Origin of the sequence: Novosphingobium sp., from assembly GCF_036820275.1 — a bacterium.
Classification (GTDB): Bacteria; Pseudomonadota; Alphaproteobacteria; order Sphingomonadales; family Sphingomonadaceae; genus Novosphingobium.
Map to the genome: position 1 here is coordinate 54,771 of NZ_DAISLT010000010.1, position 100,652 is coordinate 155,422.

The 100,652-nt window shown below is 66.1% G+C and carries 99 protein-coding genes, 1 tRNA gene and 2 pseudogenes (1 of these 102 only partly in view); 56 read left to right on the top strand and 46 right to left on the bottom strand.

Annotated elements, in window-relative coordinates; translation table 11 throughout:
• Positions 1 to 877, top strand: partial view of a glutamate--cysteine ligase gene (locus tag V7066_RS10165; protein ID WP_334182930.1) — the 3' portion only. 497 nt of this gene lie to the left of the window's left edge; only the last 877 of its 1,374 coding nucleotides appear in the window; its start codon lies beyond the left edge, outside the window; the stop codon is at positions 875 to 877.
• 41 nt (positions 878 to 918) lie between these two features.
• On the opposite strand, the gene V7066_RS10170 is transcribed toward V7066_RS10165, so the two are convergent.
• The gene (locus V7066_RS10170) at positions 919 to 2,517 is read right to left on the bottom strand and encodes a helicase HerA-like domain-containing protein (protein WP_334182931.1); all 1,599 of its coding nucleotides are present in this window, start codon (positions 2,515 to 2,517) and stop codon (positions 919 to 921) included.
• A 142-nt stretch (positions 2,518 to 2,659) separates the two neighbouring features.
• Between V7066_RS10170 and pabB the strand changes: the two genes are divergently transcribed.
• From pabB to arfB, 4 genes are read left to right on the top strand one after another with little or no spacing between them, the layout of a single operon-like run.
• Positions 2,660 to 4,456 (top strand): aminodeoxychorismate synthase component I, encoded by a 1,797-nt coding sequence (gene pabB, locus V7066_RS10175; RefSeq protein WP_334182932.1) that lies wholly within the window; start codon positions 2,660 to 2,662, stop codon positions 4,454 to 4,456.
• Positions 4,456 to 5,625, top strand: a complete 1,170-nt coding sequence (locus tag V7066_RS10180; RefSeq protein ID WP_334182933.1) for a pyridoxal phosphate-dependent aminotransferase — start codon at positions 4,456 to 4,458, stop codon at positions 5,623 to 5,625. The genes pabB and V7066_RS10180 overlap by 1 nt, the downstream gene beginning before the upstream one ends.
• Before the next feature lies 1 nt (position 5,626).
• A complete protein-coding gene (locus V7066_RS10185) occupies positions 5,627 to 6,280 on the top strand; it encodes an RluA family pseudouridine synthase (protein WP_147216563.1) in 654 nt (217 codons plus the stop codon).
• Complete coding sequence (gene arfB / locus V7066_RS10190; protein WP_334182934.1) at positions 6,277 to 6,693, top strand: alternative ribosome rescue aminoacyl-tRNA hydrolase ArfB; 417 nt, start codon at positions 6,277 to 6,279, stop codon at positions 6,691 to 6,693. The genes V7066_RS10185 and arfB overlap by 4 nt, the downstream gene beginning before the upstream one ends.
• Before the next feature lie 3 nt (positions 6,694 to 6,696).
• Here arfB and V7066_RS10195 read toward each other — a convergent pair whose 3' ends face one another.
• Positions 6,697 to 6,876, bottom strand: a complete 180-nt coding sequence (locus V7066_RS10195) for a hypothetical protein (RefSeq protein ID WP_334182935.1) — start codon at positions 6,874 to 6,876, stop codon at positions 6,697 to 6,699.
• A 122-nt stretch (positions 6,877 to 6,998) separates the two neighbouring features.
• On the opposite strand from V7066_RS10195, the gene V7066_RS10200 reads away from it, so the two are divergent.
• Positions 6,999 to 7,547 carry an NADPH-dependent FMN reductase gene (locus V7066_RS10200; RefSeq protein ID WP_334182936.1) on the top strand — a complete coding sequence of 183 codons (549 nt, stop codon included), beginning with the start codon at positions 6,999 to 7,001 and terminating at the stop codon, positions 7,545 to 7,547.
• A gap of 45 nt (positions 7,548 to 7,592) precedes the next feature.
• Here the strand turns inward: V7066_RS10200 and spt are convergent, their stop codons facing one another.
• The 3 genes from spt to V7066_RS10215 form a co-directional block, all read right to left on the bottom strand.
• On the bottom strand, positions 7,593 to 8,831 hold the full coding sequence (gene spt, locus V7066_RS10205; protein ID WP_334182937.1) for a serine palmitoyltransferase: 1,239 nt from the start codon (positions 8,829 to 8,831) through the stop codon (positions 7,593 to 7,595).
• Positions 8,832 to 8,842: 11 nt separating this feature from the next.
• Positions 8,843 to 9,082, bottom strand: a complete 240-nt coding sequence (locus V7066_RS10210; RefSeq protein WP_054442290.1) for an acyl carrier protein — start codon at positions 9,080 to 9,082, stop codon at positions 8,843 to 8,845.
• Positions 9,083 to 9,185: 103 nt separating this feature from the next.
• The gene (locus V7066_RS10215; RefSeq protein ID WP_147216554.1) at positions 9,186 to 9,548 is read right to left on the bottom strand and encodes a response regulator; all 363 of its coding nucleotides are present in this window, start codon (positions 9,546 to 9,548) and stop codon (positions 9,186 to 9,188) included.
• A 63-nt stretch (positions 9,549 to 9,611) separates the two neighbouring features.
• Here V7066_RS10215 and V7066_RS10220 point away from each other — a divergent pair, with 63 nt between their 5' ends.
• Genes V7066_RS10220 through V7066_RS10240 form a run of 5 tightly spaced genes read left to right on the top strand, consistent with a single transcriptional unit; the run spans position 9,612 to position 12,918 of the window.
• Complete coding sequence (locus tag V7066_RS10220) at positions 9,612 to 9,887, top strand: DUF3572 domain-containing protein (RefSeq protein WP_334183016.1); 276 nt, start codon at positions 9,612 to 9,614, stop codon at positions 9,885 to 9,887.
• Positions 9,884 to 10,540, top strand: a complete 657-nt coding sequence (locus V7066_RS10225) for an HAD family hydrolase (RefSeq protein ID WP_334182938.1) — start codon at positions 9,884 to 9,886, stop codon at positions 10,538 to 10,540. Before V7066_RS10220 ends, V7066_RS10225 begins: the two co-directional genes overlap by 4 nt.
• Positions 10,541 to 10,569: 29 nt before the next feature.
• Positions 10,570 to 11,034, top strand: coding sequence for a RidA family protein (locus tag V7066_RS10230; protein ID WP_334182939.1), 465 nt, complete (start codon positions 10,570 to 10,572; stop codon positions 11,032 to 11,034).
• Complete coding sequence (locus V7066_RS10235) at positions 11,015 to 11,785, top strand: glycerophosphodiester phosphodiesterase family protein (protein ID WP_334182940.1); 771 nt, start codon at positions 11,015 to 11,017, stop codon at positions 11,783 to 11,785. Before V7066_RS10230 ends, V7066_RS10235 begins: the two co-directional genes overlap by 20 nt.
• Entirely contained in the window at positions 11,782 to 12,918 is a 1,137-nt protein-coding gene (locus tag V7066_RS10240; protein WP_334182941.1) for a GNAT family N-acetyltransferase, read from the top strand. The genes V7066_RS10235 and V7066_RS10240 overlap by 4 nt, the downstream gene beginning before the upstream one ends.
• Before the next feature lie 12 nt (positions 12,919 to 12,930).
• Here the strand turns inward: V7066_RS10240 and V7066_RS10245 are convergent, their stop codons facing one another.
• Entirely contained in the window at positions 12,931 to 13,284 is a 354-nt protein-coding gene (locus V7066_RS10245; RefSeq protein WP_334182942.1) for a hypothetical protein, read from the bottom strand.
• Positions 13,285 to 13,604: 320 nt separating this feature from the next.
• Here V7066_RS10245 and dksA point away from each other — a divergent pair, with 320 nt between their 5' ends.
• The 4 genes from dksA (at position 13,605) to V7066_RS10265 (ending at position 16,766) form a co-directional block, all read left to right on the top strand.
• Positions 13,605 to 14,063 carry an RNA polymerase-binding protein DksA gene (gene dksA, locus V7066_RS10250; protein WP_132264661.1) on the top strand — a complete coding sequence of 153 codons (459 nt, stop codon included), beginning with the start codon at positions 13,605 to 13,607 and terminating at the stop codon, positions 14,061 to 14,063.
• Positions 14,064 to 14,272: 209 nt separating this feature from the next.
• On the top strand, positions 14,273 to 14,650 hold the full coding sequence (locus V7066_RS10255) for a PilZ domain-containing protein (RefSeq protein ID WP_334182943.1): 378 nt from the start codon (positions 14,273 to 14,275) through the stop codon (positions 14,648 to 14,650).
• Positions 14,651 to 14,729: 79 nt separating this feature from the next.
• Positions 14,730 to 16,313: an ABC transporter substrate-binding protein gene (locus V7066_RS10260; protein WP_334182944.1), complete on the top strand. Its 1,584-nt coding sequence runs from the start codon at positions 14,730 to 14,732 to the stop codon at positions 16,311 to 16,313.
• Positions 16,314 to 16,376: 63 nt separating this feature from the next.
• On the top strand, positions 16,377 to 16,766 hold the full coding sequence (locus tag V7066_RS10265; RefSeq protein ID WP_334183017.1) for a DUF4112 domain-containing protein: 390 nt from the start codon (positions 16,377 to 16,379) through the stop codon (positions 16,764 to 16,766).
• A gap of 7 nt (positions 16,767 to 16,773) precedes the next feature.
• On the opposite strand, the gene V7066_RS10270 is transcribed toward V7066_RS10265, so the two are convergent.
• Entirely contained in the window at positions 16,774 to 17,412 is a 639-nt protein-coding gene (locus V7066_RS10270) for a YqaA family protein (protein ID WP_334182945.1), read from the bottom strand.
• Positions 17,413 to 17,712: 300 nt separating this feature from the next.
• On the opposite strand from V7066_RS10270, the pseudogene V7066_RS10275 reads away from it, so the two are divergent.
• From V7066_RS10275 to V7066_RS10310, 8 genes and pseudogenes are all read left to right on the top strand, one after another.
• Positions 17,713 to 18,036 (top strand): annotated as a pseudogene (locus V7066_RS10275) (phage terminase large subunit family protein); the annotation flags it as partial.
• Between the two features lie 61 nt (positions 18,037 to 18,097).
• The gene (locus V7066_RS10280; protein WP_334182946.1) at positions 18,098 to 19,261 is read left to right on the top strand and encodes a phage portal protein; all 1,164 of its coding nucleotides are present in this window, start codon (positions 18,098 to 18,100) and stop codon (positions 19,259 to 19,261) included.
• A complete protein-coding gene (locus V7066_RS10285) occupies positions 19,258 to 19,566 on the top strand; it encodes a DUF6127 family protein (RefSeq protein ID WP_334182947.1) in 309 nt (102 codons plus the stop codon). The genes V7066_RS10280 and V7066_RS10285 overlap by 4 nt, the downstream gene beginning before the upstream one ends.
• Entirely contained in the window at positions 19,563 to 19,979 is a 417-nt protein-coding gene (locus V7066_RS10290; protein WP_334182948.1) for an HK97 family phage prohead protease, read from the top strand. Before V7066_RS10285 ends, V7066_RS10290 begins: the two co-directional genes overlap by 4 nt.
• A 77-nt stretch (positions 19,980 to 20,056) precedes the next feature.
• Positions 20,057 to 20,517, top strand: a pseudogene (locus V7066_RS10295) (phage major capsid protein); the annotation flags it as partial.
• A complete protein-coding gene (locus V7066_RS10300; RefSeq protein WP_334182949.1) occupies positions 20,454 to 20,789 on the top strand; it encodes a hypothetical protein in 336 nt (111 codons plus the stop codon). The pseudogene V7066_RS10295 and the gene V7066_RS10300, both read left to right, overlap by 64 nt.
• Positions 20,786 to 21,244: a DUF2793 domain-containing protein gene (locus tag V7066_RS10305; RefSeq protein ID WP_334182950.1), complete on the top strand. Its 459-nt coding sequence runs from the start codon at positions 20,786 to 20,788 to the stop codon at positions 21,242 to 21,244. Before V7066_RS10300 ends, V7066_RS10305 begins: the two co-directional genes overlap by 4 nt.
• Before the next feature lie 189 nt (positions 21,245 to 21,433).
• The gene (locus V7066_RS10310) at positions 21,434 to 22,456 is read left to right on the top strand and encodes an OmpA family protein (RefSeq protein WP_334182951.1); all 1,023 of its coding nucleotides are present in this window, start codon (positions 21,434 to 21,436) and stop codon (positions 22,454 to 22,456) included.
• A gap of 130 nt (positions 22,457 to 22,586) precedes the next feature.
• Here V7066_RS10310 and queC read toward each other — a convergent pair whose 3' ends face one another.
• The 6 genes from queC to V7066_RS10340 form a co-directional block, all read right to left on the bottom strand.
• Complete coding sequence (gene queC, locus V7066_RS10315; RefSeq protein ID WP_334182952.1) at positions 22,587 to 23,312, bottom strand: 7-cyano-7-deazaguanine synthase QueC; 726 nt, start codon at positions 23,310 to 23,312, stop codon at positions 22,587 to 22,589.
• A 50-nt stretch (positions 23,313 to 23,362) separates the two neighbouring features.
• Complete coding sequence (locus V7066_RS10320; protein WP_334182953.1) at positions 23,363 to 23,827, bottom strand: hypothetical protein; 465 nt, start codon at positions 23,825 to 23,827, stop codon at positions 23,363 to 23,365.
• Positions 23,828 to 23,900: 73 nt separating this feature from the next.
• Positions 23,901 to 24,806 (bottom strand): Hsp33 family molecular chaperone HslO, encoded by a 906-nt coding sequence (gene hslO, locus V7066_RS10325; protein ID WP_334182954.1) that lies wholly within the window; start codon positions 24,804 to 24,806, stop codon positions 23,901 to 23,903.
• Positions 24,803 to 25,729 (bottom strand): ornithine carbamoyltransferase, encoded by a 927-nt coding sequence (gene argF / locus V7066_RS10330; protein WP_334182955.1) that lies wholly within the window; start codon positions 25,727 to 25,729, stop codon positions 24,803 to 24,805. The genes hslO and argF overlap by 4 nt, the downstream gene beginning before the upstream one ends.
• Positions 25,729 to 26,919: an aspartate aminotransferase family protein gene (locus tag V7066_RS10335; protein WP_334182956.1), complete on the bottom strand. Its 1,191-nt coding sequence runs from the start codon at positions 26,917 to 26,919 to the stop codon at positions 25,729 to 25,731. The genes argF and V7066_RS10335 overlap by 1 nt, the downstream gene beginning before the upstream one ends.
• Positions 26,920 to 27,061: 142 nt before the next feature.
• Positions 27,062 to 27,838, bottom strand: coding sequence for a cold-shock protein (locus V7066_RS10340; protein ID WP_334183018.1), 777 nt, complete (start codon positions 27,836 to 27,838; stop codon positions 27,062 to 27,064).
• A 301-nt stretch (positions 27,839 to 28,139) separates the two neighbouring features.
• Between V7066_RS10340 and V7066_RS10345 the strand changes: the two genes are divergently transcribed.
• Positions 28,140 to 28,568, top strand: coding sequence for a TIGR01244 family sulfur transferase (locus V7066_RS10345; protein WP_334182957.1), 429 nt, complete (start codon positions 28,140 to 28,142; stop codon positions 28,566 to 28,568).
• A 45-nt stretch (positions 28,569 to 28,613) separates the two neighbouring features.
• On the opposite strand, the gene V7066_RS10350 is transcribed toward V7066_RS10345, so the two are convergent.
• The 12 genes from V7066_RS10350 to rpmI all read right to left on the bottom strand — a co-directional run bounded on the left by V7066_RS10350 (position 28,614) and on the right by rpmI (position 40,473).
• Entirely contained in the window at positions 28,614 to 28,952 is a 339-nt protein-coding gene (locus V7066_RS10350; RefSeq protein WP_334182958.1) for a P-II family nitrogen regulator, read from the bottom strand.
• 237 nt (positions 28,953 to 29,189) lie between these two features.
• Positions 29,190 to 30,494, bottom strand: a complete 1,305-nt coding sequence (locus V7066_RS10355) for an ammonium transporter (protein WP_334182959.1) — start codon at positions 30,492 to 30,494, stop codon at positions 29,190 to 29,192.
• 29 nt (positions 30,495 to 30,523) lie between these two features.
• Entirely contained in the window at positions 30,524 to 30,862 is a 339-nt protein-coding gene (locus tag V7066_RS10360; RefSeq protein WP_021232713.1) for a P-II family nitrogen regulator, read from the bottom strand.
• A gap of 150 nt (positions 30,863 to 31,012) precedes the next feature.
• A complete protein-coding gene (locus tag V7066_RS10365; RefSeq protein WP_334182960.1) occupies positions 31,013 to 31,717 on the bottom strand; it encodes an endonuclease/exonuclease/phosphatase family protein in 705 nt (234 codons plus the stop codon).
• A gap of 76 nt (positions 31,718 to 31,793) precedes the next feature.
• Positions 31,794 to 33,329, bottom strand: a complete 1,536-nt coding sequence (locus V7066_RS10370; RefSeq protein ID WP_334182961.1) for a peptide chain release factor 3 — start codon at positions 33,327 to 33,329, stop codon at positions 31,794 to 31,796.
• Between the two features lie 226 nt (positions 33,330 to 33,555).
• Positions 33,556 to 34,305 (bottom strand): SDR family NAD(P)-dependent oxidoreductase, encoded by a 750-nt coding sequence (locus tag V7066_RS10375; protein ID WP_334182962.1) that lies wholly within the window; start codon positions 34,303 to 34,305, stop codon positions 33,556 to 33,558.
• Between the two features lie 12 nt (positions 34,306 to 34,317).
• Positions 34,318 to 35,208 carry an aldose 1-epimerase family protein gene (locus V7066_RS10380; protein WP_334182963.1) on the bottom strand — a complete coding sequence of 297 codons (891 nt, stop codon included), beginning with the start codon at positions 35,206 to 35,208 and terminating at the stop codon, positions 34,318 to 34,320.
• 33 nt (positions 35,209 to 35,241) lie between these two features.
• Positions 35,242 to 37,650, bottom strand: a complete 2,409-nt coding sequence (gene pheT, locus V7066_RS10385; protein WP_334182964.1) for a phenylalanine--tRNA ligase subunit beta — start codon at positions 37,648 to 37,650, stop codon at positions 35,242 to 35,244.
• Positions 37,651 to 37,670: 20 nt separating this feature from the next.
• Positions 37,671 to 38,768, bottom strand: coding sequence for a phenylalanine--tRNA ligase subunit alpha (pheS, locus tag V7066_RS10390; RefSeq protein WP_334182965.1), 1,098 nt, complete (start codon positions 38,766 to 38,768; stop codon positions 37,671 to 37,673).
• Positions 38,769 to 38,848: 80 nt separating this feature from the next.
• Entirely contained in the window at positions 38,849 to 39,697 is an 849-nt protein-coding gene (locus V7066_RS10395; protein ID WP_334182966.1) for a helix-turn-helix domain-containing protein, read from the bottom strand.
• 199 nt (positions 39,698 to 39,896) lie between these two features.
• Positions 39,897 to 40,256 carry a 50S ribosomal protein L20 gene (gene rplT, locus V7066_RS10400; protein WP_147216491.1) on the bottom strand — a complete coding sequence of 120 codons (360 nt, stop codon included), beginning with the start codon at positions 40,254 to 40,256 and terminating at the stop codon, positions 39,897 to 39,899.
• Positions 40,257 to 40,269: 13 nt separating this feature from the next.
• The gene (rpmI, locus tag V7066_RS10405) at positions 40,270 to 40,473 is read right to left on the bottom strand and encodes a 50S ribosomal protein L35 (protein ID WP_021232722.1); all 204 of its coding nucleotides are present in this window, start codon (positions 40,471 to 40,473) and stop codon (positions 40,270 to 40,272) included.
• Between the two features lie 301 nt (positions 40,474 to 40,774).
• Here rpmI and V7066_RS10410 point away from each other — a divergent pair, with 301 nt between their 5' ends.
• A complete protein-coding gene (locus V7066_RS10410) occupies positions 40,775 to 41,464 on the top strand; it encodes a hypothetical protein (protein ID WP_334182967.1) in 690 nt (229 codons plus the stop codon).
• A gap of 54 nt (positions 41,465 to 41,518) precedes the next feature.
• Here the strand turns inward: V7066_RS10410 and hisN are convergent, their stop codons facing one another.
• Positions 41,519 to 42,301: a histidinol-phosphatase gene (gene hisN, locus V7066_RS10415; protein WP_334182968.1), complete on the bottom strand. Its 783-nt coding sequence runs from the start codon at positions 42,299 to 42,301 to the stop codon at positions 41,519 to 41,521.
• A gap of 160 nt (positions 42,302 to 42,461) precedes the next feature.
• Here hisN and V7066_RS10420 point away from each other — a divergent pair, with 160 nt between their 5' ends.
• Positions 42,462 to 43,418 (top strand): helix-turn-helix domain-containing protein, encoded by a 957-nt coding sequence (locus V7066_RS10420; protein WP_334182969.1) that lies wholly within the window; start codon positions 42,462 to 42,464, stop codon positions 43,416 to 43,418.
• Positions 43,419 to 43,530: 112 nt separating this feature from the next.
• On the opposite strand, the gene V7066_RS10425 is transcribed toward V7066_RS10420, so the two are convergent.
• Positions 43,531 to 44,466, bottom strand: coding sequence for a ribose-phosphate pyrophosphokinase (locus V7066_RS10425; protein ID WP_021232726.1), 936 nt, complete (start codon positions 44,464 to 44,466; stop codon positions 43,531 to 43,533).
• 212 nt (positions 44,467 to 44,678) lie between these two features.
• Positions 44,679 to 45,662 carry a class II fructose-bisphosphatase gene (glpX, locus tag V7066_RS10430; RefSeq protein ID WP_334182970.1) on the bottom strand — a complete coding sequence of 328 codons (984 nt, stop codon included), beginning with the start codon at positions 45,660 to 45,662 and terminating at the stop codon, positions 44,679 to 44,681.
• 213 nt (positions 45,663 to 45,875) lie between these two features.
• Between glpX and V7066_RS10435 the strand changes: the two genes are divergently transcribed.
• Positions 45,876 to 46,214 carry a hypothetical protein gene (locus V7066_RS10435; protein WP_334182971.1) on the top strand — a complete coding sequence of 113 codons (339 nt, stop codon included), beginning with the start codon at positions 45,876 to 45,878 and terminating at the stop codon, positions 46,212 to 46,214.
• Positions 46,215 to 46,249: 35 nt separating this feature from the next.
• On the opposite strand, the gene V7066_RS10440 is transcribed toward V7066_RS10435, so the two are convergent.
• Both V7066_RS10440 and V7066_RS10445 read right to left on the bottom strand, forming a co-directional pair.
• A complete protein-coding gene (locus V7066_RS10440; RefSeq protein ID WP_334182972.1) occupies positions 46,250 to 47,557 on the bottom strand; it encodes a homoserine dehydrogenase in 1,308 nt (435 codons plus the stop codon).
• A gap of 89 nt (positions 47,558 to 47,646) precedes the next feature.
• Positions 47,647 to 48,540 (bottom strand): hypothetical protein, encoded by an 894-nt coding sequence (locus V7066_RS10445; RefSeq protein ID WP_334182973.1) that lies wholly within the window; start codon positions 48,538 to 48,540, stop codon positions 47,647 to 47,649.
• A 360-nt stretch (positions 48,541 to 48,900) separates the two neighbouring features.
• On the opposite strand from V7066_RS10445, the gene V7066_RS10450 reads away from it, so the two are divergent.
• The 4 genes from V7066_RS10450 to V7066_RS10465 all read left to right on the top strand — a co-directional run bounded on the left by V7066_RS10450 (position 48,901) and on the right by V7066_RS10465 (position 51,532).
• Positions 48,901 to 49,575, top strand: a complete 675-nt coding sequence (locus V7066_RS10450) for a TonB family protein (RefSeq protein ID WP_334182974.1) — start codon at positions 48,901 to 48,903, stop codon at positions 49,573 to 49,575.
• A 73-nt stretch (positions 49,576 to 49,648) separates the two neighbouring features.
• The gene (locus tag V7066_RS10455; protein WP_334182975.1) at positions 49,649 to 50,422 is read left to right on the top strand and encodes a MotA/TolQ/ExbB proton channel family protein; all 774 of its coding nucleotides are present in this window, start codon (positions 49,649 to 49,651) and stop codon (positions 50,420 to 50,422) included.
• A gap of 117 nt (positions 50,423 to 50,539) precedes the next feature.
• A complete protein-coding gene (locus V7066_RS10460; protein ID WP_334182976.1) occupies positions 50,540 to 51,070 on the top strand; it encodes an ExbD/TolR family protein in 531 nt (176 codons plus the stop codon).
• 27 nt (positions 51,071 to 51,097) lie between these two features.
• Complete coding sequence (locus V7066_RS10465; RefSeq protein ID WP_147216472.1) at positions 51,098 to 51,532, top strand: ExbD/TolR family protein; 435 nt, start codon at positions 51,098 to 51,100, stop codon at positions 51,530 to 51,532.
• A gap of 92 nt (positions 51,533 to 51,624) precedes the next feature.
• Here the strand turns inward: V7066_RS10465 and V7066_RS10470 are convergent, their stop codons facing one another.
• The 4 genes from V7066_RS10470 to V7066_RS10485 form a co-directional block, all read right to left on the bottom strand.
• Entirely contained in the window at positions 51,625 to 54,087 is a 2,463-nt protein-coding gene (locus tag V7066_RS10470; RefSeq protein ID WP_334182977.1) for a ligase-associated DNA damage response DEXH box helicase, read from the bottom strand.
• Positions 54,088 to 54,193: 106 nt separating this feature from the next.
• Positions 54,194 to 55,597: a phosphoglucomutase/phosphomannomutase PgmG gene (gene pgmG / locus V7066_RS10475; RefSeq protein WP_334182978.1), complete on the bottom strand. Its 1,404-nt coding sequence runs from the start codon at positions 55,595 to 55,597 to the stop codon at positions 54,194 to 54,196.
• Positions 55,598 to 55,606: 9 nt separating this feature from the next.
• Complete coding sequence (locus tag V7066_RS10480; protein WP_334182979.1) at positions 55,607 to 55,897, bottom strand: J domain-containing protein; 291 nt, start codon at positions 55,895 to 55,897, stop codon at positions 55,607 to 55,609.
• Entirely contained in the window at positions 55,894 to 56,706 is an 813-nt protein-coding gene (locus V7066_RS10485) for a division plane positioning ATPase MipZ (RefSeq protein WP_334182980.1), read from the bottom strand. Before V7066_RS10485 ends, V7066_RS10480 begins: the two co-directional genes overlap by 4 nt.
• Positions 56,707 to 56,909: 203 nt before the next feature.
• On the opposite strand from V7066_RS10485, the gene panC reads away from it, so the two are divergent.
• The 9 genes from panC to V7066_RS10530 all read left to right on the top strand — a co-directional run bounded on the left by panC (position 56,910) and on the right by V7066_RS10530 (position 66,575).
• Complete coding sequence (gene panC, locus V7066_RS10490) at positions 56,910 to 57,767, top strand: pantoate--beta-alanine ligase (protein ID WP_334182981.1); 858 nt, start codon at positions 56,910 to 56,912, stop codon at positions 57,765 to 57,767.
• 157 nt (positions 57,768 to 57,924) lie between these two features.
• Positions 57,925 to 58,710 carry a CsgG/HfaB family protein gene (locus V7066_RS10495; RefSeq protein WP_334182982.1) on the top strand — a complete coding sequence of 262 codons (786 nt, stop codon included), beginning with the start codon at positions 57,925 to 57,927 and terminating at the stop codon, positions 58,708 to 58,710.
• A gap of 75 nt (positions 58,711 to 58,785) precedes the next feature.
• The gene (locus V7066_RS10500) at positions 58,786 to 59,472 is read left to right on the top strand and encodes a response regulator transcription factor (protein WP_334182983.1); all 687 of its coding nucleotides are present in this window, start codon (positions 58,786 to 58,788) and stop codon (positions 59,470 to 59,472) included.
• Between the two features lie 4 nt (positions 59,473 to 59,476).
• A complete protein-coding gene (locus V7066_RS10505) occupies positions 59,477 to 60,856 on the top strand; it encodes a sensor histidine kinase (RefSeq protein WP_334182984.1) in 1,380 nt (459 codons plus the stop codon).
• On the top strand, positions 60,853 to 61,434 hold the full coding sequence (locus V7066_RS10510; RefSeq protein WP_334182985.1) for a hypothetical protein: 582 nt from the start codon (positions 60,853 to 60,855) through the stop codon (positions 61,432 to 61,434). The genes V7066_RS10505 and V7066_RS10510 overlap by 4 nt, the downstream gene beginning before the upstream one ends.
• 69 nt (positions 61,435 to 61,503) lie before the next feature.
• Positions 61,504 to 61,908, top strand: coding sequence for a hypothetical protein (locus V7066_RS10515; protein WP_334182986.1), 405 nt, complete (start codon positions 61,504 to 61,506; stop codon positions 61,906 to 61,908).
• A gap of 96 nt (positions 61,909 to 62,004) precedes the next feature.
• On the top strand, positions 62,005 to 64,293 hold the full coding sequence (locus V7066_RS10520; protein ID WP_334182987.1) for a TonB-dependent receptor: 2,289 nt from the start codon (positions 62,005 to 62,007) through the stop codon (positions 64,291 to 64,293).
• Complete coding sequence (locus V7066_RS10525) at positions 64,290 to 65,693, top strand: PepSY-associated TM helix domain-containing protein (RefSeq protein WP_334182988.1); 1,404 nt, start codon at positions 64,290 to 64,292, stop codon at positions 65,691 to 65,693. Before V7066_RS10520 ends, V7066_RS10525 begins: the two co-directional genes overlap by 4 nt.
• A gap of 126 nt (positions 65,694 to 65,819) precedes the next feature.
• Positions 65,820 to 66,575, top strand: a complete 756-nt coding sequence (locus V7066_RS10530; protein WP_334182989.1) for an SDR family NAD(P)-dependent oxidoreductase — start codon at positions 65,820 to 65,822, stop codon at positions 66,573 to 66,575.
• Positions 66,576 to 66,680: 105 nt separating this feature from the next.
• Here V7066_RS10530 and ppa read toward each other — a convergent pair whose 3' ends face one another.
• Positions 66,681 to 67,229, bottom strand: coding sequence for an inorganic diphosphatase (ppa, locus tag V7066_RS10535; protein ID WP_334182990.1), 549 nt, complete (start codon positions 67,227 to 67,229; stop codon positions 66,681 to 66,683).
• A gap of 247 nt (positions 67,230 to 67,476) precedes the next feature.
• On the bottom strand, positions 67,477 to 69,420 hold the full coding sequence (locus V7066_RS10540; RefSeq protein WP_334182991.1) for a M61 family metallopeptidase: 1,944 nt from the start codon (positions 69,418 to 69,420) through the stop codon (positions 67,477 to 67,479).
• 174 nt (positions 69,421 to 69,594) lie between these two features.
• On the opposite strand from V7066_RS10540, the gene hisS reads away from it, so the two are divergent.
• The 8 genes from hisS to V7066_RS10580 all read left to right on the top strand — a co-directional run bounded on the left by hisS (position 69,595) and on the right by V7066_RS10580 (position 81,191).
• Entirely contained in the window at positions 69,595 to 70,839 is a 1,245-nt protein-coding gene (gene hisS / locus V7066_RS10545; RefSeq protein WP_334182992.1) for a histidine--tRNA ligase, read from the top strand.
• On the top strand, positions 70,836 to 71,906 hold the full coding sequence (gene prfA / locus V7066_RS10550) for a peptide chain release factor 1 (protein WP_334182993.1): 1,071 nt from the start codon (positions 70,836 to 70,838) through the stop codon (positions 71,904 to 71,906). Before hisS ends, prfA begins: the two co-directional genes overlap by 4 nt.
• Complete coding sequence (gene prmC / locus V7066_RS10555) at positions 71,899 to 72,741, top strand: peptide chain release factor N(5)-glutamine methyltransferase (protein WP_334182994.1); 843 nt, start codon at positions 71,899 to 71,901, stop codon at positions 72,739 to 72,741. The genes prfA and prmC overlap by 8 nt, the downstream gene beginning before the upstream one ends.
• 237 nt (positions 72,742 to 72,978) lie before the next feature.
• Positions 72,979 to 73,953 carry a DUF4167 domain-containing protein gene (locus tag V7066_RS10560; RefSeq protein ID WP_334182995.1) on the top strand — a complete coding sequence of 325 codons (975 nt, stop codon included), beginning with the start codon at positions 72,979 to 72,981 and terminating at the stop codon, positions 73,951 to 73,953.
• 142 nt (positions 73,954 to 74,095) lie between these two features.
• Positions 74,096 to 75,808, top strand: a complete 1,713-nt coding sequence (gene lnt, locus V7066_RS10565; RefSeq protein ID WP_442947320.1) for an apolipoprotein N-acyltransferase — start codon at positions 74,096 to 74,098, stop codon at positions 75,806 to 75,808.
• 41 nt (positions 75,809 to 75,849) lie between these two features.
• The gene (gene metK, locus V7066_RS10570; protein ID WP_334182996.1) at positions 75,850 to 77,067 is read left to right on the top strand and encodes a methionine adenosyltransferase; all 1,218 of its coding nucleotides are present in this window, start codon (positions 75,850 to 75,852) and stop codon (positions 77,065 to 77,067) included.
• Between the two features lie 177 nt (positions 77,068 to 77,244).
• Positions 77,245 to 78,096, top strand: a complete 852-nt coding sequence (locus V7066_RS10575) for a sulfurtransferase (RefSeq protein ID WP_334182997.1) — start codon at positions 77,245 to 77,247, stop codon at positions 78,094 to 78,096.
• 167 nt (positions 78,097 to 78,263) lie between these two features.
• A complete protein-coding gene (locus tag V7066_RS10580) occupies positions 78,264 to 81,191 on the top strand; it encodes a CHAT domain-containing tetratricopeptide repeat protein (RefSeq protein WP_334182998.1) in 2,928 nt (975 codons plus the stop codon).
• Between the two features lie 49 nt (positions 81,192 to 81,240).
• Here V7066_RS10580 and V7066_RS10585 read toward each other — a convergent pair whose 3' ends face one another.
• Genes V7066_RS10585 through V7066_RS10600 form a run of 4 tightly spaced genes read right to left on the bottom strand, consistent with a single transcriptional unit; the run spans position 81,241 to position 83,894 of the window.
• Positions 81,241 to 81,786 (bottom strand): glutathione peroxidase, encoded by a 546-nt coding sequence (locus tag V7066_RS10585; protein WP_334182999.1) that lies wholly within the window; start codon positions 81,784 to 81,786, stop codon positions 81,241 to 81,243.
• Between the two features lie 56 nt (positions 81,787 to 81,842).
• Positions 81,843 to 82,529: a glutathione S-transferase family protein gene (locus V7066_RS10590; RefSeq protein ID WP_334183000.1), complete on the bottom strand. Its 687-nt coding sequence runs from the start codon at positions 82,527 to 82,529 to the stop codon at positions 81,843 to 81,845.
• Positions 82,530 to 82,551: 22 nt separating this feature from the next.
• Positions 82,552 to 83,187, bottom strand: a complete 636-nt coding sequence (locus V7066_RS10595; protein ID WP_334183001.1) for a CoA transferase subunit B — start codon at positions 83,185 to 83,187, stop codon at positions 82,552 to 82,554.
• Entirely contained in the window at positions 83,187 to 83,894 is a 708-nt protein-coding gene (locus tag V7066_RS10600) for a CoA transferase subunit A (protein WP_334183002.1), read from the bottom strand. The genes V7066_RS10595 and V7066_RS10600 overlap by 1 nt, the downstream gene beginning before the upstream one ends.
• Positions 83,895 to 83,981: 87 nt before the next feature.
• Here V7066_RS10600 and V7066_RS10605 point away from each other — a divergent pair, with 87 nt between their 5' ends.
• The 5 genes from V7066_RS10605 to V7066_RS10625 all read left to right on the top strand — a co-directional run bounded on the left by V7066_RS10605 (position 83,982) and on the right by V7066_RS10625 (position 91,192).
• Positions 83,982 to 84,884, top strand: a complete 903-nt coding sequence (locus V7066_RS10605) for a LysR family transcriptional regulator (protein ID WP_334183003.1) — start codon at positions 83,982 to 83,984, stop codon at positions 84,882 to 84,884.
• A 62-nt stretch (positions 84,885 to 84,946) separates the two neighbouring features.
• On the top strand, positions 84,947 to 85,729 hold the full coding sequence (locus tag V7066_RS10610) for a universal stress protein (RefSeq protein WP_334183004.1): 783 nt from the start codon (positions 84,947 to 84,949) through the stop codon (positions 85,727 to 85,729).
• Positions 85,730 to 86,306: 577 nt separating this feature from the next.
• Positions 86,307 to 88,622 (top strand): CDC48 family AAA ATPase, encoded by a 2,316-nt coding sequence (locus V7066_RS10615; RefSeq protein WP_334183005.1) that lies wholly within the window; start codon positions 86,307 to 86,309, stop codon positions 88,620 to 88,622.
• 88 nt (positions 88,623 to 88,710) lie between these two features.
• A complete protein-coding gene (locus V7066_RS10620; RefSeq protein ID WP_334183006.1) occupies positions 88,711 to 89,493 on the top strand; it encodes a glutaminyl-peptide cyclotransferase in 783 nt (260 codons plus the stop codon).
• Between the two features lie 112 nt (positions 89,494 to 89,605).
• On the top strand, positions 89,606 to 91,192 hold the full coding sequence (locus V7066_RS10625) for an ABC-F family ATP-binding cassette domain-containing protein (protein WP_334183007.1): 1,587 nt from the start codon (positions 89,606 to 89,608) through the stop codon (positions 91,190 to 91,192).
• A gap of 43 nt (positions 91,193 to 91,235) precedes the next feature.
• On the opposite strand, the gene V7066_RS10630 is transcribed toward V7066_RS10625, so the two are convergent.
• From V7066_RS10630 to V7066_RS10640, 3 genes are all read right to left on the bottom strand, one after another.
• Entirely contained in the window at positions 91,236 to 92,549 is a 1,314-nt protein-coding gene (locus V7066_RS10630; RefSeq protein WP_334183008.1) for an amidohydrolase family protein, read from the bottom strand.
• Complete coding sequence (locus tag V7066_RS10635) at positions 92,546 to 93,931, bottom strand: amidohydrolase (protein WP_334183009.1); 1,386 nt, start codon at positions 93,929 to 93,931, stop codon at positions 92,546 to 92,548. The genes V7066_RS10630 and V7066_RS10635 overlap by 4 nt, the downstream gene beginning before the upstream one ends.
• A 66-nt stretch (positions 93,932 to 93,997) precedes the next feature.
• Complete coding sequence (locus V7066_RS10640; RefSeq protein WP_334183010.1) at positions 93,998 to 95,653, bottom strand: peptide MFS transporter; 1,656 nt, start codon at positions 95,651 to 95,653, stop codon at positions 93,998 to 94,000.
• Positions 95,654 to 95,945: 292 nt separating this feature from the next.
• Between V7066_RS10640 and V7066_RS10645 the strand changes: the two genes are divergently transcribed.
• Together V7066_RS10645 and V7066_RS10650 are read left to right on the top strand one after the other, a co-directional pair.
• The gene (locus V7066_RS10645; protein WP_147216404.1) at positions 95,946 to 96,227 is read left to right on the top strand and encodes an integration host factor subunit beta; all 282 of its coding nucleotides are present in this window, start codon (positions 95,946 to 95,948) and stop codon (positions 96,225 to 96,227) included.
• 95 nt (positions 96,228 to 96,322) lie between these two features.
• Positions 96,323 to 96,407: transfer RNA gene (locus tag V7066_RS10650), tRNA-Leu, on the top strand.
• A gap of 13 nt (positions 96,408 to 96,420) precedes the next feature.
• Here the strand turns inward: V7066_RS10650 and V7066_RS10655 are convergent.
• Together V7066_RS10655 and V7066_RS10660 are read right to left on the bottom strand one after the other, a co-directional pair.
• Positions 96,421 to 97,641, bottom strand: a complete 1,221-nt coding sequence (locus V7066_RS10655; RefSeq protein WP_334183011.1) for an ABC transporter permease — start codon at positions 97,639 to 97,641, stop codon at positions 96,421 to 96,423.
• Positions 97,638 to 98,624, bottom strand: coding sequence for an ABC transporter ATP-binding protein (locus V7066_RS10660; RefSeq protein WP_334183012.1), 987 nt, complete (start codon positions 98,622 to 98,624; stop codon positions 97,638 to 97,640). The genes V7066_RS10655 and V7066_RS10660 overlap by 4 nt, the downstream gene beginning before the upstream one ends.
• Before the next feature lie 45 nt (positions 98,625 to 98,669).
• Here V7066_RS10660 and queG point away from each other — a divergent pair, with 45 nt between their 5' ends.
• Entirely contained in the window at positions 98,670 to 99,785 is a 1,116-nt protein-coding gene (gene queG / locus V7066_RS10665; RefSeq protein ID WP_334183013.1) for a tRNA epoxyqueuosine(34) reductase QueG, read from the top strand.
• On the opposite strand, the gene V7066_RS10670 is transcribed toward queG, so the two are convergent.
• Positions 99,769 to 100,652 (bottom strand): NAD(P)/FAD-dependent oxidoreductase (locus tag V7066_RS10670; RefSeq protein WP_334183014.1); only part of this gene is annotated, 884 nt, incomplete at its 5' end. The two genes, queG and V7066_RS10670, sit on opposite strands and share 17 nt — an antisense overlap.

Sequence of the window (100,652 nt, forward strand, 5' to 3'; positions counted from 1 at the left end):
CGTGGGGACGATGGGCCTCGACATGATGCTGCGGACCTGCACCATCCAGGTCAACCTCGACTATTCGAGCGAGGCGGACATGGTGAAGAAGTTCCGCACGTCGCTGGCGCTGCAACCGCTGGCGACCGCGCTCTTCGCCAATTCGCCCTTCACCGAGGGCAAGCCCAACGGCTACCTTTCCTACCGCAGCCACATCTGGTCGGACACCGATCCCGCGCGCACCGGCATGTTGCCGTTCGTGTTCGAGGACGGCTTCGGCTACGAGCGATACGTCGACTACATGCTCGACGTGCCGATGTACTTCGTGTTCCGCGACGGCAAGTATATCGATGCCGCCGGCCACTCCTTCCGCGACTTCCTGAAGGGCGAGCTTTCCGTGCTCCCCGGCGAGAAGCCGCGCCTGTCGGACTGGACGGACCACCTTTCCACCGCCTTCCCCGAAGTGCGGCTGAAGTCCTTCCTCGAAATGCGCGGTGCCGATGGCGGCCCCTGGGGCCGCATCTGTGCGCTCCCCGCGCTGTGGGTCGGCCTGCTCTACGATCAGGGCGCGCTCGATGCGGCTTGGGATCTGGTCAAGGACTGGGACATGGAAGGGCGCGAACTGCTGCGCAATTCCGTGCCGAAGCTCGGCCTCGACGCACCGCTTCCGGGCGGCGGCACCCTGCGCAAGATCGCTTCGGAAGTGATCGATATCTCGCGCTCCGGCCTTGCCGCCCGCAATTTCCTCAATGCGGGCGGGGACAACGAGACCGGCTACCTCGAACCGCTCGCGCAGATCGTCGCCAGCGGCAAGGTCCCGGCCGAGCGCCTGCTCGACCTCTACAACGGCGAATGGGGCGGCGATCTCTCGAAGATCTACGCGGTCAAGAGCTTCTGAGTTAGGTAAGGGGGCGGTCTCGGGACCGCCCCCTTAATCGTTCAGCGCATCAGCCCGCCGATCAGGTTGCGGGCGAACCGGCCAAGCCCCGGAAAGCCGATGGCCTTGCCGAACGCATCGCCCACCGTGCCCGCCGCCGCACTGGCTGCCGAGGCCTTGGGATTGGCGCGGCTTTTCTTGCCCTGCACCGACTGCGCCAGGATCGACCCGGCGCTCGCCGCCGCCGCGCCTGCCGCGGCCTTGGCGACTTTGCCGCCGAGACCGTCCCACAGGCTCGGGCTCCGGCGTTCCTGCCTACCGACTTCCTCGGCGCCCTTTTCCGCCACTTCCTGCGCGGTCGCGGCGGCATCGGCAGCCTTGGCGGCGAGAATTTCCTCGGCGCTTTCGCGGTTTACCGGGGTATCGTATTTGCCCTGATAAGGGCTGATCGACTGGATGATCGCCCGCTCCTTCGGCTCCACCGGCCCCAACCGCGAGCGAGGCGGCGCGATCAGCGTGCGCTGGACCACCGTGGGCGCGCCCTGATCGTCGAGCGTGGAAACCAGCGCTTCGCCGACCTTCAACTCGGTGATCGCCGCTGCAACGTTGAGTTCGGGATTGATGCGAAAGGTGTCCGCTGCCGCCTTGATCGCCTTCTGATCGCGCGGGGTGAACGCGCGCAGGGCATGCTGCACGCGGTTGCCAAGCTGGCCCGCGATCTCCTCGGGGATATCGATGGGATTCTGCGAGATGAAATAGACGCCCACCCCCTTCGAGCGGACGAGGCGGACAACCTGCTCCACCTTGTCCTGAAGGGCCTTGGGCGCATCGTCGAACAGCAGGTGCGCCTCGTCGAAGAAGAACACCAGCTTGGGCTTATCGGGATCGCCCACCTCGGGCAGCACCTCGAAGAGTTCGGACAGCAGCCAGAGCAGGAACGTGGCGTAGAGCTTGGGGCTGCGCATCAGCTTGTCGGCCGCGAGCACATTGATGTAGCCGCGCCCCTTGTCGTCGCAGCGGATGAAATCGGCGATTTCCAGCGCCGGTTCGCCGAAGAACTGTGCGGCGCCCTGACTGTCGAGCGCCAATAGCTGGCGCTGGATCGTGCCGACGCTGGCCTTGGAGATGTTGCCGTACTTCGTCGAAAGCTCCGAGGCGTTCTCGGCGGCATGGGCCAGCATCGCCTGCAAATCGGGCAGGTCGAGCAGCAGCAGCCCCTGCTCGTCGGCATAGCGGAAGACGACGTTGAGCACGCCTTCCTGCGTATCGTTGAGGTCCATCAGCCGCGACAGCAGCAGCGGCCCCATTTCCGAGATCGTGGTGCGGACGGGATGGCCCTGTTCGCCGTAGATGTCCCAGAAGATCGCCGGATTGTCGGAATAGCCGTAGTCGGTCAGGCCGATTTCCTGAGCCCGCGCTTCGAGAATGGCGGCGTTCTTGAACTGCGGGCTTCCCGACATGGAGATGCCGGAAAGATCGCCCTTCACGTCGGCCAGGAACACCGGCACCCCGGCAGCGGAAAACTGTTCGGCTATGGTCTGGAGCGTCACCGTCTTGCCGGTGCCCGTCGCCCCCGCGATCAGGCCGTGGCGATTGGCGCGCCCCAAGCGCAGGACCTGCCGTTCACCGTTGGCACCGAGTCCCAGGAAAATCTCTTCCATTCATGCCTCCTTGCACCGTTCCAGGGTGATAGAGCGCACCTTCGGCAAGGGCGAGAGGGATTCTGATCGGGATCGATCCGAACCTTGCGACGAAGCGCACTGGTGCCGCCAGGGATCGGGCGCTAAAGGCGCAGTCGCAACCATGCCCCAGCCCTTCATCCTTTTCGACGACGCCCGCCCGGAAGGTGCAGCCGACGCGCGCATCTATCGCGATCCGGTGGAGATCGTCGTCGCTCATGCCGAGCAGGACGTGCTGCCGGCGCTCACCCGGATCGAGGCACTGTCCACCGAAGGGCTGCATCTGGCCGGATACCTCGCCTACGAGGCCGGACAGGCGCTGGAACCGCGCCTTGCCGGGCTGCGCAAGGCCGAAGGCCCGCTGGTCTGGTTCGGCGCCTTCACGGGCTTCGAGACGGTCCCCGCCGCCGATCTCCCGCGCTGGCTGGCCGAACAGGCCGAACCCGGCCCTGTCGGCATCGGCTCGCTCGATCCGCTGGTCTCCACGGGCGACTACACCCGCGCGTTCGAGATGATTCACGGCGCGATCGAGGCGGGCGACATCTATCAGGCCAACCTGACCCTGCCGCTGGAAGGCCCCTGGCACGGCGATCCGCTGGCGCTCTACGCCGCGATCCGCCCCGCCGCCGCCGCCGGATATGGCGCGGCGATCTGCGACGGCAGCGAATGGCTGCTCAGCTTCTCGCCAGAGCTGTTCTTCGCTCTGGACGAGCGCACCGTGACCGTCCGCCCGATGAAGGGCACCCGCCCGCGCGGGCAGGACGCGGCCGAGGACGCGCGGCTGCGCGAGGAACTGGCCACCAGCACCAAGGATCGCGCGGAAAACCTGATGATCCTCGACCTCATGCGCAACGACCTGTCGCGCGTGGCCGAGGCGGGCAGTGTCCGCGTGGAGCAGCCTTTCGCGATCGAGACCTATCCGACCGTCCACCAGATGGTCTCCACCGTCCGCGCCCGTCTCTCGCCGGGGAAGAATGCAGTCGATCTGCTGCGGGCGCTGTTCCCTTGCGGGTCGATCACCGGTGCGCCCAAGATCCGGGCGATGGAACTGATCGCCGATGTCGAACGCCACGCGCGCGGACCTTACTGCGGCTCGATCGGTTTCATCGAACCCTCTGGCGATGCCGCGTTCAATGTGGCAATCCGCACGCTACGCCTGATGCCGGATGGCAAGGGAAAGGCGGGCCGGGCGGTACTCGGTGTCGGTTCGGCGGTGGTCGCCGATTCACAAGCGCTTCCCGAATGGCGGGAATGCCTGGTCAAAGGGGGTTTCGTGCGAGATTCGGCAGGGGCAACTTCACCCGCCAGTTTCGATCTTGTCGAGACGATGCGTTTTACGCCCGAAGAGGGCATCCCGCTTCTCGAACTCCATCTGGAGCGGGTTCGCACCAGTGCCGAGACGCTGGGTTTTAGTTTCGATCGCCATGCCGTGCGCAATGCCATCCAGGCGCTCTGCTTCGATGCCGATGCGCCTGCCAAGCTGCGTCTCGTCACCGCGCGCAGCGGCGCCTATGCGCTGGAGCTGGCCGAGTTACCCGCAGTGTTCGACGGCCCGGTAACGGTCGGCGTGCTGCCGCTTCCGGTCGACAGTGGCGACTGGCGCCTGCGCCACAAGACCAGCGATCGCGGCTTCTACAATGCCGGTCTGGCCGTTGGGAAAAATGCCGGAGCACAGGAAGTGCTGTTCCTGCGCGATGACGGACTGCTGACCGAAGGCTGCTTCACCAGCCTCTTCGTCGAGCGTGACGGCATGCTGCTGACCCCGCCCGCGGCACTAGGCCTGCTGCCCGGCGTGCTGCGCCGCTCGCTGATCGAGCAGGGCCGCGCGGTCGAGGCGAACCTGACGCTGGTCGACCTTTCGGGCGGTTTCCTGATCGGCAATGCCCTGCGCGGCCTGATGCCTGCTAGGCTTCTTACCTGATGCACACTTCCGCTTCCCTTGCCCGCATCGCCCCCTCCGGGACGACCGCGATGACCGACCGCGCCATCGAATTGCGCGAATCCGGCATCGACGTGATCTCGCTCTCGGTCGGTGAGCCCGATTTCGCCACCCCGCCCCATGTGATCGCGGCCGCCAAGGCCGCGCTCGACGCCGGGCAGACCAAGTACACGGCGGTCGGCGGCACCTCGCAGCTGAAGCAGGCCGCCGCGCTGCATTTCAAGCGCGATCTCGGCATCGAGGTTCCGTCTTCCCAAGTGACGGTCAGCGCGGGCGGCAAGCAGGCGATCTTCCACGCGATGCTGGCGACCGTGGGCGAAGGCGACGAAGTGATCGTGCCCTCGCCGTGGTGGGTCAGCTATCCGGAGATCGTGCGCTTCGCAGCCGGCAAGGTCGTGCCGCTGCGCACATCGCCGAAGGACAACTTCCGCTTCACGCCCGCCGATCTGGAAGCCCAGATCGGGCCGCGCACGCTCTGGGTGCTGCTCAACAGCCCCGGCAATCCGACCGGTGCCTATTACCCGGAAGACATGCTGCGCGGCATCGGCGACGTGCTGCGCCGCCACCCGCGGGTGATGGTGCTGTCCGACGATATCTACGCACCGATCAACTATACCGGCCGTCCGCATGTGACGCTGGCGAACCTTTGCCCGGACCTTGCCGACCGCATCCTGACCGTCTCCGGCGTGTCCAAGAGCCACGCGATGACCGGCTTCCGCATCGGCGTCGCCGCCGGACCGCAGTGGCTGATCAAGGCGATGGAAAAGCTCCAGTCGCATTCCTCGGGCAATCCCTGCTCGATCAGCCAGGCCGCCGCCGTCGCCGCTTTCGAAGGCCCGCAGGACTTCCTGATCGAATGGCGCGAACGGTTCCGCCAGCGCCGCGACAGGGTGGTATCCGCGATCAACGCGATACCCGGCCTGTCCACGCCCTCGCCCGACGGCGCGTTCTACTGCATGATCGACGCAACCCCGCGGATGGACCGCTTCGGCGGGGACGACGTGAAGCTGACGCTGCATCTGCTGGAGCACGGCGTGGCGCTGGTTCCGGCCTCGGCCTTCGGCGGGCAGAACGGGTTCCGCATCAGTTTCGCCGCGGATGACGCGCGGCTCGAAGAAGCGCTGCGGCGCATAGAGAAAGCATTGACGTAACATGGAACTGGAAATCCTCTTCGAGGACGGCGAAGCGCTGGTCATCGACAAGCCCGGCGGCCTCCCGCTCGACACCCCGCGCGCCGGTGGTCCGAGCCTCGAAGACCGTCTGGACGAGCTGAAACTGGGCTTCCAGCGCCTGCCCGCGCCGGTTCACCGGCTGGACCGCGACACTTCGGGCTGCCTGCTGCTAGCGCGTAACCCGAAAGCCCTGAAGCGCTTTTCCGCCGCCTTCGAAGAGAAGCAGGTCCAGAAGCGTTACCTCGGCATCGTCGCCGGTACGCTGACGGAAGAGGAAGGCACGATCGCGCTCAACCTCTCCAAGGTCAGCACGGTCAAGGACGGCTGGCGCATGATTCCGGCGAAGAAGGGCAAGCCCGCCGTCACCCACTGGCGCAAGCTGGACGAGAAGAACGGGCTGACCCTCGTGGAATTCCGCCCCGAAACCGGCCGCACCCACCAGATCCGCGTCCATGCCGCCTCCGGCCTCGGCCACGCGCTGCTGGGCGATCCGGTCTACGGTTCCAGCAAGGGCGCGCCGCGCACCATGCTCCATGCGGCAGGCCTGACCGTGCCGCGCGGCGACAAGGAACCGATCGTTGCCGTGGCGCCGCTGCCGCGCGATTTCGCCGCGCTCGGCTTCAGCGATGAATGAGCGAGGTTGAAGCCACGATAGACCGCGCCCAGGCCCTGGCGAGCGAGAGCTTCATCGCCGCATCGGGGCCGGGCGGGCAGAACGTCAACAAGGTGGCGACGGCGGTCCAGCTCAGGATCAACGTCTATGCGCTGCGACTGACGCCGCCGGTCTTCGCACGGCTCAAGGAACTGGCGGGCAGCCGCATGACTTCGGGCGGAGAACTGATGTTCACCGCCCGCCGCTTCCGCACGCAGGAAGCCAACCGCGCCGATGCCCGCGAACGCCTCGCGGAAATGCTGCGCGATGCCCACAAGCTGCCCGAGAAGCGCGCCAAGAGCCGGCTCAACCGGGTCGGCAAGGAACAGCGCCTGAAAGGCAAGAAGCTGCGCGGCTCGGTCAAGGCCGGGCGCGGCAAAGTCAGTTTCGACTGACGCTTATTCTGCCTGTGCCGCAGTCGAGGCGGTCGGCTCGGGACGCGCCTCTAACATCTCAGCTGCTTGGTCCAGCGCCCGCGCTTCACCGACCGTGACGCCCCCCGGCCCGGGCGCGGGATCGGGCTGTCCGCAGGCGGCCAGCAACAACACGGCGATCAGGCAGCCGGACAATCTGAACATCAGCACACGGACCTCTCAGGCAAACACCCCCTCCCAAGGTATAGTCCGGCCCGCGCGGACTTCCAACCGACACGATTTGCACCGATACCTGTCACCCGCAGCAACTGCCATGAGGAGTCATCATGTCGAAGATCGTCGTCGTCGTCGGAAGCCTTCGCGCCGAATCGTACAACCGCCAGTTCGCCGAGGCCCTGATCCGCCTGCCCGCCGCCTCGGGACATGAATTCGTCTTCGCCGATATCGGCGCCCTGCCGCTCTACGATCAGGACCACGACGGCGATCAGGCGCAATCGGTGAAGGACCTGAAGGCGCTGGTCCGCAGCAGCGACGGCGTGATCTTCGTGACGCCGGAATACAACCGCTCGTTCCCCGGCGTGCTCAAGAACGCCATCGACAACGTCTCGCGCCCCTATGGCGACAGCGCCTGGGCGGGCAAGCCTGCGGGGGTGATCGGGGTTTCCATCGGCGCCATCGGCTCGGCTATGGCGCAGCAGCACTTGCGCAACGTGCTGGCCTATCTCGACATGCCGACTCTGGGCGCGCCGGAAGCCTTCATCCAGTGGAAGGATGGTCTCATCACCCCGGACGGCACCGTGGGCGAACAGTCCGCCAGTTTCGTCGGCGGCTGGCTGGAAGCGTTCCTCGGTCTGGTGGAACGCCACAAGGATTGAGGCGGAAACGTCGTCCCGAGACCGATCTCGGGACGACGTTTATTTTCAGGCCAGAATACCGGCCGTCTTGCCCGCACGGGTGAACATGCCGATGATCTGCTGGACCTGCTCGGCCGAGTGTTCGGCGCAGAGCGAGCAGCGCAGCAGCGTCATGTTGGCAGGAGTCGCCGGGGGACGCGCGAGGTTCACGTAGAGGCCCTCGTGCAGCAGCGCTTCCCACATCATCGCGCCGCGTTCGAGGTCGGGCATGATGACGGCGATGATCGCGCTCTGCGGCTCATCGGTGCCGAGCTGGAAGCCCGCATCGGTGAGGCCCTTGTGCAGCGTGCGCGAGCTTTCCCAGAGGTGCGCGCGCTTCTCGGCGGCCGTCATCAGCCTGCGGATCGAGGTCGTCGCAGTCGCGACGACGCTGGGCGGCAGGCTGGCGGTGAACACGTAAGGACGGCAAACCAGGCGCATGATCTCGAACTTGGGATGGTTCGAAACGCAGAAGCCGCCGACGGTGCCGACCGACTTGGAGAACGTGCCGATCACGAAGTCCACATCGTCGAGGCAGCCCTGGTCCTCAGCCACGCCGCGACCGTTGGGACCGATGAAGCCCATCGAGTGCGCTTCGTCCACCAGCACCATCGCGCCGTACTTCTTGGCGACCGCGATCATCTCCTTGAGCGGGGCGATATCGCCCAGCATCGAGTAGACGCCTTCCAGCACGACCAGCTTGCCCGCGCCTTCGGGAATGCGGCGCAGGCGCTTTTCCATCGCCTCGATGTCGTTGTGCTTGAACGGCACGACTTCGGCGTCGCCCATCTTGCAGCCGTCCCAGATCGAGGCATGGCTGTCGATGTCGAGAATGATGTAATCACCCTTGCCCGCGATCGTCGAGATGATGCCGAGGTTGGCCTGATAGCCGGTCGAGAACACCATGGCATGCTTCATGTCGTAGAAGTCGCATAGCGCTTCCTCGACCGCCTTGTGCCCGGCGTAGGTGCCGTTGAGCACGCGGCTGCCGGTGGTGCCCGCGCCGAAGTCGTCCAGCGCCTGCTTGCCCGCCGCGATCACGTCCGGATCGAAGGTCATGCCCATGTAGTTGTAGGTGCCGAGCAGGATCGTCTCGCGCCCGTTGCACATCGCCACGGTGGGCGAGATCACCTTTTCCATGACGAGGCCGAAGGGATCGGTGACGCCGGTGGAGAGCAGGTCTTGGCGCATTGCGATCAGGGGATCGAACTTGCTGAACAGGTCGGTGTGGGCCTGCGTCTCGTTTTCGCTGAGCATGTCGGTCATCGCGAAGTCCTTCAGCCCTGAAGCTTGACCACGGCGTCGACGAGCTGGCCGTAGTTTTCGATCTCGGCCTGCTGGTTCATCGAGATGATGATGTCGAACCCGTCTTCGATCTCGGCCACGAAGTCCATGACGGTCAGGCTGTCGAACTCGAGATCGTCGGTGAAGCGGGTCGCGTCGGTAATCTCGACGCCCTTCTTGTTGAACGGCTCGATCAGCGCGGCGATGCGGGCCGAGGTCTCTGCGCGGTCCATGGTCATTTCAACTCCGGTAATATTCGGGCGGCGCTCTGGCCGATAATTGCGGCGCAAAAGCGGCGACGGGGGGTAAAGTCAAGCACAGGCGGCATTCGCCCTATCACAGAAGCGCGCGGACCGCCTGCATGAACGGGCCGATCGACACCGGCTTGGCCAGATAGCCTTCGGCGCCGGCCTCGCGGATGCGCTCCTCGTCGCCCTTGCCGGCATAGGCGGTGACGGCGAGCACCGGGATCGTGCGCAAGACCGCGTCCTTCTTGGCCGCCTCGATCAGGTCCAGGCCCGATACATTGGGCAGCTGGATATCCATGATGACGAGGTTGGGCACGAACTGGCGCGCGCGCTCCAGCGCGTCGAGGCCGTCTGCCACCGGCTCCACGGCGAAGCCTTGGCTCCTGAGCACATCGCAAAAGAGCTTCCGATTGAGGTCGTTGTCCTCGACAACTAGGATACGCTTTGCCATTCGACGCGGGATCACCATCTAGGTCGGGGACACCCGCTCTATGACACGCAAGCGAGACTGACAATTCTTCGAGAGTCGCCATCCCCATCGCAGGACCCGCAGACTCTGGCGCTCGGCGCCCTCGGCTGGATCCTGAAGAACCAGGACCGCGCCGAGCGCTTCCTGGCGCTGACCGGCCTGACGCCCGGCATGCTGCGCGACTCGCTGGAAGATCCGGCGACGATGGCGGGCGTGCTGGAATTCCTCTGCTCGCACGAACCGGACCTCGTGGCCGCGGCCGATGCGCTAGAAGTTTCGCCGGAAACGCTGGTTCACGCACTGAAAAGGCTCGGCGCATGACTAATCGCACGGGCCGCCCCCTGCTCATCACCGACTGCGACGAAGTGCTGCTCTATATGGTCACGCATTTCCGCGACTGGCTGGCCGAGGACGAGGGGGTCACTTTCGCGCTCGATCGCGGTGAGTTCGCAGGGGCGATGCGCCGCACCGAATCCGGCGAACTGCTGGAGCAGGCGGAAATGTGGTCGCTGCTGAACAAGTTCTTCGACGGCCAGATGCACCGCCAGACCCCGGTAGACGGCGCCGTCGCGGCCATGCGCGAGATCACCGCCCATGCCGACGTCGTAGTGCTCACCAATCTCATGGATTTCCGCCAGGAAACCCGCCGCCTGCAACTGGCGGAGCACGGCATCGACGTGCGCGTCTTCACCAACCAGGGGCCGAAAGGTCCGGCGCTGAAAGCGATCCTCGACGAATACGGGCCCTCGCGCGCGGTCTTCGTGGACGATCTGGCGCAGCACCACGGCTCGGTGGCGGACTTCGCGCCCGAGATCGGGCGCCTGCACCTCTGCGCCGAGCCGCTGCTCGCCCCGCATATCGCCTGCGCCCATGTCGCCGGTCATGCCCACGCGCGAATCGACCGCTGGCAGGACGCCGCGCCCTGGCTGATCGACTGGCTGACGCGCAGCGACGCGACCAAGACCGAATCCTGAATCCGTCCCTCACAAGGAAGATCCCGAAGATGAGCGCAATCGAATCCCGCCTGGCCGAGCTTGGGCTGACCCTTCCCGAACCCGCCGCCCCGGTCGCCGCCTATGTGCCGGTGGTCGTCGCGGGCGGCCTCGCCCATGTCTCGGGCCAGCTTCCCTTCGTCGACGGCAAGCTGGTGACCGGCCGCCTGGGTGAGAACGTCGATCTGGAATCGGGCATCGAGGCGGCGCAGGCCTGCGGGGTGATGATCCTGGCCCAGCTCAAGGCCGCGCTCGGCTCGCTCGACCGCGTGGAGCGCGTGGTCAAGCTGGGCGCCTTCGTCAATTCGACGGGTGACTTCACCGACCAGCCGAAGATCGCCAACGGCGCTTCGGAACTGATGGTCGCGGTCTTCGGCGAGGCCGGAAAGCATGCCCGCAGCGCCGTCGGCGTGCCGGTGCTGCCGCTCGGCGCCGCCGTCGAAGTGGACGCCATCGTTGCCGTTCGCCCTGCTTGATCGCTGGTGTTCGCCGCCGCCCGATCCGCGCAAGGTCGCGTGGATCGGGGGGCACGACTATGCCCATCGCGGGCTGCACGGCGCGGTGATTCCCGAAAACTCGCTCGCGGCCTTCCGGCTGGCGATCGAGGAAGGCTATGGAATCGAACTCGACGTGCAGCGCGCGGGTGACGGCACCCCGGTGGTCTTCCACGATTCGGTGCTGGACCGCCTGACCGGCGAGACCGGCGCGATCGCGCGGCGCAGCGCCGCCCAGCTTGCCACGGTGACGCTGGGCGGAACCGCCGAGAGCATTCCCAGCCTGCGCCAGGCCCTCACCCTGATCGGCGGCCGCCAGCCGGTGCTGATCGAGCTGAAGTCCTCGCGCGGGACCCGCATCGCCGCGCTGTGCCTCGCGGTGCGGCGGGTGCTGGAGGGCTATACCGGCCCCCATGCGGTCATGAGTTTCGATCCGCGCGTCTCGCGCTGGTATCGCCGCCATTCCCCGCACACGGTGCGCGGCCTCATCGTCTCCGAAGGCGAGGATCGCGCCCTGCCCGGCAAGATCCGGCGACGCGCGGCACTCTGGCAGGCGGGGCCGGACTTCCTGGCCTATGACATTCGCGACCTGCCCAGCCGCTTCGCCGCCGCCCAGCGTAAACGCGGGCTGCCGGTGGCGACCTGGACGGTCCGCCGCCCCGACCATCATGAACGCGCGGGCATCCACGCCGACGCGGTGATCTTCGAGCGCCCCTCGGAAGAACCGGCATGAGCGAAGGCGAGTTCGTCGCGCGGCTCCACGGCGCGGTCGGCGGGCTCCCGGCCGTGGAATGGGATGCCCTGACCGGCGGCGGCAATCCCTTCGTCTCCCACGCCTTCCTCGCGGCCATGGAGGAATCGGGCAGCGTCGGCGAGGGCACCGGCTGGACCCCGGTGCCGATCACCATAGCCGGGCCGGACGGACGGCTGGCGGCAGCGCTTCCGGCCTATCTCAAGCAGCACAGCCAGGGCGAATACGTCTTCGACCACGCCTGGGCCGACGCCTGGCACCGCGCGGGCGGCTCCTACTATCCCAAGCTCCAGATCGCCGCGCCCTTCACCCCGGCGACCGGCCCCCGCCTGCTCACGCCGCATCCGGAACTCGCTCCCGCCCTGATCGCCGCGGCGGAATCGGTCTGCCGCGACAACGGCCTGTCCTCCGCCCACGCGACCTTCATCGAACCCGCGCAAGTCCCGTTCTTCGAAGCGGCAGGCTGGCTGCTGCGCGAGGATATCCAGTTCCACTGGGAAAACCGGGGCTATGCCGACTTCGACGCGTTTCTTGCCGCCCTCTCCTCCCGCAAGCGCAAGGATATCCGCAAGGAGCGTGAAAAGGCGCAGGAAGGCGTCGAAATCCGGCACCTTACCGGGAGCGACCTTCGCGAGGAGCACTGGGACGCGTTCTGGGCCTTCTATCAGGACACCGGCGCCCGCAAGTGGGGCCATCCCTACCTGACGCGCGAGGCCTTCTCGCTATTGGGGCAGACGATGGCCGACCGCATCCTGCTCGTCCTCGCCTACATCGATAGGCAGCCGGTGGCAGGCGCATTGAACTTCATCGGCAGCGAGGCGCTCTACGGCCGCTACTGGGGAGCGGTGGTGGAGAGGCCCTTCCTGCATTTCGAGCTTTGCTATTACCAGGCGATCGATGCCGCCATCGCGCTCGGCCTGTCGCGAGTGGAGGCGGGCGCGCAGGGCGGCCACAAGCTGGCGCGCGGCTATGAGCCGGTGCGGACGGTCTCGGCCCACTACATCGTCCACGAAGGCCTGCGCGCGGCCATCGCGGACTATCTCGAACAGGAACGGGCGGGGATTGCGGGTGACCAGCTCTGGCTGGACGGACGCACGCCCTTCAGAAAGGCCTAGGGCGTTTTCCAGTCAGGCCGCGTCCCGCGCCGATGCCGCGAGCCACTGGCGCGCGCGGCGCTGGGCTTCGGCGATCTCACGCGCGGTCATGTCCTCGGCCACATCCGCACGGCAGCTGACCGCCTCCTCGTCCCCGGCGACAGCCGCAAGGTTGAACCACTTGTGCGCCTCGATCAGGTCGCAGGCGGCACCGTGGCTGCCGGTGGAGAACACCACCCCAAGGTCGAAGCAGGCCGAACCATCCCCCATCGCCGCCGCGGCAAGGCGGTCGGGCAGGAACAGGTCGCCCGCGCCCCTATCCGCCGGTTCCGCGACGAACTCTGCGGTTTCGATGAGACGCTCACTTGCGATCCAGGCCTGTTTCATAGTCAGCTAACCCCCGGTCTGCCGCCCCCTGCGGTCCGATGCAGGGAAGCTGGCACTAAGTTGGTCAACAAAGCGTTAAGCATATACCTGAAACAATCCCTGTAAGTTTACGTGGCAGGAGATCGAGACAAACTTGTGCATGAGCCGGTGGTATCCGACCGAATGTTCAGGTTTTTTGTGGACTGCCATGGTTATAGCCTTGTGCAGGTAAGGGGGCGGCCCTATAGGCCGCGAAACCGCGGTTTGCCGGGAGGCCACTGGAAAAATCCGGGGTCGCAGGGCGTAGGCAGGCCGGGGGGATTCGTGCGGAGATTCTCTGGATGGCAACGGCCCTAGCTGACGAAATTGATGTCCTCGCCAAGGCCAAGCGCATGCTTGGCGGTTCTTATGTTCCCGTAGAGAACGAAGCCTACATGTGCGAGGCTCAGCAAGACTACTTCCGGCGGCTTCTGCTCGCCTGGAAAAAATCGATCCTCGACGCCTCTGCCGGTACGCTGGCACAACTTCAGGACGGCCCGATCCGGGAGCCCGACCTCAACGACCGCGCTTCCAGCGAGACCGATTGGGGCATCGAGCTGCGCACCCGCGACCGCCAGCGCAAGCTGATCGCCAAGATCGATTCCGCCCTGCGCCGGATCGAGGAAGGCGAATACGGCTACTGCGAAGTGACCGGCGAACCGATCGGCCTCGGCCGTCTCGAAGCCCGTCCGATCGCCACCATGACCGTGGAGGCCCAGGAAGCGCACGAGCGCCGCGAAAAGGTCTCCCGCGAAGAATAAGGTTCTTCGCCATTTCAATCCTTCCGCCCCGTTCCGGCGGGCTGCGCGGCATTTCCGCCGTTCGGGGCGTTAAGGCTTTGTTTGCCATTTCGGCTTAGTGATCGATCGCAAACGCGCCTTGCGCGCGAAGCGATGCTTAACACGTAGCGGGGCTTTCGCAGGCCGGGCTTCGTGATATCATCGCCGGACCGAATGCCGGACGAGAACGCATGACCCAGATCGAAAATCGCCAGATAGCGCGTGACAGCCTGTTCCTGATGGCCGACCTGCGGATCGACGGGCTGGACGGCGAGTACCGGATCAAGGTCCGCAATCTCTCTGCTGGCGGGATGATGGGCGAAGGCGGAGTCCAGGTGGTGCGCGGCACGCCGGTCTCGGCCAATATCCGCAATATCGGCTGGGTACCCGGAACGATCGCCTGGGTGCAGGAAAACCGTTTCGGCGTGGCCTTCATCGAGGAAATCGATCCCAAGCTGGCGCGCGCTGCGGTGACGCCGGTGTCGGACGACAAGCCGAACTTCGTGCGTACCTACGAAGCGCAATATTCTCCCGCAACGTCGGAACCGAAGAACTTGCGCAAGCTCTGATTCGAGACCTGCCGGAAAAATCGCACCCGCTTCCGCGCGAACCATTTGCGGCAGGCCGCAAATCGACTAGGCCTAGCGAATGTCCGCCCCGCGCAAAGCCTTTCGGACCCTGGTCCCTCTGGCCGCCGCGCTGGTCGTTTCCGCCTGCGGGGGTACGGACAATTCGGCGCTGGGCGTTGCCGTCATCGGCTCTCCGCGCGAGAAATTCGACATCGACGAGAACGCCTCCACCAGTCGGTCCCTCGCCAGCCAACTCGTCAGGGCCTCCACCGTCGAGGGACTGGTTTCCTTCGACGAGAAGGGCCGCGTCATCCCCGCCCTGGCCGACCGCTGGATCGTTACCGACGACGGCCAGAGTTACATCTTCCGCCTGCGCGACGGGGACTGGTCCTCGGGCGATCCGCTCACCGCCGATTCCGCGAAGAAGGCGCTGGATTCCGCGCTCAAGGCACTGGACGATACACCGCTGGCCCACGATCTCGCCGGTATCGACGAGATTCGCACGATGGCCGGGCGCGTCATCGAGATTCGCCTCGACCGGCCGATGCCCTACCTGCTCCAGCTCCTCGCCCAGCCGGAACTGGGGCTGAGTTTCAAGGGGCGCGGCGCCGGGCCGATGCGGCTGGAAGGCCGGCAAGGCTCGGCCAGGCTGACGCCGATCGACCCGGCCAGCCTGGGGCTGCCCACGGTCGAGAACTGGCCGCGCCGCACCCGCCGGATCGACCTTTCGGTGCTGGACGGCCCCGCCGCAGTGGCCGCCTTCAACACCGGCAAGGTCGATCTCGTCATGGGCGGCGAGATCCAGGATTTCCCGCTCACCCGCTCGGTCGGCATCCTGCGCGGGACGATCCAGGTCGATCCGGTGGTCGGCCTGTTCGGGCTTCAGGTCACGAGCGACAAGGGCTTCCTGGCCGATCCCGCCAATCGCGAAGCCCTGGCCATGGCCATCGACCGCGAAGGCCTGATCGCCCCGTTCAGCCTCGGCGGCTGGTCGGCGACGAGCCGGATCGTCACCCCCAGCCTCGACGGCGATCTCGGCACCATCGGCGAGCGCTGGAGCGAACAGTCGCTGGACGAGCGCCGTGCCCTCGCTATGGCCCGGGTACGTCGCTGGGCTGCCGCAGCCTCAGGCGGAAAACCCGCCGCCGACGTCGCCCCGCCTGCTGCGCCGCCAGCGGTTCGCGGCGGTCGGGGGGCACCAGCCCCGGCCGCACCGATCGCCCATGGCCCGCACCTGACCGTCTGGCTTCCCGCGGGCGGCGGTGCCGATACCCTGCTGGAGAAACTCACGGCGGACTTCGCCGCGATCGGCGTCCGCCTGACCCGCACGGACAAAGCAGACGAGGCAGACTTGCGGCTGGTGGACGATGTCGCCCGCTATCCGCGCGCCGCCTGGTTCCTCAACCGGCTGTCATGCAATGCCCGGCGCGGTCTCTGCTCCGCCGATGCGGATGCCCGCGTGGCCGAAGCCGCCACCGCCGCAACGCCGGATGAACGCGCCGCCCTCCTGACCGAGGCCGAGGCCGAACTAACGGCGGCCAACGTCTTCATTCCCTTCGGAACCCCGATCCGCTGGTCGCTGGTACGCGGCAGCGTCGCCGGTTTTGCGCCGAACACCTGGGGCTGGCACCCCTTGATGCCGCTTGCCTGGGTCCCCAAGTAAAGTCCGATCAGCCCTTCGAGGAGAGGCACGACTTTGGCGACTGGACAGACTTCCGCGCGGCGCATGGACATGGAACTGCCGCTCGGCACCGACCCGGTTTCGATTCTCCGCCGTGTGGAGATGCTCGAATATGTGCTGGAACGCGCGATCGCCCTGCCCGGCATCCGCCGCAAGGTCGGCCTCGATGCCGTGATCGGCCTGGTGCCGGTCGCGGGAGACGTGATCGCGGCGGCGCTCGGCATGTACCTCGTGTGGGAGGCCCGCAATCTGGGCATGTCGAAGTGGCAGCTTGCCCGCATGACCGCCAATGTCGGCGTCGATACCCTGTTGGGCGCGATTCCCGTGGCGGGGGACCTGTTCGACTTCGTGTTCCGCTCGAACAGCCGCAATCTCAGGATCATCCGCAAGCATATCGACAAGCACCACCCGCATGCGCGGGTGATCGAAGGCTAGAGGCGCCTCAAGCCGCCTGTGCGGTTGCTGCCAGATCGCATTTCTGGTTGGTTTCCTTCGCGCCGCCGCCAAGGAAGGCCACCGCGAGGAAACCGGCGACCACGGCCACCGCGAAAGCCGCCGTCACTTTGCCGAGGTGCTTGTCGATCACCGCCTTGATCGGCGCACCGAACAGGCGGAACAGCACGCCGACGATCAGGAAGCTGATCGAACGCGAAACGATCGACGCACCGATGAACACGGCAAGGTTCATGCCGATGAAACCGGCGGTGATCGTCAGCAGCTTGAACGGGATCGGCGTCGCGCCCTTCACCACGATGATTTCCGCGCCATATTCGCGCAAGTAGCATGCGGCCTTGGGGAAGCTGTCCGCCAGCCCCAGCGCCCGCAGCAGCGTTTCGCCGAAAGCTTCGTAGGCGAAATGGCCGATCGCATAGCCGAGCAGGCCGCCCACTACCGAGGCCAGCGTGGCGATCACCGCAAAGCGAATCGCCTTCTTCGGCTCGGCCAGACACATCAGGCCCAGCAGGGGATGCGGCGGCACCGGGAAGAAGCTGGCTTCCATGAAGGCAAACAGGGCGAGCCACCATTCGGCATGGCGGTGCGCTGCCTTGGCCATGGTCCAGTCGTAGAGGCGGCGCAGCATCGAATTCTCCGGGCTATTGCGGGATGGGTGCTTAGAGCATTTTCAAGTCTGGTGGAAACACCGGACGAACCCGAAAATGCGGCAAACAAACGAAAAGAGCCCGCGATCCGATTCTGCATGAACGGAATCGTGCCCCTCCGAAATGGCGCATGGGCAGGAGGCTATAACCCATTTGGTTATTCCCCTTGACATTTCGACGTGAAATAGGTACAAAACAAGAACATCGAGAGCGATTGATTCGCCTGCTCGCTTCCCACCGCATCACACATCAACAGCAGGGATCATCCCCCATGAGCCCGCGCCGAGGCCTGGCAGGCCGACCGCGTAGTGGCCGAGGCCAACCAGGTCGGCTCGGTGCTGCGCGCGGCGCAGCTTTCCCTGCCGCTGCGGCTGGTTCACGCCAGCCGGGGCAAAGTCGCCCGCGCCGAGCCGGTCGCCGCGCTCTACGAAGCCGGACGGGTCCGTCATGCCGGTCTGTTCCCGGCGCTGGAAGACGAAATGTGCGGGCTGATCGCCGGAGGTTCCTATCTGGGCCCCGGGCGCTCGCCCGACCGCGCCGATGCGCTGGTCTGGGCCTTGACCGAACTGATGCTCGGCACAGGCGGCGCGCCTCGGGTGCGAGTGGCCTGGTTTCGCATCGAACGGAGCGCTCCGCTCCGGACATTCCTGAAAGGAAACCTCGCCCGTGTCCTTCATCGATACCCTCCTCGCCGCCTTCAAGGCCGAGAATGCCCGCGTGCCGCTGGCGCGCGGCCCCGCCTCGCCCTGGTTCTTCGCCGAGAGCGGCGGCGGACGGGCACCGTTCGAATATGCCTCGGCCGTGCGCCGCGCCTATCTCGAAAACCCGGTCGCCCAGCGCGCCGTGCGCCTGGTGGCCGAGGGGATCGGCGGCGCCCCGCTGCGCCCTGCCGATCCCCGGCTCATGGCTCTCGTCACCGAGACCAGCGCCGGACAGTCGCCGCTGGAGACGCTCGCAAGCCATCTGCTGCTTCACGGCAATGCTTATGTTCAGGTGCTCAAGGACGCGCGGGGACATCCGGTCGAACTCTTCGCCCTGCGCCCCGAGCGCGTCTCGATCGTCGCGGGCGAGGACGGCTGGCCCGCCGCCTTCGCCTATGACGTGGCCGGGCGGCGGCTGACGATCCCGCTGCTGGACGAGGACGCCTCGCCTAACGTGATCCACATCCGCCACTTCCACCCGGCCGACGACCACTACGGCGCTGGCTGCGTGGCCGCTGCCGACGAGGCCGTGGCCACCCACAACGCCGCTTCGCAGTGGAACCGCCAACTGCTGGAAAACGCCGCCCGGCCTTCCGGCGCACTGGTCTACGAAGCGGACGACGGCCAGACGCTCACCGGGGACCAGTTCGACCGGCTCAAGGCCGAACTCGCCAATGCCTATGCCGGTGCGGGCAATGCCGGACGGCCGATGCTGCTGGAAGGCGGCCTCAAGTGGCAGGCCATGGCGATGACCCCGGCGGACATGGACTTCGCCACGCTAAAGGCCGCCGCCGCGCGCGACGTGGCGCTGGCCTTCGGGGTGCCGCCGATGCTGCTCGGCCTGCCGGGCGACGCCACTTACGCGAACTATCGCGAGGCCAACCGCGCGCTCTGGCGGCTCACCCTGCTGCCGTTGGCGAGCAAGATCCTTTCCGGACTCTGCGAGGGCCTCGCGCCGTGGTTCCCGGAAGCCCGTCTCAATATCGACCTCGACCGCGTGCCCGCCCTTGCCGAGGACCGCGAGCGACTCTGGGCGCAAGTCAGCGCGGCCGACTTCCTCGATGCAGAAGAAAAGCGCGCCCTGCTCGGTCTTGCCCCGGTGGCAAAGAATGAAAGGAACATATCATGAACGAAAGGGACATGCTGGCCGGGCTTCTCGCCCAGGCAACCAGCGAGGGCAGCGAACTCGTGACCTTGCGCGCCATCGTCGAGGAAGCCAGCGAAGTCGGCGCGCGGCGCATGCTTTCGCGGATCGGTCTCGACGATGCGACGGCACCGGGCGACCTCTCCGAACTGCGCGAACTGCTCCAGGCCTGGCGCGATGCCAAGGCCAGCGCCCAGGCCGCCGCCATCGGCTGGATCGTGCGCGGAGTGCTGGCGCTGTTGCTGCTCGGCCTCGCCGTGCGCCTCGGCGTCGGGGAGCTGCTGCGATGATGCTTCGACAGGCTCAGCACGCCTTGCGCTTCGCGGGCTACGCCGCCCTGTTCGGCAGGCGCGACGCCGGGCGCGACCTGATCCGCCCCGGCGCCTTCGCCCGGACGCTTGCCGAGCGGCGCGATCCTCTGCCGCTGTTCTGGCAGCACCGGCCCGACCTGCGGATCGGCTGGATCGAAACCGCCGCCGAGGACGACCGCGGCCTGCGCGTCGTCGCCTCGGTGGACAATCCGGACGGCGCCGCCGGTCTCGCGCTGCGGCGCGGCACCGTAAACGGCCTCTCGTTCGGCTACCGCGCCCGCGCCAGCCGCACCGGTGCCGAGGGCCGCGAACTGCTCGATCTGGAGCTGTTCGAGGTCAGCCTCGTCACCCATCCGATGCAGCACGGCGCGCGGGTGCACCTGATCTCCTGACGCCCTGATCTCCTTGGCCCCTCCCCCATTTCCCTGCCGCCGCGAACCGGCGGCTTCAACCGAAAGGTCCCTGCCCGATGGAATCCCCTGTTCCCGCCGAAGCGCTCGACGCCTCGTTCGATCTCGTTGCCCGTCAGGACGCCACCGAAGCCGCCGTCGAGAGCTTGCGCGGCGATGTCGCCGACGTGAAGGCCCGCCTCGAAGTGAAGGGCTTCGTGGACGGCTACCTGCGCATGGGCCGCGAGACCGAGATCAAGTCGCTGTCCGGAACCGTGCTTGCGGACGGCGGCTATGCGGTCCCGCGTGAGGTCGATGCACTGATCTCGGCCCTCCTCCGGTTGGGTGAGCGAGACCGCAGCCCGCGCCGAAACCACCACCCAGCTTCGCCGAGATCGCCCCGCCCGCCGGCGAACTCTACACCAACCCGGCGTCGAGCCAGGCCATGCTCGACGATACCGCCTTCGACATCCAGTCGTGGCTGGCGGACGAGATCGCCATGGAATTCGCCCGCGCGGAAGGCGCCGCCTTCGTGAACGGCGGCGCGGCAACTGGACTTGGCAGGACGGCATCGACGCGCCGCTGGTCGAACAGGCCGAGACCTACCTGCTGGCTTATGGCCCACCGGAAAGCCCGCTCGCGACCTGGACGCTGCAATCACCCCGCATGGATCTGCCACCCGACCTGCTGGCGCGCCTTTCCGCCCTCGCTCCCGGCGCTGCGTTCAGCGTGCGGCAGCAGGTCACTTACGCGGTTTCCGCGCCCCTTAACCTCTTCCCCAACCCGTCTTTCCGCAAGGAGTCCTCCAGATGAGCGAAACCCTCATTTTCGAAAGCACCAGCCCGCGATTTGCCCTGCCGCTGCTCCATGCCGGGCAGGCGCAGAAGGAAGTCTTCGTCAACGAGGCCCTGGCGCGATGCGATGCTCTTTTGCACTCGACTGTATCCGGAGAGCGACCCGCCCCGCCCGAGACCGCCGAAACCGGCGAATGCTGGCTCGTCGCGGCGAACGCCACCGACGCGTGGAGCGGCCACGATGCCGCAATTGCGAGCTTTCAGGGCGGCAACTGGATCTTCGTCAAACCCCGCCGGGGGCTTCGCGTCTACGACCTTTCCACAGGTCAGGAACGACTCTTCGACGGATTTTGGAGAAAAGGTTCGCTTCCCGTGGAACCACTTGGCGGGATGACAGTTGATGTTCAAGCTCGGGCGGCGATCGGGGAACTGGTCTCCGCCCTGCAAGCCTTGGGTATCGTTCCATCAGCATGACACGCAGCACTGCGCAGGGGCAATAACGTGAAGTCGATTTCCAATAAAGGAGTCACGACGCTTCACCAACCCCCCGAAAACGCGACATTTCTGCAACAGTCAGCGTCAATGTGCGCTTGCACACGGAAAGCTGAGGGGGTAGACACCACAGGCACTCGGTGGCTCCAAATCTCTTTGTAGGGGAAACGTATGAGGAAACTCGTCATTGGACTGGCGCTGGCTTCGACAGCTATCGCCACTCCCGCGCTGGCGCGCGACAACTCGTGGTACATCGAAGGCGACTTCGGTGCCATGATCGTCGAAGACGCCGATCTCAAGATCAATGGCGTCAGCAATGCTGACACTGCAGACTTCAGCGCCGGCTTCGACGGCGGTGTCGCTCTCGGTTACGACTTCGGCCCGTTCCGTCTCGAAACCGAAGCCAGCTATCGCCAGGCTTCGTTCAAGGGCAGCAACGGCCCGGACGCCAGCAACCTGACCTTCATGGTCAACGGCCTGCTCGACTTCGGTCCCGATGACGGCCTTCAGGGCTTCGTCGGCGGTGGCGCCGGCGTTGGCCGCGTCAAGTACGACATCTACGACGATTCCGACACCGGCTTCGCCTGGCAGGCTATCGCGGGTATCCGCGCGCCGATCAGCAGCCATGTCGACGTCGGCCTGAAGTACCGCTTCAGCAACGTCAACAAGGTCAACTTCGTCGACTTCGACGGCAGCGACGTTCGCACCAAGTGGCGTTCGCACTCGCTGATGGCGACCATCGGCTACAACTTCGGCGAACCGGCAGCTCCGCCGCCGCCGCCGCCGCCGCCGCCGCCGCCGCCGCCTCCCCCGCCGCCGCCGCCGCCGCCGCCGGTCGTGGAATGCAACAAGGGTCCGTACATCGTGTTCTTCGACTGGGATAAGTCGGACATCACGCCGGAAGCCGCCACCATCCTCGACAGCGCCGTCAGTGCCTATGGCAACTGCAACAGCGTGCCGATCATGCTGGCCGGTTACACCGACCGTTCGGGTACCCCGAAGTACAACCTGGGTCTTTCGGCACGCCGTAACGACTCGGTTCGTGCATACCTGACCAGCCACGGCATTCCGGACGGCTCGATCTCGAGCCAGGCCTTCGGTGAAGCCAACCCGCGCGTTCCGACTGCTGACGGCGTGCGCGAGCTGCAGAACCGTCGCGTCGAGATCACTTACGGTCCGGGTTCGGGCATGTAAGCGAACCGGCAACGGTTACAGATCGGGGGGTCGGAGCAATCCGGCCCCCTTTTCTTTTGCCCTCGATGAATGACGTCAGGCACAAAAAAGCCCCGCTTCCGCGGGGCTTTTTGTTTTGGGTTCTTAGGAATCAGACGGCGTAAGGCGTCGGATCGATCAGCCCGGCATCGGCGAAGCCCGCCTTGCGCAAGCGGCAGCTGTCGCACTCACCGCAAGCCACATCGCCGGGCTGCGGATCGTAGCAGGACCAGCTCATCCCCGCGTCCATGCCCAGGCGATCGGCCTCGCGGGCGATATCCGCCTTGCCCATGAACTGCAGCGGCGCATGAATCTGGAACTGCGTGCCCTGATCGCCTTCCTTGGTGGCGAGCCGGGCGATATCCTGAAACGCCGCGATGAATTCCGGGCGACAATCGGGATAGCCCGAATAATCGAGCGCATTGACGCCGATGAAGATATCGGTCGCGCCGATCGCCTCGGCCCATGCCAGCGTCAGCGACAGGAACACGAGGTTGCGCGCGGGAACATACGTCACCGGCACGCCGGGACCGACGCCGTCCTTGGGCACGTCGATATCATCGGTCAGCGCCGATCCGCCGAACTGGCGCAAGTCGAGCGGCAGAACGACATGACGCTCCGCCCCGACGAACTCAGCGATCTTGCGCGCGGAATCGATCTCACAGCGATGGCGCTGGTTATAGTCGATGGTCAGTGCGTTCACGGCAAAGCCCGTCTCGCGGGCAATACCGGCCGAAACCATCGAATCGAGACCGCCGGAAAGCAGGACGACGGCCTTGCGCCCCTGATTGTTCTGGCCCCGGTTATTTTGAGAAGTGGTATCTTGAGAAAGCTGCATGGGCGTGAGCTAAGCCTTCGGTGCCGCAATGACAACCTCACGCTGCACTATCAGCGGCAAAGCCCCGTCCGACGTCCCTCGCCCGCGTAGTCGAAAGGCTGGCCGTCGACGATACCCTGCGTATCGAGCTGGATCAGCGCATTGGTCTCGCGGCGAATATGCGTCCGGCCATAACCCTTCCCAGCGCAGATGTACTGCACCACGACTTCATCCGGCGTATCCTGCACGACCACCGATTTGCAGGGCTGCCCCGAATGACGGAACTGGATCAACTGGCGGCCGCTGCGCACACAAAGGTTGACGTTGGAGGTCCCGGTGCCGTGCTCGCGCAACTCCCAAGACCCCGGGGTCAACAGGTCCAGCATTTCCAGCGGGCGCTTCTGGCCCTCGGCGCTCGCGCCGCCGAGCAGAGCGGCGGTGCCGGTCAAGCCCATCAGCGCCAGCCGCGCGCAACTACGCCCGGCGGACGGGCCGCTGCGGGAAAAAGCCGGGAAATTTCGAAACCTGTGGAACATCATGCGCCCCATATCGTCATTCCCCGCCGACAAGACAAGTCGGTGGGGAAGCGATCCCCTCAAAGCGGCGCTTTCAGACAGGCACGTGGAGGATCTTGGAGCAGAACGCGCAGTCCACCGGCACCATGCCGGTTTCATCGCGCATGTCCGCCCGTTCGGTCTCGGGAAACCGCTCCAGAATGCTGCGGTAATAGTCCACCGAGCAGCGGCATCCGCGCACCAGCGGCACCAGCGGCTCGGCGCGGACTTCGTCTTCCTCATGGAACAGACGCCATAGCAACTGTTCCAGATTGAGCACCGGATCGACGAGTTCCGCCGGCTGGATGCTCTGCGCCATGATCGAGACATGCTCCCAATCCGGATGCATCTCCTTGGCGTGAAGGCGCTCCTTGCCTTCCTCGCCGTCGGGCAGGTGCTGCACCAGCAGGCCGCCCGCCACGCAGCGCGGCCCGTTCGATCGGACCGCGATACGGATGACGGTCGGCACCTGCTCGGACTGCGCGAAATATTTCTCGCAGGCCTCGGCCAGCGAAGCGCCTTCCAGCGGCACCACGCCCTGATAGCGCTGGTTGGATACCTGGAGATCGAAGGTGATCGCCAGAAAACCCGTGCCGAAGATCGTCTGCAGCGAGCAGTCTTCTTCCAGCTTTTCGGCCAGAGCCTCGTCATGCCGCAAGTAGCCGCGCAGTTCGCCGTTGCGGTAGTCGCAGACGAGCAGATCCACCGCGCCGCCTTCGGCCTGAGCCTGGAAGGTCAGCTGCGCATCCTCTTCCTTGAGGAGCGAGCCCATCAGCGCGGTGAGGACCAGCGCCTCCGCCAGCACATGCTTGACGACCTTGGGATAGCTATGCGCGGAGAGCACGGTTTCCAGAACCGGCCCCAGCCGCACGACCCGCCCGCGCGCATGGCGCGTGGGGACCGTGAAGGCCAGGACGCGATCGAAACCGGTATCGTCGCTGCGCGGCAGGTCTTCGCTCACAGCTTGCCCAGCGCCCAGAGCAGCACCGACTTCTGGCCGTGGATACGGTTCTCAGCCTCGTCCCAGGCACCCGACTGCGGACCGTCGAGCACTTCGTCGGTCACTTCCTCGCCGCGATGCGCGGGCAGACAATGCAGGAACAGGGCATCCGGAGCGGCATTCGCCATCAGCTTTGCATCGACCTGATAGGGCTGCATCGCCGCGACGTGAACCTCGCCCCCGGCCTGACCCATCGAGACCCAGGTATCGGTGACGACGACCTGCGCGCCGCGAACGGCCTCGACCGGATCCTGGGTGAAGATCACTTCGCCGCCGGCCGCACGGGCACGCTCGACGAAACCGGCATCGGGTTCGTAGCCTGCCGGGCCGCCGATGCGGATGGTGAACTTCATCAGGCCCGCCGCCTCGATCAGCGAATTGGCGACATTGTTGCCGTCACCCAGCCATGCGAGCTGAAGGCCGGGCAGCGCGAAGCCGCGCTCCACGATCGTCAGCAGGTCGGCCACGATCTGGCACGGATGCGACAGATCGGTCAGGCCGTTGATCACCGGCACGTCGGCGTAGCGCGCGAGTTCCTCGATCTTGGCGTGGTCGTCGGTGCGGATCATGATCGCATCGACCATGCGGCTGAGCACGCGGGCGGTATCGGCCACGGTTTCACCGCGACCGAGCTGGGTCGAACCCGATTCGAGAATAAGCGCGCTGCCGCCGAGCTGGCGCATGGCCATGTCGAACGAAACGCGGGTTCGGGTCGAGTTCTTCTCGAAGATCATCGCCAGGACGTGACCGGCGAGCGGGGCGTCTGCATCGGGCCGGCCCTTGGGCAAACCCTTGCGCGCTGCCTTGCGGTCGATCGCGTCATTGATCATCGCGGCCAGAGCCGGGCCGCCGGCATCGCTCAGATCCAGAAAATCCCGGCTCATCAGGCGACCTCTTCCGGCTGATAGCTCGCCGCAGCAGCGGAGAGGCGTTCCATGAACTCGTCGATGTGGCTGTCGTCGATGACCAGCGGCGGCAGCACGCGCACGACGTTGTCGCCCGCCGAGACCGTCAGCAGCTGGTGGTTGTCGCGCATGTGGGCGACGAAGGCGCGCGGCTCGATCTTGAGCTTCACGCCGATGAACAGGCCGCGGCCGTGGACCGATTCGAACAGCTCGGGATAGTTGCCGATGAACTGCTCCAGCCGTCCGCGCAGGCGCTCACCCTTGGCGCGCACATCGGCGAGGAACGTCTCGTCGGAAACGACGTCGAGCACGGCGCCGATCGCCGCCATCGCGAAGGGATTGCCGCCGTAGGTCGAGCCATGGGCGCCGATCATCATGCCGCGCGCGGCCTTCTCGGTGGCGAGGCAGGCGCCGACCGGGAAACCGCCGCCGATGCCCTTGGCCGTCGATACGATGTCCGGCACGATGCCGTACTGCTCGTAGGCATAGAGCGTGCCGGCGCGGCCGACGCCGCTCTGCACTTCGTCGAGAACCAGCATGAGGTCATGCTCGTCGCACAGCGCGCGCAGGCCCTGGAGGAATTCGTCGGAGGCGATGCGGATGCCGCCTTCGCCCTGGATCGGCTCGACCAGGAAACCGGCGGTGTTGGGGCCGATCGCCGCCTTCGCCGCTTCGAGATCGTTGAACTCGACGTACTTGAAGCCGGGCAGCAGGGGCAGGAAGCCCTTGTGCATCTTCTCCTGGTTGGAGGCGCTGATCGTGGCCATCGTCCGGCCGTGGAAGGCGTTCTTGAAGGTGATCAGCTCGTACTTGTGGTCGTTGCCGACATGCTGGTGATAGGCGCGCGCGGTCTTGATCGCGCATTCCACCGCTTCCGCACCGGAATTGGTGAAGAACACCGTATCGGCGAAAGTCAGGTCGATCAGGCGCTCGGCGATCGCCTCGCCCTGCGGGCTGCCGTAGAGATTGGAGACGTGCATCAGCGTCTCGGCCTGCTTCTGGATCGCGCCGATCAGGCCGGCGTGCGAATGGCCGAGCAGGTTGACGGCAATGCCGCTCGCAAAATCGAGGAATCGGCGACCGTCTTCACTGATGAGGTGGCAATGTTCGCCGCGAACGGGCCGAACGCCGCACCGGGGGTACACAGGCATCAGCGGAGTGATCGACATGACGGAATTCCTCGATAACGAATCAGTGAAGTGAGAACGGGAATCGCAAACGACAAATGGCGGCCCTATCCGGACCGCCATTTGCGCGCTTTTAGGTGTTTGCAGCCCCCCGGTCAAACGCCGGGGGCGTTGCAGATCGGGATCAAGCCTGGAGCGGCGCCAGGTTGACCGCCGAGTACTTGCCTCGTCGATCGACCTCGATGTCGAACTCCACGCGATCGCCTTCGTTCAGGGCACCAAGGCCCGAACGCTCGACAGCGCTGATGTGCACGAACGCGTCCGGCTGGCCGTCATCACGGGTGATGAAGCCGAAGCCCTTCATGGAGTTGAAGAACTTGACCGTGCCGCTGGCCTTTTCGCCGGTCAGCTGACGCTGCGGCGCGGGCTCGCGCTTTTCAACGGCGATCACGTCGCCGACGACGACGAGTTCGCTGGCCGAGATCTTGCCGCCGCGATCGACGAGCTGGAATTCCAGCTGCTGACCTTCGGCCAGACCTTCGAGACCGGCACGCTCGACAGCGCTGATGTGCACAAACACGTCTTCGCCGCCTTCATCGCGCTGGATGAAGCCGAAGCCCTTTGCACCGTTGAAGAACTTTACGACGCCCTTGCCCTGGCCGACGACCTGGGCCGGCATGCCGCCGCCACCGCCGCCACGGGGTCCGCCGAAGCCACCGCCGCCGCCGCGCGGGCCGCCGAAGCCGCCGCGATCACCGCCGCCGCCGCCGCCGAAGCGATCACCGCCGCCGAAACCACCGCGGTCACCACCGCCACCGCCGAAGCGATCGCCGCCGCCACCAAAACGGTCACCGCCACCGAAACGATCCTGGCCGGCAAAGAACGGATCGAACTCGTTCTCCCCAAAACCACCATCGCGCTTGTCGCGTCCCCTTCCGCGACGACCTCTGTCAAAACCCATGTCTACGAACGTACCTTCGCTGCGCCCCAAAAAGCATGAACCCGGACACGTGGACGAACCGCGCCGGGCGGCAGACCAGGATAGCCGGAACCAGCCGGAAACCTGCCTGCAATCGCGAGTCATACACGAGGTTCTGCCACATGGCGAACACAATTAAGGGGCATTTTCCCCTCAGATTGACGAAATATCGCATTTTCACGGCGTTCTGCCTTGCTTTTAGCAGGGACAGAACCCTTGACGTGGGCGGATTTCAGGCCGAACCGGAACCCAAACGGCCCGTTCCAACCGGAGACTCGCTTCCATGTTCCGCCAGATCACCGACACCGTCTTCGCCAGCCCGCAGATCGGCACCGATGCCATTGCCGAAGCGAAAGCCCTGGGAATCGTGCGGATCGTCAACAACCGCCCCGAAGGCGAGAGCGAGGATCAGGTTCCGGGCGACGTCATCGAGGCCGAAGCCCGCGCTGCCGGAATCGACTACGTGGCCATTCCCGTCGGCCATGGCGGCTTCAGCCAGGCCCAGGTCACCGCCATGGCCGAGGCGCTGGATACGGCCGAAGGTCCGGTCCTGGCCTACTGCCGTTCTGGTACGCGCTCCACGCTGCTCTGGGCGCTCGCCCGCGCCAAGGCCGGAGACAATCCTTCGGTCATCGCCTCGAAGGCGGCTGGGGCAGGTTACGACGTTTCGCCGATCCGCCAGCTGATCGAGATGTTCGCCGCCGGCAATTAAGCCGCAGGCGGGCAGCCTCGCCCCGGCTCCCGTTCGCGCAGCTTCTCAAAGGGCGATATCGCCCTGCTCGCCCGTGCGTACGCGCAGGACATCCGCCAGATCGAAGACGAAGATCTTGCCGTCGCCGATCTCAGCGGTGCTTGCGGTCGTGCGGATGACGTCGATGACGGTAGGCGCGAAGGCGTCCGACACGGCGATCTCCAGCTTCAGCTTGGGCACCATGCTGGAGGCGTATTCGGCGCCGCGATAGATTTCGGTCTGGCCTTTCTGCCGACCAAAACCGCTGACTTCCGAAACCGTCAGGCCGGAGATACCGGCTGCCGAAAGCGCATCCTTCACGTCGGCGAACTTGAAGGGCTTGATGATCGCGATGATGTATTTCACGCCCGCACCTCCTTGGCGATCCTCGCCGACGGCCTCGCACGGCTGCGCGCACAACATCACACATTGCCGCCAGGGCCACAAAGGCAATTAGGAGGAGTTTCCGGGCGGATTCCGGACAGAAAAATGGGCCGGAGCGGCTGGCTCCGGCCCTTGAGTTTGTGTTCGCAGGAGGAACACCGGGAGGCGACGACGGATCGTAGGAGAGGAAGAAGTATCCGCCGCCGCCAAGCTCGAAACTTAGTTGTAGGCGCGCTCGCCGTGCTCGCCGATGTCGAGGCCTTCCAGCTCGACTTCCGGAGCGACGCGCAGGCCGGTCACTGCCTTGGCAATGAAGATCGCGATGACGGTGCCGATCGTGGAGATCACGATGGTGGCAAGGACCGCCTCGGTCTGGATCACGAGCTGCGATCCGATCGAGAAGTCGGCCTTGCCGGGGCCGCCGAGAGCGGGCGAGCAGACGATGCCGGTGCCGATCGCGCCGACGATGCCGCCGATGCCGTGGACGCCGAAGGCGTCGAGCGCATCGTCATAGCCGAGCATGGGCTTGAGCTTGCTGACCGCGAAGAAGCAGATCACCGAAGCAACCGCGCCGAGAACGATGGCGCCGAACGGGCCGGAGTTGCCGGCGGCCGGGGTAACGGCGACAAGACCGGCGACCACGCCCGAGCAGAAGCCCAGGGCCGAACCCTTGTGACCGGCGAGGCGCTCGGTCAGCATCCAGAACAGGCCGCCCGAAGCCGTGGCAACGAAGGTGTTGATCATGGCGAGGCTGGCCGCGCCGTTGGCCGAGAGGGCCGAACCGGCGTTGAAGCCGAACCAGCCCACCCACAGAAGGCCGGTGCCTACGAACGTCAGCGTCAGCGAGTGCGGCGGCATCGGTTCGTTGGGGAAGCCCTTGCGCTTGCCGAGGATGATCGCGGCGACGAGCGCCGAGACACCGGCGTTGATGTGGACGACGGTGCCGCCCGCATAGTCGAGTGCGCCGAGGTTGAAGAAGTAGCCGGTCGGCGCCCAGACCATGTGCGCGATCGGGAAATAGACGATGGTCAGCCAGATCAGGCCGAAGACCATGACCGCCGAGAACTTGATGCGCTCGACCGTCGATCCCAGCACCAGTGCCATGGTGATCGCCGCGAAGGTCATCTGGAAGCAGACGAAGACGTACTCGGGGATCGTGCCCGAGACCGAATCGGGGGTCACGCCCTTGAGGAAAGCCTTGCCGAAGCCTGCAACGAAGGCATTGCCGCCCTCACCGAAGGCCATGGTGTAGCCGTACATGACCCAGATCAGCATCGCGAGGCTGGCCGCCGCGCCGATCTGCGTCATCGTCGAAAGCATGTTCTTGGAGCGGGTCAGGCCGCCGTAGAACAAGGCGAGGCCGGGCAGGATCATCAGGAAGACGAGCAGCGTCGACGTCAGCATCCAGGCAGTGTCGCCCTTGTCGATGGTCGGCGTGGCGGCGGCGTCCTGCGCCCAGGCAGGCATGGCGGCGAACAGTGACGCACCCAGTGCGCCCGCGCCGCAAAGAATCTTGCGGTTCATCGTGGTTTCCCTCCTGTCGAAAGCGCGGGTCAAAGCGCGGTGTCCCCGGACTCGCCGGTGCGGATGCGCACGGCCGAAGCCAGGTCGAGGACGAAGATCTTGCCGTCGCCGATCGCCTCGGTGCTGGCGACCTGCTGGATCGTTTCCACGATCTTGGGCGCCAGATCGTCGGGCGCGGCCACTTCGATCTTCACTTTCGGGAGCATGTTGGTCGAATACTCGGCCCCACGGTAGATTTCGGTCTGACCCTTCTGGCGTCCGAAGCCCTTCACCTCGGTCACGGTCATCCCGGCGACCCCGATTGCCCCCAACGCTTCACGAACTTCGTCGAGCTTGAAGGGTTTGATGATGGCTATGATGAACTTCATGCCTATCCCCTGTTCTTGACCGGCCCCGCGCCGGTTGAAACTGGATAAGCAAGAGGTGTGCCAATTTACCAATCGGCAGGTTTTAGACGAAATTTTGCTCCGCCCAACGCAAGTGCAGCATGAAGCGTCGCTCGATTCCTGAGCAGTTGCCTATTTTTTAGGCAACTGTAGCGACGCAAAGACCGGCAAATGGTCAGATCCTATCGCCGAGAGCGGGCTATGATGAACGTTTGTTCCCAGAACCGCCCATTGCTGCGACACGATGATGCGGTCTAGCCGCGCCAGCGGCCGCCGCGAGGGGAAGCTGCGGCCCGGCGCAAGCACCTGCCAAGGCGCGTGAAACTCCCGGAAACAGCCGCCCCCGGCCGACCATTCGTTGAGATCGCCCATCATCACGGTCGGCACGGAAGCCTCGCAGGCATCGACATGGGCGAGCACGCTTCGCACCTGCAACCTGCGGCGCAGGCCCGAGAGATCGAGGTGCATGCCCACGACCCGGAACCGATGGCCGTCCAGCGCAAGGTCGGCCCGGATCGCGCCGCGCGGCTCCAGCACCGGCAGCGGCACCGCTTCCGCTTCGAGCAGTTCGATGCCCTTGCGCACGAGGATGGCATTGCCGTGCCAGCCAAGGCTGTCCGGCTTCATCGACAGCGGAACCGGCACGTAATCGGTGGTCGTGTGGATGGCATCGAGCGGCAGCGCACTCATGCGGCGGCCGAAACGGCGATCCACTTCCTGCAAGGCCACGACATCGGCGTCGATCTCCCGCAGCACGGTAAGGATGCGCTCGGGATCACGCCGCCGGTCGAGACCTACGGCCTTGTGGATGTTGTAGCTGGCGAACTTGATCTGCAACGATGGACTTCCGGCGAATGCTATAGCCTAGCAATCCGCTGAAACGACCGGAAGTTCCAGACCGAATCGACGAAGCCTAGCGCTCCTTCGTCGCGCTGAACGTCAGGTCCGGGTTGCGTTCCTGCTGGTAGCTGACGTCCCAGGCCGAACGGGCCATGAACACCGGGTCGCCGTCGCGGTCGCGCGCGAGGTTCATCTTGTTGAACTCGCCGAAGTCGCGGAGTGCCTTGTCGTCACCCTTGAGCCAGCGGGCGGTGTCGAAGGGCGCCGGTTCCAGCACCGCCTCCACCTTGTATTCGGCTTCGAGGCGGCTGATCAGCACGTCGAGCTGGAGCTGGCCGACCACGCCGACCACCCATTGCGAGCCGATCTCCGGGTAGAACACCTGGATCACGCCCTCTTCGGAAAGATCGTCCAGCGCCTTGCGGAGCTGCTTGGTCTTGGTCGGGTCCTTCAGCGCCACGCGGCGCAGGATTTCCGGGGCGAAGTTCGGCAGGCCGGTGAAGCGGACCTGGTTCTTCTCGGACAGGGTATCGCCCACGCGCAAGGTGCCGTGGTTGGGAATGCCGATGATATCGCCCGGCTCGGCATTGTCGGCGATTTCGCGGTCCTGCGCGAAGAACAGGATCGGCGAGTGCACCGCGATCGGCTTGCCGAGGCCCGAAGGCGTCAGCTTCATGCCGCGCTTGAAGGTGCCCGAGACCAGCCGCATGAAGGCGATGCGGTCGCGGTGCATCGGGTCCATGTTCGCCTGGACCTTGAAGATGAAGCCGGTGACTTCCTTGTTCTCCGGCTCGATCGTGCCCTCGTTCGAAGGCTGCGGACGCGGCGGCGGGGCGAACTTCTCGATCGCGTCGATCAGTTCGGTGACGCCGAAGTTCTTGAGCGCCGAGCCGAAGTAGACCGGGGTGAGGTCGCCGCCGCGATAGGCTTCGACATCGAATTCGGGATAGCCGGCCTGCGCCAGTTCGAGTTCCTCGGCCACGGCATCGGGCAAGGGCGCGCCTTCGTCGACTTTGCCGAGGAATTCCTTGCTCGCCCCTTCCGGACGGCTGATCTTGCCGCTGGCAATGTCGAGAATGCCCTCGAACAAGCCGCCCATGCCGACCGGCCAGGACATCGGGCAGACGTCCAGCGCCAGCATGTCGGCCACTTCGTCCATCAGGTCGAAGCAGGCGCGGCCCTCGCGGTCCACCTTGTTGATGAAGGTGATGATCGGCACCGAGCGCAAGCGGCAGACCTCGAAGAGCTTGCGGGTCTGCGGCTCGATGCCCTTGGCCGCGTCGATCACCATGATCGCCGAATCGACCGCGGTGAGCGTGCGGTAGGTGTCTTCCGAGAAGTCCTCGTGGCCCGGCGTATCGAGCAGGTTGAAGGTGATTCCGTCCCGCTCGAACGTCATGACCGAGCTGGTCACGGAAATCCCGCGCTGCTGCTCGATCTTCATCCAGTCCGACCGCGCGCGCCGCGCGGCGCCGCGTGCCTTGACCTGTCCTGCCAGGTGGATTGCGCCGCCTTGCAGCAGCAGCTTCTCGGTCAGGGTGGTCTTACCGGCGTCAGGGTGCGAGATGATCGCGAAAGTGCGCCGGGACTGGTGGGGGACGTTGCTCATCGGCGCGCTATTAGTGGGCGCGGGGCAAGATGGAAAGGGCGGAAAGCCTACTTCCTCCCTGTGGGCCGGAGCGGACTGTCCCCGTCCCGCACATCCCCTTCGTCATTGCGAGCGTAGCGAAGCAATCCAGAGTCGCGCAGAGCCGCTCTGGATTGCCGCGTCGGCTTCGCCTCCTCGCAATGACGAAAGCGGGTGCCGGACGGATGGAGTTCGTTCGAACGCCCCCTCAGCCTCCACGCGCGACTTGGAAGCCGGCGAAGGACTGGCTCACCGGCATCAATTCCAGCGTGTTGATGTTGAGATGCGGCGGCAGCGTCGCCACCCAGAGCACGGTCCCGGCGATGTCCTCGGCGGTCATCGGGTTCGCGCCGCCGTAGAGATTGTCCGAAGCCTGCTGGTTGCCGCCGGTGCGCACGAGGGTGAACTCGGTCTCCACCATGCCCGGCTCGATCGAGGTCACGCGCACGCCGGTGCCCGCGAGGTCCGAGCGCAGGCCCAGCGAGAACTGGTGCACGAAGGCCTTGGTGCCGCCGTAGACGTTGCCGCCGGTATAGGGATAGGTCGCCGCCACCGAGGACAAGTTGACGATCGCGCCCTTGCTATCGATCAGCGCAGGCAGGAGCTTGTGGGTGAGCGAGACCAGCGCGGTGACGTTGGTGTCGATCATCGTCTTCCAGCTATCGAGCGAGGCGCTCTGGGCCGGTTCGGTGCCGAGCGCGAGGCCCGCGTTGTTGACGAGGCAGTCGATCCCCGCGAACTCGGCCGGAAGCGCGGCGAACGCGGCATCGCGCGCCGCTTCGTCACGCACGTCGAAAATCGCGGCGTGGAACTTGTCGGCTCCCAGTTCAGCCTTCAGCGCTTCCAGGCGCTCGGCGCGGCGGCCGGTGCCGATCACGCGCCAGCCCGCCGCCACGAAGGCGCGGGCACAGGCCTCGCCGATACCGGAGGTGGCGCCGGTTACGAGTGCGGTCTTCATGGAGTTTCTCCTTCAATCGGCGGTGAGGACGCTGACGTCCATGCGGAAACTCCGGCTGGCGCCGGGTTCGAGCGAAAGCACGCCGGGCTTGGCGCGAAACTCGCCGGAATAGCCCAGCGGATCGGCCATGCCCTGCCAGGGTTCGATGCAGAGATAATTCGCACCGGGCTTTTGCCAGATGCCCAGCATCGGTGTGTCCGGGAAGGCAACGGCAAGCTGCGTGCCGCCCGGCGCTCCGAACGTGAGCGAGCGGCTGGAAAGGCGGTCCCAGATCAGCGCGTCGGTTTCGAACTGCGCGGCCTCGGGCGTCAGCAGATGACCCTCGACCGGGGTGGCGACGGGTTCGGGCTGGACGAGGCCGGTCGGCATATCGATCCGGCGGATCGGCTGGGGCTCGGGCTGCTCGAAGGCGATCGTGTGATCGGCCTTGGCGGCGCCGCCGGGCAGCGGCCAGGCGAAGGCGGGATGATATCCGAAGCTGAAGGGCATTGCCCCATCACCGACATTGGTCACTGTCGCCGTGGTGCGCAGGCTCATGCCGTCGAGATGGAACTCCAGATCCAGCGTGAAGGCGAAAGGATAGACGTTGCGGGTTTCCGCGCTGTCGCGGAGGCGGAAGACAGCGCGATCGGGCGCGGCTTCGACGACCTCGAATAGCGAATGCCGCGCGAAGCCGTGCTTGGACAGTTCGTATTCGTGCCCATCGAGCCGATAGCGACCGCCGTTCAGCGCACCGACGATCGGGAACAGGATCGGTGCATGGCCGGTCCAGAACGCGGGATCGGCGTCGGTCATGTATTCGCGGCCGATCCGGTCGGTCAGCGACCAGAGTTCGGCCCCGAACGGCGCGATCCGCGCGGTCAGATCGCCGGAGGAGATGGTCACGAATTCCCTATCAGTCACCGGCGATCTTCCCTTTTTCCTCAAGCAGGCGGCTCAGGTCCGCAGCACGGCCCCGAGCTTGGCGGCGGCGGCGGTCACCTTGGTGCTGATCGCCTTGAGGTCTTCCTCCTTGTAGCTCTTTTCAAGCGGCTGGAGCGTGACTTCGAGTGCGAGCGACTTCTGGCCTTCGGGCACGCCCTGGCCGCGGAAGTCGTCGAACAGGCGGGCCGAGACGATATTCGCCTTGTCCGCGCCCGCCACCATGCGGACGAGATCGCCTGCGGCCTGCTCGACCGGCACAAGGAACGCGAAGTCGCGCGTCACCGCCTGAAGCGCCGGGGGGGCATAGCGGGTGCGGGCGAAAGTGGCGGCGCCCTTCTTGCCGGGGATGGCGTCGAGATAGATCTCGGCAATCGCGACCGGGCCTTCGATGTCGAACTGCTTGGCGACCGTGGGATGCAGCATGCCGAAGCGCGCCAGCACGTTCTTGGGGCCGAGGCGCAGCGTGGCCGACTGGCCGGGGTGGAACTGGCCGCCAGCTTCACCCATGACCTGGAGCTTCTCGACCGGGGCACCGGCTTCCGCCAGCAGCGCCGTGACTTCGGCCTTGGCGTCATAGGCGTCGAATGCCACCGCCTTGCCTGTCGCCCAGCCGCGCGAGACTTTCTCACCTGCCAGCACGAAGCCGAGTGCGAGACGCTCGTCGCTCGCACCGCCCTCGCCGCGCAGATAGCGGCGGCCGAGTTCGAACAGGCGCAGCGACGAGGCACCGCGATCGAGGTTGCGCTTGGCCGCCATCAACAGGCCCGGCAGCAGCGAAGGCCGCATGACCTTCATGTCCTCGCTGATCGGGTTGGCGAGCGACCAGAGAGCGTTGCCGTCAGCAAAGGCATCGGCCTCGGCGGAGGGCAGGAACGACCAGGTGACCGCCTCGTGCAGACCGCGCGCGGCAGCGGCGCGGCGAACGCGGCGCTCCAGCGCCTGCGTCGGCGTGGCGGTCGGACGGGCCACGCCATCCGCCCGCGGCAGAGCGACGCTGGTCACCTTGTCGAGGCCGTGGATGCGGACGACTTCCTCGACGATGTCGGGAGCGCCGTCGACGTCGGGGCGCCAGCCGGGAACGGTGACCGCCCACGACTTGTCGAAGTTCGCCTGCTCGGCAACGACCGAGAAGCCGAGGCTTTCGAGAATGCGCTGCTGTTCGGCTTCCTCGATGCGAACGCCGCCCAGCTTCTCGGTCAGCGCCGGATCGAAGTGGACGATCTTCGGCGTGGCCGGAGCCGCACCGCTGCGCACCGCCTGCGAGGCCTCACCGCCGCACAGCGTCTGGATGAGCTGGGTCAGGTGATCGAGGCCGGTGTCGAGGAAGTTCGGATCGATCCCGCGTTCGAAACGGCTGCGCGCGTCCGAGGTGAGGTTGAGCTTGCGGCCGGTCTTGGCGATGCGCTCCGGATCGAAGTAGGCGATTTCGAGCAGGACGTCGGTGGTCTCGTCACCGCAGCCCGAATGCTCGCCGCCCATGATGCCGGCAATGTCGTGCACGCCCGAATCGTCGGCTATCACGGTCATCTCGGCGTCGAGCGTGTAGCTCTTCTCGTTCAGCGCGACGACCGTTTCGCCGTCCTTCGCACGACGCGCGACGACCGCACCGTTCAGCTTGGCAAGGTCATAGGCGTGGGCCGGGCGACCATAGGCCAGCATCAGGTAATTGGTGGCATCGACCAGCGCCGAGATCGGACGCTGGCCAGCCGCCTTCAGGCGCTGCTGCAGCCACTGCGGCGAGGGGCCGTTCTTCACGCCCTTGATCACACGGCCATAGAATGCCGGGCAACCCTCGGCATCGTCGGTGCGCACTTCGACCGGGCAGGGGAAGCTGCCGGCGATGTCCAGCGCCTCGATCGGCTTCAGCGTGCCGAGACCGGCGGCGGCGAGATCGCGCGCGATTCCGTAGACGCCCATGCAGTCCGGACGGTTGGGGGTGATCGCCACCTCGATCACCGGATCGGCGCCGTGATAGTCCGCGAAAGGCGTGCCGACCGGCGCATCGTCGGGCAGTTCGATGATGCCGTCGTGGTCTTCGCCCAGTTCCAGCTCCCGCGTGGAGCACATCATGCCGTTCGATTCGACGCCGCGCACGGCGGCGACCTTCAGCACCATGCCGTTGGCGGGCACCGTGGCACCGGCAAGGCCGAGCACGCCGACAAGGCCCGCACGCGCATTGGGGGCGCCGCAGACGACCTGGAGCACGCCCTCACCCGTATCGACGGTGAGGACCTGCAGCTTGTCCGCCTGCGGATGCTTGTCCGCCGTCAGCACCTTGGCGACGCGGAAGCCGGCCAGCTTGGCGGCGGGGTCTTCGATGCCTTCGACCTCAAGGCCGATGGCGTTGAGCTTCAGGGCGATATCCTGAAGCGAGGCGTCGGTCTCAAGGTACTGCTTGAGCCAGGAAAGCGAGAACTTCATTGTCTAAATCCTTCCCGCGCTCAGGCCGGAGTGCCAACGCCGCCCGAAAGGGTCGGCACGTCGAGGGCGGAGAAACCGTAGTGGGAGAGCCAGCGCACATCGCCGTCGAAGAAGGCGCGCAGGTCGTCCATGCCGTACTTCAGCATGGCCAGGCGATCGATGCCGATGCCGAAGGCGAAACCCTGCCATTCGTCGGGATCGAGCCCGGCGAATTCGATGACGCGGCGGTTGACCATGCCCGAGCCGAGCACTTCCATCCAGCCGCCCTCGCCCTTCGACGGGTCGCCGCCGATCACGCGCTTGCCGTCGATCAGGGTGAAGCCGATATCCGCTTCCACCGAAGGCTCGGTGAAGGGGAAGTAGCTAGGGCGCAGGCGCAGGACGATGTCCTCACGCTCGAAGAAGGCCTTCAGGAAGGTCTCCAGCGTCCACTTCAGGTGGCCGAGGTGGACGTCCTTGTCGATCACCAGGCCTTCGACCTGGTGGAACATCGGCGTGTGGGTGGCGTCGCTGTCCGAACGGTAAACGCGGCCCGGCGCGATGATGCGCAGCGGCGCGCCGTCCTTGAGCATCGTGCGCATCTGCACCGGCGAAGTGTGCGTCCGCAGCAGCATCTCGCGGTTCTGGGCATCCCGGTCCGGGAAGTAGAACGTGTCGTGCATCGCGCGCGCCGGATGGCTTTCCGGCATGTTGAGCGCGGTGAAGTTGTGCCAGTCGTCCTCGATCTCCGGCCCGGTGGCGACCGAGAAGCCGAGGTCGGCGAAGATCTCGGCAATCTCGTCCATCACTTGCGAGATCGGGTGCACGGTGCCGCGCGGCGCTTCGGGCGCGGGCAGCGAGAGGTCGATGGTCTCGGCAGCGAGGCGGGCGTTGAGCGCCGCCGTCTCCAGCACGTCCTTGCGGGCGGCGAGCGCATCGCTCACGCTTTCACGCAAGGCATGGATCTTGGGGCCTTCGACCTTGCGCTCTTCGGGATCGAGCTTGCCCAGTGTCTTGAGCAGGCCGGAAATCGATCCCTGCTTGCCCAGAAACTCGACACGCAGGGCCTCCAGCGTTTCGAGATCGGATGCTTCCGCAATCCGCGAGAGCGCCTCCTGGCCGGTTGCTGCGTAGTCCACTGGTGTCTGCCTGACTGTTGCTGATATCTGGAAGCGCGGTCCTTAAGGGGACGGCGGCCAAATCGCAACGGTGACGAGCATCACCTCTTGAGCCGGGCGTGACGCGCGCGCTCGCGCAGGAGCGGGCCGGTCAGGGGCTTGTCGAGCTGGCCATACTGGCGCGGGGTCATGCCCATGAAGGCGCGGAAATCGCGCACGAACTGCGCCTGGTCGTGATAGGCCGCGTCGATCGCGCCGATCCACTTGCGTGCCGGTTCCAGCGTGAACTGGTCGATGCTACGCAGGAAGCGCTGGCGGCGCAGCAGCAGCTTGGGCGAGAAACCGAAGGCAGCGCGGCAGACCCGCTCGACCGTGCGCGAATGGGCCTTGGCATGGCTTGCCAGATCGGTGGCGGAGCGCACTTCGGGATCGGCAAGGGCATCGCAGATTCCCAGGATCAGCGCTTCGTGCGCGACCGGGCGGAGCGGCATCGCTTCCAGGAAGGCGGTGAACAGGTCGAGCTGCTCGCCGGGAGAATCGCCCTGCCCGATCACATCGTAGAGCGGTCGGAACGCCGCGAACGCATCGTCCTCGTCGCCGTCGGCCAGAACGTCGGCATAGCGATCCGCCGGAACGCCGATCAGGGCCGCCCAGCCGAGCGGCGTCAGGCGAAAGCCCCATTGGCGCGTCCGACCAAGGGAAAAGCGGACTTCCTGCGAACGCGGACCAGCAACCGAGAACCGGCATCCGTTGATGGACGATCCGCTGCGCATCACGCCTTCAACGCCCGCGCCGTAATGAAACCGGAACGTCGCCCAATCCGGAGAGAGCACGTCGTGAAGACGCTCCCCCTCATCCATGTCGATTTCGCAGTAGAAAAGGACCGAAACGTACCGATCCAGCCCCGCAGGTACGGGGCAATACTGTATGACGACCCGCCTAGCTGTCATTCCCTGTCTGATCTTCGTACCGAGGCTATGCCCCGTCTTTACCCCGGCGTCTTTGGTAGACAGACTCGGTATGGAGCGCAAACATTTCGAACGGCCCCGAAACGCAAAAAAACGGGGCGCGGGTGACTGGCACCCACGCCCCGAATTTTTCTCGCATGATCCGCGAAGTCCGGCGCCTCGGCACCGGAACTCACACGGTTCAGGCCGGGATAGCAGCCTTCGCCTGAGCGATCACAGCCGCGAACACCGCACCCTCGTTCATGGCGAGGTCGGCCATCGACTTGCGATCGAGTTCGATGCCGGCGAGCTTAACGCCGTGCATGAACTGCGAGTAGGTCAGGCCTTCAGCGCGGACGGCAGCGTTGATACGCTGGATCCAGAGCGCACGGAAGGTCCGCTTCTTGATCTTGCGGTCGCGGTAGGCGTACTGGCCGGCCTTTTCGACGGCCTGACGGGCAACGCGGATCGTGTTCTTGCGACGGCCGCGGTAACCCTTGGCCTGGTCCAGAATACGCTTGTGCTTGGCGCGGGTGGTTACGCCCCTCTTGATACGGCTCATAGGTCAGTACTCCTCAGTTGAGCCCGTAGGGCGCCCACTTCTTGATCGTCTTGGCATCGGCGTCAGAGATGACTTCGGTGCCGCGATTCTGGCGGATGTACTTGCCGTTGTGGCTCATGAGGCGGTGACGCTTGCCGGCGACGCCGTGCTTCACCTTGCCGGTGGCGGTGAGCTTGAAGCGCTTCTTCACACCGCTCTTGGTCTTCAGCTTGGGCATTTCGTTTCCTTTCACAGGGACACGTCCGGTCAGCCATGGCAGCCCTTTTCGCCAGGCCGACCCGCGAATCTCCTGACGGAGACTCAACCGTGTCGATTGAAGGGCGCGCCTTTAGTGCCGGATCGCCCCGCTGGCAAGAGATAAGGTAAAGCACGCCTTCCCGCCCCCTCCCCCGTTTCGCGCTTTCGACATTCGATGCCCCCGTTCGGTCCGAACGACAGCTGCGAACTCTACAATGAGGTCGGTCGCCAAAAATTTTCGGGACAGGCAGTTTCGTCGCAATATCGGAAGGAATGAATACGTGCGTGCATCTTTAGGAGCAGCCCTGGCTACCGTCGCGGCGCTGGGCTCGGCTCCCGCCCTTGCGAAGGACAACGAGGCCCGCATCAGCGCCGGGGTCACCGCCGGAACGCTCGGCATCGGCCCCGAGTTCGGCTACCGCCTGTCCGAAAACATCGGCATTCGCGCCAATGCCACATTCTTCTCGTTCAGCCACGACATCCATTCGGACGATATCAAGTACGACGCGGACCTGAAGCTGCGTTCGGGCGGCGCGATGATCGACGTCTATCCCTTCGGCGGCGGCTTCCGGATTTCGGGCGGGCTGCGCGTCAACGGCAACAAGGCCCGCGGCACCGGCCGTCCCAATGATGGCTCCAGCTACACGATCGGGGGCACGACCTACAGCGCCGCCGACATCGGCACGCTCCACGCGGCAACCGACATCAACAAAGTCGCGCCCGCGCTGACGCTCGGCTACGGCGGCGGCATGGCCCGGGGGCTGACGTTCGGCATCGAAGCCGGCGCCCTTTTTCAGGGCCGCGTCAAGGTGAAGCCGCTCACGGTTACCGGCCTGTGCGCCGATACGAGCATCGGCCCCTGCGCCGCCTTGGCCGCCGACCTCGAAGCCGAGCGCCAGAGCGTCAACGACGATATCGACGACTACAAGGTCTACCCGGTGCTCCAGCTGACCCTGGGCTACAAGTTCTGATGATTGCGAGGCGCAGAACATCCGTGTGCGCCTCGTAAACCCATCCGCGAACGATCAGTGGTGGCAGTCCAGCGCTTCCACCACGTCTTCCAGCCGCGCCGGATCGCCGAGCGCGAGGATATGGCCGTCCGACTGGGCATGGAGCGGCTCGCCGTTCCAGTCGCACATCGTGCCCCCGGCGCCCTCGACGATGGGAACCAGCGCCGCCCAGTCGTGCAGCTTGAGGCCCGCCTCGCAAACCACGTCGAGGTGGCCGCTGGCCAGCAATCCGTAGTTGTAGCAGTCGCCGCCCATGACCATGCGCTTGTGATCGGTCTTTGCGGCCAGAGCCATGAAGTGCTCGCCCTGGTGGTCGTCGAAATAGTGGGGGCCGGTCGTCGCCAGCATGGCGTCCGACAGTTCGCGGCAGGCGCGCGTACGCACTTCCTTGCCGTTGAAGGTCGTGGCGAAGCCGCTCGCACCCAGCCAGCGCTCGCCCAGGATCGGCTGGTCGATGATCCCCAGCACAGGCCAGCCGTCGACCAGCAGGGCGATCAGGGTGCCGAAGATCGGACGCCCGGCAATGAACGAGACAGTGCCGTCGATCGGATCGAGCACCCAGGTGCGGTTCGAGCTGCCTTCCTCGCTGCCGAATTCCTCGCCGATGATCCCGTCGCGCGGGACTTCGGCCTTAAGGATGCGGCGAATGGCTTCCTCCGCCGCGCGGTCAGCCACCGTCACCGGCGAGGCATCGCCCTTACGCTCCACGCCGACGCCGGAGCGGAAGTGCGGGCGGATCGCCTCTCCCGCAGCATCGGCGAGGCGAAGGGCGAGGGCGATGTCTGTGTCCAGTCTCATGCCCCTGCTCTGCCCGGCGGGGCGCTGCATGGTCAAGGCCGATGCGGCCGAAATCGGTCTTCGAAAGCCACGGACGAAACCCATATGGATTTTTCCCCTGTTGCAGCCGGACGCGGCGAGACTTATCCCGATGGCGGGGCATCTTCAGGGGCAACGGGTCATGCACCACAGGATACGCCCGGCGATCGACAGGATGATCGCACCGGCACAGGGACTCACGCAGGGCCTGACGAGGGATGGGCAACCCCTCAGCTACAACCGCGCGCCCGCCGCCGACCTGGCGCCGTGGATTTCGCGGCTCTACGTCACCAAGGTCCTGGCGCCGGTCGACTACGTGCTGGAATGCGGCCTGTTCAACGACACCGCCTGCCTGCGGATCCAGCTCGCCGGGCTGTGGAACGCAGAGACGGCGACGGGGCCGCAGGAAGCCGGCAATGCGGCCCTGTTCTTCGGCCCGCAATCGCGCCGCATGCCGGTGCGCGTCACCGGCAGCTTCATCAGCCTGGGCTTCGCGCTCCGACCCGGGGCCTGCACGGCGCTGAAAGGACCGCGCGTGGGCGACTATATCGACCGGATCGTGCCGACCGATGTCGTCGCCCTCCCGTCGGACCGGATGCTGGCGATGTTCGCGCCCGATGCCGCGCCCGAAGACTGGCTCTGTGCGTTGGAGGCCCTGCTCCGCCAGCGCGTGGAGGATCTCGACTGCGCCGCGCCCGATCCCGTCACCGCCCGGTTCGAGGACATCTGCTACCGCGCCCCCGCGCTTTCGGTGGCCGAGGCCGCGGCGGAATGCGGGGTGGAGCGGCGCAAACTGGAACGCGTGGTCAACAGGGATTTCGGCATGGCCCCCAAGCAGGTCCTGCGCCGCGCCCGCGCGCTCGACATGGCCAGTTACCTGCGCGGCGTGGCCGATGCGGAAGAGGCGGACGTGCTGGCGCTGCGCTACTACGACGAAAGCCACCTCATCCACGAGTTCACCGAACTGTTCGGCATGTCGCCGCGCCAGTTCGTGCTGAAGCCGCAGCCGCTCCTCACCCTGACGCTCGAATCGCGGCAGGCCCGCAGGCTGGAGGCCCTGCACCGCCTCGAACCAGGCCAGCCCCGCCCCTGGGAGTGAGGCGCAAAAAAGTTCCACATGAAACAAAAGCGCGCCCTCCTGCGAGGACGCGCTTTTGTTTCATCGACTATTTCATTCATGGCCCAAGACACGAATCCGGGCCAACCGGTCATCAGTCGAACAGGCTCGAAACCGAGCTTTCGTCGGCGATGCGGCGGATCGCCTCGCCGATCAGCGGTGCGATCGTCAGGATACGGATCTTGTCCGACTGCTGGGCCGCTTCGGTCGCCTGGATCGAATCGGTGATGACCAGTTCCTTCAGCGCCGAGTTCGTCACGCGCGAAACCGCCGCGCCCGAAAGCACGCCGTGGGTGATGTAGGCGGTGACGCTGGTGGCGCCCTCATCCATCAGCGCCTGTGCGGCGTTGCAGAGCGTGCCGCCCGAATCGATGATGTCGTCGATCAGGATGCAGGCGCGGCCCTTCACATCGCCGATGATGTTCATGACTTCCGACTGGCCGGGCTTGTCGCGGCGCTTGTCGACGATCGAGAGCGGGGCGTTGTCGAGGCGCTTGGCCAGCGCGCGGGCGCGCACCACGCCGCCGACGTCGGGCGAGACCACCATCAGCGACTGGTCGCCGTAGCGAGCCTGGATATCCGCCGCCATAACCGGCGCGGCAAAGAGGTTGTCGGTCGGGATATCGAAGAAACCCTGGATCTGGCCTGCGTGCAGGTCGACCGAAAGGACGCGGTCGGCACCGGCTTCGGTCAGCAGGTTGGCAACGAGCTTGGCCGAGATCGGCGTGCGCGGGCCGGGCTTGCGGTCCTGGCGGGCGTAGCCGAAGTAGGGGATCACGGCGGTGATGCGCTTGGCCGAAGCACGGCGTAGCGCGTCGATGCCGATCAGCAGTTCCATCAGGTTGTCGTTGACGGGGTAGCTGGTGGGCTGAACGATGAAGACGTCCTCGCCGCGGACGTTCTCGTGGATTTCGACGAAGATCTCCTCGTCGGCGAAACGGCGCACGGCCGCGTCGGTGAGCGGCAGCTCAAGATATCCCGCAATCGCGCGTGCGAGCGGAAGGTTGCTGTTGCCGGACATGATCTTCATTGCGAATCCCCGAGACGGCTTGGTGATGATGGGTGGCTGGACGCGGACGCCTCTAGCCATGAGTCATCGGATTGCAACAGAAAGCGTCGCCCGTCACCGGCCCCTCCCTGCGAAAAGGCCGGCCCCGGCGGACCCGGAACCGGCCTTTCGATCGACCAAACATCTGAATGCAAACGCGAGTCCCGAAACGAAACGCGCGCTCACACAGCATCTTACCGCCCCCGGTGCTCACCCTTGATCCAGCGCACCGTTCCGGAGCTGGCGCGCATGACGACGCTCTCGGTGGTCATCTTGCCGCCCTTGAGCCACTTCACGCCCGAGAGCAGCGAACCGTCGGTCACGCCGGTGGCCGCGAAGATGCAGTCGCCCTTGGCGAGGTCCTTCAAGGTGTAGATCTTGTCGAGGTCCTTGATGCCCCACTTGCGGGCGCGGCTGCGCTCGTCCTCGTTGCGGAACAGCAGGCGGCCCTGGATCTGACCGCCGACGCAGCGCAGCGCCGCTGCCGCCAGCACACCTTCCGGCGCCCCGCCCGAGCCCATGTAGATGTCGATCGTGGTGTCTTCGTCGGTCACGGCGATCACACCCGCCACGTCGCCGTCGGGAATCAGGTGGATGCCGCAGCCGATCTCGCGCAGTTCCTCGATCAGGTCGGCATGACGCGGACGGTCGAGCACGCAGACGATGATCTCGTCCGGCCGGACGCCTTTGGCTGCCGCCACGGCGGAGACGTTCTCGGTCGCGGTCTTGTTCAGGTCGATCACGCCCTCGGGATAGCCCGGCCCCACGGCCAGCTTCTCCATGTAGACGTCGGGCGCGTGGAGCAGCCCCCCCTCCTCGGCGGCGGCCAGCACGGCAAGCGCGTTGGGTCCGGCCTTGGCGGTGATCGTCGTGCCTTCCAGCGGATCGAGCGCGATATCGATCTTCGGGCCGCTGCCCGGCGCACCGCCGACCTTCTCGCCGATGAACAGCATCGGCGCCTCGTCCCGCTCGCCTTCGCCGATGACGACGGTGCCGTCCATGTAAAGTGTATCAAAGGCCTTGCGCATTGCTTCCACTGCGGCATGGTCTGCCGCCTTCTCGTCGCCGCGCCCCACCAAGCGCGAGGCGGCGATGGCCGCCGCCTCGGTAACCCGGACCATTTCGAGGACCAGCACGCGGTCGAGAACTTTACTTGCAGGCGTCTTGTTTTCAGGCATGTTCACTCCGGATTAATCCGAGGAGGAAAGGTTCTGGGAGCGGCTTAGACAGAGGATTTTCAATTGTCGAGAAGACGGCGCATACTGTTCGCAATCGCATTATTTGCGCCCATTCCGGCGATTGCACAAACTTCTTCGGGAACCTCCCGACCCGCGACTGCAAGCGCCGCAAGCGGCTCAGTTTCCGAAGAGGACCGGGCCATCGCCCAGCGCATGATGGGAACCGGCCGGGTCACCGCAGAGCCCGCACGCCAGAAGTGCCTGCGTGAAACCCGCGAGGCACGGCCGGGCGAAATCGTCGTCTGCGCCCCGGACGAAGACAAGTACCGCGTCCAGTCAACGTCGCAGGAAGATCCTCTGTCGGATCAGGCCCTGAACGACGGCCGACTGACGCCGCCCGACGTGGCCGGCAACGGCATCTTCAAGGGCAAGGCGACCGCCACCTTCGGCAAAGTGGACAAGCCCTACCTGATCGATCTGAAATCCATTCCGGAAGCGCCCGCCGGCTCCGATGCCGACAAGATCGCCAAGGGCGAAATGCGCGCGCACTGAGGAGAAACGGGCGCGTCTCCGCGCCCGTTCTTCCCTCACCCCTCGATGATCTGCATCACCAGCGGCTGGGCCGCAAGGCTGTCCGACCCGTCGAGGATCCGCAGCGCTTCGGTCACGGCCGATTCCGGCCCTTCGTGGGTGACGATGGCCAGGATCACTTCGCCGGTCTTCGCGTCCTCGCCCCTCTGGATCATGCTGGCGATCGACACGCCCGCATCGCGCATGGCGGCGGTGATGTCGGCCAGCACGCCCGGACGGTCCGGCACAGTGAAGCGGATATAACTACGGCCGCGGCGATGGCCGGTCGCCGCCGGCTCCATCGCTTCCAGTTCCTGCGCCGGCATCGAGAACGCTGCGCCCTTCTCTCCGCGCGCAATGTCGATGATGTCGGCCACGACCGCGCTGGCGGTCGGCCCGTCACCCGCGCCTGCGCCCTGGAACAGCAGGCGGCCCATGAAGTTGCCCTCCGCGACGACGGCGTTGGTCGCACCGTCGACATGGGCAAGCGGGTGGTCGAACGGCACGAGGTGCGGATGGACGCGCTGGAACAGGCGGGCGGTGCCGTCCGCACGGTCGATCTCGCTCATGCCGAGCAGGCGGATGACATAACCGAGCGACCGGGCCTGCTCGATGTCGGCGGCCTTCACCCGCGAGATGCCGGTGGTCTCCACCGCATCGAAACGGAGCCGCGAACCGAAGGCGATCGCCGCCAGAATCGAGAGCTTGTGCCCGGCATCGATGCCCTCGACGTCGAAGGTCGGGTCGGCCTCGGCATAGCCAAGACGCTGCGCCTCGGCGAGCACGTCGCCGAAGTCCCGCCCGGTGTCTTCCATGGTCGAGAGGATGTAATTGCAGGTGCCGTTGAGGATGCCGTAGACCCGCTCGATGGCATTGGCGGCAGCGCCTTCGCTGAGGCCCTTGATGACCGGGATGCCTCCCGCGACGGCAGCCTCGAACTTGAGCGCCACGCCCGCCTTCTCGGCCGCCGACGCGAGTTCCAGGCCGTGGTGCGCGATCATCGCCTTGTTAGCGGTAACCAGGCCCTTGCCCTGCCCGATGGCGCCCCGCGCCAGAGCGAGCGCCGGACCGTCCGATCCGCCGACCATCTCGACCACCACATCCACATCGCTGCGGGCGGCCAAGGCGGCGGGATCGTCCTCCCAGTCGTAGCGCGAGAGGTCGACACCGCGATCCTTGGTGCGGTCGCGCGCGCTGACCGCGGCAATGCGGATCGGCCGACGCGCGCGGCGGGCAATGAGTTCGGCATTGGTCTCAATAAGACGGACGACGCCCGTTCCGACAGTGCCGAGACCGGCCAGCGCAATATTCAGCGGTTCAACCATGGACTACCCTTTCGGGTTCGGGCCCTAGGGGAGCCCACGGTGAAATTCCAGTACCTTCGCGCCGTTCTGCCCGAAACTTCGGCGAAGCCTCAACCGACGGTCCTGGCACCCTGCCCCAGCGTGCGGCGGCATTCGCCAAGCTCACCCAGAACCATGCGGTAATCGGCGGCGGCCTGACGGCGTTCCGCAACCCCTTCGGCGACATTGGTGCCTTGCGGCGGGGTGTTCGGCAGGAAGCACGCCAGACGATACCACTCCACCGTTTCAGGACGCGGCGGATTGCCGATGTCCGCGACGAGTTCGGAGAACGACACGCCCCAGGCCGGTGCCGCGCCCGGTTCATGGTGCACGGTGATCGAGGCGGCGGAACCGTCCTTGGTATTGAGGAAGATCTGCGTCTCCCCCTGTCCGGCAAGATTGCCCGGCACGAACATCAGTTCGCGCACGCCGGTAATCTTGACCGGGGCGTTGCCGGAAAGCAGCGACCTGAGGATGCCGCGCACGCGCCCTTCGGCCTGATCGCTCCAAAGTTGCTGAGCGGTCGGCGTAACCAGCTGAAGCTCTCCCGGACGACCTGGAACGGCGCGGGCGAACAGCAGCACATCCTGCTTCTTGAGCTTGGGGGCCTTGCCCTTGCCGTCCAGCGGCAGGTCCACCAGATAGACGAACGATTCGCCGATCGGCGCCTTCCCGGCAATCAGCGCCTGGGTCTGCGCGGTGATATAGAACCGGGCCATGCCCTGGGCGAGACCGGGCGCACGCGCGTCCTCCACCCGCACCATCTTGCGAATCTGGGCCTTGACCACGAGACCGGCCGATTCGGAAAGGTCGGCTATATCGGCAAAGGTCGGCCCCGAATCGATTCCGGCGCCAAGTCCGGTAGCGCTATCAGGAATGCTCCCTTGAGCGAGCGCCGGAAATGCCTGCACGGCCAGCGCAACTCCCGCCAGATTCGCGACAAGTCGGTGCAGCTTGGATGACATCGGGGACACTCTCCGTGGAAAAAGACCAGCCTATAGCGGCTTGGGGGCCGGCCACAAAATCCCCCTTTTGCGATTGGAACTTATCCGCGGTGAATTGACCGTTAACGGTTGACCTGCCGATAAGGCGTTGCACACATGCAACTGTCGGGTTAAGGAAACTCGCAAATTGGGGCCAAAAAACAAAAAAGCCCCACGGTTCGCCTCCCGTCGAAAATTTACGGATGGGCTGACTGTCAGCCGTCAGGGTGGGTAATTTGGAGTTTCGTCATGGGCCTCGCTTCCGGGGAGGGCCATGGACGCCCTTGGACTTGTCCGGCCTTCGGTCCGGTTCGGGGCTTGGTAATGGAGTGATGCGTTTGAATGGCTTACGCTGACCAGCAAATGAGCGGTAACAAGATTACCGCGCTTGTCATTGTTGCGCTGATCCACGTCTTTGTAGGCTATGCGCTCGTCACGGGCCTGGCCTACCAGGCTGCGCAACAGGTCATCAAGAAGGTGACCACAGTCGACATCAAGGAAGAGAAACCGAAGGAGGAAGAGCCGCCGCCGCCGCCGCCGGAGCCGCAGGAAAACACCCCGCCGCCTCCGATCGTCGCGCCGCCGCCGCCGATCAACATCGCCCCGGCACCGCCGCCGGTGCAGACGGTTATCACACCTCCGCCGGCTCCGCCGGTGGTGATAACGACCGCAGCCCCCCCGGCACCGCCGGCACCGCCGGCAGCGCCTCCCGGACCGTCCAAGGCTCGCGGCGTTTCGCCGAAGGGTCAGGCGGGTTGGGCCGCCCGTATTCAGAGCAACTACCCGACCAAGGCCGCTCGTGAAGAGCGTGAAGGCCGCGTCGGCGTACGCGTTGGAATCGGACCGGACGGCAAGGTGACCAGCTGCTCCGTCACGTCTTCGAGCGGTAGCCCCGATCTCGATGCGGCGGCTTGCGACGGCATGACCCGTTATGCGCGCTACAACCCCGCGCTTGACGATGCCGGCAATCCGATCGCGGGCAGCACGTCGACGGCGATCGTCTACAAGCTCAACTAACTTCAAGACTGCTACGGGCCGCACACACCCTGGCCCGACACAGTCCCTGCATTCTTCTTGAGAGGTAAATCGCATGCTTATCGTTGATATCCTTGCCGCCGCGGGCGAAGCTGCGCCGCAGAACAAGTTCGGCTTCATGGAAGCGCTCGAAGCCGGTGGCTTCATCTCGTACGCGACCGTGATCATCATGGGCGTGATGTCGTTCGGTTCGTTCTACATCCTGTTCACCAAGTGGTTCGAACAGTCGAAGATCATGCGCCAGTACAACGTCGTCCGCACGACGTTCTGGAAGGCCCCGACCCTGCGTGAAGGCGCCGCCAAGCTCGAGAAGAACAGCGCCTGGCGCCAGCTCGTCGACGACGGCATCGCCGCCGAAGACCAGCACGCCAAGATGACCGACTCGCTCGAAGCCCACGACTGGATGCACGCTTCGCTTGCCCGCTCGGAAGCCTCGATCAACGCTCGTCTCGCTTCGGGCCTGCCGTTCCTCGCCACCGTCGGCGCGACCGCACCGTTCATCGGTCTGTTCGGTACCGTCGTCGGCATCTACCGCGCCCTGATCGCCATCGGCATCGCCGGTTCGGCCTCGATCGACAAGGTTGCCGGTCCCGTCGGTGAATCGCTGATCATGACCGCGCTCGGCCTGATCGTCGCCGTTCCCGCCGTTCTGGCCTACAACTACCTCCAGAGCCGCAACAAGCGCATCGCTGAAAACCTGACCGGTTTCTCGGCCGACGTTCTTGCGAACATCAACTCGAAGGGTGCCGTCAAGCCGATCGTCGCCGCTGCCCCCGCCAAGCCCGCTGCCGCTCCGGCCAAGCCGGCTGCTGCTCCGGCCAAGCCGTAAGCAGTTCGGACGCGCCGGTCGCTCTGCGGCCAAGGGCGCGTCCAGGGAACCAGGCGGCGGTGCGTAGCATGCGCGTCCGCCGCCTGCCCAGGGCAACGCAAGGATTAGGATAAGACTATGGCGATATCCTCGGGCGGAGGCGGTGCCGAGACACCGATGTCCGACATCAACACGACGCCGCTCGTCGACGTCATGCTGGTGCTTCTGATCATCTTCCTGATCGCGGTTCCGGTTGCGATCCAGACGATCGAAAAGCTGAAGATCCCGGTCATCGAAGCGGTCGAATCGAAGGACAAGGTGGAAAACCTTCTCCTCACCGTCTCGACCACGGACGATGCCGGCAAGGCTGCGGGTGAACCCGGTTACGCTGGCGCTTCGCGCAATGGCGAATGCCGCGTCTACTTCAACAACATCACGCCGGTGACCTCGCAGGAACTGCGCGACCAGGCTTTCAAGCGTCTCGATAACATCGTGAAGCGCGAAGGCGGTCCGGAGGCCCTTCAGGCCAACCCCGATCTCGTGCCGCAGGTCCACATCCGCGGTGACGTCAACGCCCCGTGGCGCTGCGTTGCCGGTGCGATCTACAACGTCCAGATCTCGGGCTACCCGACGGTTGGTTTCATCACCAACCCGGTCGACCCGACCTGACGTCGGCAGGAACAGGAGTAACTTTCCATGGCAATGTCAGGCGGCAAGGAAAATGGCGAGCCGATGATGGAAATGAACACGACGCCGTTGATCGACGTCATGCTCGTTCTCCTCATCATGTTCATCATTACCATCCCGGTTGCGACCCACTCGATCGACATCGATCTTCCGGTTGCAACCCCTCCGACGGATACACCCCCGCCGGTTGACCCGATCCGTAACAAGGTCGTGCTCACCGCGGACGACAAGATCCTCTGGAACGGCACGCAAGTGGACGGTCCGGGTCTGGCGAACCTGCTCAAGCAGTCGCTCACCTACCCGACCGAACCCGAGCTGCAGTACCAGCCGGAAGCGCAGGCCAGCTATGAACTGTCGGCCGGCGTGCTGCAGATCATCAAGGCTGCGGACGTCACGAAGTTCGGCTTCGTCGGCAACGAACAGTTCCGCGACTTCGGCAAGTAAGCCGGAAGCGGAACCGGTCTCTCAAGGACCAACGAAGGGGCGGAGCGATCCGCCCCTTTTTTGTTGCCCCCGATCCGTCGTCTTCGGTCCGGTCAGTCGCCTTCGGTTTCGACGGAATCGACCCGCATCGCCATCGAGGCCAGGCTTTCGGCTTCCACCAGCAGGTCCTCGTCGGCCGACCCCGACGGCAGCGATTCCCGGCCGATCATCGAGATTGCCGGAACCGAAAGCGGGCTGATCCGGTCGAGCCGGACATGGTCCACTTCCTTCGCTGCCCGGTCCAGCACATCGGCCACGCGCGCCACGTCCGTCATGCGGGCGCGGGCATCGGCCCAGGCCGCTTCTATCAGCAGGTGATCGGGCTCGTACTTGCGCAGCACGTCGTAGATGAGGTCGGTCGAGAACGTGACCTGCCGCCCGGACTTGCGCTTCCCCGGCTGCTGCCGCTCGACGAGACCGGAGATCACCGCCACCTCGCGGAAAGCCCGCCGCAGCAGATAGGACTGCTGGACCCAGTCGACGAACTCATGGGTCAGGATATCGGGCGAGAGCAGCGCGGCGGGATCCTCCACCGGCTTCAGCCCCCAGACCACCAGCGCATAGTCGGTCGCCACGAAACCGAGCGGCCCCAGCCCCCGGTCCTCCATTCGCCGCGTGACCAGCATGCCCAGCGACTGGTTCGCGGGCCAGCCCTCGAACGTGTAGAATGTCGTATAGGCCCGCCCCTGGTGCGGAAAGCTCTCCACCAGCAGCCGCCCCGGTGCGGGCAGGTGCGAACGCCAGTCCTGCACTTCAAGCCACTCCCGCACGTCGTCGGGGAAACGCGCCCATCCCGCCCGGTCGAACAGCATCGCCCGCACCCGGTCGGCCAAGTGAGTCGAGATCGGCATGCGCTGGCCAGAGTAGCTGGGGATCGTCGCCGAGCGCCGGGCCGCCCGCACCACCAGTTCCAGTTCGCGCAGCGCCTCGACTTCGAGGTCCATGCCGGCAAAGCGGAAGGTATCGCCGGGCTTGAGGCTGGCCCCGAAGCCCTCCTCCACTTTGCCCAGCGAACGCCCGTTGCGAAAGCGCACATCGAGCATCTCGGCATCGACGATGATACCGGCATTGAGCCGGTGCCGCGCCGCATGTTCGGGATGAGTCAGGCGCCAGGTTCCGTCCTTCTCGCGGACGATGCGGCGGAAACGGTCGTAGGAGCGCAGCGCATAGCCCCCGGTCGCGACGAAATCGAGCACGCGGGCGAAGATGCCCTCATCCACCCAGGCATAGGCGAGAGACGATCGTACTTCGGACAGCAGCGCCTCTTCCCGGAAGGGACCGGCGCAGGCCACTGCCATGACATGCTGGGCCAGGACATCGAGACCGCCCGGACGGAACGGCTCGCCGTCGCGCTGGCCGTCATGAACCGCCTGCTGGGCCGCAAATGCCTCCAGGAACTCGAAGCGGTTCCCCGGCACCAGCAGCGCCTTGCTCGGTTGGTCGAGCCGGTGATTCGCGCGCCCGATCCGCTGGAGCAGGCGCGAGGATCCCTTCGGCGCCCCCATCTGCACGACCAGGTCGATGTCCCCCCAGTCGACGCCGAGATCGAGGCTGGCGGTGCAGACCAGCGCCCGCAACCTCCCCTCCGCCATGGCGCCCTCCACCTTGCGCCGCGCCTCCTTCGAGAGCGAACCATGGTGGATGCCGATCGGCAGGTTGTCCTCGTTGGCGTTCCAGAGTTCCTGGAAGATGTATTCGGCCAGGAAGCGCGTGTTGGTGAAGATCAGCGTCGTGCGGTGGGCCTTGACCTGCTCGATCAGCTGCGGGATCGCCCAGGTCGCCGCGTGGCCGCTCCAGGGAACGCGTTCTTCCTGCGGCAGGAGGATCGAAACCTCCGGCTCGGCGCCCGCCTCCCCTTCCACGAGATCGACACTGTCGATCTCGCCCCATGGCGCCAGCCAGCCGCGAAACGCGTCCGGGTCGGCAAGCGTCGCCGAAAGCCCGGCCCGCTGAAGTTCGGGCGACAAGGCCTGCAAGCGCGACAAGGCCAGCGCCAGCAGATCGCCGCGCTTGCCGGTGGCGAAAGCATGGATCTCGTCGATAACCACGCGCTTCAATCCGGCGAACAGCGTCGGTGCCTCGGGATAGCTCAGCAGCAGCGACAGCGATTCGGGGGTCGTCAGCAGGACATGCGGCGGGCGGGCGCGCTGGCGCGCCTTGCGGTCCGAGGGGGTATCGCCGCTGCGCGTCTCGATGCGGATCGGCAGGCCGATCTCCTCCACCGGGGTGAGGAGATTGCGCTGGACGTCATGCGCCAGCGCCTTGAGCGGCGAGACATAGAGCGTGTGCAGCCCCTCCGGCACCGGCGCCTCCGCCAGCCGCGAGGGGCAGAAGGCGGCGAGTGTCGGCAGGAACCCGGCCAGTGTCTTGCCCGCCCCGGTATCCGCGACCAACAGGGCGTGATTTCCCCGATCCGAGGCGGCCAGCATCTCCCACTGATGGCGCCGCACGCGCCAGCCCCGGCCCGCGAACCAGGCGTTCAGCTCGGGCGGAACGGCGGCGGTCTCGGCTGTCATGATCTCGATCTCGGCACGGTCATCCCGCTTGCTTGAAGCATCTTGGCACGGATCAGAAAAGCCGGAGCGAAGCTCTCGGTTGCCGCTAGACAGGAATACCGTCCCCTCAGTGTCCTGCCTGTGGCCCGCGTCGCAGGCCCGACGCTGCCAGCTGCGCGTCGATCTCGGCAATCAGGCGCTCCAGCCCTTCCGCCGTGCGGCTTTCCGCCCGCGCGACCAGCACGTCCTGCGTGTTGGAGGCCCGCAGCAGCCACCAGCCGTCAGGCGTGGTGACGCGAACACCGTCGATATCGACGAAATCCGCCCCTGCGCCGGCCAACCGCCCGCGCACTTCGTCGATCGCGGCGAACTTGCGGCTCTCCTCCACCTGAAAGCGCAGTTCCGGGGTATTGAGCATGTCCGGCATCGCGCCGCGCAGATCCGTGACCGAACGGCCGAGCCGCACCGTCGCCGCCATCAGCCGCACCGCCGCGTAGAGACCGTCGTCGAAGCCGTAGAAGTTGTCCGCGAAGAAGACATGCGCGCTGGTCTCGCCCGCGAGCGGGGCGCCGGTCTCCCGCATCTTCGCCTTCATGTGCGAATGGCCGCTCTTCCACATGAGCGCCCGGCCGCCGTGCCGTGCGATCGTGTCGAACAGCGCCCCCGAGGCCTTGACGTCGCCGATCACCGTGGCGCCCGGCAGACGGGCCAGCAGGTCCTCGGCGAAAATGCCGAGCAACTGGTCGCCCCAGATCACCCGCCCGAGACCGTCGACGACGCCGATGCGGTCGGCATCGCCATCGAAGGCCACCCCGAAATCGAGCCTTTCCGCCATGACGAGCGCCTTCAGGTCCGCGAGGTTCTTCTCCTCGGTCGGGTCCGGGTGATGGTTGGGGAATGTCCCGTCGACTTCGGTGAACAGCAGATGGTGCTCGCCCGGCAGGCGTGCGGTCAGCCGCTCCAGCGCCGGGCCGGAGGCGCCGTTTCCGGAGTCCCAGCCGATGCGCAAGGTGGACAGCACCTCGGGTGCGATCCCGGCAATGCCCTGGGCGATGCGCTCGACGTAGGCATCCAGCACATCGCGAAACTCCACCTGACCGGTGCCCTCGTCCCAGGCCCCCGCCGCCGCCATGTCGCCGAGCCGAACGATATCCGCCCCGAAGAATGGGCGCCCGCCGAGCACCAGCTTGAAACCGTTGTGATCGGCGGGGTTGTGGCTGCCGGTGATCTGGATGGCGCCGTCCACGTCCTCGCCCGAGGCCTCGGCGTAGTAGAGCATCGGCGTCGGCCCCAGTCCGATCCGCACGACATCCGCGCCGCTGGCGATCAGCCCTTCGACAAGCGCCGCTTCCAGCGCGGGCGAACTGAGCCGCCCGTCATAGCCGACCGCGACTTTCCGACCACCCGCCCGGTGCACCACGGTCGCGAAACAGCGGCCCAGGGTATAGGCGTCTTCCGGGCCAAGATCCCGACCGACCACCCCGCGAATGTCGTATTCGCGCAGGATCGCGGGATCGAACCTGTGGCTCATGCCCGGGCCTTACTTGCCGTCCAGCTTGTCGAGGAGAAAATCGCGCGCGGCATTGGCCTCGTGGACTTTCTCGTTGGTGCCGCCCCGATCGGGATGAACCTCCGCGATGACGCGGCGATGGGCGTCGAGAATCTCGCGGCGATCCGCACCCTCACCCACGCCCAGCAGCGCCCGCGCATGCGCGCCGGCATGGACATCGGCAAAGGAAGGACCCGGCAGCGGCTTGCTCTGCCACGGCCAGCGTCCTTTTATCAGCCGCCAGGCGATGCAGCCGAGCGCGATGAGCCAGAGCAGCTTCATTCGTCTGCGGCGAGTTGCAGGTCGGGCACCCGATCCTTCGGCACCGGCAGGTTGAGTCCAGCCACCAGCTGGCGCAGTTCCTGACGTGCGACGAGATGGCTGGTGCCGAGTTCGCCGAGGTGCCCCTTGTCGAGCAGGGTCAGGCCCGAGGGGAACAGCTCGCGGAAGATGACGCGTTCCGAAAGACCGTTGGAAATGCGGAAGCCCACACGCTTCGACAGTTCGAGCAGCGCGCCTTCGAGGCGGCGCATGTTCTTCGCCTCGACGTGCTGGACGCGGTTGCGCACCACCACCCAGTCGAGTTCGCGGCGGCCTTCGTTGATGGTCTTGAGGCCGCGCTTCTTGCGGGTTTCCCACATGAGTTCGGCGTAGAACGAGAGCTTCTTCACCTTGAACGTCTCGCTTTCCACCTGACCGATCAGGTCGAAGTCGATGAAGCTGTCGTTCAGCGGGGTGACGAGCGTGTCGGCGGTCGCCGCGACGTGGCGGGCGAAGGCATCGTCACGGCCCGGCGTGTCGAAGATCAGGAAGTCGTAGCCCTCGGCAATCGCCTCGGCCAGTTCGTCGAGTTCGTCGATATCCTCGCCGTCGTAGACCGCGAAACGGGCGCCCGGCAGCGCGATCTCGCGGCGGCGCTCGGTCTCGACGCGGTTTTCCAGATAGCGGTACAAGGTGCGCTGGCGCGGATCGAGATCGATCGCGGCGACCTTGGCGCCCTGATAGGCGAGTGCGATGGCGACGTGGACGGCCGTCGTGGACTTGCCGGTGCCGCCCTTTTCATTGGCGAAGACGATGCGATGCGCTGTCACGGACCCTGTTCGCTTTCCCTGTTGCCCCCGGACCAAGCCCGGATTCGTTGCCCCCGGCCTTTAGACCGGGAAGCGAGATCAAACCGTTAACCGCCGTAGCGGGTCAAAACCCATTGTGCGCCCCATTGCTCACTGGGGCGCGGTGCGGCTAAAGGCAGCCGCGACCACCGGTCAAGTGCATCCTATCGGAGCAGTGACACCCAATGCAAACCCTTCACAGCCTTGATCCACTGCGCCGTGCCGTTGCCGAGCTGCGGGAATCAGGAAAGATCGCCCTCGTTCCGACCATGGGCGCACTCCATGAAGGCCATCTGACACTTGTGCGCGAGGCCCGCGAACGGGCCGATCACGTCGTCGTCTCGATCTTCGTGAACCCGCTCCAGTTCGGCGCCAACGAGGATCTCGACAAGTATCCGCGCCAGCTCGAACGCGACAGTGCGCTGCTGGAAGCGGAAGGCGTGGCGCTCCTCTGGGCGCCGACGGTCGAGGCGATGTATCCACAGGGCTTCGCCACCAACGTGTCGGTCTCGGGCGTCAGCGACGGCCTCTGCGGCGCCTCGCGCCCCGGCCATTTCGACGGCGTCGCCACCGTGGTCTGCAAGCTGTTCCACCAGGTCCTGCCCGACGTGGCGCTGTTCGGCGAAAAGGACTGGCAGCAGCTCGCCGTGATCCGCCGCATGGCCCGCGATCTCGACCTGACCCGCCCCCATGTCGACGCCGTGCTCGGCGTGCCGACCGTGCGCGAGGAAGACAGCCTCGCGAAGTCCTCGCGCAATGCCTATCTCACGGACGAGCAGCGCGCGCAGGCCGTCACCCTGCCGAGAGCGATGAAGGCCGCCATCGCCGGGATCGAGGCGGGCGAGCCGGTCGCCGCCGCACTCGAAGGTCTCAACGAAGCGCTGCTGCATGGCGGCTTCTCCTCGGTCGACTATGCCGAACTGCGCGATGCCGATGCCCTGACTCTGCTGAGCGAGCGCGGCGAAGCGCCGATGCGCCTGCTGGTCGCTGCACGGATCGGCACCACCCGCCTGATCGACAACATGGCGGTCGCGCCCCGATAAACGACCGCCTCCGGATGGTGATTTTGCCGAACGGAAATCTCACAGCAATAGTCATTTGCCCGCAGCGATTTCGGGCTTAAAGTCGTCGGGGGTTGGGAAGGCCGGGTAGCGTCGTGCGCGATGCAACAGGCGTCCGGTTCAACAGAGGGAAGTCATCATGAAGAAGATCGCCTGTGCGCTGACCGCGCTTGCCGTCATGGCCACGGCGCCTTCGGCATTCGCCGAAGACAAGTCGTCCGCCCGCAAGATTCAGGACAAGGGCACCCAGCAGATCCCGGTGTGCCGCAAGAACCTCGGCACCGTTGCCATCGTCGAGCCTGAGAACCAGTGGTGGCGCGAATTGAGCCTGGGCAGCCCCGAGGCGATCCTGCGCGTCTTCGTGCAGAAGTCCGGCTGCTTCACGATGGTCAATCGCGGCCGCTCGCTCCAGAACAGCGCGATGGAACGCGCCCTCGCCGAACAGGGTGAGCTTCAGAAGGGTTCGAACATCGGCAAGGGCCAGATCAAGGCAGCCGACTACTTCATCCAGCCGGACATCGTCTCGACCAACAACAATTCGGGCGGCGGCGGCATCGGCGGCGTGCTCGGCGGCGTCGGCGGCCTGTTCGGTCGCGGTGTCGGCGCGATCGCCGGCGGCCTCAACATCAAGAAGGGTGAGGCCAACGTCACGCTCTCCATCGTCAACGCGCGCACCACGGTCGAGGAAGCGCTGACCGAGGGCTATGCCCGCAAGTCGGACGTCAGCTTCGGCGGCGGCGGTGGCGGCTTCTTCGGCGGCACCTTCGGCGCGGCTGGTGGCGGTGGCTACCAGAACACCCAGATCGGCCAGATCATCGTGCTGGCCTATCTCGACGCCTATACCAAGCTGGTCACCCAGCTCGGCGGCCTGCCCGAGAATGCCTCGGCCGCAGCGCCGCAGGCCACCAACGCCTCGGCCCGCTGATAGAACTGCAAGACTTCGCGGGATCGCCGTCCGGACAAGGTTCCGGCGGCGGTCCCGTGGGGTAGCGATCCTGTCATGAGCGGCCCCAAGACCCTCTACATCGAAGACGACACCCGCGCCGCCTCCCAGGTGCAGGAACTGGCGCAGCAGGCGGGCATCGCGCTCGTCTGGGCGGGCAGTGGCCAGGAAGGCCTGCGCCTGGCGGGCGTCGAGAACTTCGACGTCATCATCCTCGACCGCATGCTGCCCGATCTCGACGGGCTGACGATCCTCTCGCGCCTGCGCGAAAGCGGGATCGGCACGCCGGTGCTAATGCTCTCCGCGCTCGGCCGCACCAGCGACCGCGCCGAGGGCCTCGACGCCGGTGCCGACGACTATCTCGCCAAACCGTTCGAGGCGCCCGAACTGCTGGCCCGGCTGCGCGCGCTGCACCGCCGCGCCTCCGGCCGCGAGCATAGTGCGGTGATCCTGTTCGGCGCCTTCGAGTGCCATGTGAAGGCGCGCACCGCCTTCCGCAACAACCGCCACCTCGCGCTCAGCCCCAAGGAATTCGAGCTTTTCCGGTACTTCATGGAGAACGCCGGCGAAATCCTCACCCGCGAGATGCTGCTGCGCGACGTCTGGAAGATGAACTTCGATCCCCAGACCAACGTGGTGGACGTCAACATCGGCCGCCTGCGCCGCAAGCTGGAAGACGGCTTCGATTCGCCCGCGCTGGAAACGATCTGGGGGTCGGGCTACCGCCTGCTCGACGGGCGCTAGGGCCATGACGCGCCGCATCGAGATTCACAGGTCGATCTTCGCGCAGATCGTGGTTTCGGCGATCCTGATCGCGGCGCTCATCACATTCGGCCTCTGGCTGCTGACCGACGCGACGATCCAGCGCACCAACCGCCTCGCGCTGGAACACGCGGTGGACGTCGACCTGGCGGGCATGGTCGACATCTTCGCCAGCGGCGGCGCCGTGGAACTGTCCAACCGCATCAACGACCGCCTGGCGCTCCAGCCGCGCGACGCCAATCCGGCGCATTACCTGCTGGCCGATGCCCGGGGCGCACCGCTGGCGGGAGACCTCCGGACCTGGCCCGGCCTCCATGCGGGCGTTTCCGAGGCTGGCGAAGTCCTGCTTCCCAACGGGCACCGTGCGCTTGCGCGATCCACCCAGCTCGGACCCGACTTGCGCCTGCTGGTGGCCCACGAATATCGCGATCTCGGCCTGCTGCAGCGGCAGGTGGCGCTGACCTTCCTGGCAGGCGGGCTGCTCGCGATGAGCGCCGTGGCGCTGGCGGGGCTGCTCGCCGCCCGCCGCCTTGCCGGGCGTATCGGGCGCATCAACGCCGCCTTCCGCCATCCCGACGATGCTGCCCTCGCCCAGCTCGCCCGCGATTCGAAGGACCGTGACGAGATCGACGAACTGACCCGGCATTCCGGCGAAGCCCTTTCGCGCCTGCGCCGCCTTGCCAGCGCCCAGCGCGAAACCACCGACCAGGTGGCGCACGAGATGCGCACCCCGCTCATGCACCTCGACAACCGGCTGGTGAAGGCCCTGTCGGCAACGCCCGACGGCGAGACCGCCGCGCGCATCGTCGATGCCCGGCTGGAGATTCGCGGCATCATCCGCATGCTCGAATCGCTGCTCGACATCGCCGCCAGCCAGGCGCGTCGCGGCGACCGCCACGGCCTTGCGCCGGTGAACCTCAGCATGCTCGCCGAGCGGCTGGGCGAACTCTACGCCGACAGCGCGGAAGATTCCGGCCATACCTTCGAACTGGCGATCACCCCCGGCGTCATGATCGAGGGCGAGGAAATGCAGCTTACCCGGCTCATCACCAACCTGCTCGACAACGCCTTCAAGTTCGTCCAGCCCGGCGGCACCGTCCGGCTGGAACTGGAGAAAGGCCCCCGCCTGACCGTTAGCGACGACGGACCGGGCGTGCCCGAGGACGACCGCGAGACGATCTTCGACAAGTTCAGCCGCGGCGGCAATCAGGACAGTCAGAACGGTCTCAACGGCACAGGACAACAAGGTGCTGGACTGGGCCTTGCGCTCTGCCGGGCGATCGCCGAACGCCATCATCTTGAAATTGCACTCGCACCCTCCGAAAAGGGCGCCTGCTTCACGATCGTTCCGGAGTCGAAACCATGATCGCGGCCAAGACCGGTCTTTCTTCACTTTGCGGCGCGGCTCTTCTCGCGGCGGGCCCTGCCCTTTCGGCCGTGGATCAGGACAGCAGCCGCGACGAGCGCGTGGCCATGGCTCTCACCACCGCCGAGCAGGCGGCCCAAAAAGCCGGTTCCAGTACCGACCGCACCGCGCTGGCCGATGCCCTGCGCGTGATCGAGCGTTCCGGCGCGCGGCCGATGGAAGGCTGGACCGGCACCGATCCCGTTCCCGCCTGGCGCGCCCTGGTTCCCGGCGCGACCGGCGTGGCCCTGCGCGGCAGCCCGCTCGGCCCCGGCTACCGCTCCGGCCAGATCGGCGCGGGCCAGAGCGACAAGTTCCAGCAGGTCTTTCTCTCCGGCCGCAAGGCCAGCATCGCCCTCTCCACGGTCGGCGGCGAACCGCTGAGCCTGCGGGTCATCGATGCCGCCCAAAAGCCGGTCTGCGTAGCCGATGCCCAGCGCCGCACCTGCCGCTGGGTGCCGATCTTCACCCAGCGCTACATGATCGAAGTGCGCAACGGCGGACAGAGCCAGGCGAACTACTTCCTCGTCGTGGACTGATCGCCTTCACGGAACCTGGGACAATTTCTCCCGATGACGAACGCGCTCTTTCCGGCTAAACGGTGAGGCGTGGGCACTCTCAGGCACTTTTTCCGGGCCCGTCCCGGCCTTGCGGCACTGCTGCTGGCCGCCGCCCTGTGCCTGAAAATCTTCGTGCCGACCGGTTACATGCCCTCCACTCAGGGCGGGTCCCTCATGGTGGAACTCTGCTCGGGCTCCGCACCCGCCGGTTCCAAGGTGCTCATCCAGATCGAGCGTAAAGGCGCGAGCGGCGGGCATGACGCGTCCACCGCCGACCATCCTTGCGCCTTCTCCTCGCACTCCGCCGCCGCACTCGATGCTGCCCTGCCGATGCTGCTGGTGGCGGCCCTGCTCTTCGTCTTCGTCGCGGCAATCCGTTATCGCCCGCTGACGCTGCGTGCGGTGCGCGCCCAGGTTCGCCCACCGCTCAGAGGGCCGCCCCTCCCCACCTGACCCCGATGCCACGTCGCCGGTTCCAGGCCGGCGCCACGACAGACGACCGCGCGCATTGCCTTCCGGCGCTGCGTGCCGATCAGGTGAAATATCGAAATGTCCAGGTTCCTGCTCGCGCTCGGCGCGGCACCGCTCGCCCTGCTTCCGGCAGCGGCCAACGCCGAGGAGGCTGATACGGCCCCCGGTGATTCCATCCTCGTCGTCGGCCAGCGCAAGGCCCCGATCAGCCTCGACGCGCGCGGCCTCTCCGTCAGCCTCGGCGACGATCAGTTCGCGGGCGTCAATGCCCGCAACGTCGAGGACCTGATGAAGTACGCCCCCGACTTCTTCGTGCGGACCCGCTATGCGGGCGATTCCAACGGCGTCCCCGGCTTTCGCGGCACCCATTCCACCCAGAGCGCCCGCACGCTGGTCATGGTGGACGGGTTCACCGTCTCCAATTTCCTGGGCAATTCGTTTTCCTACTCGCCCAAGTGGGGCGTAGTCGGCCCGGGGGAGGTCGAACAGTTCGACGTGGTCTACGGCCCCTACTCCGCGCGCTACGCTGGCAATTCGATGGGCGGCGTGGTCAACATCACCACCCGCTCGCCGGAGAAGACCGAAGCCTTCGCCACCGTGCAGGGCATGAGCCAGCCTTACGACCAGTACGGCACCCACGACACCTATTGGGGCTATTCGGCCGAGGCGGGCATGGGATTCCGGCAGAAGGACGGCCCCTGGTCGCTCCGCCTCTCCGGCCGCCACTTCCGCAACGAAGGGCATCCGCAGATGTTCTACGGCCTCACCCCCAATACGGCGAGCGGCGGCACGGCGGTGAGCGGTGCGTTCGTCGATCCCGGGCAGCATATGGCGAATGCCCCCGGCACCGCCAGCAACCCGATCTTCGCGGCCCAGAGTCCCGCCACGATCACCCAGGACCAGGCCAAGCTGCGGCTCGGCTACGACGGCACCTCGGGCGTGACCGGCGAAGTGCTGCTGGCCTACTGGCACAATCTCGACAGCCAGACCGCGCCGGACTGCTACCTGCGTGACGCCGCGGGCAAGACCGTCTGCGACGGCCTCGTCTCGATCGACAGCCGGAACTACACCGCCGGCGGCGCCAACTGGTCGCGCACGATCCGCGACGAACTCCTGGGCGGGATGAAGCTCTCCGCCCCGTTTTCGGATGCGGTGTCCGTCACCGCCGACCTTTCGACCTATCAAATCCTGCGCTCCGACGCCTTCACCTCGAAGGGCTACGACGCCGGAGCAACGGACGGCGCCGGAACCCTAGCGCGGCAGGGGCCGACCGCGTGGTACACCGGCAATCTCGCACTGACCGCCCGGCTCGGCGATGCCGAACTGGCGGGGGGAACGAGCGCCAATCTTTACCGCACCGACCTCACCACTTACACCCTGACGAACTGGCGCCGCGATCAGGGCCGCACCTTCTCCACCCGCACCTTCGGCAAGACCCGCAACCTCGCCGCCTGGGCCGAACTGCGGGTGCCGGTCGAGGCCGTGACCTTCACGCTGGGCGGCCGCTTCGAGGACTGGCGCGCCTTCGACGGCGGGCTCGGCCGCGTCGGCACCACCGGCCTTGCCGTCACCAACGGCTACGCCAGCCGCCACGCCAACGCCTTCCAGCCCAAGGCCTCGGCGGAATGGACCATCGATGCCGATACCCGGCTCCAGCTCAGCCTTGCCAAGGCCACGCGGTTTCCCACGGTGGGCGAACTGTTCCAGGGCAGCCTCGACGGCAATGGCCAGTTCGATCCGCAGAGCTTCGATCCGAACCTGAAGCCCGAACGCTCCACCGACGCCAACCTCGTGCTCGCCCGGCAATTCGGCAAAGTGAAGCTGACCGCTTCCGCGTTCTGGCAGCGCGTGCGCAACACGATCTTTTCGTTCACCGGATTCAACCAGAACGGCGTGACCACATCCACTTTCAAGAACATCGACCTGACGCGGCAATACGGCTTCGAACTGATCGCCGAGACCCGCGACGTCCTGATTCCCGGGCTCGATATCGATGCCAATGCCGCCTGGATCGATTCGGCCACCTTGCACAATGACAGCGCCCCCGCCGCCGAGGGCGTGCAGTTCCCGCGCATTCCGCGCTGGCGGCTCAACGGCAATCTCCGCTACCGCGTCAGCCCGCCAGTGCTGGTCTCGCTCGGGGTACGCTATGCTAGCCGACCGAATACCGACTTGTTCGGCCTCCAGCGCGGCGACACTTACGGCTATACTTCCGAACTCTTCGCGCTCGACGCCAGAGTAAGCTGGGAGGTAACCGACCAGCTCCGTCTCAGCGCGGGCGTGGACAATCTCACCAACGACAGGGCCTGGGTCTACCATCCCTACCCGCAGCGCAGCTTCCTGGTGGAAGCGGGGTGGAAACTGTGACGACGATCATCGCAAAGCCGCGCACCGAACGCTGGTATCGCGCCGTCTGGCGCTGGCATTTCTATGCCGGACTGTTCTGCCTGCCGTTCGTCCTGTGGCTGTCGGTGACCGGCGGGATCTACCTGTTCAAGCCGCAGATCGAGGGCCTGCTCTACGCCCCCTACCGCGATGTCGCGAGCGGCGCTGCGCCCCTGCTCGCCCCGAAGACGATCGCCGCACGCGCCGTCGCGGCGGTGCCGGGTTCGGTGCTCCACAAGTACTTCCTGCCCGAGGCACCGGGAGACAGCGTGCAAGTGCTGGTCGGCAAGGGCGCGGAGGACGTGCGGGTCTGGGTCCATCCGCAGACCGGGCAGTTACTCTATCAGGCCCCGGAGGAAGACCGGCTGATGCGCGTGGTGTTCCGGCTCCATGGCGAACTGCTCGCGGGAGATCGCGGCTCTGCGCTGGTGGAAGCGGCGGCATGCTGGACGATCGTCATGCTGCTCACCGGACTGTTCCTCTGGTGGCCGCGCCGAAGTGGAGGAAAGCTGGCAGGCGTGCTCTATCCGCGCCTGCACCGGGGCCGCGCGCTGTTCTGGCGGGATATCCATGCCGTGACCGGGCTGTGGATCTCGCTGGGCGCGTTGTTCCTGATCCTGTCCGGACTGCCCTGGGCCAAGGCATGGGGAGACTATTTTCGCGAGGTCCGCGCCGTCACCGGCACGCTGGAGGGCAGGCAGGACTGGTCCGCCGGTTCTCTCAGCGATTCCCGTGACCGGGCCATGGCCGATGCGGCCATGCGGGCGATGATGTCGGAGCATGCCGATCATGGCGGCGCCATGGCGGCGATGCACATGCCGCCTCCTCCCTCCGCCCCGGATGCCGCACTCGATGCCGTGATCGCCCGCGCGGAAAGCCTGCGCTTCGCCGCTCCGGTGGAAGTGAGCCCACCGACGGCGGGCGCGCCCTGGCAGGTCCGCAGTCAGGCCGAGAACCGGCCCGCGCGCGACAATGCCGAAATCTCCGGCGAAGGCCGCCTCATCGGCATCCAGCGCTTCGCCCAGCGCCACTGGATCGACCGTACGGTCGGCTACGGCGTCGCCATCCACGAAGGGGCATGGTGGGGGCTGGCCAACCAGCTTGCCAACCTCGCGGTGTTGCTTGGCCTGGTGACCCTATGTCTGTCGAGCATGGTGCTATGGTGGCGAAGACGCCCCCAAGACATGCTTGGTGCGCCTGCCGCCTTCGCACCGCTCAGGCATAGTTGGCTGCTTGTCGCACTCGTCGTCGCGCTGGCGCTGGCGATGCCGCTGTTCGGGCTTTCGCTGGCTCTGGCGGTCGTGGTGGAGTGGAGCCTGAAGCGGCTGGCCCCGCATTGCGGCGCATGGATGGGCTGGCGCGCGACACGCACCGCAGACTGATCCACTTCGCTCCGGCGAATATTTGAACACACGTTCAGATCAAGCCTTCTGATCGCGGTCATTTGGGTCTAGCCCGGTGAGGAAACGCGCCGGGCCAAGGGCCTAGAATGGCGCCGCAACGGGAGAATGCGTGTGTCCTACAAGGTTGCCATCGTCACCGGCGCCGCCGCCGGCATCGGCGCGGCCTGTTCCAGGCGGTTGGCGAGACAGGGCGTGGCGGTGGCCGTGCTCGACCTCGATGCCGAGCGCTGCGCGGATACTGTCGCCGCCATCCGCGAGGCAGGCGGCACCGCGCTCGCCGTCGGCGCCGACGTGTCCGACCGGGCCTCGGTGAAAGCCGCCGTCGAGCAGGTTCGCGAGACGCTGGGACCGGTCTCGATCCTGGTGAACAATGCCGGCGTCACCGATTTCACCCCCTTCGAGGACCTCACCGACGAGCGCTGGGATTTCATCTACGCGGTCAACGTGCGCGGCCTTTTCATCATGACGCAGGAATGCCTTCCGGACATGAAGGCCGCTAGCTGGGGCCGGATCGTCAACATCTCGTCCTCCAGCGCACAGACCGGGGCGACGAACATGATCCCCTATTCCTCCTCGAAAGGCGCGGTGGTAACGATGACCCGCTCCATGGCGCAGGAATTCGGGCCTTACGGGATTACCGTCAACAATATCCCGCCGGGCTCGGTGATGGGCACGATCATGTCGGAAGCGAACCGCGACCGCTTCCAGATCCCCACCGAAGTCCTGCTCCAGTCCGTGCCCGTGCGCCGTCTGGGCGAGCCGGACGACATCGCCAATGCCTGCGCCTGGCTGTGTCACGAGGATTCTGGCTACGTCACCGGCCAGACGATCGGCGTCAACGGCGGGCGCGTGGTGACCTGACCCAGCACAGTTTGAAAAGGCCAAAAATGAAGGGCCGGCGGTTCGCACCGCCGGCCCTTCGTTCCACATGGGGGTGGAATTCTAACCTAAATCAGGCGCCTGGGATCAGGCTTCGACCTTCTTGCCTTCGGCCTGGTAGCGCTCGATCGCCTCGATGACGATCTGGCGGGCTTCCTCGGCGCCGCCCCAGGTGCCGACGCGCACCCACTTCTCGGCCTCAAGGTCCTTGTAGTGCGTGAAGAAGTGCTCGATCTGGCTGAACACGATCCCCGGAAGATCTTCCTTTTCCTGCACGTCCGAATAGTACGGGAAAGTCTTGTCGTCGGGCACGCAGACGAGCTTCTCGTCGCCGCCGTGCTCGTCTTCCAGGTTCAGCACCGCGATCGGGCGAACGCGCACGACCGCGCCGGGCACGAAGGGCGAGCGCGCGACGACCAGGGCGTCGAGCGGATCGCCGTCGGGCGAAAGCGTGTGCGGCACGAAACCGTAATTCGCGGGGTAGCGCATCGGCGTGTGCAGGATGCGGTCGACGAACAGCGCGCCGGAGTCCTTGTCGAACTCGTACTTCACGGGCTCACCACCGACGGGAACCTCGATGATGACGTTCAGGCTCTCCGGCGGGTTCTTGCCGACAGGAATCATGTCGATGCGCATGTTGGTCCTTACATTACTGGCACGGAACTATCGTGCCGGTTCATCTTTGACCGGGGGGCTTAGCCTTGCAAGTTATGCATCGCAACTGCCTTGTCGGGGTAGATGTCCCTCGTTTGCGACACATTCGCCGCTGCGATCGACGAAATACAAAGAAACCAAAGGAAAAAGCCCGAAAGCGGATCGATATCCACCTCCGGGCCATCCATCGTCCCTCAAGGGACAGTCAATTCCGCCAGAGCGGCGGCGCTTATCGGCTGCGCGGCGCCAGCAGGCGATCCAGCCCGTTGATCTTGCCCGGCGTGGTGCTTTCCAGCCAGGGCCAGCGCAAGCCGCCGTGATAGTCGAGCGCCACGGTGTTGAAGGCCTCGCCGCGCTTCACCAGCAGCGAGATCGGCGTCTTCGCGGTTTTCGCCGCAGTGATCGCGTCCTTGATGACTTCGCCGCTATAGGCCGTGCCGTTCACCGCCACGACCTTCACGCCGCTGACGAGACCGGCATTGTAGCCGAGGCCGTCGAACACGGCGGCCGTCACCGAGCCGTCGTTGTCCAGCGTCACGCCCAGCGAATAGGTAAGGTCGAGCGACTTGCGCGAATCCGAGACGCCCTTCTCATAGCCGTTCTGCGTGTCCTTCCAGACCAGCTTGTAGCCGGCCATCTCGACGCCCTTGGTCGGCGCGGGCTGGTTGGTGTCGTAGATGCGGGTCTTGAGGAACGTCGCCCAGTCATAGGGATAGACGCCGTTCAGCACTTTCGCGACTTCGTCGAAGTCGTACGTCAGCTCGCCCCAGTCGCCGTCGCGAACGCCGAAGAAGGCCTTGGCGAAATCGTCGAGACCCTTCTTGCCGCCGGTGCCCTGGCGGATGATCTGGTCCGCTTCGAGCCAGGTCAGCGCGCCTTCGACATAGTAGTCCTCGGTGCGGGTGACCGACGTGTAGGGGAGCGGGCGGCGCATGTTGAGCGCAGGCGCAAAGGTGGTGTCCTCCACCGAACGCCAGCCACGGCCCGGCGTCGCTTCCGAATAGCGCGCGACGGCGCCGGCCAGCGTGTCGAGAATCGTCTGCTTGGTCTGTACGCCCGAACGCGCCGCCAGGATATAGCCCCAGAACTGGGTCTGGCCCTCGTAGACCCAGAGCAGCGTGTTCTGCATCGGCTGCTGGTAGTCCGGCGTCCAGAGATCGGCCGGGCGGCGGTACTTGCCGTTCCAGCTATGGACGAATTCGTGCGGGATCACATTGCGATCCCAGTCCATCTTGTCCCACTCGGTCCAGGTCTTGGGTTCCATCTGGTTCTCGCTCGAACGGTGGTGTTCGAGACCGATGCCGCCCATGCGGTCGGTCAGCGCCAGCAAGAAGTCGTAGTGGTTGAAGTGGCGCGCGCCGAACGTCAGCAGCGCTTCCGACACCAGGTTGCGATAGGTCTTCATGTTCTCGGGCTTGATGCCGAGCAGCTTGGCCTCGTCCGCGACCACGTCCATGCTGACGCCCTGGCCGAGGTCCCAGCGCTGGGCGTACTTGCCCGCGAAGATCGGCTCGTCGACCAGGCGCTCGTAGTCGGTCGGCGTCCAGGTCACGGTGTCGCCCTGTTGGGTCTTGCCGTCGAGCGAAGTGTAGACGGTCCAGCCGGTCGGGAACTTGACGGTCGGCTTCACCGTGATGCCGCGCGTGTAGTAGCCCGAGGGGTAGAGGCTCATCTTCTCCCACTGGAGGTTGAGCATTTCCTGCGTCATCGTGACGCGGCCTTCCTTGGTCTGCACCGGCGAAGTGTGGATGAACTTCGCGGTAACGACCTGGGTTCCGGCGGGAAGGTCGAGGTGGAAGGCGTTCACCGCCACGGTGTCGCGCTGCCACTTGATCTCCTTGCCGTCCGCGAAGAAGTGGATCTGCGCGAGCAGCGCCGCCGGGCCGGTGGGCGAGTGGTTGCCGGGCAGCCAGCTCGGCTGGACGAGGATCAGCTTGTCGGTTCCGGCCGCGACCGGGAACTGCTGGGTAACCCGGTAGACCCCGTGGACGACGTCGCTCGCATCGATGTCGAGCGCGATGGTGCCGGGATAGGCCTTGTCCTGCGCGGCGGGCAGCGGCGCGGGCAGCGCGGGGGCCGTGGGACGGCTCCGCTGGGCGGAATCCTGCGCGAGAGCGGGGGTTGAAACCGAAAGGAGGGCGAGGAGCGTGACGACCGCGTTACGATATTTCATGTCGCCAGTCTTTGCGGCTGTTGCCGGTTTTGGCAACCATCCAATTCGTTCCGGCGCTCGGGGACCACGCGTCGCCGCGCGTCCCGGCGCTTCCCCGGATTTTCATCCCTCCGGCCCCGCGCCCGGTCCACAGCCACTTTCCCCGCCGCCGCAATCGGGCTAAGCGCGCGCGTTATGAGCACCACACCACAGGCCATTCGCGGAACCCAGGACATCTTCGGCAAAGACGCCGAGGCTTTCGCCCATGTCGTCGAGACCTTCGAGCGCGTCCGCAAGCTCTACCGTTTCCGCCGCGTGGAAATGCCGGTCTTCGAGAAGACCGAAGTGTTCTCGCGCTCGATCGGCGAGACGACCGACGTGGTCTCCAAGGAAATGTACTCATTCGAGGATCGCGGCGGCGAATCGCTGACCCTGCGCCCCGAATTCACCGCCGGCCTTGCCCGCGCCTACCTTACCGACGGCTGGAAGCAGTTCGCCCCGCTCAAGGTCGCGACGCACGGCCCGCTGTTCCGCTACGAGCGCCCGCAGAAGGGCCGCTATCGCCAGTTCCACCAGATCGACGCCGAGCTGATCGGCTCGCCCGAACCGATCGCCGACGTTGAACTGCTGGTCATGGCCGACCAGCTGCTGAAGGAACTGGGCATTGCGGACGGCGTGACGCTCCAGCTCAACACGCTGGGCGATGCCGAAAGCCGCGATGCCTGGCGCGCCGCGCTGATCGAATACTTCCGCGCCCACAAAGCCGAGCTTTCGGAAGATTCGCAGGACCGCCTGGAGCGCAACCCGCTGCGCATCCTCGATTCCAAGGACCCGCGCGACAAGGTCTTCGTCGGCGATGCCCCGAAGATCGACGAATTCCTCTCGGCCGAGGCGCAGGACTTCTTCGCGGCGGTGACGGCGGGCCTCGATGCCGCCGGTGTCGCCTACGAACGTGCGCCCTCGCTGGTGCGTGGACTGGACTACTATCGCCACACCGCCTTCGAATTCGTCACTACCCGCCTCGGCGCGCAGGGCACCGTGCTCGGCGGCGGCCGCTATGATGGGCTGATGGAAAGCCTCGGTGGCCCCGCCACTCCGGCCGTGGGCTGGGCTGCGGGGATCGAGCGTCTGTCGATGCTCGTCGCCGATGCCGGTACGCTCGCCGAAGAACCGCTGACCGTGGTTCTCGCGGTCGAGGACGATGCCGCGCTGGCCTATGCCCAGAAGGTCATCACCGCGCTGCGCTTCCAGGGCCTCGATGCCGAGATGGTCGCCACCGGCAGCGCCCGCAAGCGCTTCGACAAGGCCGTGAAGATGGGCGCCAAGGTGCTCGTCTCGTTCGGCACCAAGGACGGCGCGCCCGCAGCAAACCTGCGCGCGGCCGAACCGACCGCCGAATACCTCGCGGTCGAACAGGTTCTCCAGTCGGTCCATCCGTGAGCATCTCCGGCACTCGCCTTGCACAGATCGCCGCGCGTTTCTCCGAGCTTGAGGCGCGCCTGGCCTCGGGCACGCTGGAAGGCGACGCCTTCGTCACCGCCAGCCGCGACTATGCGGAACTGGAGCCGGTAGCGCGCGTCGCCGCCGAAGTCGTGTCGATGCGCGGCGAACTGGAATCGCTCCAGACGCTCGAAGATCCCGACCCCGACATGCGCGCGCTGGCCGAGGAGGAAGTGCTCCGCCTCAAGGCCGAACTGCCCGAGGCGGAACGCCAGCTCGCCATCGCCATGCTGCCGCGCGATGCGGCGGACGTGCGCCCGGCCATGCTGGAAATCCGCGCCGGAACCGGCGGTGACGAAGCCGCCCTGTTCGCCGCCGATCTCTATCGCATGTACGAGCGCTATGCCGCCGAACAGGGCTGGCGGGTCGAGATGATCTCCGTCAACGCCAACGACCTCGGCGGCTTCAAGGAAGTCGTCGCCAACGTGAACGGCGCGGGCGTCTTCGCCAAGCTCAAGTTCGAAAGCGGCGTCCACCGCGTGCAGCGCGTGCCGGTCACCGAATCAGGCGGGCGCATCCACACGTCGGCGGCGACCGTCGCGGTGCTGCCGGAACCGAGCGAAGTCGATGTGCAGATCGAGGACAAGGACCTCAAGATCGACATCTTCCGCGCCTCGGGCGCGGGCGGCCAGCACGTCAACACCACCGATTCGGCGGTGCGCATCACCCACTTGCCAAGCAACCTCGTTGTGATCTGCCAGGACGAGCGCAGCCAGCACAAGAACAAGGCCAAGGCCATGCAGGTCCTGCGCGCCCGTCTCTACGAGAAGATGCGCGAAGAGGCCCACGGTGCCGAGGCCGAGGCCCGCAAGGCCATGGTCGGCTCGGGCGACCGCTCGGAGCGCATCCGCACCTACAATTTCCCGCAAGGCCGCGTGACCGACCACCGCATCAACCTGACCCTGCACCGCCTGCCCGAGATTCTCGAAGGCCCGGGCCTTGCCGAGATGGTCGACGCGCTGCTCGCCGAGGACGAGGCCAAGCGCCTCGCCGCGATGGATGCCTGACCGGACGGTCGGAGAGGCGATCCGCGCGGCGGCGGAGCACCTTTCCGCGACCAGCGACACCGCAAGACTCGATGCCGAAGTGCTGATGGCCCATGCACTCGGCTGCTCGCGCTCCTCGCTGCTGCTTTCGCGCATGCGCGACGCCGCGCCGGACGGCTTCACGCCGCTGGTCGAGCGCCGCGCCGCGCATGAACCCGTCGCCTATATCACCGGCCATCAGGAATTCTTCGGAATGCCTTTCGCGGTCGGCCCCGATGTCCTGATCCCGCGCGGCGATTCCGAAGTGCTTGTGGAAGCCGCGCTCGCGGCCCGCCCCAATGCCCGCACCGTGCTCGATTGCGGCACCGGCTCCGGCGCCCTGCTGCTGGCGGTACTGGCCAACCTGCCCGAGGCGACCGGCGTGGGCATCGACAGTTCACCGGGCGCTTTGACGGTCGCGGCGGGCAATGCCGAAGCACTGGGCCTTGCAAACCGTGCCCGTATGGCGGCAGCCGACTGGCACCTCCCCGGCTGGGCCGAAACGCTGGGCGGCCCGTTCGACCTGATTCTGGCCAACCCCCCTTACGTAGAAACCACATTGACGCTCGACCGCTCGGTGGCCGGTTACGAGCCCGCCAGCGCGCTCTATTCGGGCGAACTGGGGCTCGACGATTACCGCGTCCTGATACCGCAATTGCCGGACCTGCTGGCTCCCAGCGGCGTCGCGCTGGTGGAGATCGGCCATGAACAGGCCGAAGCCGTCGCGGCGATCGGCGTGAAATCCGGGCTTTGCAGCCGCCTGCACCACGACCTCGGAAATCGACCGCGCGTGCTGGAGTTTTCAACAGCCGCGTAAGTTTTCACTTGGAATTCCGACCCGGAATGCCTAAGAATACCAGTGAACCGGCACATGGATGGAATTTCCCATGTGGGCGGCTCGCCTCCAACCTTAGCAGATCGTCGCGGCCTTTAGCGCCTCGGCACGGCAAACGGTGGAGTTCACGGCACTCGGGGGCGATCCGTGATCATGTGACGTGTGGCAGATCGGCCCGACGGGAACAGGCCGATGCCCTGGGTTTTGAGGAAATAATCCTTGAATAATAATCGTGGTAATAACCGTCGGCGTGGTCGCGGTAACAATCGCCAGCAGGGCGGTCAGCAAATCAACCGGATCGACAGCAGGGCTCGTGGCAATGCGCCGCAGATGCTGGAGAAGTACAAGAAGCTGGCCCATGATGCGCACTTGAATGGTGATCGCGTGCAGGAGGAATATTACCTCCAGTTCGCCGATCATTACTTCCGCGTCATTGCCGACCAGAAGCAGCGTCAGGAAGAATCGCGCCAGCCGCGCCGTGACGATCGTTCGCCCGAATATGGCGACGACTACACGGCCGACGACTACGGCGACTACGATTCGCCCGTCCCGGAGCGTCAGGAACGCCCCGAGCGGCAAGAACGTCCTGAACGTCAGGAACGTCCTGAGCGCCAGGAACGCAATTACGACCGTCAGGATCGGCAGGAACAGCGCCAGGAGCGTCAACCGCGCCGTGAGGATTCTCCCCGTCGCGAAGACTCGCGCCGTGAAGACGCACGACGCGAAGACTTCCGCCGCGAAGAGCGCGCACCGCGCGTCGAAGCTGTCGAGGAAGAAACCGCCGTCGCCGCTCCCGGCAACGAAGCACCGGCCGAAGGCGAGACGACCGTCTACGAGCCTGCGGAAAATCCCTTCGTCCGTGACAACCGCGCCTCGCGCGGATTGAAGCAGCGCAAGCCGCGCCGCCGCCGCGACGAGGAAGAGGGCGAGAACGCCGACGGCGAGGCTCCGGCCGCAGAAGCCGAACCGGCTGCCAACCTCGATCCGGCCACGCTGCCCCCGGCGATCGCCGCCGCCCCGGCCAAGCGGGCACCCCGCGCCGCCAAGGCCGCTGCCGAGAAGGCCGCCGAAAAGCCGGCTGAACAGGCCGTTGGGGAAGCCGAGGCGACCGAGGAAAAGCCGCGTCGCCGCCGCACCCGCAAGGCTGCCGCCGATGAAAGCGGCGAGAGCCCGCTGGAAACGGTCAACTCCTAAGATGGCACCGGGGTTCGCCAGAACCTCAGGGCATCCCGAATGAAAACGACCCACGTCTCGCCGGAAGGCAGGGCGTGGGTCGTTTTCATGGAAAAAGCCTACCGCTTTCCAACACCCAAAGCGCGACGGCGACGAACTTCGCTTGCCTCCCCCCGCCTTGCCCCTCCATAGCGGCGCTATTGATCCCCTTCGGCACGAGGCCCGGCCCCTGAAACCCGCACTGGACTTTCTCGAACGCCGCCCGCGCCTTGCGGCCGGTCTCGCCGCGATTCTCGCAGGCGCCGCGGCGGCCTGCGGTTTCCAGCCGCTGGCGTTCTGGCCGCTCACCCTGCTCGGCGTGGCGGTGCTGGCCGAACTCGTGGTGCGTGCTCCCGGTTGGCGTCGCGCCTTCCTGATCGGCTGGTGCTTCGGCCTCGGGCACTTCACGCTCGGCAACAACTGGATCGCCACCGCCTTCACCTATCAGGCCTCGATGCCCGCGTGGCTGGGCATGATTGCAGTGTTCCTGCTCTCGCTCTATCTCGCGATCTATACCGGCCTCGCCGCGCTGGGCGGCTGGCTCGTGCTGCGGCTCGATGGGTCCGGAAAACGCTCGGGACCGGGCGCCTTCCTCCTCCTCGCCCTCGCCTTCGCACCGGCCTGGATCGTCAGCGAATGGCTGCGCGCCTGGGTCTTCACCGGCTTTGCCTGGAACCCGCTCGGCATCGCCCTGCTCGGCGGATATCAGAGCCAGGGTCTCGCCATGGCCGTGCCCTGGATCGGGACTTACGGCCTTTCCGGACTGCTGGTCCTGATCGCCTGCCTCCCTGGCCTGTTCTGGCGCCTGTCCCGCGCTTCCGCCGGTTTCGCACGCTGGATCTGGCCGCTGCCTGCCCTCGCCGCCTTCGCCGCCCTCGCCGCGCTGATGATCCTGCCCGACCGCTGGGCCGCCCGCAGCGAAGGCGCGGTTCGCTACACTCTGGTCCAGCCCGACATCCGGCAGGAATTTATCGACGACCCGCGCTATTACGAAGGCAACTTCGTCAAGCTGGCCAAGCTGTCCCTCCCCCGCTCGCCGGGAGAGACCCGCGTGGTGTTCTGGCCGGAATCGGGGCTGGGCGACTATATCCGCGACGGCTATCCGCCGTTCCTCTACCGAATGTACACGTATGCGGGCGATCCGGTGCTCGCCCGCGAGCGCATCGGCCGGGTGATCGGCCCCTATGCCGTGCTGATGACCGGCGCGGTCGACCTTGTGCTCAAGGATGAAGAGGGAATCGCCGCGCGCAATTCGGTCTCGATGATCGACGGCGATGGCAATCTCCTCGCCAGCTATTCCAAGGCGCATCTCGTGCCTTACGGCGAATATCTCGCGCTGCGCTGGCTGCTCGAACCGCTCGGCGCCACCCGTCTCGTGCCCGGCGCGATGGACTTCTGGCCCGGCCCCGGCCCGCGCAGCTTCGACATGGGCCGCTGGGGCAAGGTCGGCGTGCAGATCTGCTACGAGATCATCTTCAGCGGGCAGGTCGTCGATCCGCACGTGCGGCCGGACTACATCTTCAATCCCTCCAACGACGGCTGGTTCGGACGATGGGGCCCCCCGCAGCATCTGGCCCAGGCACGGCTGCGCGCGATCGAGGAAGGCCTTCCCGTCATGCGCTCCACCACCACCGGGATCAGCGCGGTGATCGACGCCGACGGACTGGTGCGCGCCCATGTGCCCTGGCACCAGTCTGGAAGGCTCGACGGGCGCATCCCCCCGCCCCGCGAAGCCACGCCTTTCGCAATTTTCGGAAACCTGCTGCCGCTGGCACTTGCCGTGGCTTTCTGGATTGTTGCGCTTTCCGTTATTGCGCTCCGCCGTCGCGGTCGCTAGACCCTTACCCACATAAAGATTTCTTTATATGTGGTGTCACGATGCGAAATGACTATGTCTTCACCTCCGAGAGCGTCTCGGAAGGCCATCCCGACAAGGTTTCGGACCAGATTTCCGACGCCATCGTCGACCTCTTCCTCTCGAAGGACCCGGAAGCCCGCGTCGCCTGCGAGACCCTGACCACCACCCAGCGCGTCGTTCTCGCGGGCGAAGTGCGCGGCAAGGGCATGATCGACAAGGACGGTCACTGGGAAGACGGCGCGCAGGAGGAAATCCAGCACATCGTCCGTGAGACCGTGAAGCGCATCGGCTACGAACAGGCCGGCTTCCACTGGCAGGACCTGCTGTTCGAAAACCACCTGCACCCGCAGAGCGCGGACATCGCGCAGGGCGTGGACTCGGCCGGCAACAAGGACGAAGGCGCCGGCGACCAGGGCATCATGTTCGGTTTCGCCTGCGACGAGACGCCGGACCTCATGCCGGCCACGCTCGACTACAGCCACAAGATCCTCGAACGCCTCGCCGCCGACCGTCATTCGGGCGCGGCCCCGTTCCTGGAGCCCGACGCCAAGAGCCAGGTGACCCTGCGCTTCAAGGACGGCGTGCCGGTGGAAGCGACCGCCGTGGTCGTCTCGACCCAGCACAAGGCCGGTTACCACGAAGGCGCCCAGGACGCGGAACTGAAGGCCTATGTGAAGAAGGCCGTGGGCGAGATCCTGCCCGCCGGCTTCGTCACCGAAAACACCAAGTTCCACATCAATCCGACCGGCAAGTTCGAAATCGGCGGCCCTGACGGCGATGCCGGTCTCACCGGCCGCAAGATCATCGTCGACACCTACGGCGGCGCGGCTCCGCACGGCGGCGGCGCGTTCTCGGGCAAGGACCCGACCAAGGTCGACCGTTCGGCGGCCTACGTCACCCGCTACCTCGCCAAGAACGTCGTCGCGGCCGGTCTCGCCAAGCGCTGCACGATCCAGATCGCCTATGCGATCGGCGTGTCCGAGCCGCTCTCGCTCTACGTCGACACCCACGGCACCGGCACCGCCAGCGATGCCGCGCTCGAAGTGGCCATCACCAAGGTCGCAGCCGATGCGCTCGGCGGCCTGACCCCGCGCGGCATCCGCACCGGTCTCGGCCTCAACAAGCCGATCTACGGCCCGACCGCCGCTTACGGCCACTTTGGTCGCAAGCCGGAAGGCGACCTGTTCCCCTGGGAACGCACCGACCTTGCTGATGCCCTGAAGGCAGCCCTCGCCTGATCCTCGGGTTCGGCGAAAGGCCTTGAAGCGGGCCGGGTTTCCCCAGCGGAAGCCCGGCCCGTTTTCGTTCCGGCTTTTCACGTGAGGACGCCGATCGGGGCACGAATTGAGACGGGCAGCATCGACAGGAAACCTTCCGGCCCGTAACTGCATCAGCCCATTCTCCAAGGCAGACCCATGGCATACCAGACCCTGATTTCCGTGCCCCAGCTTCACGACCTCCTCGCCGCCGGAGAGGACGTCCTGATCCTCGACTGCGACTTCGAACTGGGCGCGCCGGACAAGGGACGCGAAACCTATCGTGCCGGACACCTGCCGGGCGCACGCTATGCCCATCTGGACGAGGATCTCGCCGGGCCGTCGGACGGGACCAATGGTCGCCATCCGCTTCCCGCCCAGGTCGCCTTCGCCGCCTGGCTGCGCGCGCAGGGGCTGAAGCGCGGGCAGCAGGTCGTCGCCTGCGATTCGAGCGGCGGCGCCTGGGCAGCGCGCGCCTGGTGGCTGCTGCGCTGGGCGGGGCACGCCGAGATAGCGGTTCTCGACGGCGGCAAGCAGGCCTGGGCGCAGGCAGGCCTGCCGATGGAGACCGGCGATCCCTCGCCCACCGCCCCCGGCGACTTCACGGCCGGTGAGACGCTCGTGCCCGTGCCGGTCAATGCCCGGCAGGTTCTCGCCAATATCGACAGCCGCGAAGCGCAAGTGCTGGACGCCCGCGATCCCTCGCGCTTTCGCGGCGATCCCAATCCCATCGACCCGGTGGCGGGCCATGTCCCCGGTGCACGCAACCGCTTCTTCCGCGACAATCTCGGCCCGGACGGCCGCTTCCGCTCTGCCCCCGAACTTGCCGCGGACTTTACCGCCCTGCTCGGGGAGAGCCCCGCCGTGCTCTCCTGCGGCTCGGGCGTGACGGCCTGCCACAATGCCCTGGCCATGGCGGTCGCGGGCCTGCCCCAGCCGCGCCTCTATCCCGGATCGTGGAGCGAATGGATCGCCGATCCCGCCCGCCCGGTCGCCACCGGCGAGGGCTGAGAGTAAGACTCCGGGGCCTGCTGATCGGCCATACCCGATAAAGAGGCGCTTGATCCGGAAGAACAATTCGGTACTTGCCCCGCGCGCGGATTCCTGCGCTTGAATATCGGGTAGCCGGACTCGACGCGGGATTCGCCCATGACGTCGATGCCCGGCCGGGGGCACAGATGAAGATGCGGCTTTGGGCCTGTCTGGCGGCAGGACTCGTGGCAGGATTCGGGCCGGAGCCTGGTACGGCTGCGCAAGCGGCAAGCCGTCCCGCACCTGACTCTCCGGCACAGGAGATTCGGGCGCTTGCGGACTACGACACCTCCGGCGACCCCAAGGCCGCGCTGACCCGGATCGATGCCGCGCTGGCCCGCGCGCGCAAATCCGGCAAAGTCGCTCCGCTCGACATGCTCCTGGCCGAAGCCACGCGCGGCGAAGCGCTGTTCTGGTTGGGCCGCTACGAGGAGGCGCTCGCCGCCTTCCGCAAGTTCGATGCGGACATGGCCGCGCGAAGCGAGCCGATGACGCCGCGCCGTGCCGATATCGTCAACAATATCGGTTCCGCCCTCTCCAGCCTCGGCAGGCTGGAGGAGGCCCGCACCTACAAGCTGCGCGCGCTCGATCTCAGCGAAACCATCGCCGGAAAGGACAGCAGCGAATATGCCGCCGCGCTCTACGGCCTCGCGCTGATCGACTACCGGCGCGGATTGCCGCTGGAGGCCATCCCGCGCATCCGCCAGGCAGTGGGAATCGCCCGCGCCGCCGCAACCCGTACCGGCCGGAACTTCGAATCGCCGGTCGTCTACGGCATCACGCTCAGCACCCTCCAGATTCAAGCCGGCGATTCGACGTCCGCCGTGGAGGCCGCCCGCGCCGCCGCGACCTGGGCCGACGCGTACCTGGGCCAGGATCACCGCCTGACCCTGGCTGCACTCAATGCCCTGGGCGCAGCGCTCAACGACGCCGGACTCTACGCCCAGGCCACGCCGATCCTGCGCCGCGCGCTGGACCTCCGCATGACCCGGAGCAACCCCGACGAACGCGACCTCGGCTATTCGCTCAACGCCGTCGCCTATGCGCTCGACCTGGCGGGGTTCTCGGAGGAAGCGCTGGCCTTTTACGAACGGTCCGCGAAGATCTTCGAGGCCCTGCCGCCCTCGGCCCAGCCGATGTCCGGCGCCAACGTGTTCGGCCAGATCGCCCGCATCGTCCGCGACGATGGGCAGACCGACCGCGCCCTCGCGCTCTACCGCAAGGCGCTCGCGATGGCCCGGCGCATTGCCTCCTCACCCGACGATCCCGAAGTGCTGCGCGCCGAACTCAGCCTCGCCAAGATGCTCATCAGCACCGGGGACATCGACGCCGCGCAGGCCCTGCTCGATCATGTGAACGCGGCCTATGCCCGCCGCGCCCTGCCGACCAACCTCGACCGCGTCGCCGGACTGGCCCTGCGCGCCGCGATCGACGCGCGGCGGAGCGATCCCGCCGCCGCGCTGGCCTCGCTGAAACCGACGATGAAGGGACTGCGCGACCATCTTCTGGACCGCACCACAGCCGCCACCGGCACTATCCGCCTGCGCGACCAGGCCGCCGCGACGTTCGTCCTGGAAGCCCGGATCGCGATTTCCGCCGGAGATGGGGAAACCGCCTTCGACGCCCTGCAGATGGCGGGCATGGGCGATCTCCAGACCGCCTTCACCTCGGTTGACGCCATCCACGACCGCTACGGTCCGGAGGCCGACGAAGCGATCCGCACCTATCTCTCCGCCGCCGCCGAACTGCGCGAACTGCGCAAGCGACAGGACCGCGAAGTCGGTCTCGATCACAGCGAAACCGCCTCCGAAAGCGGAACGACACAAGCCATCGCCGCCGCCGAACAGCAATTGCGCGCGCTGGACGACCGGATCGGCAAACTGGTCCCCGGCTACGCCTCGCTAACCTCCTTCGAACCGTCCACGCTCGCCGCCGCCCAGGCAAGGCTCGGACGCGGTCAGGCGCTGGTACTCTATGGACAGGATGCCGACGGCCTCGTGGTCATGGCCGTCACCCGCGACAAGGTGGTGGCTTCCGAAACGCCGATAGCCTCACGCCGTTTCTCCGACCTCCAGCGCAAGCTGCGCGCCTCGATAGAGAACGGGGTACTCACCGACGGCACCGCCGCCTTCGACCGCCGGACCGCCTGGCGCCTCTATCAACTGCTGTTTCCCGCACCAATCGCCCAAGCTCTGCGCGGAAGCCGCGACCTTGCGATCCTGACGTCCGGAATGCTCGCCTCGCTGCCCTTCGGCACACTGGTAACGGCGCCGCCGGAAGGTGACGACGCCGATCCGCAGGCCCTGCGCAACACCGCCTGGCTGGTGCGCCGCCATGCGGTGAGCACGCTGGTCAGTGCCGCCTCGCTTGCCGAGGGGGGAAGGCACCGCAGCCGTCCCCACGGGTTTGCCGGGATCGGCGCACCAATCCTGTCGGCGCCCGCCCTCGCGGAAAACCTCTCGGGCGCGCTTCCGGCAGTCGATCCCGCTCAGCTCCCTCCGCTGCCCGGTGCCGAGCGGGAATTGCAGGCCATGGCGAGGAACGTGCCCGGCGAGCGGCACCTCTACATGGGCGCGCAGGCTACCGAAGCCGCGGTGAAGGCCGCACCGCTTTCGAGGGCCGGGGTCATAGCCTTCGCCACCCACGGCCTCGTCGGCGGCGCCTATCGCAACCTCGTCGAGCCTGCGCTGGTGCTGACGCCGCCCACCGACACGACCGACGGCGAGGACGGCCTGCTCACTGCCTCGGAAGTGGCACAGCTCAAGCTCGATGCCGACTGGGTGATCCTCTCTGCCTGCGATACCAGCGCAGGAGAAAGCGAGAATGCGCCGACTTATTCCGGCCTCGCCCGGGCCTTCGTTTCAGCGGGCGCACGGGCCTTGCTGCTCTCGCACTGGCCGGTGCGCGACGACGTCGCCAGCCGCCTAACCTTGCGCACGGTGGAGGCCGCGCATGGCCGGACCAGCCGCGCAGAAGCGCTACGCCGCGCGCAAGTGGAAGTGCTGCGCGACACCAAAGTGCCGGGCAGCGCCCATCCGGCGACATGGGCGCCGTTCGTGCTGGTGGGGAACTGAGCCAGCTCCGGAGCGAGACGCGTCTCGTCCCGGAGCTGGCGCGAGTACGTTACTTGGCCAGTTCGGCCTCGATCGCATCGACCAGCAGGGCGTCCTGCGGGGCGGTGCCGGGGGCAAAGCGGCCGACGACAGCGCCGTCACGAGCGATCAGGAACTTCTCGAAGTTCCACAGCACTTCGGGATCGTCGTTGGGGGTCATGCCGTAGCCCTTGAAGCGCTCCTTCATGCCGTCCACGTCGCCCTGCTTGGTGGGAATGGCATCGGTCAGCGCGGCATAGAGCGGCTGCTTGGCCTCGCCGGTCACGTCGGCCTTGGTGAAGAGCGGGAACGAGACGCCGTAGTTGAGCTGGCAGAACTCGACGATTTCCTCGTCGGTGCCGGGTTCCTGCGCGCCGAAGTCGTTGGCCGGAAAGCCCAGCACTTCGAAACCCTTGGCCTTGTAGTCCTCGTAGAGCTTTTCGAGGCCTTCATACTGCGGGGTAAGGCCGCACTTGGAGGCGACGTTGACCACGAGCAGCACCTTGCCCTCGTGATTGGCAAGCGTGTCGGCGCTGCCGTCGATGCGGGTCAGGGGAATGGCGGCGATATCGGTCATCTGGAGTCTCTCCGTTCAGAATTCGATCACAGGGTCGATGCGGACAAGGCGCCCGTTCAGCCCTGCGTGCGGTAGTCAGCGATCACGTCGCCGCATTCGGCGAGTTCCGCCTCGTGGCCTTCCTCGCGCCAGGTCTCGGCCAGCGCTTCGGCTTCCCACTGCTTCATCGCCGGATGGTCGAGCACGGTATCGACCCAGACCTGACAGGTGCCCAGATCGAGGCCATAGGTACGGATGCGGAAAGCGACGGGGGCGAAGAAGGCATCGATCGCGGTGAACGTTTCACCCGCCAGCCAGGGGCCGCCGAAGCGGGACAGGCCCTCGCCGAAGATCTCGCGCAGGCGGGCGACGTCGCGTACTAGTTCCGGGCGCATGGCTCTGGGCCGCACGCGCGTGCCGACGTTCATCGTGCAATCGTTGCGCAAGGCGGAGAAGCCGCCGTGCATCTCGGCCACGGCGCATTGCGTAAAGGCGCGGGCGGCTTCGTCAGCGGGCCAGATGCCGGGGTGCCGGTCGGCCAGATAGAGCGTGATGCCCAGCGAATCCCAAACCGTCCGCTCCCCGTCGAGCAGGGCGGGGACCTGGCCGGTGGGCGAGAAGCTGCGAAACGCGTCGTAATTGGCAGGCGCCGTGAAGGGCTCGATCCGATCGGTGAAATCGATGCCGAGCGCCTTCATCAGCACCCATGGCCTGAGCGACCAGCTGGAGTAGTTCCGATTGGCGGTGATCAAGGTGTAAGCCATCCGGAACTCTCCTTGGCGGGCATCAGGTTATGTAGTGCGCCGTGGTCTTAGCGGCGACGTCCTCGGCCGTCACGCCCGGAGCCAGTTCGATCAGCTTGAACGGGCTCTGGTGGTCGGGACGCTGGAACACGGCAAGGTCGGTGACGATCATGTCGACCACGTTCTTGCCGGTCAGCGGCAGAGTGCAGGCCGGGATGAACTTGGGATCGCCGTTCTTGGCATTGTGCTCCATGACGACGATGATCTTCTTCACACCGGCGACGAGGTCCATCGCGCCGCCCATGCCCTTGATCATCTTGCCGGGGATCATCCAGTTGGCGATGTCGCCGTTCTCGGCAATCTCCATCGCGCCCAGCACGGCCAGGTCGATATGCCCGCCGCGGATCATGCCGAAGCTGGTGGCACTGTCGAAATAGGCCGACTGCGGCAGTTCGCTCACCGTCTGCTTGCCGGCGTTGATGAGATCGGCGTCGACTTCATCCGCGTAAGGGAACGGCCCGATGCCGAGCATGCCGTTTTCCGACTGGAGCGTCACCGTCATGCCGCTGGGCACATGGTTCGCCACCAGCGTCGGGATGCCGATGCCGAGGTTCACGTAGAACCCGTCCTGAAGCTCCTTCGCCGCGCGGGCGGCCATTTCATCGCGATTCCAGGACATCAGGCGGTCTCCCTCTCGCGGGTCGTCGTGAATTCGATCTTCTTGTCGTAAGGCGCGCCCAGCACCAGGCGCTGGACGAAGACGCCGGGCAAGTGGATGCAGTCCGGGTCGAGCGAGCCGGTGGGGACGATCTCCTCCACTTCGACCACGCAGACCTTGCCGCAAGTGGCGGCGGGCACGTTGAAGTTGCGCGCGGTCTTGCGGAACACGACATTGCCGCTCTCGTCCGCCTTCCACGCCTTCACCAGCGACAGGTCAGCGAAAATGCCTTCCTCAAGGATATATTCCTCGCCGCGGAAGACTTTCACTTCCTTGCCCTCGGCGATCTGGGTGCCGACGCCGGTCTTGGTGTAGAAACCGGGAATGCCGGCGCCGCCCGCGCGCATGCGCTCGGCCAGCGTACCTTGCGGGCAGAATTCGACTTCCAGTTCGCCCGAGAGGAATTGGCGTTCGAACTCCTTGTTCTCGCCCACATAGGACGAGATCATCTTCGAAACCTGCTTGGTCCGCAGCAGCTTGCCGATACCTTCGTTGTCGATACCGGCGTTGTTGGAGGCGAAGGTCAGGTTCTTCACACCCGAATCGCGCACCGCGTCCAGTAGACGTTCGGGGATGCCGCAAAGGCCGAAGCCGCCGGCGGCGATCACCAGGCCATCCTTCAGCAGTCCGTCCAGCGCATCATCGGCGCTGGGGTAGATCTTGTTCATGCTGTTCTCCCATCTGGAAGGAAACCTAGACAGCCCATCCCATTACGAATAGCGATTGTTTTTTATCAAAATCGATAAGTCGATATTATGAAACGTATCGCCCTTTTTCACCTCGAAACGCTGATGTGGATCGATCGGCTCGGCACGTTCGCAGGTGCGGCACAAAGACTCAATACCACGCAACCCGCCATCTCGGCCCGGGTGCGCGAGATCGAGGAGCAACTCGGCGTGCCGCTGTTCCAGCGCGATGGGCGGCGCATGGTGCTGACCGCGCGCGGCCGCCGCCTCGTGCAGGATTGCGAGCCGCTGCGGCAGGGACTGGAACGGGTCCTGCTGGGCGCCAGCGACTTCGCCGGAGCGAGCGGCACCGTGCGCATCGGCTCGGGCGAGATCGCCGCCGCCACCTGCTTGCCCGATTTCATCGGCACCATCGAACGCGAGCGCCCCGGCGTAACTCTGGAGATCGAACTCGACCTCACCGCCCGCCTGCTCCAGCAGCTCCTCTCCGGCACCCGCGACATCGTGTTCCTGGCCGGTCCCGTCACCAGCCCCGGTCTGCGCACCGCACCGATCGGTGCGGTGGAGCTGGTCTGGGCGGCCAGCCCTGCCGTTGCCTCTGCGGGCGGTTTCGCGGAATCGCTCCCCGTCTGGTCGCTGCCCGATCACTCGCCGCTCCACGGCGTCACCCTGACGACGCTGGACCAGCACCGGATCACACCGCGCGCGCTCAACACCTGCAACAACGTGCGCATGCTGATCGAGATCGTCGCGCGCGGTGAAGGCGCGGCCGTCTTGCCCGAGACGATGGTGCTCGACGAACTGGCGCGCGGCACCCTTGCCGAAGTGCTCCCGCGGCCGAAGCAGAAAGTTCATTTCGAAGCCGCCGTCCGCACCCGCGAACAGGACCCGCTCATTCTCGACCTGTTTGAACGCGCCGCCCTTCTTTCCATAGAGAAGCGCTTGGTCATGGAGAAACCCTGGGAAATTTGATCTTCGTCATGGCAATTCCATGACCGTGCGATAGGCTATCCCGCATCAACGGGAGAAATACCATGCGCTCGATACTCGTGAACGCCGACCGCAAGCCCGACAGCGAAGCCCGCATCGATGCCGCGCTCGAACTGGCCCGTCATCTGAACGGACACATCACCGTGCTCGTCGATACCCCGGTCTCGCGCTATATCGCGATGGACCCGATGGGCGGCAGCTACGTGATCTCCGAAGCGCTGGACAGGGCCCGGGGCGAGGACGACGCCGCAGCCGAAGCCATCGAGGCCCGCCTGACCCGCGGAGACGTCGCCTTCGACATCGTACGCAGCGAGCAGGATCCGGTGCCCGCCCTCGCCGGCGCGGCGCGGCTGTCCGACCTGGTGGTGGTCTCGCGCTCCAGCGGAATGGCCGGGCAACTGGCCATGGTCGCCCGCGCCCCGGTGCTCGCCCTGCCGGAAGGCCGCACGCTTTCCCTGCCGATCCGCCGCGCCGTGATCGCCTGGGACGGGGGCGAGCAGGCCGCGGGCGCGCTCAAGGCCGCCGTGCCGCTGCTGCAAAGCTGCCAGGTTGTGAAGCTGGTGACCGTGATCGAGAAATCCGGCGGTTTCCCGACGACCGACGCCCTGCGCTACTTGTCCCGCAACGGCATCCATGCCGAATACGAGGAATTCGAAAGGCGCGGCTCCACGGAGGAAACCCTGGCGCTCGCAGTAAACCAGAACCACGCGGAACTGCTGGTGATGGGCGCCTACGGCAAGAGCCGCCTGCGCGAATTCCTGTTCGGCGGCGTCACTGCCTATTTCCTGTCGGAAGCCAGTGCACCGGCGGTGCTGTTCTCGCACTGAACCAGTTGAAAAGGTCGAATCTCGGCAAGGGCGTCGGTGTCATGCACCGGCGCCCTTCGCTTTGGTTCTACGGCGGCAGGGAAGCTTCCCTTTCCGATACTTAGCTAGACAAGCAAATTTCGCGTCCGCAACAGGTAACGATTGCACTTGGTCGTTCATCCCGATCGCCCTGACGATTGCGTCAAGCGGGACATGAGGCTTAGTTCGATTATCAAATAGCTGTTTTATATGGATTCATATCCCATTACACCGCGTAGTTACACGTCACGCAACATTGCTTGCACGTTTCGCAACTGCGTTTCGGTCATTTCGCACTTGCACAAAAACCGAGTCAGGGTCATAAAGACAGTGCCTTTCAGGCATCCTCTCCCAAAACTTTCACGGCCCGGTTGGAAACTTCCGGGCCTTCTTTTTGCTATTTTGAGAACGCTGTTCTCAAACAGTTCCATCGGAAACATCCGGAGCGGTCGCGGGTTGGTTTGAAATCCGGGAGGGCCGTACCTAGTTCCTGTCCACATCCCGGACGGCCCGCGCGAACCGGCGCGATGTCGGAATCGGGAGGATGGAAAGGACACCCATGGCTGACGCCCCACCCCAGGCCGACGAACGGACGGTGAAGCTGCAGGTCGCAGCCGCGCGTCAGGAAGAAAGCGGCCAGGGAATTGCCCGCCTCTCGCGCGCCTCGCTCTCGGAAATCGGCGCGATGGAAGGCGATGTACTCGAAATCACCGGCAAGGCCGCCACTGTCGCCCGCGCCGTGCTCGCCTATGACGAGGACGAAGGCCTCCAGGTCATCCGCCTAGACGGCCTCCAGCGCGGCAATGCCGAAGTCGGCTCGGGCGACCACGTCGTGGTACGCAAGGCCGAATCGCGCCCGGCGCAGCGCGTCGTCTTCGCCCCCGCGCAGAAGGACATGCGCCTGCAAGGCCCCTCGGCCGCGCTGAAGCGCAACTTCTTCCAGCGCCCGATGGTGCAGGGCGATCTCGTCGCCACCACCGGCCAGCAGCAGGTCGCGGACATTCCCCCGCAGCTGCGCCGCATGTTCAACGCGCCCGCCTATGCACTGACGCAAATCCGCCTCAACGTCGTTTCCACCACCCCGCGCGGCATCGTCCACATCGACGAGAATACCGAAGTGGAACTGCGCGAGGTCTTCGAGGAAGCCCACGATGCCCGCGGCGACGTCAACTACGACGACGTCGGCGGCATGAGCGACACCATCCGCCAGCTGCGCGAGATGGTGGAACTGCCGCTGCGCTATCCCGAGCTTTTCACCCGCCTCGGCGTCGCCCCGCCCAAGGGCGTGCTGCTGCATGGTCCGCCGGGCACCGGCAAGACCCGTCTGGCGCAGGCCGTCGCCAACGAGAGCGAGGCCAACTTCTTCACCATCAACGGACCCGAAATCATGGGTTCGGGCTATGGCGAGAGCGAAAAGGCCCTGCGCGAGGTCTTCGAGGAAGCCACCAAGGCCGCGCCCGCAATCGTCTTCATCGACGAGATCGACTCGATCGCCCCCAAGCGCAGCCAGGTCCACGGCGAGGCGGAGAAGCGCCTCGTCGCGCAGCTGCTCACCCTGATGGACGGCATCGATAGCCGCGCCCATGTCGTCGTGATCGCCGCCACCAACCGGCCCGACGCCATCGACGAGGCGCTGCGCCGTCCCGGCCGCTTCGACCGCGAGATCGTGATCGGGGTGCCGGACGAGGCCGGTCGCCGCGAGATTCTGGGCATCCACACGCGCGGCATGCCGCTGAGCGAGCGGGTGGACCTTAACGAACTGGCGCGCACCACCCACGGCTTCGTCGGCGCCGATCTTGCCGCGCTCGCCCGCGAAGCCGCGATCGAGGCGGTGCGCCGCATCATGCCCAAGCTCGACCTTGAGGCGCGCACGATCCCCGCTGAAGTGCTCGACAATCTTCAGGTCTACCGCGAGGACTTCGTGGCCGCGCTCAAGCGCGTCCAGCCTTCGGCCATGCGCGAAGTCATGGTGCAGGTGCCGAACATCGGCTGGGCCGATATCGGCGGCCTCGACCAGGCGCAGCTCAAGCTGAAGGAAGGCGTGGAACTGCCGCTGAAGAACCCGGAAGCCTTCCACAAACTGGGCATCCGCTCGGCCAAGGGCTTCCTGCTCTACGGCCCGCCCGGCACCGGCAAGACGCTGCTGGCCAAGGCCGTCGCCAAGGAGGCCGAGGCGAACTTCATCTCGATCAAGTCGTCCGACCTGCTCAGCAAGTGGTACGGCGAGAGCGAGCAGCAGATCGCTCGCCTCTTCGCCCGCGCCCGTCAGGTCGCGCCCTGCGTGATCTTCATCGACGAGATCGACAGCCTCGTCCCCGCGCGCGGCATGGGCGGGGGTGGCGGCGAGCCGCAAGTCACCTCGCGCGTGGTCAACACGATCCTCGCCGAGATGGACGGGATGGAGGAATTGCAGTCGGTCGTGCTGATCGGCGCGACCAACCGCCCTGCCCTCGTCGATCCGGCGCTGCTGCGTCCGGGCCGCTTCGACGAACTGGTCTATGTCGGCACCGCGGACGAAGCCGGTCGCGAGCACATCCTCGGCATCCACACCGCCAAGATGCCGCTTGCCGATGACGTTTCCCTCCACGACGTCGCCGCGCGGACCGAGCGCTTCACCGGCGCCGATCTGGAGGACGTGGTGCGCCGTGCCGGTCTCACCGCCATTCGCAAGCGCGGCGCCGAAGTGGAACAGGTCCGCCGCGAGGACTTCGACGATGCCCTCGAAGACAGCCGCGCCACCGTGACCGAGGAAATGGAAGCCGAATACGAGCGCATGAAGGGCGAGCTGAAGAAGCGCGCCATGGAAGTGACGCCCATCGGCTTCATCGCCCCCGGCATGGTGGAATCCCGGCGCGAAAGGAAGCACGGGGATTGATGAATAAGGCCGTCGTTCCGTTCAGTCCGGAACGACGGCATCCCTTCCCCTCTTGCGGCCACCGCCACCTTGCGGCACCTGCACCGCCATGCATTCTCCCGCCCGCATCGTGCTTGCCGCCGTCCTGTCTCTCATCGCGGCCGTGCCCGCCGCTCAGGCGAAGGACGTTCCGGTCTGCACCTATCGCATCGACAATGCATTCCCGCACGACACCGGCGCCTTCACCGAAGGCCTGCTGTTCGACAAGGGACTGCTCTACGAGAGCACCGGCCAGAAGGGCGATTCCCGCATCGTCGTGCGCAAGCTGGAAACGCTCGATCCGGTGCGCGAGGCCCAAGTCGACCCTTCCGTCTTCGGCGAAGGACTGGTGGACTGGAAGGACCAGCTCATCAGCCTCACCTGGCGCGAGGGCGTGGGCTATCGCTGGGACCGCGCAACGCTCAAGCTGCTGGGGACCTTCCGCTACGAAGGCGAAGGCTGGGCTATGACCCGCAACGGCGAAACCATCTACCAGAGCGACGGCTCCGCCAGCCTGCGCCTGCGCGATCCCGCGACGATGCGCCAGACCGGCACCCTCGCCGTCACTGCCGAGGGCAAGCCGGTGGAGAATCTCAACGAACTCGAATGGATCGATGGCCAGATCTGGGCCAATGTCTGGATGACGGACCGCATCGCCCGCATCGATCCGAAGACCGGCAAGGTCGTGTCCTGGCTCGATCTTTCCGGTCTGCACGAGCAGGCAGGCGGGGTCGGCGTCGATGCGGTGCTCAACGGCATCGCCTGGGACAGTGCGGCGCGCCGGATTTTCGTGACCGGCAAGAACTGGAACCAGATCTTCCAGATCACCCCGGTCTGCACGAAAGGCGCCTGACTTGCTCCGGCGGTCCGCTTCGGTTAGAAGCGGACCCGCAACCGAAGGAATGGATCGATGAACATCTGAGCACATAGCCCGTTTTTCCCAAACGCTATCTGCCGGTGTTCGCATGACATTTCTGACTCTCGACCGCGTAGCCTGCTCGGCCCCCGACGGTTCCCCGATCTTCTCCGATCTCACTTTTTCGCTCGGCCGCGAAACGCTTGGCCTCGTTGGGCGCAACGGCGCGGGCAAGAGCACCCTGCTGCGCGCCATCGCCGGGGATGTGCCGGTTTCGGCAGGATCGATCGTGCGCCAGGGCCGCGTCGGCCTGCTGCACCAGCTTCCTCCCGACGAGAACGCCAGCGTGGCCGAGGCGCTGGGCCTTGCGGAACAGTTTGCCCGGCTGGAGCGCATCACCGCCGGTCGATTCGAGGATGACGATTTCGACCTTGCCGACTGGACCCTGGCCGAACGCTTCGAAAAGGCGGCGGCACAGGCGGGTTTCGCCGACCTCGATCCGCAGCGCAGGCTCGCCAGCTTCAGCGGCGGCCAGCGCACCCGCCTGATGCTGACCGGGCTGCTGCTGGGCGAGCCGGACGTGCTGCTGCTCGACGAGCCGACCAACAATCTCGATACTGCTGGACGCAAGGTCGTGGCGGACCTGCTCGATAGCTGGAACGGCGGCGCCCTCGTCGCCAGCCATGACCGCGAACTGCTGCGCCGCGCCGACCGCATCGTCGAGCTGACCAGTGTGGGCGTGCACATGGTCGGCGGCGGCTGGGACGCCTTCGACGAACGGCGCAGCGCCGAACGTACTCGGGCCGCCGCCGCGCTGGAACGCAGCGAGGATGCCCTGCGCCACGCCCGCCGCGAAAAGCAGCAGGAAACGGAAAAGCAGGCCCGGCGCGACAGCAAGGGCCGCAAGGATGCAGCCAGGGGCAGCGATCCGAAGATCCTGCTCGGCGCCCGTAGACAGCGCGCGGAAGAGAGCAGCGGCCGCCAACGCAAGCTGGGGGACGAACTCGTCGGCCGGGCGCAGGAGCAGTTCGACAGCGCCCGCCGAGAGATCGAAGTGCTCGCGCCCATCCACATCGAACTGCCGCCCAGCGGATTGCCTTCCGGCCATGTCCTGATCGAGGCGCGGGGGATCACCTGCGCGCGCGGCGGACGGCCCTTGTTCGGTCCGCTCGATCTGGTGCTGCGAGGGCCGCAGCGCCTGGCGCTCACCGGCCCCAACGGCTCGGGCAAGACCAGCCTGATCCGCCTGCTCGCAGGACTGGACCGCCCCGACAGCGGCGAAATCCATATCGACCGCGCGCGGACCGCCCTGCTGGATCAGCACGTTTCGCTCCTGGGAGATTCGGGCACCCTGCTCGATGCCTATCTGGGGCTCAATCCCGGCACGGACCGCCACGCCGCCCATGCCGCGCTGGCTCGCTTCGGCTTCCGCAATACCTGGGGCGATCGCGAGATCGCGGGCCTCTCGGGCGGCGAGCGGATGCGGCTGGCGCTGGCCTGCCTGTTCACACGCAAGGAGGTGCCCTGGCTCCTGATCCTCGACGAGCCGACCAACCACCTCGACCTCGCCTCGGTGGAGATGCTGGAAGAGGCTCTGCACGGCTACGACGGTGCCGTGGTCTGCGTAAGCCACGATGCGGATTTTCGCGAAGCGCTCGGGTTGAACGAGGCGATCGCGCTGGGTTCAGGCGCATAAGAAAAGGGTGCCCCCGCCGAAACGGGGGCACCCTGCTACCGGCTTACCAGTCGTAAGCCTTGGGCAGATAAGTCCGATCCAGACTCTTGTAGCGCTGCCTCAGACGGCTCTGATGGTTGTCGAGCGGCTGCTTGACGCCGTCGATATAGACCTCGACCGGTGCCGAGGAGAGTTCCAGCGGATCGCCGTCCCAGACGACGACGTCGCCCACGGCGCCGGGCGCCAGCACCCCCTCTTTTCCGCCCATGCCGCTGATCTCGGCCGGAACCGAGGTGATCGCGGCGAAAGCCTCGCCCCAGGTCAGGCCCGCCGCGCCCGGCAGCTTGTTCAAGGCGACAAGATTGCCCGCCTGCTGCGGCGCATAGCGCGGCTGGTTGCTGCCTGAGAACAGGCCAATGGCAACCTTGACGCCCGCCTTCTTCATCCGCCCCACGTTCGACTGGGTCGCCGCGAGGCTTTCGAAGCTGGCGGGAAGATCCCGCAGCGGCATCGTGATGACCGGCACTTTGGCCGCCGCGATCGCACCGGCCACCAGCCAGCCCTCGGTCGCGCCCACCAGAACGAGGTTCAGCTTGGGAAACTCGGCCTTGAGCGCCAGCACGCTGCGGATGTCGGCAGCGCGTTCGACCCCGACGTAGAGCGGCTGTCGGCCATCGAGCACCGGCGCCAGCGCGACGGCGTCGGCACGGGTCAGCATGGCATCGCTGCTGCGCGCGGCATTGGGGGTCGTCGCCAGATCGCGCGCCTCGCGCAAGGCGTTACGCAGCGCGACATGGGCGGCGACGCGGCTGCCGCCCGCCAGCCTGGCGCCCGCCTCGCCCAGTTGCACGAACTGGAACGCGCGCGGCCTGTTCACGAGATCCGTGCCCGTGCCGAGATCGATCAGCGCGCCCTGCCCGGCGAAGATCGAATCGCCGTTGAAGGGGGCCACGCTGGCGCGGGTCACGCCGCCTTCGCGGCTCACGGCGATGTGTTCGCTGGAGGGGTTGATCGCCGGAGCCACGTCGAGCGCGGCGTTGAAGGGCGACTTGTCCGCCTCGGTATCGTTGCTGTTGGGCACGCCTTCCACGTCCCAGAGGCCAAGGTCGCTGACAGCCGAGAACAGGCCCGGCGTCACCCACTTGCCGGTTCCGTCCACGCTCTGCACGCCGGCAGGCACGGCGACACCGGCTCCGGCGGCAACGACCTTGCCGCCGCGCACCACGACCGTGCCGTGCTCGATCGGCGCGCTGCCGTCTCCCGTGGCGACGGTGGCATTGGTGATCGCGAAGTCCTGCGCCGAAGCGACGGCGGGAAGCGCTGTTGCCGCGATGGCAGCAATCATGGGCGCGGCGATAATGAGAGCGCGGCGGCTCATTTCACGTCTCCTTCACCCGGCTGGCCCAGCTCGAAATCGCTGACCGGACGGCGCTTGGCATCCTGTGCGTCGAACATCAGGGCGCCGTCGATCCATACCTTGTCGGGGCGCGAGTAGACCGAGAGCGGGTTGCCGTTCCACAGCACCACGTCGGCCATCTTGCCCGCTTCGAGGCTGCCGGTCTTCGCGCCGATGCCCATGGTCTTGGCGGCGTTGTAGGTGAACCAGCCGATGACCTTGGCGTCGGGAATGTCGATGCCGATGCGGCGACCGTCGGCCTGGGCCTTGGCGGCTTCCTGGTTGAGGCGCTGGATGCCGTTCTCATCGTCCGAGTGGATCACCACGCAGGCTCCCGCATTGGCGAGCAGCGCGGCGTTTTCGGGAATACCGTCGTAGGCTTCCATCTTGAAGCCGTACCAGTCGGCCCAGACGGCGGTGCAGATGTCGTTCTCGCGCAGGAGATCGGCGATCTTGTAGGCTTCCACGGCGTGGTGGAAGGCGGTGACCTTGTAGCCCATCTCCTTGGACATATCGATCACCTGCGCCATCTCGTCGGCGCGGTAGCAGTGGTTCTGGACCAGAATCTCGCCCTTGAGCACGCCTTCCAGCGTATCCTTGCCGAGGTCGCGCTCGGAATGGTCGCCGTCCATGTACTTGCGGGCGTCGATCCAGGCCTGGCGGTCGACGGACATGTTGCCCATGCGCGTAGAGGGCTTCTGGCCCTTCGATCCGTAGACGCGCTTGGGGTTCTCGCCGCAGGCCATCTTCAGCGAATAGGGCGCGCCGGGGAACTTCATGCCCTGCACGGTGATGCTCGGCACGTTCTTCAGCGTGACCGCGCGGCCGCCGATGAGGTTACCGGATCCGGGCAGGATCTGGAGGCTGGTCACGCCGCCGTTGGCCAGCGCGCGGGTGAAGCCGGGGTCCTGCGGCCAGACCGAGTGCTCGGCCCAGACGTCGGGCGTCGTGGGGCTGGTCATCTCGTTGCCGTCCGCCAGCGCGTCGACGCCGGGCGAGGGATAGACGCCGAGGTGCGAATGGATGTCGATCACGCCGGGAGTCACGAACTTGCCGGCGGCGTCGATGCGGGTGAAGCCATCGGGGATCGCCATGTCGGCGCCGCCGACGGCGACCAGCTTGCCGTCGCGGAACAGCACGACGCCGTTCTCGATCCTGCCGCCGCGCCCGTCATAGACGGTAGCGCCGACCAATGCGGTGGGCGTGCCCGGATAGGATTTGTAGGTCGACGGATAAGGATCGGCGACGATGGGCGCCGCCTTCTTGTCCTGTTTCTTCGCATCCGCGCCCGTGGCGCCCAGCGCCAGCGCCGCGCCCAGCACAAGCGTGGACGACCAGCGCCGCCATGTCGGCGTTACCCTCATGTCGTAATTCCCCTGTTCGAATAGAGTCCGGCCCGGCGAACCTTGGTTCACCGGGCCGGTTTGGTGTCAGTGCGGTTTCGGTTCCGGATGGAACCCGGCTTCCTGTGCCTCGAGACCCAGTTCGCTCTGCCCCGCGAGGTCGCGGTCGATGCCGCGATCCTCCAGCGTGTCGAGGTGCATCCAGCGCTTCACCAGCGGCGAGAGCGCCAGCACCACCACGGCGACGCCGATCGTGGTCCAGCCGATGGTGGAGTAGATGCCCAGCGTCACCTGCTTGTCCATCACGCCGCTTTCGCCGCCGGTGGCTTCGCCGATCTTGCCCGCCACGAAGTTGCCCACGGCGGTCATGTAGAACCACGCGCCCATGATGAAGCTGCCGAGGTGCAGCGGCGACAGGCGCGTCATGGCCGAGAGGCCCACGGGCGACAGGCAAAGCTCGCCGGTGGTGTGCAGGGCATAGATCAGGAACACGAAGAGCACCGGCGTCATCGCCGCCGCATTGCCCGTGCTCGCGCCCCAGACGAAGACCAGGAAGCCGAGGCCGACCTGGATCAGCGCAAGGCCGAACTTGGCCGGGGCCGAAGGCTCGATGCCCTTGCGGCCGAGGTACTGCCAGAGGGCCGCGAAGATCGGGCCGAACAGCACGATGTAGATCGGGTTGATCGACTGGAACAGGCTGGTCGGCACGCCGCCGCGGTCCACGAACTTGTCGGTATAGAGGCTCAGCGAGCCGCCCGCCTGCTCGAACAGGCCCCAGAAGATCGGGTTCAGCGCGATCAGGAACAGGATCGCGAAGATGCGCTCGCGCGGTTCCTTGGGCAGCTTGAACGCTTCGTAGAGCGTGTAGCCCAGCATCGCGATGCCCGAAACGACCAGCAGCGACTGGATGACGCTGACGTACTGGATCAGGAACCAGATCACCCCGACCGAGGCGATGCCGATGCCGTAGAGGACGAGTTCGCCCTTCTTCGCCAGGGCCTTGGGCGGCTCGCCCCGGCCCTTGAGCGCGGGCTTGCCGGCCACGAAGATGAGCAGGCCCAGCACCATGCCGATGCCGGCGAGGCCGAAGCCCCAGGACCAGCCGATGGTCTCGCCCAGGTAACCGACCAGGATCGTACCCAGCGCGGCGCCAGTGTTCACGCCCATGTAGAAGATCGTGTAGGCCGAATCGCGGCGGGAATCGGTCATCTTGTAGAGCTGGCCGACGATCACCGAGATGTTCGCCTTGAGGAAGCCCGAACCGACGATGATCAGCGCCAGCGCCAGCCAGAACACGTTGATCGCAGGATCCGCCTGCTTGACCAGCGGGTCGGTCGCGCCGTGGATGCCCTCGTAGGCCATGAACAGGTGGCCCACGGCCAGCACGATGCCGCCGAACAGCACCGCCTTGCGCTGCCCCAGGTAACGGTCGGCCAGATAGCCGCCGAGCACCGGGGTGATATAGACGAGGCTGGTATAGGCGCCGTAGATCAGATTGGCGCTGCCGTCATTGAACAGCCAGAATTTGGTGAGATAGAGGATCAGCAGCGCGCGCATGCCGTAGTAGGAGAAACGCTCCCACATCTCGGCATAGAACAGCACGAAAAGGCCGCGCGGGTGGCCGACGAATTCCTCGCTCTTGCGAGTGGCGATGACGCCGCCGATAGCCAGCACGGCAAAGAGGAGAACGGCGCCGATCGCGGCGATCCAATCCCCCTCGTTCCAGGTTGCGATATCTTTCATGCGCCCTTCTTTAATCCTGTCGCCCGAAAAGCTCGTCCAGCAAGCTTGAAACTGCGGACGTTAGCGGCCAAATCGCCCGTGTAAATGGCTGGCAGATGCGCTAACGGGCGGTCTGACTGCCTGACGATACGCGAGATTTCCCTACCCCTGGAGAGCCATTGCGCAAAAGGCACCGGAATGGCATTTTCTTGGGAAGACAGAACCAGTTCACGCGAAATATTATGATTCGCCAGTGGCCTCGGTTTCTTGCTTTGGGATTTTTCCGAAGGGCATTTTGAAAGGGAAGCACGCGATGATCAGATCCGAACTGCTGCTCGCTCTCGCCAAGGAGAACCCCGAGCTTCGCGCCGAGGATGTGGAGCGCGCGGTGGACACTTTCTTCGACGAGATAACCCAGCGACTGGCCGACGGCGGCCGCGTGGAACTGCGCGGATTCGGCGCCTTCTCCACCCGGCACCGCGAAGGCCGCACCGGCCGCAACCCGCGCACCGGCGAAAGCGTGGACGTGCCGGAAAAGCGCGTCCCCTATTTCAAGCCCGGCAAGGAAATGCGCGCCCGCCTCAATGTCGAGTGACGTAAGCATCGGTTCGGCATAACCCGCTCATCCCGGTTGCCCTGTCGCGCGCGATCTGCCAGATCGCGCGCAGATGCCCAAGTGGCTGGCCTCGTGCGGACGTGGCGGAATGGTAGACGCAGGGGACTTAAAATCCCTTGATCCTTGATCGTGCGGGTTCGAGTCCCGCCGTCCGTACCAGAACTCGCGCTCGTCAGCGGCGCCGCAGCGACCAGCGACCGGAGCGTTTCGTCTTGCCGACAGGGCCGGACTTCATCACCCGCGAACGGAACAAGCGCGCCCCGCCGCGCACCAGCAGTGCGACCCAGAGCATCTGCCAGCCGATCGCCAGGACATGCGGCAAGAGCGCCGGTTCCCGCGCTGCACGCGCCAGCATCGCAAAAGGCGAACTGAACGGCACCAGCACGGCGGCGATTTCCACCGCGCTGCCGGGCTGGGTCATGGCGAAACTGGCGAAAAAGAACACCATGAGCTGCGCCATCGTCACCGGCATGGACAGGGTCTGCACTTCGCGCACGGTCGTCGCCATCGAGCCGATCGCCAGGAACACCGAGCCAAGCAGCAGATAGGCCATGGCGAAGTAGACCACGCCCAGCCCGATCAGCAGAGGCCAGCCCACCGCCGGATCGGGCAGGCGTTCGGGCGCAATGCCGCCGCCCAGCCAGAGCAGTCCCCCGGTCGCCGCCCAGGTCGCGATGCCCACGAGCGAAACGCCCAGCATCGCGAAGAGCTTGCCCAGGAACACCGCGTCCATCGGCACGGCGGCTGCCAGCACTTCGATGATCTTGTTGCCCTTTTCCTCGACGAGGTTGGACAGGACCATGCCCGCCAGCATCATCGTCAACAGGAACAGCAGCGTCTGCGCGCCTTGCGCGGTGGCGAAGCGACCCTTGCGCTCCGTGGCATCGCTGCGGGCCACCGGCTTCAGCGCAACGGCGGGATAGGCGGATTTCGCATCCGAGCGCGCCTGCGCCGCCAGCATCGAGACCGGCCCGCGCCAGACCTCGATCAAGCCACCCGGTCCGGTGAGAACCGGCGCCTCCAGCGACCCCGACAGGATCGCCGCCACTTTCACCTTTCGCAAGGCCAGCGCCGGGGCGGGGTCATAGCGCTCGCCCTCGGCCAGCCTGCGGATCACCAGCAGTTTCGGCAGTTCATCGTCGAGCACCGGCGCCAGCTGCGTGCGGGCGCGCTCCAGCGCTTCCACCTCGGCCACCGGCATCGCCACGCCGAGCACCGGGCGCTCCTGACTCGCATCGACGCGCGAGCCGAGGCTCCCCGCCAGCACGGCGATCAGGACCGGAAACAGCGGCCCCAGCAGGAAGAAGAAGAAACTGCGGCTGAACAGGATCGCCGTGAAGTCGCGCCGGGCCACCACCCAGGCCGCCGCAAGAACGGACAGACGGCCCTTCATCGCCCGTCCTCCTGCTCCGCACCGGCATCGAGCGCCCGCGCCGCCGCCTCCCCGGCGATGGCGACGAAAGCATCGTGAAGCCCCGCCCGCTCAATCGAAAGCGAGAGAATGCCTGCATCGCCCTCGATCAGCGCACGCAGCAGAGGCTCGACACCGCCTTCCGGCAGCGAGAAATTCCAGAATGGCCCTTCCCGCCGCGCATCCTCGGGCAGCGCGGCACGCCACGGTCCGTCCTCCGCCCTTGTTTCGAGGCGGACCTGCTGGGGAATGCGATCCCGCGCGGCATCGACGGGACCGGCGAAAGGCACCTTGCCCCCGGCGATGATCGCCACATCGTCGCAGAGGCGCTCGGCATGGGCGATGACATGGGTGGAGAAGATCACCGTCGTTCCCTCTCCGGCAAGCTCGCGAATCATCCGCTCCAGCTTGCCCTGGTTGAGCGCATCGAGTCCGGAAAACGGCTCGTCGAAGATCACCAGGCGGGGCTGGTGGACCAGGGTGCCGAGAATCTGCACCTGCTGCGCCATGCCCTTGGAAAGCTGGCGAATCTGCCGGTCCGCCGCATAGCCGAGACCATGCCGCTCCAGCAGTTCGTGCGCACGCCGCCGCCCTTCCTTGAGCGGCAGGCCGCGCAACGCGCCGAGAAAGGCGATCGCTTCGGTGGCCTTCATCGCCGGATAGAGACCGCGCTCCTCGGGCAGGTAGCCGATGGCATGGGCGACATCGTGCGGCCGCGCCGCGCCGAGGATTCGGCGACTTCCCGCATCGGGATCGATGATCCCCAGCAGCATCCGCAAGGTCGTGGTCTTGCCCGCGCCGTTGGGACCGAGAATGCCGTAGACCGCGCCCACCGGCACCCGCAGGTCCACGCCGTCCACCGCCGTGAACCCGTCGAAGCGCTTGACCAGCCCCTGCGCCTCGATCGCGAGGGACAGTCCTTCCAAGTTGCTGGCCAAGGACCAATCTCCTACTGCGGCGCTCATGCGATGGCACTCTGGTGGTGCCTATGAACCGGAAAGTCCGCAAGCTTGGTTAACGATGCGCTGAATGCCCTGACCCGCGATCTCGAGGCGCAAGCCCGGGAACTGGGGTTCTGCGCCTTCGGCATCGCTTCCGCCGAGGAAGACCCCGCACACGCGGCGCGGCTCGATGCCTGGCTGGCGGAGGGCATGCACGGATCGATGGAATGGATGGCCGAACGTGCCCATCATCGCCGCTCGCCGCAGGGGTTGTGGCCCGAGGCGCGGCGAGTGATCGCGCTGGGCATGAGCTATGCGCCCTCAAGCGATCCGCTGAGCCTTGCGGAGGTGCCGGAAGTGGGCCGCATCTCGGTCTATGCGCAAGGCGCGGACTATCACGACTGGGTGAAGAAGGCGCTGAAGAACCTCGCCCGCTGGCTGGTGTCGGAAGCCGACAAGCGCGGGCTGGGTCCCGCCGGAGTCAAGGTCTTCACCGATACCGCGCCGGTCATGGAAAAACCGCTGGCCGCCGCTGCCGGGCTTGGCTGGCAGGGCAAGCACACCAACATGGTCAGCCGCGAGCATGGGTCCTGGCTGTTCCTTGGCGAGATATACACCACGCTCGACCTGCCGCTTTCCACCGAGGGCCGCGATCGCTGCGGATCGTGCCGGGCCTGTCAGGACGCCTGCCCGACCCAGGCTTTCCCCAGCCCCTACCGCCTCGATGCGCGGCGCTGCGTCAGCTACCTCACCATCGAGCACAAGGGGCCGATCCCCGAGGAATTTCGCGTGGGCCTCGGCAACCGCATCTACGGTTGCGATGATTGCCTGGCCGTCTGCCCGTGGAACAAGTTCGCCGAGACGGCACACCGCCTGAAAGCCTTCCTGCCCCGCGCGGAACTGACGGCGCCGCACCTCGCCGACCTGCTGACGCTGGACGACGCGGGTTTCCGTAAGCTGTTCTCAGGCTCCCCGATCAAGCGCATCGGCCGCGACCGCTTCGTGCGCAACTGCCTCTATGCGGCGGGGAACAGCGGGAATGCCACGCTGATGGCGCAAGTCTCGCCGCTTCTGGCCGATCCCGACCCCGCCGTCGCGGAAGCCGCACAGTGGGCGGCGCAGCGGTTGAAGACCTCCCCACCGACCGGCGGGGAGGATTCTCCGGGATTTACAGCAGTTCCTTGAGGGGCCGCTCCTTGTCCGCGAGCGCGGCGAGATCGGGCTTTGCGCCTGCCTCCACCAGCTTGCGGCCCTGGACGTAGTCCTTGACCATGTTCACGCAGTCGAGCGCGAGGACCTTGCCTTCCTTGAGGTAGATCACCGAGAAGCTGCGATCCTCGGGATTGCCGCGGATCACCGTCTGGTCGAAGCCGAGGTTGATCCCCGCCGTCTGGAGCTTGAGGTCGTACTGGTTGGACCAGAACCACGGGAACGCCTTGTAGGGCTTCTCGTCTCCGCAGATCGCCTTGGCCACGCACGTGCCCATGTCGTTGGCGTTCTGCACCGATTCCACCCGCATCACCGTACCGCCCGCGAAATCGCAGGCGAAGGCGGCGCAGTCACCGATGGCGTAGATGTCGGGCAGCGAGGTGCGGCAATATTCGTCCACGTCCACGCCGTTGGCCCCCGCCGCTCCGGCGAGGATCAGCGGGCCGACGGCGGGAACGATGCCGATGCCGACGATCACCGCTTCGGCCGCCAGCACTTCGCCGTCCGCCAGCTTCACGCCGGTCACCTTGTGGCCGTCGCCTTCGAGGCACTCGACCGCGACCCCGGTGCGCAGATCGACACCGTGCGTCCGGTGCTCGCTCTGGTAGAACTGCGAAAGCGGCTCTCCGGCCACGCGGGCCAGCACGCGCGGCAGCGCTTCGAGCAGCGTGACCTTGAGCCCCAGCTTCGACAGCACCGCCGCCGCTTCGAGGCCGATATAGCCGCCGCCGATCACCACCACGTTCCTGGTGCCCGCATCGACTTCGGCCATCAGCGTGTCGCAGTCTTCGCGGGTGCGCACGGCATGGACCCCGGCGAGGTCGGAACCCGAGCACGAGAGCC

Bases quoted from the DNA above. Each gene is read 5' to 3' on its own strand.
- V7066_RS10625 (WP_334183007.1), top strand. From the start codon at position 89,606: ATGACATTTCTGACTCTCGACCGCGTAGCCTGCTCGGCCCCCGACGGT.
- V7066_RS10425 (WP_021232726.1), bottom strand. From the start codon at position 44,466: ATGAAGATCATGTCCGGCAACAGCAACCTTCCGCTCGCACGCGCGATT.
- V7066_RS10230 (WP_334182939.1), top strand. From the start codon at position 10,570: ATGAGCGCAATCGAATCCCGCCTGGCCGAGCTTGGGCTGACCCTTCCC.
- dksA (WP_132264661.1), top strand. From the start codon at position 13,605: ATGGCAACGGCCCTAGCTGACGAAATTGATGTCCTCGCCAAGGCCAAG.
- V7066_RS10265 (WP_334183017.1), top strand. From the start codon at position 16,377: ATGGACATGGAACTGCCGCTCGGCACCGACCCGGTTTCGATTCTCCGC.
- V7066_RS10610 (WP_334183004.1), top strand. From the start codon at position 84,947: ATGCGCTCGATACTCGTGAACGCCGACCGCAAGCCCGACAGCGAAGCC.
- hisN (WP_334182968.1), bottom strand. From the start codon at position 42,301: ATGAGACTGGACACAGACATCGCCCTCGCCCTTCGCCTCGCCGATGCT.
- V7066_RS10375 (WP_334182962.1), bottom strand. From the start codon at position 34,305: ATGAAGACCGCACTCGTAACCGGCGCCACCTCCGGTATCGGCGAGGCC.
- V7066_RS10630 (WP_334183008.1), bottom strand. From the start codon at position 92,549: ATGAGCCGCCGCGCTCTCATTATCGCCGCGCCCATGATTGCTGCCATC.
- V7066_RS10600 (WP_334183002.1), bottom strand. From the start codon at position 83,894: ATGAACAAGATCTACCCCAGCGCCGATGATGCGCTGGACGGACTGCTG.
- arfB (WP_334182934.1), top strand. From the start codon at position 6,277: ATGAGCGAGGTTGAAGCCACGATAGACCGCGCCCAGGCCCTGGCGAGC.
- V7066_RS10285 (WP_334182947.1), top strand. From the start codon at position 19,258: ATGAACGAAAGGGACATGCTGGCCGGGCTTCTCGCCCAGGCAACCAGC.
- V7066_RS10305 (WP_334182950.1), top strand. From the start codon at position 20,786: ATGAGCGAAACCCTCATTTTCGAAAGCACCAGCCCGCGATTTGCCCTG.
- V7066_RS10575 (WP_334182997.1), top strand. From the start codon at position 77,245: ATGGCATACCAGACCCTGATTTCCGTGCCCCAGCTTCACGACCTCCTC.
- panC (WP_334182981.1), top strand. From the start codon at position 56,910: ATGCAAACCCTTCACAGCCTTGATCCACTGCGCCGTGCCGTTGCCGAG.
- V7066_RS10595 (WP_334183001.1), bottom strand. From the start codon at position 83,187: ATGTCCTGGAATCGCGATGAAATGGCCGCCCGCGCGGCGAAGGAGCTT.
- V7066_RS10585 (WP_334182999.1), bottom strand. From the start codon at position 81,786: ATGACCGATATCGCCGCCATTCCCCTGACCCGCATCGACGGCAGCGCC.
- V7066_RS10290 (WP_334182948.1), top strand. From the start codon at position 19,563: ATGATGCTTCGACAGGCTCAGCACGCCTTGCGCTTCGCGGGCTACGCC.
- V7066_RS10480 (WP_334182979.1), bottom strand. From the start codon at position 55,897: ATGAAGCTGCTCTGGCTCATCGCGCTCGGCTGCATCGCCTGGCGGCTG.
- metK (WP_334182996.1), top strand. From the start codon at position 75,850: ATGCGAAATGACTATGTCTTCACCTCCGAGAGCGTCTCGGAAGGCCAT.
- V7066_RS10270 (WP_334182945.1), bottom strand. From the start codon at position 17,412: ATGCTGCGCCGCCTCTACGACTGGACCATGGCCAAGGCAGCGCACCGC.
- V7066_RS10185 (WP_147216563.1), top strand. From the start codon at position 5,627: ATGGAACTGGAAATCCTCTTCGAGGACGGCGAAGCGCTGGTCATCGAC.
- prmC (WP_334182994.1), top strand. From the start codon at position 71,899: ATGCCTGACCGGACGGTCGGAGAGGCGATCCGCGCGGCGGCGGAGCAC.
- glpX (WP_334182970.1), bottom strand. From the start codon at position 45,662: ATGCCTGAAAACAAGACGCCTGCAAGTAAAGTTCTCGACCGCGTGCTG.
- V7066_RS10505 (WP_334182984.1), top strand. From the start codon at position 59,477: ATGACGCGCCGCATCGAGATTCACAGGTCGATCTTCGCGCAGATCGTG.
- V7066_RS10540 (WP_334182991.1), bottom strand. From the start codon at position 69,420: ATGAAATATCGTAACGCGGTCGTCACGCTCCTCGCCCTCCTTTCGGTT.
- V7066_RS10605 (WP_334183003.1), top strand. From the start codon at position 83,982: ATGAAACGTATCGCCCTTTTTCACCTCGAAACGCTGATGTGGATCGAT.
- rpmI (WP_021232722.1), bottom strand. From the start codon at position 40,473: ATGCCCAAGCTGAAGACCAAGAGCGGTGTGAAGAAGCGCTTCAAGCTC.
- V7066_RS10645 (WP_147216404.1), top strand. From the start codon at position 95,946: ATGATCAGATCCGAACTGCTGCTCGCTCTCGCCAAGGAGAACCCCGAG.
- V7066_RS10225 (WP_334182938.1), top strand. From the start codon at position 9,884: ATGACTAATCGCACGGGCCGCCCCCTGCTCATCACCGACTGCGACGAA.
- V7066_RS10655 (WP_334183011.1), bottom strand. From the start codon at position 97,641: ATGAAGGGCCGTCTGTCCGTTCTTGCGGCGGCCTGGGTGGTGGCCCGG.
- V7066_RS10395 (WP_334182966.1), bottom strand. From the start codon at position 39,697: ATGACAGCTAGGCGGGTCGTCATACAGTATTGCCCCGTACCTGCGGGG.
- V7066_RS10345 (WP_334182957.1), top strand. From the start codon at position 28,140: ATGTTCCGCCAGATCACCGACACCGTCTTCGCCAGCCCGCAGATCGGC.
- hisS (WP_334182992.1), top strand. From the start codon at position 69,595: ATGAGCACCACACCACAGGCCATTCGCGGAACCCAGGACATCTTCGGC.
- V7066_RS10355 (WP_334182959.1), bottom strand. From the start codon at position 30,494: ATGAACCGCAAGATTCTTTGCGGCGCGGGCGCACTGGGTGCGTCACTG.
- queC (WP_334182952.1), bottom strand. From the start codon at position 23,312: ATGCAGCTTTCTCAAGATACCACTTCTCAAAATAACCGGGGCCAGAAC.
- V7066_RS10590 (WP_334183000.1), bottom strand. From the start codon at position 82,529: ATGGCTTACACCTTGATCACCGCCAATCGGAACTACTCCAGCTGGTCG.
- V7066_RS10455 (WP_334182975.1), top strand. From the start codon at position 49,649: ATGCTTATCGTTGATATCCTTGCCGCCGCGGGCGAAGCTGCGCCGCAG.
- V7066_RS10470 (WP_334182977.1), bottom strand. From the start codon at position 54,087: ATGACAGCCGAGACCGCCGCCGTTCCGCCCGAGCTGAACGCCTGGTTC.
- V7066_RS10460 (WP_334182976.1), top strand. From the start codon at position 50,540: ATGGCGATATCCTCGGGCGGAGGCGGTGCCGAGACACCGATGTCCGAC.
- V7066_RS10360 (WP_021232713.1), bottom strand. From the start codon at position 30,862: ATGAAGTTCATCATAGCCATCATCAAACCCTTCAAGCTCGACGAAGTT.
- V7066_RS10500 (WP_334182983.1), top strand. From the start codon at position 58,786: ATGAGCGGCCCCAAGACCCTCTACATCGAAGACGACACCCGCGCCGCC.
- V7066_RS10660 (WP_334183012.1), bottom strand. From the start codon at position 98,624: ATGAGCGCCGCAGTAGGAGATTGGTCCTTGGCCAGCAACTTGGAAGGA.
- V7066_RS10340 (WP_334183018.1), bottom strand. From the start codon at position 27,838: ATGGGTTTTGACAGAGGTCGTCGCGGAAGGGGACGCGACAAGCGCGAT.
- pgmG (WP_334182978.1), bottom strand. From the start codon at position 55,597: ATGAGCCACAGGTTCGATCCCGCGATCCTGCGCGAATACGACATTCGC.
- V7066_RS10435 (WP_334182971.1), top strand. From the start codon at position 45,876: ATGATGGGAACCGGCCGGGTCACCGCAGAGCCCGCACGCCAGAAGTGC.
- rplT (WP_147216491.1), bottom strand. From the start codon at position 40,256: ATGAGCCGTATCAAGAGGGGCGTAACCACCCGCGCCAAGCACAAGCGT.
- ppa (WP_334182990.1), bottom strand. From the start codon at position 67,229: ATGCGCATCGACATGATTCCTGTCGGCAAGAACCCGCCGGAGAGCCTG.
- V7066_RS10635 (WP_334183009.1), bottom strand. From the start codon at position 93,931: ATGAGGGTAACGCCGACATGGCGGCGCTGGTCGTCCACGCTTGTGCTG.
- V7066_RS10495 (WP_334182982.1), top strand. From the start codon at position 57,925: ATGAAGAAGATCGCCTGTGCGCTGACCGCGCTTGCCGTCATGGCCACG.
- V7066_RS10620 (WP_334183006.1), top strand. From the start codon at position 88,711: ATGCATTCTCCCGCCCGCATCGTGCTTGCCGCCGTCCTGTCTCTCATC.
- V7066_RS10210 (WP_054442290.1), bottom strand. From the start codon at position 9,082: ATGGACCGCGCAGAGACCTCGGCCCGCATCGCCGCGCTGATCGAGCCG.
- V7066_RS10640 (WP_334183010.1), bottom strand. From the start codon at position 95,653: ATGAAAGATATCGCAACCTGGAACGAGGGGGATTGGATCGCCGCGATC.
- V7066_RS10465 (WP_147216472.1), top strand. From the start codon at position 51,098: ATGGCAATGTCAGGCGGCAAGGAAAATGGCGAGCCGATGATGGAAATG.
- V7066_RS10370 (WP_334182961.1), bottom strand. From the start codon at position 33,329: ATGAGCAACGTCCCCCACCAGTCCCGGCGCACTTTCGCGATCATCTCG.
- V7066_RS10445 (WP_334182973.1), bottom strand. From the start codon at position 48,540: ATGTCATCCAAGCTGCACCGACTTGTCGCGAATCTGGCGGGAGTTGCG.
- V7066_RS10260 (WP_334182944.1), top strand. From the start codon at position 14,730: ATGTCCGCCCCGCGCAAAGCCTTTCGGACCCTGGTCCCTCTGGCCGCC.
- V7066_RS10255 (WP_334182943.1), top strand. From the start codon at position 14,273: ATGACCCAGATCGAAAATCGCCAGATAGCGCGTGACAGCCTGTTCCTG.
- V7066_RS10530 (WP_334182989.1), top strand. From the start codon at position 65,820: ATGCGTGTGTCCTACAAGGTTGCCATCGTCACCGGCGCCGCCGCCGGC.
- argF (WP_334182955.1), bottom strand. From the start codon at position 25,729: ATGAGCCGGGATTTTCTGGATCTGAGCGATGCCGGCGGCCCGGCTCTG.
- V7066_RS10510 (WP_334182985.1), top strand. From the start codon at position 60,853: ATGATCGCGGCCAAGACCGGTCTTTCTTCACTTTGCGGCGCGGCTCTT.
- V7066_RS10615 (WP_334183005.1), top strand. From the start codon at position 86,307: ATGGCTGACGCCCCACCCCAGGCCGACGAACGGACGGTGAAGCTGCAG.
- V7066_RS10170 (WP_334182931.1), bottom strand. From the start codon at position 2,517: ATGGAAGAGATTTTCCTGGGACTCGGTGCCAACGGTGAACGGCAGGTC.
- pabB (WP_334182932.1), top strand. From the start codon at position 2,660: ATGCCCCAGCCCTTCATCCTTTTCGACGACGCCCGCCCGGAAGGTGCA.
- V7066_RS10200 (WP_334182936.1), top strand. From the start codon at position 6,999: ATGTCGAAGATCGTCGTCGTCGTCGGAAGCCTTCGCGCCGAATCGTAC.
- V7066_RS10310 (WP_334182951.1), top strand. From the start codon at position 21,434: ATGAGGAAACTCGTCATTGGACTGGCGCTGGCTTCGACAGCTATCGCC.
- V7066_RS10440 (WP_334182972.1), bottom strand. From the start codon at position 47,557: ATGGTTGAACCGCTGAATATTGCGCTGGCCGGTCTCGGCACTGTCGGA.
- V7066_RS10335 (WP_334182956.1), bottom strand. From the start codon at position 26,919: ATGTCGATCACTCCGCTGATGCCTGTGTACCCCCGGTGCGGCGTTCGG.
- V7066_RS10180 (WP_334182933.1), top strand. From the start codon at position 4,456: ATGCACACTTCCGCTTCCCTTGCCCGCATCGCCCCCTCCGGGACGACC.
- V7066_RS10240 (WP_334182941.1), top strand. From the start codon at position 11,782: ATGAGCGAAGGCGAGTTCGTCGCGCGGCTCCACGGCGCGGTCGGCGGG.
- pheT (WP_334182964.1), bottom strand. From the start codon at position 37,650: ATGAAGTTCTCGCTTTCCTGGCTCAAGCAGTACCTTGAGACCGACGCC.
- V7066_RS10245 (WP_334182942.1), bottom strand. From the start codon at position 13,284: ATGAAACAGGCCTGGATCGCAAGTGAGCGTCTCATCGAAACCGCAGAG.
- V7066_RS10450 (WP_334182974.1), top strand. From the start codon at position 48,901: ATGGCTTACGCTGACCAGCAAATGAGCGGTAACAAGATTACCGCGCTT.
- V7066_RS10215 (WP_147216554.1), bottom strand. From the start codon at position 9,548: ATGGCAAAGCGTATCCTAGTTGTCGAGGACAACGACCTCAATCGGAAG.
- V7066_RS10320 (WP_334182953.1), bottom strand. From the start codon at position 23,827: ATGTTCCACAGGTTTCGAAATTTCCCGGCTTTTTCCCGCAGCGGCCCG.
- spt (WP_334182937.1), bottom strand. From the start codon at position 8,831: ATGACCGACATGCTCAGCGAAAACGAGACGCAGGCCCACACCGACCTG.
- V7066_RS10195 (WP_334182935.1), bottom strand. From the start codon at position 6,876: ATGTTCAGATTGTCCGGCTGCCTGATCGCCGTGTTGTTGCTGGCCGCC.
- V7066_RS10420 (WP_334182969.1), top strand. From the start codon at position 42,462: ATGCACCACAGGATACGCCCGGCGATCGACAGGATGATCGCACCGGCA.
- V7066_RS10520 (WP_334182987.1), top strand. From the start codon at position 62,005: ATGTCCAGGTTCCTGCTCGCGCTCGGCGCGGCACCGCTCGCCCTGCTT.
- V7066_RS10580 (WP_334182998.1), top strand. From the start codon at position 78,264: ATGAAGATGCGGCTTTGGGCCTGTCTGGCGGCAGGACTCGTGGCAGGA.